98 protein-coding genes, 2 pseudogenes and 1 riboswitch are annotated in these 115,343 nt (G+C 71.7%); of the genes and pseudogenes, 71 read left to right on the top strand and 29 right to left on the bottom strand.

The features are described from left to right. The first annotated feature begins 94 nt into the window (after nucleotides 1-94). The 17 genes from MTF69_RS24300 to MTF69_RS24220 all read left to right on the top strand — a co-directional run bounded on the left by MTF69_RS24300 (nucleotide 95) and on the right by MTF69_RS24220 (nucleotide 13,125). On the top strand, nucleotides 95-691 hold the full coding sequence (locus MTF69_RS24300) for a hypothetical protein (RefSeq protein WP_243337678.1): 597 nt from the start codon (nucleotides 95-97) through the stop codon (nucleotides 689-691). Between the two features lie 203 nt (nucleotides 692-894). Then, nucleotides 895-1,338, top strand: a complete 444-nt coding sequence (rpsP, locus tag MTF69_RS24295) for a 30S ribosomal protein S16 (RefSeq protein ID WP_243337676.1) — start codon at nucleotides 895-897, stop codon at nucleotides 1,336-1,338. Between the two features lie 2 nt (nucleotides 1,339-1,340). Next, nucleotides 1,341-1,580 carry an RNA-binding protein gene (locus tag MTF69_RS24290; protein WP_030011889.1) on the top strand — a complete coding sequence of 80 codons (240 nt, stop codon included), beginning with the start codon at nucleotides 1,341-1,343 and terminating at the stop codon, nucleotides 1,578-1,580. A 164-nt stretch (nucleotides 1,581-1,744) separates the two neighbouring features. After that, a complete protein-coding gene (gene rimM, locus MTF69_RS24285; protein ID WP_243337675.1) occupies nucleotides 1,745-2,326 on the top strand; it encodes a ribosome maturation factor RimM in 582 nt (193 codons plus the stop codon). Next, entirely contained in the window at nucleotides 2,326-3,147 is an 822-nt protein-coding gene (gene trmD / locus MTF69_RS24280; protein WP_243337673.1) for a tRNA (guanosine(37)-N1)-methyltransferase TrmD, read from the top strand. Before rimM ends, trmD begins: the two co-directional genes overlap by 1 nt. Before the next feature lie 134 nt (nucleotides 3,148-3,281). Then, the gene (gene rplS, locus MTF69_RS24275) at nucleotides 3,282-3,632 is read left to right on the top strand and encodes a 50S ribosomal protein L19 (protein WP_243337670.1); all 351 of its coding nucleotides are present in this window, start codon (nucleotides 3,282-3,284) and stop codon (nucleotides 3,630-3,632) included. A gap of 44 nt (nucleotides 3,633-3,676) precedes the next feature. Further along, entirely contained in the window at nucleotides 3,677-4,453 is a 777-nt protein-coding gene (gene lepB, locus MTF69_RS24270; RefSeq protein WP_243337668.1) for a signal peptidase I, read from the top strand. Next, nucleotides 4,446-5,327: a signal peptidase I gene (gene lepB, locus MTF69_RS24265; RefSeq protein WP_374323676.1), complete on the top strand. Its 882-nt coding sequence runs from the start codon at nucleotides 4,446-4,448 to the stop codon at nucleotides 5,325-5,327. The genes lepB (MTF69_RS24270) and lepB (MTF69_RS24265) overlap by 8 nt, the downstream gene beginning before the upstream one ends. A 113-nt stretch (nucleotides 5,328-5,440) precedes the next feature. Beyond that, nucleotides 5,441-6,358: a signal peptidase I gene (lepB, locus tag MTF69_RS24260; protein WP_374323674.1), complete on the top strand. Its 918-nt coding sequence runs from the start codon at nucleotides 5,441-5,443 to the stop codon at nucleotides 6,356-6,358. Nucleotides 6,359-6,402: 44 nt separating this feature from the next. Next, a complete protein-coding gene (gene lepB, locus MTF69_RS24255; protein WP_243337664.1) occupies nucleotides 6,403-7,179 on the top strand; it encodes a signal peptidase I in 777 nt (258 codons plus the stop codon). Then, nucleotides 7,169-7,723, top strand: a complete 555-nt coding sequence (locus MTF69_RS24250) for an NUDIX hydrolase (RefSeq protein WP_243337662.1) — start codon at nucleotides 7,169-7,171, stop codon at nucleotides 7,721-7,723. Before lepB (MTF69_RS24255) ends, MTF69_RS24250 begins: the two co-directional genes overlap by 11 nt. A 55-nt stretch (nucleotides 7,724-7,778) precedes the next feature. Continuing rightward, nucleotides 7,779-8,087 carry a DUF2469 domain-containing protein gene (locus tag MTF69_RS24245; protein ID WP_005311352.1) on the top strand — a complete coding sequence of 103 codons (309 nt, stop codon included), beginning with the start codon at nucleotides 7,779-7,781 and terminating at the stop codon, nucleotides 8,085-8,087. Between the two features lie 104 nt (nucleotides 8,088-8,191). Further along, nucleotides 8,192-8,563, top strand: coding sequence for a YraN family protein (locus MTF69_RS24240; RefSeq protein WP_243337661.1), 372 nt, complete (start codon nucleotides 8,192-8,194; stop codon nucleotides 8,561-8,563). Further along, nucleotides 8,563-10,185, top strand: coding sequence for a YifB family Mg chelatase-like AAA ATPase (locus MTF69_RS24235; RefSeq protein ID WP_243337659.1), 1,623 nt, complete (start codon nucleotides 8,563-8,565; stop codon nucleotides 10,183-10,185). The genes MTF69_RS24240 and MTF69_RS24235 overlap by 1 nt, the downstream gene beginning before the upstream one ends. Then, complete coding sequence (gene dprA, locus MTF69_RS24230; protein WP_243337657.1) at nucleotides 10,182-11,396, top strand: DNA-processing protein DprA; 1,215 nt, start codon at nucleotides 10,182-10,184, stop codon at nucleotides 11,394-11,396. Before MTF69_RS24235 ends, dprA begins: the two co-directional genes overlap by 4 nt. 239 nt (nucleotides 11,397-11,635) lie before the next feature. Then, nucleotides 11,636-12,469 carry an RNA polymerase sigma factor WhiG gene (gene whiG / locus MTF69_RS24225; protein ID WP_243337655.1) on the top strand — a complete coding sequence of 278 codons (834 nt, stop codon included), beginning with the start codon at nucleotides 11,636-11,638 and terminating at the stop codon, nucleotides 12,467-12,469. Nucleotides 12,470-12,567: 98 nt separating this feature from the next. Then, complete coding sequence (locus tag MTF69_RS24220) at nucleotides 12,568-13,125, top strand: TetR/AcrR family transcriptional regulator (protein ID WP_243337839.1); 558 nt, start codon at nucleotides 12,568-12,570, stop codon at nucleotides 13,123-13,125. 9 nt (nucleotides 13,126-13,134) lie between these two features. Here MTF69_RS24220 and MTF69_RS24215 read toward each other — a convergent pair whose 3' ends face one another. After that, nucleotides 13,135-13,683: a M23 family metallopeptidase gene (locus MTF69_RS24215; protein WP_243337654.1), complete on the bottom strand. Its 549-nt coding sequence runs from the start codon at nucleotides 13,681-13,683 to the stop codon at nucleotides 13,135-13,137. 253 nt (nucleotides 13,684-13,936) lie between these two features. On the opposite strand from MTF69_RS24215, the gene rpsB reads away from it, so the two are divergent. The 9 genes from rpsB to MTF69_RS24170 all read left to right on the top strand — a co-directional run bounded on the left by rpsB (nucleotide 13,937) and on the right by MTF69_RS24170 (nucleotide 23,723). Then, complete coding sequence (gene rpsB, locus MTF69_RS24210) at nucleotides 13,937-14,863, top strand: 30S ribosomal protein S2 (protein ID WP_243337652.1); 927 nt, start codon at nucleotides 13,937-13,939, stop codon at nucleotides 14,861-14,863. A 135-nt stretch (nucleotides 14,864-14,998) separates the two neighbouring features. Next, entirely contained in the window at nucleotides 14,999-15,835 is an 837-nt protein-coding gene (tsf, locus tag MTF69_RS24205) for a translation elongation factor Ts (protein WP_243337651.1), read from the top strand. 162 nt (nucleotides 15,836-15,997) lie between these two features. Further along, nucleotides 15,998-16,777: a UMP kinase gene (pyrH, locus tag MTF69_RS24200; protein ID WP_243337648.1), complete on the top strand. Its 780-nt coding sequence runs from the start codon at nucleotides 15,998-16,000 to the stop codon at nucleotides 16,775-16,777. Between the two features lie 50 nt (nucleotides 16,778-16,827). Next, on the top strand, nucleotides 16,828-17,385 hold the full coding sequence (gene frr, locus MTF69_RS24195; RefSeq protein WP_112453867.1) for a ribosome recycling factor: 558 nt from the start codon (nucleotides 16,828-16,830) through the stop codon (nucleotides 17,383-17,385). Continuing rightward, nucleotides 17,385-18,464 carry a phosphatidate cytidylyltransferase gene (locus tag MTF69_RS24190; protein ID WP_243337646.1) on the top strand — a complete coding sequence of 360 codons (1,080 nt, stop codon included), beginning with the start codon at nucleotides 17,385-17,387 and terminating at the stop codon, nucleotides 18,462-18,464. The genes frr and MTF69_RS24190 overlap by 1 nt, the downstream gene beginning before the upstream one ends. A 93-nt stretch (nucleotides 18,465-18,557) precedes the next feature. After that, nucleotides 18,558-19,670, top strand: coding sequence for a 23S rRNA (adenine(2503)-C(2))-methyltransferase RlmN (gene rlmN / locus MTF69_RS24185; protein ID WP_243337645.1), 1,113 nt, complete (start codon nucleotides 18,558-18,560; stop codon nucleotides 19,668-19,670). 58 nt (nucleotides 19,671-19,728) lie between these two features. Then, nucleotides 19,729-19,837: riboswitch (TPP riboswitch) on the top strand. Between the two features lie 84 nt (nucleotides 19,838-19,921). Then, nucleotides 19,922-21,019 carry a thiamine ABC transporter substrate binding subunit gene (locus tag MTF69_RS24180; protein ID WP_243337644.1) on the top strand — a complete coding sequence of 366 codons (1,098 nt, stop codon included), beginning with the start codon at nucleotides 19,922-19,924 and terminating at the stop codon, nucleotides 21,017-21,019. Between the two features lie 59 nt (nucleotides 21,020-21,078). After that, nucleotides 21,079-22,695 (top strand): iron ABC transporter permease, encoded by a 1,617-nt coding sequence (locus MTF69_RS24175; protein WP_243337838.1) that lies wholly within the window; start codon nucleotides 21,079-21,081, stop codon nucleotides 22,693-22,695. Then, nucleotides 22,695-23,723 carry an ABC transporter ATP-binding protein gene (locus MTF69_RS24170; protein WP_243337642.1) on the top strand — a complete coding sequence of 343 codons (1,029 nt, stop codon included), beginning with the start codon at nucleotides 22,695-22,697 and terminating at the stop codon, nucleotides 23,721-23,723. The genes MTF69_RS24175 and MTF69_RS24170 overlap by 1 nt, the downstream gene beginning before the upstream one ends. Before the next feature lie 230 nt (nucleotides 23,724-23,953). On the opposite strand, the gene MTF69_RS24165 is transcribed toward MTF69_RS24170, so the two are convergent. The 6 genes from MTF69_RS24165 to MTF69_RS24140 form a co-directional block, all read right to left on the bottom strand. Beyond that, nucleotides 23,954-24,859 carry a hypothetical protein gene (locus MTF69_RS24165; protein ID WP_243337641.1) on the bottom strand — a complete coding sequence of 302 codons (906 nt, stop codon included), beginning with the start codon at nucleotides 24,857-24,859 and terminating at the stop codon, nucleotides 23,954-23,956. 101 nt (nucleotides 24,860-24,960) lie between these two features. After that, complete coding sequence (locus tag MTF69_RS24160; RefSeq protein ID WP_243337639.1) at nucleotides 24,961-26,070, bottom strand: LOG family protein; 1,110 nt, start codon at nucleotides 26,068-26,070, stop codon at nucleotides 24,961-24,963. A 26-nt stretch (nucleotides 26,071-26,096) separates the two neighbouring features. After that, nucleotides 26,097-27,170, bottom strand: a complete 1,074-nt coding sequence (locus MTF69_RS24155; protein ID WP_243337637.1) for a hypothetical protein — start codon at nucleotides 27,168-27,170, stop codon at nucleotides 26,097-26,099. Further along, nucleotides 27,152-27,970, bottom strand: coding sequence for an ABC transporter ATP-binding protein (locus MTF69_RS24150; protein WP_243337635.1), 819 nt, complete (start codon nucleotides 27,968-27,970; stop codon nucleotides 27,152-27,154). The genes MTF69_RS24155 and MTF69_RS24150 overlap by 19 nt, the downstream gene beginning before the upstream one ends. A 192-nt stretch (nucleotides 27,971-28,162) precedes the next feature. Continuing rightward, a complete protein-coding gene (locus tag MTF69_RS24145) occupies nucleotides 28,163-29,524 on the bottom strand; it encodes an aspartate aminotransferase family protein (protein WP_308401445.1) in 1,362 nt (453 codons plus the stop codon). A 3-nt stretch (nucleotides 29,525-29,527) separates the two neighbouring features. After that, nucleotides 29,528-30,031: an Lrp/AsnC family transcriptional regulator gene (locus tag MTF69_RS24140; RefSeq protein ID WP_073910973.1), complete on the bottom strand. Its 504-nt coding sequence runs from the start codon at nucleotides 30,029-30,031 to the stop codon at nucleotides 29,528-29,530. A 172-nt stretch (nucleotides 30,032-30,203) separates the two neighbouring features. Between MTF69_RS24140 and MTF69_RS24135 the strand changes: the two genes are divergently transcribed. From MTF69_RS24135 to MTF69_RS24125, 3 genes are all read left to right on the top strand, one after another. After that, a complete protein-coding gene (locus tag MTF69_RS24135) occupies nucleotides 30,204-31,643 on the top strand; it encodes a gamma-aminobutyraldehyde dehydrogenase (RefSeq protein WP_243337633.1) in 1,440 nt (479 codons plus the stop codon). Nucleotides 31,644-31,761: 118 nt separating this feature from the next. Further along, complete coding sequence (locus tag MTF69_RS24130; protein WP_243337631.1) at nucleotides 31,762-32,940, top strand: PotD/PotF family extracellular solute-binding protein; 1,179 nt, start codon at nucleotides 31,762-31,764, stop codon at nucleotides 32,938-32,940. Between the two features lie 77 nt (nucleotides 32,941-33,017). Then, complete coding sequence (locus MTF69_RS24125; protein ID WP_243337617.1) at nucleotides 33,018-33,563, top strand: hypothetical protein; 546 nt, start codon at nucleotides 33,018-33,020, stop codon at nucleotides 33,561-33,563. A 123-nt stretch (nucleotides 33,564-33,686) separates the two neighbouring features. On the opposite strand, the gene MTF69_RS24120 is transcribed toward MTF69_RS24125, so the two are convergent. Continuing rightward, entirely contained in the window at nucleotides 33,687-34,133 is a 447-nt protein-coding gene (locus MTF69_RS24120; protein ID WP_374323665.1) for a serine hydrolase, read from the bottom strand. Nucleotides 34,134-34,284: 151 nt separating this feature from the next. On the opposite strand from MTF69_RS24120, the pseudogene MTF69_RS24115 reads away from it, so the two are divergent. Next, nucleotides 34,285-35,445, top strand: a pseudogene (locus MTF69_RS24115) (RNA-guided endonuclease InsQ/TnpB family protein). Between the two features lie 61 nt (nucleotides 35,446-35,506). On the opposite strand, the gene MTF69_RS24110 reads toward MTF69_RS24115, so the two are convergent. From MTF69_RS24110 to MTF69_RS24095, 4 genes are read right to left on the bottom strand one after another with little or no spacing between them, the layout of a single operon-like run. Beyond that, the gene (locus MTF69_RS24110) at nucleotides 35,507-35,728 is read right to left on the bottom strand and encodes a hypothetical protein (RefSeq protein WP_243337616.1); all 222 of its coding nucleotides are present in this window, start codon (nucleotides 35,726-35,728) and stop codon (nucleotides 35,507-35,509) included. Beyond that, a complete protein-coding gene (locus MTF69_RS24105) occupies nucleotides 35,725-36,774 on the bottom strand; it encodes a sensor histidine kinase (protein WP_374323709.1) in 1,050 nt (349 codons plus the stop codon). The genes MTF69_RS24110 and MTF69_RS24105 overlap by 4 nt, the downstream gene beginning before the upstream one ends. After that, nucleotides 36,774-37,463 carry a glycerophosphodiester phosphodiesterase gene (locus MTF69_RS24100; RefSeq protein WP_243337614.1) on the bottom strand — a complete coding sequence of 230 codons (690 nt, stop codon included), beginning with the start codon at nucleotides 37,461-37,463 and terminating at the stop codon, nucleotides 36,774-36,776. The genes MTF69_RS24105 and MTF69_RS24100 overlap by 1 nt, the downstream gene beginning before the upstream one ends. A gap of 20 nt (nucleotides 37,464-37,483) precedes the next feature. Then, nucleotides 37,484-38,509, bottom strand: coding sequence for an adenosine deaminase (locus MTF69_RS24095; RefSeq protein WP_243337613.1), 1,026 nt, complete (start codon nucleotides 38,507-38,509; stop codon nucleotides 37,484-37,486). A gap of 122 nt (nucleotides 38,510-38,631) precedes the next feature. Between MTF69_RS24095 and MTF69_RS24090 the strand changes: the two genes are divergently transcribed. After that, complete coding sequence (locus MTF69_RS24090; protein ID WP_243337611.1) at nucleotides 38,632-39,345, top strand: DUF4190 domain-containing protein; 714 nt, start codon at nucleotides 38,632-38,634, stop codon at nucleotides 39,343-39,345. Between the two features lie 109 nt (nucleotides 39,346-39,454). Here the strand turns inward: MTF69_RS24090 and MTF69_RS24085 are convergent, their stop codons facing one another. Both MTF69_RS24085 and MTF69_RS24080 read right to left on the bottom strand, forming a co-directional pair. After that, nucleotides 39,455-41,074: a TROVE domain-containing protein gene (locus tag MTF69_RS24085; RefSeq protein WP_243337609.1), complete on the bottom strand. Its 1,620-nt coding sequence runs from the start codon at nucleotides 41,072-41,074 to the stop codon at nucleotides 39,455-39,457. 457 nt (nucleotides 41,075-41,531) lie between these two features. After that, nucleotides 41,532-42,092, bottom strand: a complete 561-nt coding sequence (locus MTF69_RS24080) for an NADAR family protein (RefSeq protein ID WP_243337606.1) — start codon at nucleotides 42,090-42,092, stop codon at nucleotides 41,532-41,534. Nucleotides 42,093-42,286: 194 nt separating this feature from the next. Here MTF69_RS24080 and MTF69_RS24075 point away from each other — a divergent pair, with 194 nt between their 5' ends. The 7 genes from MTF69_RS24075 (at nucleotide 42,287) to MTF69_RS24045 (ending at nucleotide 50,160) form a co-directional block, all read left to right on the top strand. Beyond that, complete coding sequence (locus MTF69_RS24075) at nucleotides 42,287-43,813, top strand: gamma-aminobutyraldehyde dehydrogenase (protein ID WP_243337832.1); 1,527 nt, start codon at nucleotides 42,287-42,289, stop codon at nucleotides 43,811-43,813. 51 nt (nucleotides 43,814-43,864) lie between these two features. After that, the gene (locus MTF69_RS24070) at nucleotides 43,865-45,115 is read left to right on the top strand and encodes a spermidine/putrescine ABC transporter substrate-binding protein (RefSeq protein ID WP_243337605.1); all 1,251 of its coding nucleotides are present in this window, start codon (nucleotides 43,865-43,867) and stop codon (nucleotides 45,113-45,115) included. Nucleotides 45,116-45,198: 83 nt separating this feature from the next. Then, on the top strand, nucleotides 45,199-46,350 hold the full coding sequence (locus tag MTF69_RS24065; RefSeq protein WP_243337603.1) for an ABC transporter ATP-binding protein: 1,152 nt from the start codon (nucleotides 45,199-45,201) through the stop codon (nucleotides 46,348-46,350). Continuing rightward, nucleotides 46,347-47,276, top strand: a complete 930-nt coding sequence (locus tag MTF69_RS24060) for an ABC transporter permease (protein WP_243337601.1) — start codon at nucleotides 46,347-46,349, stop codon at nucleotides 47,274-47,276. Before MTF69_RS24065 ends, MTF69_RS24060 begins: the two co-directional genes overlap by 4 nt. After that, the gene (locus MTF69_RS24055; protein WP_243337599.1) at nucleotides 47,276-48,082 is read left to right on the top strand and encodes an ABC transporter permease; all 807 of its coding nucleotides are present in this window, start codon (nucleotides 47,276-47,278) and stop codon (nucleotides 48,080-48,082) included. The genes MTF69_RS24060 and MTF69_RS24055 overlap by 1 nt, the downstream gene beginning before the upstream one ends. A 22-nt stretch (nucleotides 48,083-48,104) precedes the next feature. Beyond that, the gene (locus MTF69_RS24050; protein WP_243337597.1) at nucleotides 48,105-49,523 is read left to right on the top strand and encodes an FAD-binding oxidoreductase; all 1,419 of its coding nucleotides are present in this window, start codon (nucleotides 48,105-48,107) and stop codon (nucleotides 49,521-49,523) included. Between the two features lie 172 nt (nucleotides 49,524-49,695). Continuing rightward, nucleotides 49,696-50,160 (top strand): hypothetical protein, encoded by a 465-nt coding sequence (locus MTF69_RS24045; protein ID WP_243337596.1) that lies wholly within the window; start codon nucleotides 49,696-49,698, stop codon nucleotides 50,158-50,160. A gap of 105 nt (nucleotides 50,161-50,265) precedes the next feature. On the opposite strand, the gene MTF69_RS24040 is transcribed toward MTF69_RS24045, so the two are convergent. Then, a complete protein-coding gene (locus tag MTF69_RS24040) occupies nucleotides 50,266-51,774 on the bottom strand; it encodes a recombinase family protein (RefSeq protein ID WP_243337595.1) in 1,509 nt (502 codons plus the stop codon). A 110-nt stretch (nucleotides 51,775-51,884) separates the two neighbouring features. On the opposite strand from MTF69_RS24040, the pseudogene MTF69_RS24035 reads away from it, so the two are divergent. Further along, nucleotides 51,885-52,187, top strand: a pseudogene (locus MTF69_RS24035) (chitinase); the annotation flags it as partial. Here MTF69_RS24035 and MTF69_RS24030 read toward each other — a convergent pair. Together MTF69_RS24030 and gabT are read right to left on the bottom strand one after the other, a co-directional pair. Beyond that, nucleotides 52,172-52,741, bottom strand: coding sequence for a phosphatase PAP2 family protein (locus MTF69_RS24030; protein ID WP_243337593.1), 570 nt, complete (start codon nucleotides 52,739-52,741; stop codon nucleotides 52,172-52,174). The pseudogene MTF69_RS24035 and the gene MTF69_RS24030 overlap by 16 nt on opposite strands. A gap of 444 nt (nucleotides 52,742-53,185) precedes the next feature. Continuing rightward, complete coding sequence (gene gabT, locus MTF69_RS24025; RefSeq protein ID WP_243337592.1) at nucleotides 53,186-54,535, bottom strand: 4-aminobutyrate--2-oxoglutarate transaminase; 1,350 nt, start codon at nucleotides 54,533-54,535, stop codon at nucleotides 53,186-53,188. Nucleotides 54,536-54,820: 285 nt separating this feature from the next. On the opposite strand from gabT, the gene MTF69_RS24020 reads away from it, so the two are divergent. The 11 genes from MTF69_RS24020 to MTF69_RS23970 all read left to right on the top strand — a co-directional run bounded on the left by MTF69_RS24020 (nucleotide 54,821) and on the right by MTF69_RS23970 (nucleotide 72,213). Beyond that, a complete protein-coding gene (locus MTF69_RS24020; protein WP_243337590.1) occupies nucleotides 54,821-57,079 on the top strand; it encodes an ATP-binding protein in 2,259 nt (752 codons plus the stop codon). 255 nt (nucleotides 57,080-57,334) lie between these two features. Continuing rightward, nucleotides 57,335-58,915, top strand: a complete 1,581-nt coding sequence (locus MTF69_RS24015; RefSeq protein WP_243337588.1) for a PucR family transcriptional regulator — start codon at nucleotides 57,335-57,337, stop codon at nucleotides 58,913-58,915. Nucleotides 58,916-59,622: 707 nt separating this feature from the next. Then, the gene (locus MTF69_RS24010) at nucleotides 59,623-61,068 is read left to right on the top strand and encodes an aldehyde dehydrogenase family protein (protein ID WP_243337586.1); all 1,446 of its coding nucleotides are present in this window, start codon (nucleotides 59,623-59,625) and stop codon (nucleotides 61,066-61,068) included. 162 nt (nucleotides 61,069-61,230) lie between these two features. Then, nucleotides 61,231-63,222, top strand: a complete 1,992-nt coding sequence (locus MTF69_RS24005) for an acyl-CoA dehydrogenase family protein (RefSeq protein ID WP_243337584.1) — start codon at nucleotides 61,231-61,233, stop codon at nucleotides 63,220-63,222. A gap of 103 nt (nucleotides 63,223-63,325) precedes the next feature. Further along, nucleotides 63,326-64,645, top strand: a complete 1,320-nt coding sequence (locus MTF69_RS24000; protein ID WP_243337582.1) for a hypothetical protein — start codon at nucleotides 63,326-63,328, stop codon at nucleotides 64,643-64,645. Nucleotides 64,646-64,664: 19 nt separating this feature from the next. Further along, entirely contained in the window at nucleotides 64,665-65,918 is a 1,254-nt protein-coding gene (gene dxr / locus MTF69_RS23995) for a 1-deoxy-D-xylulose-5-phosphate reductoisomerase (protein ID WP_243337580.1), read from the top strand. Continuing rightward, a complete protein-coding gene (locus MTF69_RS23990; protein WP_243337577.1) occupies nucleotides 65,915-67,216 on the top strand; it encodes an RIP metalloprotease in 1,302 nt (433 codons plus the stop codon). The genes dxr and MTF69_RS23990 overlap by 4 nt, the downstream gene beginning before the upstream one ends. Before the next feature lie 197 nt (nucleotides 67,217-67,413). Further along, nucleotides 67,414-68,571 (top strand): flavodoxin-dependent (E)-4-hydroxy-3-methylbut-2-enyl-diphosphate synthase, encoded by a 1,158-nt coding sequence (ispG, locus tag MTF69_RS23985; RefSeq protein WP_243337575.1) that lies wholly within the window; start codon nucleotides 67,414-67,416, stop codon nucleotides 68,569-68,571. A 332-nt stretch (nucleotides 68,572-68,903) separates the two neighbouring features. After that, nucleotides 68,904-69,749 (top strand): GNAT family N-acetyltransferase, encoded by an 846-nt coding sequence (locus tag MTF69_RS23980; RefSeq protein WP_243337573.1) that lies wholly within the window; start codon nucleotides 68,904-68,906, stop codon nucleotides 69,747-69,749. A gap of 89 nt (nucleotides 69,750-69,838) precedes the next feature. Further along, the gene (locus MTF69_RS23975; RefSeq protein WP_243337830.1) at nucleotides 69,839-70,408 is read left to right on the top strand and encodes a GNAT family N-acetyltransferase; all 570 of its coding nucleotides are present in this window, start codon (nucleotides 69,839-69,841) and stop codon (nucleotides 70,406-70,408) included. Between the two features lie 101 nt (nucleotides 70,409-70,509). Continuing rightward, nucleotides 70,510-72,213, top strand: a complete 1,704-nt coding sequence (locus MTF69_RS23970; RefSeq protein WP_243337570.1) for a proline--tRNA ligase — start codon at nucleotides 70,510-70,512, stop codon at nucleotides 72,211-72,213. 182 nt (nucleotides 72,214-72,395) lie between these two features. On the opposite strand, the gene MTF69_RS23965 is transcribed toward MTF69_RS23970, so the two are convergent. Genes MTF69_RS23965 through MTF69_RS23950 form a run of 4 tightly spaced genes read right to left on the bottom strand, consistent with a single transcriptional unit; the run spans nucleotide 72,396 to nucleotide 75,358 of the window. Beyond that, the gene (locus MTF69_RS23965) at nucleotides 72,396-73,310 is read right to left on the bottom strand and encodes a slipin family protein (RefSeq protein WP_243337568.1); all 915 of its coding nucleotides are present in this window, start codon (nucleotides 73,308-73,310) and stop codon (nucleotides 72,396-72,398) included. 44 nt (nucleotides 73,311-73,354) lie between these two features. Further along, complete coding sequence (locus MTF69_RS23960) at nucleotides 73,355-74,257, bottom strand: aminoglycoside phosphotransferase family protein (protein ID WP_243337567.1); 903 nt, start codon at nucleotides 74,255-74,257, stop codon at nucleotides 73,355-73,357. 52 nt (nucleotides 74,258-74,309) lie between these two features. Beyond that, nucleotides 74,310-74,765 (bottom strand): ferritin-like domain-containing protein, encoded by a 456-nt coding sequence (locus MTF69_RS23955; protein WP_243337565.1) that lies wholly within the window; start codon nucleotides 74,763-74,765, stop codon nucleotides 74,310-74,312. Beyond that, nucleotides 74,762-75,358, bottom strand: coding sequence for a hypothetical protein (locus tag MTF69_RS23950; RefSeq protein ID WP_243337563.1), 597 nt, complete (start codon nucleotides 75,356-75,358; stop codon nucleotides 74,762-74,764). Before MTF69_RS23950 ends, MTF69_RS23955 begins: the two co-directional genes overlap by 4 nt. 166 nt (nucleotides 75,359-75,524) lie before the next feature. On the opposite strand from MTF69_RS23950, the gene rimP reads away from it, so the two are divergent. The 9 genes from rimP to MTF69_RS23905 all read left to right on the top strand — a co-directional run bounded on the left by rimP (nucleotide 75,525) and on the right by MTF69_RS23905 (nucleotide 88,214). Beyond that, nucleotides 75,525-76,022 (top strand): ribosome maturation factor RimP, encoded by a 498-nt coding sequence (gene rimP / locus MTF69_RS23945; protein ID WP_243337559.1) that lies wholly within the window; start codon nucleotides 75,525-75,527, stop codon nucleotides 76,020-76,022. Nucleotides 76,023-76,024: 2 nt separating this feature from the next. Continuing rightward, complete coding sequence (gene nusA, locus MTF69_RS23940) at nucleotides 76,025-77,116, top strand: transcription termination factor NusA (protein ID WP_243337553.1); 1,092 nt, start codon at nucleotides 76,025-76,027, stop codon at nucleotides 77,114-77,116. A 188-nt stretch (nucleotides 77,117-77,304) separates the two neighbouring features. After that, on the top strand, nucleotides 77,305-77,592 hold the full coding sequence (locus MTF69_RS23935) for a YlxR family protein (RefSeq protein ID WP_243337551.1): 288 nt from the start codon (nucleotides 77,305-77,307) through the stop codon (nucleotides 77,590-77,592). A 151-nt stretch (nucleotides 77,593-77,743) separates the two neighbouring features. After that, entirely contained in the window at nucleotides 77,744-80,923 is a 3,180-nt protein-coding gene (gene infB, locus MTF69_RS23930; RefSeq protein WP_243337549.1) for a translation initiation factor IF-2, read from the top strand. 165 nt (nucleotides 80,924-81,088) lie between these two features. Next, nucleotides 81,089-81,382 carry a DUF503 domain-containing protein gene (locus MTF69_RS23925; RefSeq protein WP_030161467.1) on the top strand — a complete coding sequence of 98 codons (294 nt, stop codon included), beginning with the start codon at nucleotides 81,089-81,091 and terminating at the stop codon, nucleotides 81,380-81,382. Between the two features lie 28 nt (nucleotides 81,383-81,410). Next, nucleotides 81,411-81,875: a 30S ribosome-binding factor RbfA gene (gene rbfA, locus MTF69_RS23920; protein WP_243337548.1), complete on the top strand. Its 465-nt coding sequence runs from the start codon at nucleotides 81,411-81,413 to the stop codon at nucleotides 81,873-81,875. Beyond that, nucleotides 81,875-82,783 carry a tRNA pseudouridine(55) synthase TruB gene (gene truB, locus MTF69_RS23915; RefSeq protein WP_243337546.1) on the top strand — a complete coding sequence of 303 codons (909 nt, stop codon included), beginning with the start codon at nucleotides 81,875-81,877 and terminating at the stop codon, nucleotides 82,781-82,783. The genes rbfA and truB overlap by 1 nt, the downstream gene beginning before the upstream one ends. 320 nt (nucleotides 82,784-83,103) lie before the next feature. Continuing rightward, a complete protein-coding gene (locus MTF69_RS23910; RefSeq protein WP_243337537.1) occupies nucleotides 83,104-87,201 on the top strand; it encodes a serine protease in 4,098 nt (1,365 codons plus the stop codon). 56 nt (nucleotides 87,202-87,257) lie between these two features. Next, complete coding sequence (locus MTF69_RS23905; protein ID WP_243337535.1) at nucleotides 87,258-88,214, top strand: bifunctional riboflavin kinase/FAD synthetase; 957 nt, start codon at nucleotides 87,258-87,260, stop codon at nucleotides 88,212-88,214. A gap of 123 nt (nucleotides 88,215-88,337) precedes the next feature. Here MTF69_RS23905 and MTF69_RS23900 read toward each other — a convergent pair whose 3' ends face one another. The 3 genes from MTF69_RS23900 to eccE all read right to left on the bottom strand — a co-directional run bounded on the left by MTF69_RS23900 (nucleotide 88,338) and on the right by eccE (nucleotide 94,991). After that, nucleotides 88,338-91,229 carry an SCO5717 family growth-regulating ATPase gene (locus MTF69_RS23900; RefSeq protein WP_243337533.1) on the bottom strand — a complete coding sequence of 964 codons (2,892 nt, stop codon included), beginning with the start codon at nucleotides 91,227-91,229 and terminating at the stop codon, nucleotides 88,338-88,340. A gap of 1,741 nt (nucleotides 91,230-92,970) precedes the next feature. Continuing rightward, nucleotides 92,971-93,711, bottom strand: coding sequence for a hypothetical protein (locus MTF69_RS23895; RefSeq protein WP_243337531.1), 741 nt, complete (start codon nucleotides 93,709-93,711; stop codon nucleotides 92,971-92,973). Further along, the gene (gene eccE, locus MTF69_RS23890; RefSeq protein WP_243337529.1) at nucleotides 93,708-94,991 is read right to left on the bottom strand and encodes a type VII secretion protein EccE; all 1,284 of its coding nucleotides are present in this window, start codon (nucleotides 94,989-94,991) and stop codon (nucleotides 93,708-93,710) included. The genes MTF69_RS23895 and eccE overlap by 4 nt, the downstream gene beginning before the upstream one ends. A gap of 260 nt (nucleotides 94,992-95,251) precedes the next feature. On the opposite strand from eccE, the gene eccB reads away from it, so the two are divergent. From eccB to MTF69_RS23870, 4 genes are all read left to right on the top strand, one after another. After that, nucleotides 95,252-96,838, top strand: a complete 1,587-nt coding sequence (gene eccB / locus MTF69_RS23885; protein ID WP_243337528.1) for a type VII secretion protein EccB — start codon at nucleotides 95,252-95,254, stop codon at nucleotides 96,836-96,838. After that, nucleotides 96,838-98,091, top strand: coding sequence for a type VII secretion-associated serine protease mycosin (mycP, locus tag MTF69_RS23880; protein ID WP_243337525.1), 1,254 nt, complete (start codon nucleotides 96,838-96,840; stop codon nucleotides 98,089-98,091). The genes eccB and mycP overlap by 1 nt, the downstream gene beginning before the upstream one ends. Before the next feature lie 215 nt (nucleotides 98,092-98,306). Continuing rightward, nucleotides 98,307-98,648 (top strand): hypothetical protein, encoded by a 342-nt coding sequence (locus MTF69_RS23875; protein WP_243337518.1) that lies wholly within the window; start codon nucleotides 98,307-98,309, stop codon nucleotides 98,646-98,648. A gap of 46 nt (nucleotides 98,649-98,694) precedes the next feature. Then, complete coding sequence (locus tag MTF69_RS23870) at nucleotides 98,695-99,003, top strand: WXG100 family type VII secretion target (RefSeq protein WP_243337517.1); 309 nt, start codon at nucleotides 98,695-98,697, stop codon at nucleotides 99,001-99,003. A gap of 160 nt (nucleotides 99,004-99,163) precedes the next feature. Here MTF69_RS23870 and MTF69_RS23865 read toward each other — a convergent pair whose 3' ends face one another. After that, nucleotides 99,164-99,409, bottom strand: coding sequence for a DUF397 domain-containing protein (locus MTF69_RS23865; protein ID WP_243337515.1), 246 nt, complete (start codon nucleotides 99,407-99,409; stop codon nucleotides 99,164-99,166). Nucleotides 99,410-99,511: 102 nt separating this feature from the next. Continuing rightward, the gene (eccCa, locus tag MTF69_RS23860; protein WP_243337513.1) at nucleotides 99,512-103,495 is read right to left on the bottom strand and encodes a type VII secretion protein EccCa; all 3,984 of its coding nucleotides are present in this window, start codon (nucleotides 103,493-103,495) and stop codon (nucleotides 99,512-99,514) included. A gap of 236 nt (nucleotides 103,496-103,731) precedes the next feature. Here eccCa and eccD point away from each other — a divergent pair, with 236 nt between their 5' ends. From eccD to MTF69_RS23830, 6 genes are all read left to right on the top strand, one after another. Continuing rightward, nucleotides 103,732-105,237, top strand: a complete 1,506-nt coding sequence (eccD, locus tag MTF69_RS23855; protein WP_243337511.1) for a type VII secretion integral membrane protein EccD — start codon at nucleotides 103,732-103,734, stop codon at nucleotides 105,235-105,237. 172 nt (nucleotides 105,238-105,409) lie between these two features. Continuing rightward, nucleotides 105,410-105,697 (top strand): 30S ribosomal protein S15, encoded by a 288-nt coding sequence (gene rpsO, locus MTF69_RS23850; protein ID WP_243337509.1) that lies wholly within the window; start codon nucleotides 105,410-105,412, stop codon nucleotides 105,695-105,697. A 297-nt stretch (nucleotides 105,698-105,994) separates the two neighbouring features. Continuing rightward, entirely contained in the window at nucleotides 105,995-108,217 is a 2,223-nt protein-coding gene (locus tag MTF69_RS23845; RefSeq protein ID WP_243337828.1) for a polyribonucleotide nucleotidyltransferase, read from the top strand. Next, nucleotides 108,214-109,593 (top strand): pitrilysin family protein, encoded by a 1,380-nt coding sequence (locus MTF69_RS23840; RefSeq protein WP_243337506.1) that lies wholly within the window; start codon nucleotides 108,214-108,216, stop codon nucleotides 109,591-109,593. Before MTF69_RS23845 ends, MTF69_RS23840 begins: the two co-directional genes overlap by 4 nt. A gap of 74 nt (nucleotides 109,594-109,667) precedes the next feature. Then, nucleotides 109,668-110,420, top strand: a complete 753-nt coding sequence (gene dapB, locus MTF69_RS23835; RefSeq protein ID WP_243337505.1) for a 4-hydroxy-tetrahydrodipicolinate reductase — start codon at nucleotides 109,668-109,670, stop codon at nucleotides 110,418-110,420. A gap of 19 nt (nucleotides 110,421-110,439) precedes the next feature. Continuing rightward, nucleotides 110,440-110,892 carry a hypothetical protein gene (locus tag MTF69_RS23830; protein WP_243337495.1) on the top strand — a complete coding sequence of 151 codons (453 nt, stop codon included), beginning with the start codon at nucleotides 110,440-110,442 and terminating at the stop codon, nucleotides 110,890-110,892. A gap of 58 nt (nucleotides 110,893-110,950) precedes the next feature. Here the strand turns inward: MTF69_RS23830 and MTF69_RS23825 are convergent, their stop codons facing one another. Next, nucleotides 110,951-111,508, bottom strand: coding sequence for a PH domain-containing protein (locus MTF69_RS23825; protein WP_243337486.1), 558 nt, complete (start codon nucleotides 111,506-111,508; stop codon nucleotides 110,951-110,953). Between the two features lie 48 nt (nucleotides 111,509-111,556). Next, nucleotides 111,557-111,796 carry a hypothetical protein gene (locus MTF69_RS23820; protein ID WP_243337485.1) on the bottom strand — a complete coding sequence of 80 codons (240 nt, stop codon included), beginning with the start codon at nucleotides 111,794-111,796 and terminating at the stop codon, nucleotides 111,557-111,559. 369 nt (nucleotides 111,797-112,165) lie between these two features. Between MTF69_RS23820 and dapA the strand changes: the two genes are divergently transcribed. Together dapA and MTF69_RS23810 are read left to right on the top strand one after the other, a co-directional pair. Then, nucleotides 112,166-113,065: a 4-hydroxy-tetrahydrodipicolinate synthase gene (gene dapA / locus MTF69_RS23815; RefSeq protein WP_243337484.1), complete on the top strand. Its 900-nt coding sequence runs from the start codon at nucleotides 112,166-112,168 to the stop codon at nucleotides 113,063-113,065. A gap of 116 nt (nucleotides 113,066-113,181) precedes the next feature. Continuing rightward, nucleotides 113,182-114,867 (top strand): ribonuclease J, encoded by a 1,686-nt coding sequence (locus MTF69_RS23810; RefSeq protein ID WP_243337480.1) that lies wholly within the window; start codon nucleotides 113,182-113,184, stop codon nucleotides 114,865-114,867. Between the two features lie 210 nt (nucleotides 114,868-115,077). On the opposite strand, the gene MTF69_RS23805 is transcribed toward MTF69_RS23810, so the two are convergent. Further along, nucleotides 115,078-115,343: hypothetical protein (locus MTF69_RS23805; RefSeq protein ID WP_243337479.1), on the bottom strand; the 266-nt coding region annotated here is incomplete at its 5' end.

The following is a 115,343-nucleotide window of genomic DNA, read 5'->3' as shown; positions in this document are numbered from 1 at the left end:
TCGGGACGCATGAGACTGAACTGACTGGTACGTGCAAAAAATTTGGAATGGCCCGGAATCGGAACACCGGGGCACCCCGGCTCGTTGTCACGACGTGAGCACGACACCACCTGTTCTCGCCGCAGAGCTGGCGCAGGCGTGGGCCGATATTCAGCGGTACCACCCCGAGCTGCCTGACCTTGCCGCGCCCGAGTCCCTGATCGGAGAGTCCTCGTCCGCCTGCGGCGCCGAACTCTCCTTCGAGCGACTGCTGCACGAGGCAGTCCACGGCATCGCCGCAGCCCGCGGAGTGCGTGACACTTCGCGCGCCGGCCGCTACCACAACCGCAGGTTCCTCGCGATCGCCGAGGAGATGGGGCTGGACCACACCGACGAGCCGCACGCGAGCAGCGGCTTCTCCCTGGTCTCGCTCAATCCCGAGGCGAAGAAGCGCTACCGCCCCACCATGGAGCGCCTCCAGCGCGCACTGAAGGCCCACACGGTCGCCACGGCCGCCGACACCAAGCGCAGCTTCCGCGGTCCGGCCGCCCGGCACGGGTCCTCCGGCGGCGGCGTACGCGTCAAGGCGGTCTGCGACTGCGGGCGCAACGTGCGCGTGGTCCCGTCCGTGCTGGCCCAGGCCCCGATCGTGTGCGGAGGCTGCATGAAGCCCTTCCGCATCCCGGAAGTGGCCATCGCGGTGGCCTCCTGACCCGGCGGGTGGCCACGGCCCATGCGGGCGCGACCTCCCGGCCGAGCGCGCCGCGGGCGTGTGGCACAATGGACAGCTGTACTCGACAGTCGCATAGGACCCCTCTCTCCTCCGGCTGACGCGTCCATCGGGCACCCGAGTACCGCAACCCCACGTGGCATCTCATGTGCCCAACCACGTCAAGTTCAGGAGACACCACTCCAGTGGCAGTCAAGATCAAGCTCAAGCGCCTCGGCAAGATTCGCCAGCCGCACTACCGCATCGTCGTCGCCGACGCCCGTACCCGTCGGGACGGTCGCGCGATCGAAGAGATCGGTATCTACCACCCGACGTACAACCCGTCGCGCATCGAGGTCAACGCCGAGCGTGCGCAGTACTGGCTGTCGGTCGGCGCCCAGCCCACCGAGGCTGTGCTCGCCATCCTGAAGCTCACCGGTGACTGGCAGGCGCACAAGGGCCTCCCGGCCCCCGCGCCGCTGCTGCAGCCGGCGACGAAGGAGAACAAGCGTCGCTCCTTCGACGAGTTCGCCAAGGCCCTCGAGGGCATCGGCGAGGGCAAGGGCGAAGCCATTACCCAGAAGGCGAAGAAGGCCGACAAGAAGGCGGACGAGGCTGAGGCCGAGACCGCCGAGTCGACCGAGGCCTGAGCATGCTCGAGGAGGCTCTTGAGCACCTCGTGAAGGGCATCGTGGACAACCCCGACGAAGTGCAGGTCGCCTCGCGCAACCTGCGCCGCGGGCAGGTGCTGGAGGTTCGGGTCCACCCCGACGACCTCGGCAAGGTGATCGGTCGCAACGGCCGCACCGCACGTGCTCTGCGTACCGTCGTGGGCGCCATCGGCGGCCGGGGGATCCGCGTCGACCTCGTCGACGTGGACCAGGTCCGCTGAGAAGTTGAATTGCCGGCTCGGGCCGGGGAGGGCGTTGGTTGCCCCCCCGGCCCGAGTCGTTTTTACCCACGGGTGAGAGCAACCATTAATTGAGCAACCACGACGGAGAGGTACCACCTCCGCGAGAGCGGCGGCGGTTTAGCCGCAAAAAGGGGAGAAAAGCAGTGGAGCTGGTAGTCGCGCGGATCGGCCGCGCCCACGGGATCAAGGGTGAGGTCACCGTCGAGGTGCGGACCGACGAGCCCGAGCTGCGGCTCGGGCCCGGCGCCGTGCTCCGGACCGACCCGGCGTCGGCGGGACCCCTGACGGTCGAGACGGGCCGGGTGCACAGCGGCAGGCTGATGCTGCGCTTCGCCGGGGTCAAGGACCGCACCGGCGCCGAGGCGCTGCGCAACATCCTGCTCATCGCCGACGTGGACCCGGCGGAGCTGCCGGCCGAGGACGACGAGTACTACGACCACCAGCTGATGGACCTCGACGTGGTCCTCGAGGACGGCACCGCGATCGGCCGGATCACCGAGATCTCCCACCTGCCCTCGCAGGACCTGTTCATCGTCGAGCGGCCGGACGGCACCGAGGTGATGATCCCCTTCGTCGAGGAGATCGTCGCCGAGATCGACCTCGAAGAGCAGCGCTGCGTCATCACCCCGCCGCCCGGTCTCATCGACGAGCGCGAGGCGATCGTCGTCTCCACCCGGGACGAGGAGTCGGACGCGGACGGGGACGCGGACGGGGAAGACGCCTGATGCGTCTCGACGTCGTCACGATCTTCCCCGAGTACCTGGAACCGCTCAACGTCTCCCTGGTCGGGAAGGCGCGGGCGCGCGGCCAGCTCGACGTACACGTCCACGACCTGCGGGACTGGACGTACGACCGGCACAACACGGTGGACGACACCCCGTACGGCGGCGGTCCCGGCATGGTCATGAAGACCGAGCCCTGGGGCGAGGCCCTGGACGCGGCGCTGGCCGACGGCTACGAGGCGGGCGCGCACGGACCCGTCATCGTCGTCCCCACCCCCAGCGGCCGGCCCTTCACCCAGGAACTGGCCGTCGAGCTCTCCGAACGCCCCTGGCTGATCTTCACGCCGGCCCGGTACGAGGGCATCGACCGCCGGGTCATGGACGAGTACGCCACGCGCCTCCCGGTCTACGAGGTGTCCATCGGCGACTACGTCCTGGCCGGCGGCGAGGCGGCCGTCCTGGTCGTCACCGAGGCCGTGGCCCGGCTGCTGCCCGGGGTGCTCGGCAACGCCGAATCGCACCGCGACGACTCCTTCGCCCCCGGGGACATGGCCAACCTGCTGGAGGGGCCCGTCTACACCAAGCCTCCCCAGTGGCGCGGCCACGGGATCCCGGACGTGCTGGTCAGCGGCCACCACGGCAAGATCGCCCGGTGGCGCCGCGACGAGGCCTTCCGCCGCACGGCGGCCAACCGCCCGGACCTGATCGAGCGCTGCGAGGCCTCCGCCTTCGACAAGAAGGACCGCGAGCTGCTGAGCATCCTCGGCTGGAAGCCGTCTCCCGACGGCCGATTTTGGCGCAGGCCCCCGACCGTGGAAGAATAGGCGGCTGCTGTGTGCTCGCGTACGCCCCTGCCACAGGGGGACCGTCGTCCGCCGAGTCCCGCAGCTCCCGAATTCTCTCCGGAAACCCCGCATCGGCGACCTGTGGCGTCATGCGAAGAAAGCAGACGAATCACATGTCTCACCTGCTCGATGGCGTCAACGCCGCCACCCTGCGCTCGGACCTCCCGGCCTTCCGCCCGGGTGACACCGTCAACGTGCACGTCCGCGTGATCGAGGGCAACCGCTCCCGTATCCAGCAGTTCAAGGGTGTCGTCATCCGCCGCCAGGGCTCGGGCGTCTCCGAGACCTTCACGGTCCGCAAGGTCTCCTTCAGCGTCGGCGTGGAGCGTACCTTCCCGGTCCACTCCCCGATCTTCGAGAAGATCGAGCTCGTCACCCGCGGTGACGTGCGTCGCGCCAAGCTGTACTTCCTCCGTGAGCTCCGCGGCAAGGCCGCGAAGATCAAGGAGAAGCGCGACCGCTGATCTGCTCCCGGAGTTCAGGGGAAGGCCGGATAGGCTCGCCCCCGATGGACACCGAAGCACCTCACACGCAGCGCGGCCACTCTTCCCCCGACGAGGGGGAGGAGAGGTCGCGTTTCGTGTTTTCCGGAGCGGAGGCCGCGCCGGGCCCCGGTTCCGGTCCCGGTTCCGGCCCCGCGACGGCCGGCTGGCTGACCTGGCGGCGCGCCGGGCTGCTCGGCGTGGCCTGCACCGTCTTCCTGCTGCTGTTCAGCAATTTCGTGGTCCAGCCCTTCCTGATCCCGAGCCGCTCGATGGAGCCCACGCTCGCCGTCGGGGACCGGGTGCTGGTCAACAAGCTGGCGTACCGTTTCGGCGGCCGGCCGGAGCGCGGGGACGTCGTGGTCTTCGACGGCACGGGCTCCTTCGTACGGGAGGACGCGGACGGCAATCCGATCGGCGACGCCCTGCACGGGGCGGCCTCGGCGCTGGGGCTGGCCGATCCCGCGGACTCCGATTTCGTGAAGCGGGTCGTGGGCGTCGGCGGCGACGACGTGGTGTGCGACGAGAACGGCCGGATCAAGGTCAACGGGGTGCTGCTGGACGAGCCGTACCTCTTCCCCGGCGACTCGGGGTCAAGAGTGCCGTTCCGCGTCGTCGTGCCCCTCGGGACCTTGTGGGTCATGGGTGATCATCGTTCCCAGTCCCGGGACTCCCGGGACCACCTCGGAGAGCCGGGCGGGGGGATGGTGCCGGTGGAGAAGGTGATCGGGCGGGCCGACTGGATCGGCTGGCCGGTGTCGCGCTGGGGTGACGCGGGCTCCGTGGGCGGTGGCCGTGGGTAGCCGCGGGCGACCGCGGGGCGACCGGCACGGATACGAAGACGGTGGCGCCGACCCGGAGCCCGAGCCGGAGCCGGACGGGGCGGCCGAGCCCCCGGAGCCGGGCGGCCGGGCCGAACGGCGTCGCCTCGCCCGCCGGGTCCGGCGCAGACGGCGGACCCGCCGGGTGGGGGAGCTGCCCCTGCTCGTGGTGGTCGCGCTGTGCATCGCCCTGATCCTCAAGACCTTCCTCGTCCAGGCCTTCTTCATCCCGTCTGGCTCCATGGAGCAGACGATCCGGATCGGCGACCGGGTCCTGGTGGACAAGCTGACCCCGTGGTTCGGCTCCGAGGTCGAGCGCGGGGACGTGGTCGTGTTCAAGGACCCGGGAGGCTGGCTGAGCGCGGACAACGTCCAGACCACCGAGGACCCGGTGGGGATCAAGCAGATCAAGCAGACCCTCACCTTCATCGGCCTGCTGCCCTCGGCGAACGAACAGGACCTGATCAAGCGGGTCATCGGCGTCGGCGGGGACAGCGTGAAGTGCTGCGACGCCCGGGGCCGGGTCAGCGTCAACGGGTCGCCGCTCGACGAGCCGTACGTGAACCCGGGCAACGTGCCCTCGGAGATCCGCTTCGAGGTGCAGGTGCCCGCCGGACGGATCTTCGTCATGGGCGACCACCGGGCGAACTCCGCCGACTCCCGCTACCACCTCGACGAGGCGTTCCACGGCACGATCGACGAGAAGGACGTGGTCGGCGAGGCCGTGGTGATCGCCTGGCCCTTCGGGCACTGGCACCGGCTGGAACAGCCCGCCACCTTCCGCATGGTTCCCGACCGGGCGCGCGGCGGTCGCCGCGCGCCCCGTGGGCGCCGGGGCGGCTCCTCGTTCGCATAGTGTGTCCTTGGTCTCCCGCGCCTTCGGGAACTCCCGCTCGTTAGGGGAGGGGAGGGCCCGTGCCTCACCAGGTCCGGGCGTAGATATCCGAACGAGGAGTGGATGTGGGGGACGTGGCGGTTGGTGCACGGTCCGGACGCGACGAGGGCGGCGAGGAGCCGAGTGACTCCTCCAGGCCCGATGCCGTCGAGAACGACGGCGACGACGCGCAGGACGGCGCCGCGGCACGCCCGCACCGTTCGTTCTGGAAGGAGCTGCCGCTCCTGGTCGGCATCGCCCTGCTGCTCGCTCTGCTGATCAAGACCTTCCTGGTGCAGGCCTTCTCGATCCCCTCCGACTCGATGCAGAACACCCTGCAGCGCGGCGACCGGGTGCTCGTGGACAAGCTGACGCCGTGGTTCGGATCGGAGCCCGAGCGCGGTGAGGTCGTGGTCTTCCACGACCCGTCGAACTGGCTGAGCAACGAGGTCACTCCGGAACCCAACATCGCGCAGAAGGCCCTCAGCTGGATCGGCCTCATGCCGTCCGCCGAGGAGAAGGACCTGATCAAGCGGACGATCGCCATCGGCGGTGACACGGTCGAGTGCAAGAAGGGCGGACCGGTCATCGTCAACGGCAAGGAGCTCGACGAGCCGTACATCTTCCCGGGCAACACCCCGTGCGACGACTTCCCCTTCGGTCCGCTCACCGTGCCCAAGGGCAAGATCTGGGTGATGGGCGACCACCGGCAGAACTCGCAGGACTCCCGCTACCACCAGCAGGACCCCACCCAGGGCTTCGTGCCCGTCAGCGATGTCGTCGGACGCGCCGTGGTGGTGGCCTGGCCGGTCACCCGCTGGTCCACCCTGCCGGTTCCGGACACCTACGACCAGCCGGGCATCGGCACGCAGACCAAGGCCACCGCGCTCGGCCTGGACGCCGCCGGGCTGGCGCCGGTCGGGCTCGGCCCGGCCGCCCTCGGGTTCGCCGGTGCGGTGCCGGTCGTGCTGTGGCGCAGGCGGAGGCTGACCGCGGGGCGTACCGACAGGTAGGGTGCCGCCCAGGTCGACGATCTCCGAGTGTGGGGGCGCTTGCAATGGGCGGAACACAAGCAATACGAGCAGGTGACGGCGATGGCCGCGGTGCTCTCGGCAGCATGTTGTCGGGAGTCGCCGTGGCCATCGGCTTTGTGCTCTTCCTGGGCGGGTTCGTGTGGGGAGCCGTCGTGTACCAGCCGTACACGGTGCCGACCGACTCGATGGTGCCCACCGTGAAGCCCGGAGACCGGGTGCTGGCGCAGCGCATCGCCGGGGAGGACGTGCGCCGCGGGGACGTGGTGATCTTCAAGGACGGGCAGTGGAGCGATTCGCCGATGGTCAAGCGGGTCGTCGGCGTCGGCGGGGACACGGTCAAGTGCTGCGGTGACGGCGGCCGGCTCACCGTCAACGGCAAGGCGCTGGACGAGCCGTACATCGAAGAGGAGAAGCTCGACGTGGCGGGCGCCCCGGGCGGGTCCGCCTCCCGGACGCCGTTCGAGGTGACGGTGCCGGAGGGCAACCTTTTCCTGCTCGGCGACCGGCGCGGAGCCTCGCTGGACTCCCGGGCACACCTGGCGGAGGCCGGGCAGGGGACGGTGGCCCGCTCGGCGGTGACCGGCCGCGTCGACGCCCTCGCGTGGCCCGACATGTCGATGCTGGAGCGGCCCCGGGCCTACGCCGCCCTGCCGGGCGGGGCCTCGACGCCCGGGCCGCTGCTGCTCCAGGTGACCGCGGTGGTGGCCGGAGCCGCCCTGGTGGTGCTCGGAGCGGCGTACGGGCCGGTCGTACGGGTTCTCGGGCGCGGGCGGAGGCAGGAGCGGGCCGATGTCCGCTGACGCGACGGCGGGGCCGGGGGCCGGTTCCGGGCCGGGCGGGCCGGGAGGGCCGTGCGGATTGGGAGGGCCGCGCAAGGTGGCGCGGGTGATCCTGCTGGACCCCGAGGACAGGGTCCTGCTGCTGCACGGCTTCGAGCCGGGAGACCCGGCGGACGACTGGTGGTTCACCCCGGGCGGCGGCCTGGAAGGGACCGAGACCCGGGAACAGGCCGCGCTCCGCGAGCTCGCGGAGGAGACCGGGATCACCGACGTGGAACTGGGGCCGGTGCTGTGGCACCGCTACTGCTCGTTCCCCTTCGACGGGCGCCGCTGGGAGCAGGACGAGTGGTACTTCCTGGCCCGCACGACCCAGACGGCGACCGTGCTGGGAGGCCTCACCGAGCTGGAGCGCCGCAGCGTCTCGGGCACCAGGTGGTGGACCTCCGAGGAACTGCTTGCGGCCCATGAGACGGTGTACCCGACCAGACTCGCAGAGCTGCTCCGCACGCTGCTCGACGACGGTCCCCCGGGTGCGCCCGTGAACCTGGCCCCGGAAATCGTTTAGGGGCGCACGGGCCTGGCGCACAATAGGGGGACGCACGGCTGAAGGGGAACATGCCATGAGTGCCGAGGACCTCGAGAAGTACGAGACCGAGATGGAGCTGAAGCTCTATCGCGAGTACCGCGACGTCGTCGGGCTGTTCAAGTATGTGATCGAGACCGAACGCCGTTTCTACCTCACCAACGACTACGAGATGCAGGTGCACTCGGTACAGGGGGAGGTCTTTTTCGAGGTCTCGATGGCCGACGCGTGGGTCTGGGACATGTACAGACCGGCTCGGTTCGTCAAGCAGGTGCGGGTGCTGACCTTCAAGGATGTGAACATCGAGGAGCTCAACAAGAGCGATCTCGAACTTCCGGGCAGCTGATTCCCTCGCCGGGGTGACGCGGTTGTCCACATCACCCCGGTTGTCCACCAAGATCCACTAGGTGGGCGGGGACGCGGGATCGTCGGTGCCGGAGGTGGTGCCGGATGAACGCGAAGGGCGTGGCACAGCAGGCATTGGGGCGGTACGGCGAGGACCTCGCGACGCGGCGGCTCACCGAGGCCGGGATGACCGTGATCGCGCGGAACTGGCGGTGCCGCGGCGGGGAGATCGACATCGTCGCCCGGGACGGGGACGCCCTCGTCGTGTGCGAGGTCAAGACCCGGCGGGCGGGGGAGTTCGAACATCCCATGGCCGCGCTGCGGCCCGCCAAGGCCGAGCGCTTGCGCAGGCTCGCCGGGCGTTGGCTGGCCGACCACGGGGGACCACCCCCGGGCGGGGTGCGCATCGATCTCGTCGGGGTCCTCCTGCCGCGGCGCGGCGGGCCCGTGGTGGAGCACGTCAGGGGGGCGGCCTGATGGGGTTCGCGCGGGCCTGCTCGGTCGCCCTCGTGGGTGTCGACGGCGTGGTGGTGGAGGTCCAGGCCGACCTGGAGCCCGGGGTCGCCACCTTCTCCCTGGTGGGGCTGCCCGACAAGACCCTGGTCGAGAGCCGGGACCGGGTCAGGGCGGCCGTGGTGAACTCGGGCGCCGCCTGGCCGCAGAAGAAGCTCACCGTCGGCCTCAGCCCGGCGTCGGTCCCGAAGAGCGGTGCCGGCTTCGATTTGGCCGTTGCGGCCGCCGTGCTGGGCGCCGCCGAAGTGGTCGACCCGAAGGCGATCGCCGATCTCGTCCTCATCGGGGAGCTGGGGCTGGACGGCCGGGTGCGTCCCGTCCGCGGGATCCTGCCGGCGGTGCTCGCCGCCGCCGAGGCCGGATACCGGCAGGTCGTGGTCCCGCAGCAGTGCGCGGCCGAGGCCATGCTCGTCCCGGACGTCTCGGTGCTCGGCGTACGCAGCCTGCGGCAACTGATCGCGGTGCTCACCGAGGGGGAGGTCCCCGAGGAGGATCCACCGGATCCGTCCGGGCGCCCGGACCCGATGCTCGCCGGGCTGGTCGTCCCCGGCGCCGGACTCGGCACGGGGGTGGCCCGCGACGGCGACGGGAGGGACTTCCCCGAGCTCGCCGACGTCGCCGGACAGTACGCGGCACGCCGGGCCCTGGAGGTGGCGGCCGCCGGGGGCCACCACCTCTTCCTGAGCGGACCGCCGGGCGCGGGCAAGACGATGATGGCCGAGCGGATCCCCTGGATCATGCCCCCGCTCACCCGACAGGACTCCCTGGAGGTCACGGCCGTCCACTCGGTCGCGGGAATCCTGCCCCCGGGCGAACCGCTCGTCGCCCGGCCCCCGTACTGCGCCCCGCACCACTCGGCGACCATGCAGTCCCTCGTCGGGGGCGGAGCCGGTGTGGCCAGGCCCGGAGCGGTGTCCCTGGCCCACAGGGGGGTGCTGTTCCTCGACGAAGCCGCGGAGTTCAGCACCAAGGCCCTGGACGCCCTGAGGCAGCCCCTCGAAGCGGGACACGTGGTCATCGCCCGCGCCGCCGGAGTGGTACGCCTGCCGGCCCGGTTCCTGATGGTGCTGGCCGCCAACCCCTGTCCCTGCGGGCGGCACACCCTGCACGGGACCGGCTGCGACTGCCCGGCCTCGGTGATCCGCCGCTACCAGGCCCGGCTCTCGGGCCCGCTGCTGGACCGGGTGGACCTGCGCGTGGAGGTCGAGCCGGTCACCCGCTCCGATCTGCTGGGACGCGGGGGCCGCGGCGAAGCCACGGCGGTGGTGGCCGCGCGGGTCCGGGAGGCCCGCGACCGGGCGGCGGCCCGGCTCGACGGCACGCCCTGGCGGCTCAACGCGGAGGTCCCGGGCCACGAGCTGCGGACCCGCTGGCCGGCCGCCCCGGGAGCGCTGGCCCAGGCCGAGCGGGACCTGGAGCGCGGCCTGCTGACCGCGCGGGGGCTCGACCGGGTGCTCCGGGTCGCCTGGACGGTGGCCGACCTGCGGAGCCGGGACCGCCCGGACGCCCTGGACGTGGCGGTCGCCCTCGAGCTGCGCACCGGAATCGCCCGCGGAGCCACGGCGCACCTGGACGCCGCCTCATGACCGCCGCGGCGCCGGCCCCGGGACCCGGCCCGGGACGCAGCCCGGCATCCGGCCCGGAGACGGAGGCGGAGGCGGAGCCCGCGGGTGAGGTGCTCGCGCGGGCCGCGCTCACCCGGGTCCTGGAGCCCGGGGAGGAGCACGGCGGGCGCTGGTTGCGGGCGTACGGGGCGGTCGGGCTGATACGGCTGCTGACCGGGCCCGCGCCGGAGCCCGGGGCGCTGACCGGGGTCGGCGGCGAGCGGCTCGCCGGATACCGCAGCCGGGCCGTGTCGGCCGACCCCCGGCGGGACCTGGCGGTCGCCGCCGAGACCGGGGGCCGGTTCGTCTGCCCCGGGTCGGCGGAGTGGCCGAGTCAGCTGGACGACCTCGGTGACGCCCGGCCCGTCGGGCTGTGGGTGCGGGGCAGGCCGAGCCTGCGGGCCTGGGCCCTGCGCTCCGTGGCGGTTGTCGGAGCCCGCGCGTGCACCCCGTACGGGGCACACATGGCCCAGAGCCTGGCCGGTGAACTCGCCGAGCGCGGTTGGGTGGTGGTCTCGGGCGCCGCCTACGGGATCGACGGCGCCGCCCACCGCGGGGCCCTCGCCGCCGGCGGAGCGACGGCCGCCGTGCTGGCCTGCGGGGTGGACGTGCCCTACCCGCGCGGCCACGCCGGACTGCTCGGCCGGATCTCCGCTCAGGGGCTGCTCCTCGGAGAGCTGCCGCCCGGCAGCCACCCCACGCCGAGCCGTTTCGTCCTGCGCAACCGCGTCATCGCCGCCCTGACCCGGGGCACGGTCGTCGTGGAGGCGGCCCACCGCAGCGGGTCCCTGGTCACCGCCCGGCGGGCCCAGGCGCTGGGGAGGATCACCATGGGCATCCCGGGCCCGGCCACCAGCGGGCTCTCGGCCGGCGTGCACGAACTGCTGCGCGGTGAGGCCTCGCTGGTCACGGATGCGGCGGAGGTCATCGAGCTGGTCGGAGGGATGGGAGAACTGGCCCCCGAGCGGCGGGGCCCCGTGATCGCCCGGGACCTGCTGGGTCCCGAAGCGGTCCGGGTACTCGACGCCCTCCCGGCGGGGCGCCTCGCGGACCTGGAGGAACTGGCCCTCGCGGCGGGCACCGGAACCGATGAAGTCATCGGCAGACTGTACGAACTTCACTCTCTGGGGTTCGTCGAACGGCAGGGCGACGGCTGGCAGTTGACCCCGAAGCGGCCGAGAGGAGGCGCATAAAGCACAGTCGCCCGGCGAGGCGGTCGTTGACCTGGGGCGTTCCGGTGAAAGAGTGAAGGCGATGAGAGACGCGGTCTTCCCGGTGGCACCCGCCGGGACCGTGCGCCAGGCGCCGGTCCCGGGTCGCCCGCGCGAGTCGGGGCGCCCTTCCGGGCCCGCGCGATCCCGTACTCTTCGCGCACCGCGACACTTCCGTCACGCTACGCTCCCAAGGAATCCGGCTCCGGCAAAGGCGAAGCATGCCCCAGCACACCTCAGGGTCCGACCGCGCTGCGGTGCCCCCCGCTGCGCGCAGCAGCGAGCGGTCCACCGCGCCCTCGTCCCTGGAGGTGCTGTGGCGCTCGTACAAGGACTCGGGTGACGAGCGGCTGCGGGAGCAGCTGATCCTGCACTACTCGCCCCTCGTGAAGTACGTGGCGGGCCGGGTCAGCGTCGGTCTGCCGCCCAATGTGGAACAGGCCGATTTCGTCTCCTCCGGAGTCTTCGGACTGATCGATGCCATCGAGAAGTTCGACATCGAACGGTCCATCAAGTTCGAGACGTACGCGATCACCCGCATCCGCGGCGCGATGATCGACGAGTTGCGGGCGCTGGACTGGATCCCCCGCTCGGTGCGGCAGAAGGCGCGCGCCGTGGAACGGGCCTACGCCACGCTGGAGGCTCAGCTGCGGCGCACCCCGACCGAGCACGAGGTCGCCGGCGAAATGGGCATCGGCGTGGAGGATCTGCACGCCGTTTTCAGCCAGTTGTCGCTGGCCAACGTGGTCGCCCTGGAAGAGCTGCTGCACGTGGGCGGGGAGGGGGACCGCCTCTCGCTGATGGACACCCTGGAGGACACCGCCGCGGACAACCCGGTGGAGGTCGCGGAGGACCGGGAGTTGCGGCGGCTGCTGGCGCGGGCCATCAACACGCTGCCCGAGCGGGAGAAGACGGTGGTGACCCTCTACTACTACGAGGGCCTCACGCTCGCCGAGATCGGCAATGTCCTCGGGGTCACCGAGAGCCGCGTCAGCCAGATCCACACCAAGTCGGTCCTGCAGCTGCGCGCGAAGCTGGCGGACGTCGGGCGCTGAACCGGGGCCCCGGGGCACCAGGGCGGCGGCCGAGAGCGTGCGACGGCCTTGCGGTACATCCGTAGAGTGGACGCGTGCCCAGGATTCGAGCGGCCTCCGTGGCCGAGCACCGGTCGATGCAGCGCGGCGCCCTGTTGGACGCCGCGCGTTCCCTGCTGTCCGAAGGGGGGACGGAAGCGCTGACCTTCCCCGCCCTCGCCGAGAGGACCGGCCTCGCCCGGTCCTCCGTATACGAGTACTTCCGGTCCCGCGCGGCCGTCGTCGAAGAGCTGTGCGCGGTGGACTTCCCCGTGTGGGCGGCCGAGATCGAGGCGGCGATGTCCGAGGCGCAAGCGCCGGAGGCGAAGATCGAGGCGTACGTGCGCTGCCAGCTGGGGCTGGTGGGGGACAAGCGGCACCGGGCGGTGGTGGCGATCTCGGCGAGCGAGCTGGACGCCGGGGCGCGCGAGAAGATCCGCGCGGCGCACGGGAGCCTGATCGCGATGATCGTGGAGGCGCTGGCCGCGCTGGGGCAGGCGGAGCCGAGGCTGGCCGCGATGCTGCTCCAGGGTGTGGTGGACGCCGCAGTCCGGCGGATCGAGGCCGGCGCCGGGGAAGACCCCGTCGTGGTCACGGACGCGGCGGTCGCCATGGCCCTGCGGGGCGTCGGGGGCTGAGCTGCGTCCTCACGCGCCGGACGGCTGAAGAGCGGTCAGGGGGAGCAGGCGGGGCGTCGGGCGCGGGAGGAGCGCCAGGGGGTTGAGGTAGGTCTCCGCGTGCAGGAGGCCCCAGTGGAGGCAGGAGCGGGGGCAGTGGGGGCCGTCCGTGAGGAGGGCCACCACCTGGCCCGTCGTGACCTCGGCGCCCTGCACCACCAGGGGGCGGACCGGTTCGTACGTCGTGCGCAGGCCGTTCGGGAGGGTCAGCGAGAGGACCCCGCGGCCCGCGACCGGTCCGGCGTAGTGGACCCGGCCCGGACCGACCGCGCGGAGCTCCGCGCCCACCGGGGCCGCCAGGTCCACCCCGCGGTGGCCCGCCGCGTACGGGGTCGGGGGCGGGTCCCACCAGCGGACCACGGTCAGGGGGGACGGGAGCGGGCGTCCGCCCGGGGCCCCCGCGGCGCCCGGAGCACGCGATGGCGCAGACCCTGGCGGCCCCGCCGGTCCCGGTGTCGGTGGAGCGGGGCTCAGGGCGAGGCCCAGGGCCATGAGCACGGTGAGCAGCAGCTTCGTCATGAGGTGAAGGGTCCCAATCCGGGTGCCGGCTCCGCCCGGCCCTGTGGACGGCCGGGGCGCTGTGGACAACCGCGTCATCCGGCATACCACCGGGTCCCGTACACTTCTTGTGGCGATCCGGGTCACCGGGTCGACTTCGCACGCCCCAGCACCGGCCCCTCAGGGCCAGGTGACAGCGTCTCTCGGTCCCCTCTGCGGGGGCAGGGCGCGACAGGGGCGTCAGGAACCAAACCGAGAAAACAAGGAGATGGCCATGGCCGTCGTAACGATGCGGGAGCTGCTGGAAAGCGGCGTCCACTTCGGTCACCAGACCCGCCGCTGGAACCCGAAGATGAAGCGCTTCATCTTCACGGAGCGCAACGGCATCTACATCATCGACCTGCTGCAGTCGCTGTCGTACATCGACCGCGCCTACGAGTTCGTGAAGGAGACCGTCGCCCACGGCGGTTCCATCATGTTCGTCGGTACCAAGAAGCAGGCCCAGGAGGCCATCGCCGAGCAGGCGACGCGCGTTGGTATGCCCTACGTCAACCAGCGGTGGCTGGGTGGCATGCTCACCAACTTCTCCACCGTCTACAAGCGCCTTCAGCGTCTGAAGGAGCTTGAGGCGATCGACTTCGAGGACGTCGCCGCCTCGGGTCTCACCAAGAAGGAGCTCCTGGTCCTCTCTCGCGAGAAGATCAAGCTGGAGAAGACCCTCGGTGGTATCCGCGAGATGTCGAAGGTCCCCAGCGCCGTCTGGATCGTCGACACCAAGAAGGAGCACATCGCCGTCGGTGAGGCGCGCAAGCTCCACATCCCGGTCGTCGCGATCCTCGACACCAACTGCGACCCCGACGAGGTCGACTACAAGATCCCGGGCAACGACGACGCGATCCGCTCCGTCACCCTGCTCACCCGCGTGATCGCCGACGCCGTCGCCGAGGGCCTCATCGCCCGTTCCGGTGCCGCCACTGGCGACTCGAAGCCGGGCGAGAAGGCCGCTGCCGAGCCGCTCGCCGAGTGGGAGCGCGACCTGCTCGAGGGTGAGAAGAAGGCCGACGACGCTGAGGCTCCGGCCGAGGCCGCTGTCGAGACCCCCGCCGTCGAGGCCGAGGCTGAGGCTGCTCCGGCCGCCGAGGCCGAGGTTGTCGCCGAGGCCGTCGTCGAGGCTCCGGCCGCCGACGCCGAGCAGGCCTGACCCACTGAGAGCGCCCGGCGTTCATGCGCCGGGCACTCACAGCACGGACGATGACGGCGGGGGAGCCGCGCCACGAGCGCGACTCCTCCGCCGTTCACCCGTAGATCTACGACTTCGAGAGAGAATCACAGACTCATGGCGAACTACACCGCCGCTGACGTCAAGAAGCTCCGCGAGCTCACCGGCGTCGGCATGCTGGACTGCAAGAACGCGCTGGTCGAGGCCGACGGTGACGTCGACAAGGCCGTCGAGGCACTCCGTATCAAGGGTCAGAAGGGCGTCGCCAAGCGCGAAGGCCGTTCTGCCGAGAACGGCGCCGTCGTCTCCGTCATCTCCGACGACAACACCTCCGGTGTCCTCGTCGAGCTGAAGTGCGAGACGGACTTCGTCGCCAAGGGCGACAAGTTCCAGGCCGTCACCGAGCAGCTGGCCAAGCACATCGCCGCCACGTCCCCGGCCGACACCGCGGCGCTCCTGGCGTCCGAGATCGAGCCCGGCAAGACCGTGCAGGCGTTCGTCGACGAGGCCAACGCCAACCTCGGCGAGAAGATCGTCCTGGACCGCTTCGCGCAGTTCACCGGCGGCTACGTCTCGGCGTACATGCACCGCACGATGCCCGACCTGCCGTTCCAGATCGGTGTCCTTGTCGAGCTCGACAAGGAGAACGCCGAGGTCGCCCGCGGCGTCGCGCAGCACATCGCCGCGTTCGCGCCGAAGTGGCTCTCCGCTGAGGACGTGCCGGCCGAGATCGTCGAGTCCGAGCGTCGTGTGGCCGAAGAGGTCACCCGCGCCGAGGGCAAGCCGGAGGCCGCGCTGCCGAAGATCGTCGAGGGTCGTGTCAACGGCTTCTTCCGCGACAACACCCTGCTTGGCCAGGCGTACGCCCTGGACGCCAAGAAGTCCGTCCAGAAGGTTCTGGACGAGGCCGGTGTCACCCTGGTGCGCTTCTCGCGCATCAAGGTCGGCATCTGAGTCCGTCCGTACGCGACGGACACCGGACCCCGGTAGGGTCTGAAGCAGTCGCCCGCGTTCGCGCAGGGCGACCGCAGATCTGACGAGGAGGCCATTGCCGTAGAGGGAACCGCGAGGACCCACCGGCAATGGCCTTCTTCGTATGTGCACGAGGAGATCTCCATGAATCAGGGCGTGGACACCCACACCGCTTCCGACGACAAGAGCGACCAGGACAAGAAGGGCCGCCGCTTCATGCTGAAGCTGTCGGGCGAGGCCTTCTCCGGTGGCGGAGGACTCGGCGTCGACCCCGACGTGGTCCACGCCATCGCCCGCGAGATCGCCGCGGTGGTCCGCGACGGCGCGGAGATCGCGATCGTGATCGGCGGTGGCAACTTCTTCCGCGGCGCCGAACTCCAGCAGCGCGGCATGGACCGGGCCCGGTCCGACTACATGGGCATGCTCGGCACGGTCATGAACTGCCTCGCCCTCCAGGACTTCCTGGAGAAGGAAGGCATCGACTCCCGCGTCCAGACGGCCATCACCATGGGCCAGGTCGCCGAGCCGTACATCCCGCTGCGCGCCGTGCGCCACCTGGAGAAGGGCCGCGTGGTCATCTTCGGCGCAGGCATGGGCATGCCCTACTTCTCCACCGACACCACGGCCGCCCAGCGCGCCCTGGAGATCGACGCGGAAGCCCTGCTCATGGGCAAGAACGGCGTCGACGGGGTCTACGACTCCGACCCGAAGAAGAACCCGGACGCGGTGAAGTTCGACGCGCTGGAGTACAGCGAGGTGCTGTCGCGCGACCTCAAGGTCGCCGATGCCACCGCCATCACGCTGTGCCGCGACAACAAGCTGCCGATCCTCGTCTTCGAGCTGCTCGCCGAGGGCAATATCGCGCGAGCCGTCAAGGGTGAGAAGATCGGCACGCTCGTGAGCGACCAGGGCACCCGGGCCTGAGCAGGCCCCGTCCGCCTGAACCATCCATTTCTGACATGCAGGAGCACGTGGTGACCGAAGAGATCCTCCTCGAGGCCGAGGAGAAGATGGAAAAGGCCGTCGTCGTCGCCAAGGAAGACTTCGCCGCGATTCGCACCGGTCGTGCGCACCCGGCGATGTTCAACAAGATCGTGGCGGAGTACTACGGCGCCATCACGCCCATCAACCAGCTCGCCTCCTTCTCGGTTCCCGAGCCGCGCATGGCGATCGTGACCCCGTTCGACAAGAGCGCCCTGCGCAACATCGAGACGGCCATCCGCGACTCCGACCTGGGCGTCAACCCCAGCAACGACGGCAGCATCATCCGGGTGACCTTCCCCGAGCTGACGCAGGACCGCCGCAAGGAGTACATCAAGGTCGCGCGCACCAAGGCCGAGGACTCCAAGGTCTCGATCCGCGCCATCCGCCGCAAGGCGAAGGACGCCCTCGACAAGCTCGTCAAGGACAAGGAAGCCGGCGAGGACGAGGTGCGCCGCGCCGAGAAGGAGCTCGACGACACCACCGCGAAGTACGTCGCGCAGGTGGACGAGCTGCTCAAGCACAAGGAAGCCGAGCTCCTCGAAGTCTGATGAACGACACTTCCTGGCAGCCGGAGCCGGTTCCGGCGGGTCCCGCCTACGATGCGCTGGTGGGCCCGCACACTCGGCCCATGCCCATCGTGCCCGATGCCGCCGGCCGTGACTTCGACGACCGGGAAGCACGCGATCGGGGGGCCGCCGCTGACGGCGGCCCCCTCTTCCGCGCCGATACGCCGCCGCAGGAGCCCATGCCCAGCCCCCCGCCGACCCCGCCTTCGCCGGCACCGCAGGACGCCTCGCCCCCGCCTCAGAAGAAGCGGGCCGGGCGGGACCTGCGTGCCGCCATAGGGGTCGGAGTGGGCCTCGGCGCGGTGATCTTCGCCTCGCTGTTCATCGTCAAGGCGGTCTTCGTCGGCGTCGTCGTCGTGGCGGTCGTCGTCGGTCTGTGGGAGCTCACCTCCCGGCTCCAGGAGAAGAAGGGCATCAAGGCCCCGCTGGTCCCGCTCGCGATCGGCGGTGCGGCGATGGTCATCGCCGGATACGTCCGCGGGGCCGAGGGCGCCTGGGTGGCGATGGCGCTGACCGCCCTCGCGGTCCTGGTGTGGCGGATGACCGAGCCGCCCGAGGACTACCTCAAGGACGTCACCGCCGGAGTCTTCGCGGCGTTCTACGTACCCTTCCTGGCCACGTTCGTCGCGATGCTGCTCACCGCCGACGACGGGCCGCAGCGGGTCGTCACCTTCCTGGTCCTGACCGTGGTCAGCGACACCGGGGCCTACGCGGTCGGCTGGCGGTTCGGCAAGACCAGGCTCGCCCCGCGCATCAGCCCCGGAAAGACCCGCGAGGGGCTCTTCGGAGCGGTGGCCTTCGCGATGGGGGCCGGCGCGCTGTGCATGGAGTTCCTGATCGACGGGGGCGTCTGGTGGCAGGGCCTGGTGCTCGGCCTCGCCGTCGCGGTCAGCGCCACGCTCGGTGACCTCGGCGAATCCATGATCAAGCGGGATCTCGGGATCAAGGACATGGGCACGCTGCTGCCGGGTCACGGCGGCATCATGGACCGGCTGGACTCCCTGCTTCCGACCGCCCCGGTGGTCTGGCTGCTGCTCGCCCTGTTCGTCGGTACCGGCTGACCTGCGAAAAGGCGCCCGTACAGGCGGGGCGGTTACTCTTGGAAGGCGCGCTGCTTCTGCGGCGCGCCTTTCGTCTTACAAGGAGTACCTGCCATGGCCCGCCCAGTCCCGGGAGAGCTCACTTTCGTCGCCCCTCGTGGAGCGAAGAAGCCGCCCCGGCACCTCGCCGACCTCACCCCCGAGGAGCGCCGGGAGGCGGTCGCCGCGATCGGTGAGAAGCCCTTCCGGGCCAAGCAGCTCTCGCAGCACTACTTCGCCCGGTACGCGCACGACCCTGCCGAGTGGACCGACATCCCCGCCGGGTCCCGCGAGAAGCTCCAGCAGGAGCTGCTGCCGGACCTGATGAACGTCATCCGCCACATCTCCTGCGATGACGACACCACCCGCAAGACCCTGTGGAAGCTGCACGACGGCACGCTCGTCGAGTCCGTGCTCATGCGCTACCCGGACCGGGTCACCATGTGCATCTCCTCGCAGGCCGGCTGCGGCATGAACTGCCCGTTCTGCGCCACCGGCCAGGCCGGTCTCGACCGCAACCTGTCGACGGCCGAGATCGTGCACCAGATCGTCGACGGCATGCGCGCCCTGCGCGACGGCGAAGTCCCGGGCGGGCCCGCCCGGCTGTCGAACATCGTCTTCATGGGCATGGGCGAGCCGCTCGCCAACTACAACCGCGTCGTCGGCGCCATCCGCCGCCTCACCGACCCGGAGCCCGACGGCCTGGGCCTGTCCCAGCGCGGTATCACCGTCTCCACCGTGGGCCTGGTCCCGGCGATGCTGCGCTTCTCCGACGAGGGCTTCAAGTGCCGCCTCGCCGTCTCCCTGCACGCCCCGGACGACGAGCTGCGCGACACCCTGGTCCCCGTGAACACCCGCTGGAACGTCCGCGAGGTGCTCGGCGCGGCCTGGGAGTACGCGGAGAAGTCCGGCCGCCGCATCTCCATCGAGTACGCCCTGATCCGCGACATCAACGACCAGGCCTGGCGTGGCGACCTGCTCGGCAAGCTGCTCAAGGGCAAGCGCGTGCACGTCAACCTGATCCCGCTGAACCCGACGCCGGGCTCGAAGTGGACCGCCTCGCGGCCCGAGGACGAGAAGGCCTTCGTGGACGCCATCGCCCGCCACGGCGTGCCCGTGACCGTACGCGACACCCGTGGTCAGGAGATCGACGGCGCGTGCGGCCAGCTCGCCGCCTCGGAGCGCTGATTTCCGCCAGGCAACGTTTGCTTTCGGCCACGGGGTACCCTGTGGCCGAACCAATTTCATATTCCGACAGGGGAGCGCCACAGCGCTGAGAGTGCGGTAACCGTCACCGCAGACCCTCTGAACCTCGCCCCGGTCATTCGGGGTAGGAAGTTCGGTCATCACTCAAGCTGTTGCGCCCTGCCCGGCGTCCGCTCCACAGAGCGCCGGGCAGGGCCGCGTCTTCTCCTGGACATCCCAGGAGGAATGCACCAATGAGCACCACCAAGAAGATGGCGGGCGTGGCGCTCGCGGCCGCGCTCGGCGTCACCACGCTCAGCGCCTGCGGCGGCGACGCCAAGGACAAGTCCGCCGGGGCGAGCGACGCCCCGAAGTCCAAGACGATCACCCTCGTCTCGCACGACTCCTTCAACGTGACCGACACGGTCCTGGGGGAGTTCGAGCAGCAGAGCGGCTACACCGTCAAGGTCCTGAAGTCGGGCGATGCGGGCGCGGCCCTGAACCAGGAGATCCTGACCAAGGGTTCCCCGCGCGGCGACGTCTTCTTCGGCGTGGACAACACGCTCGTCTCCCGGGCCCTCGAGAACGGCATCTTCACGCCGTACGAGGCCAAGGGCCTGGCCGGCGTGAAGCCCGAGTTCGTGCTCGACAAGGAGCACCGGGTCACCCCCGTCGACTCCGGCGACATCTGCGTGAACTACGACAAGGCCTACTTCGCCGACAAGAAGCTCGCCCCGCCGCAGACGCTGGACGACCTGATCAAGCCGGAGTACAAGAACCTGCTGGTCACCGAGAACGCCGCGACCTCCTCGCCCGGCCTCGGCTTCCTCCTCGCCTCCGTCGGCAAGTACGGCGACGAGGGCTGGAAGGACTACTGGAGCAAGCTCAAGGCCAACGGCGTCGAGGTCGTCGACGGCTGGGAGCAGGCCTACAACGAGCGCTTCTCCGGCTCGGCCGGCGGCAAGAAGGCCAAGGGCGACCGGCCGCTGGTCGTCTCATACGCCTCCAGCCCGCCGGTCGAGGTCCTCTACGGCGAGCCGCAGCCGGCCGAGGCCCCGACGGGCGTCTCGACGGGCACCTGCTTCCGCCAGACCGAGTTCGCGGGTCTCCTCAAGGGCGCGAAGAACGAGGAGGGCGGCAAGGCGCTCCTGGACTTCCTGATCTCCAAGAAGTTCCAGGAGGACATGCCGCTCCAGATGTTCGTGAACCCGGTGACCAAGGACGCGGCGCTGCCGGAGCTGTTCACCAAGCACGGCGTGGTCATCGAGAAGCCCGAGACGGTCGCCCCGGAGGCCATCGCCAAGAACCGCGACCAGTGGGTCAAGACGTGGACCACCCTCGTCGTGAAGTAGGACGAGTGAGCAAGGCTGCGAAGGAGAGCGGGCGGGCCACGGCCGTCAGGCTCGGTCTGATGGCCGTGCCGCTCGTCTTCTTCGGGCTGTTCTTCGCGTACCCCGTCGCCGCGATCGTCGGGCGCGGGCTCAAGACCGACGCCGGCTGGCAGTTCGGCCGGATCGGCGAGGTGCTGGCCCGGCCCGACATCGGCGACGTGCTCTGGTTCACCACCTGGCAGGCGCTCGCGTCCACGGGGCTCACGCTCCTGATCGCGCTTCCCGGCGCGTACGTCTTCGCGCGCTTCGAGTTCCCCGGCAAACAGCTGCTGCGGGCGCTCGTGACGGTGCCGTTCGTCCTGCCGACCGTCGTGGTCGGCACCGCCTTCCTCGCGCTGGTGGGGCGGAACGGTCTGCTGGACGAGGTGTGGGGGATCCGCCTCGACACGACCGTCTGGGCGATCCTCCTCGCGCACGTCTTCTTCAACTACGCCGTGGTCATCCGTACGGTCGGCGGGCTGTGGGCGCAGCTGGATCCGCGTCAGGAGGAGGCCGCCCGGGTGCTCGGCGCCGGGCGGTTCGCCGCCTGGCGGCGCGTGACGCTGCCCGCGCTGGGCCCGGCGGTGGCCGCCGCCTCGCTGATGGTGTTCCTGTTCACCTTCTCCTCCTTCGGCGTCGTGCAGATCCTGGGCGGGCCCGCGTACTCCACCCTGGAGGTGGAGGTCTACCGGCAGACCGCGCAGCTCCTGGACCTGCCGACGGCCGCCGTGCTGACGATGGTGCAGTTCGCTGCCATCGGCGCGATCCTCGGCGTGCACGCCTGGACCGTGCGCAAGCGGGAGACCGCGCTGCGGCTCGTCGACCCGGGCCGGACCACGCACCGGCCGCGCGGCTGGGCCCAGCGCACCCTGCTCGGCGGGGTGCTGCTGACGGTGGCGCTGCTGATCGTGGCGCCGCTCGCGGTGCTGGTCGAGCGGTCGCTCGACGCCCCCGGTGGGTACGGGTTCGGCTTCTACCGGGCGCTCCAGGAGGTGGGGGCCGGCGGCGGAACGTTCCTGGTGCCGCCGCTGGAGGCGATCTGGAACTCCCTGCAGTACGCGCTCGCCGCCACCGCCATCGCGCTGGTCGTCGGCGGGCTCGCGGCCGCGGCGCTGACCCGGCGCGCGGGCCGTTTCGTACGGGGCTTCGATGCGCTGCTGATGCTTCCGCTGGGGGTGTCGGCCGTGACCGTCGGCTTCGGCTTCCTCATCACCCTCGACGAGCCGCCGCTTGACCTGCGCACCTCGTGGATCCTGGTGCCGCTGGCGCAGGCGCTGGTGGGCGTTCCCTTCGTCGTACGGACCATGCTGCCGGTGCTCCGCGCGGTGGACGGGCGGCTGCGGGAGGCCGCCGCCGTGCTCGGCGCCTCACCGCTGCGGGCCTGGCGGGAGGTGGACCTGCCGATGGTGCGGCGGGCCCTGCTCATCGCGGCGGGCTTCGCCTTCGCCGTGTCCCTCGGGGAGTTCGGGGCGACCGTCTTCATCGCGCGGCCCGACCATCCGACGCTGCCGGTCGCGGTGGCGCGGCTGCTGGGGCGGGCCGGGGAGATGAACTACGGGCAGGCGATGGCCCTGAGCACGATCCTGATGCTGGTGTGCGCGGTGTCCCTGCTGGCGCTGGAGCGACTGCGACCCGACAAGACCTCCGGAGAATTCTGATGACCCTGCTCGAGCTGGAAGGGGTGTCGGTCCGCTTCGGTGAGCGCGCCGTCGTGGACGCCGTGGACCTGGCGGTCGCCGAGCACGAGATCGTGTGCGTGCTGGGGCCGAGCGGGAGCGGGAAGTCCACCCTGCTCCGGGTGGTGGCCGGGCTGCAGCCCGTCGCCGACGGGAGGGTGCTCCTGGGCGGCGCCGACCAGGCCGCAGTGCTTGTACACCGGCGGGGGGTGGGCCTGATGTTCCAGGACCACCAGCTGTTCCCGCACCGGGACGTGGGCGGGAACGTGGCCTTCGGGCTGCGGATGCGGGGTGCTTCGAAGCAGTCCTCCGAGGCCCGGGTCACCGAGCTCCTGGAACTGGTCGGGCTCCCCGGGGCGCAGGGCCGGGCGGTGGCCTCGCTGTCCGGAGGCGAGCAGCAGCGGGTCGCGCTGGCGCGGGCGCTGGCGCCTTCGCCGAGGCTGCTGATGCTGGACGAGCCGCTCGGGCAGCTGGACCGCGGGCTGCGGGAGCGGCTCGTGGTGGAGCTGCGGGGGCTGTTCTCGCGGCTGGGCACGACCGTGCTGGCCGTCACGCACGACCAGGGCGAGGCGTTCGCGCTGGCCGACCGGGTGGTCGTCATGCGGGACGGGCGGATCGCGCAGGCGGGGACCCCGCTGGAGGTGTGGCAGCGGCCGGCGTCGGAGTTCGTGGCGCGGTTCCTGGGCTTCGAGAACGTCGTCCCGGCGGTGGTGTCGGGTGGGGTCGCCGCCACTCCGTGGGGGAAGGTGGCCGTTCCGGCGGGGACGGTGGAAGGGGACTGCCGGGTGCTGATCCGGCCGGCGGGGGTTGTGGTGGTGCCCGAGGGGGGCGGGCTGGGGTGCGAGGTGGTGTCGCGGACCTTCCGGGGGACGCATGTCGCGCTGTTGCTGCGGCCCGAGGTGGGGCCGGGGCTTGAGGCGGAGTGTGGGCTGGAGGGGGCGCCGGCGGTCGGGGACCGGGTCGCGGTGGGCTTCGCCCCGGCCGAGGTGGTCGTGCTGCCGGGGGAGTAGGGCCGCTGCGCGGGGTGGAATTCCCCGCTGCGGCCCTTGCCGCTGCGCGGGGCGAAGGTCCCCTACCCGCCCTTCCACCGTTCCCCGGGCGCTGCCCGGACCCCGGTCCTCAAGCGCCGGACGGGCTGGAGGGGGTGCCGGGCTGCGCCCGGACCCCCTGGGGCTCCGCCCCAGACCCCGGTCCTCAAACGCCGGACGGCTGGGAAGACCAACCGCCGGCGATGCTGGCTTCAGCCGACCGGGGCTGGTTCCGGGGCGGGGACGTCGCCGTCCGCGCCCTCGTGGTTGCCGTACCAGGCGACTGCCACCGCGCCGGTGACCGCCAGGACGAAGCCGGTGACCGCCAGCCAGGCCATGCCGGGGCGGGACGAGTCGCCGAGCCAGAGGACGCCGATCGCGCCGGGGAGCACGGTTTCACCGACCACCAGGGCGGCGGTGGCGCCGTTCACCGAGCCGATCTGGAGCGCCACGGTGTGCAGGTACATGCCGCCGACGCCCGCCAGGACGATGGCGTACAGGGCCGGGTCGGAGAGGAGGGAGGGGAACGAGAACGGCTCCACGCCGTTCAGGATGCGGACCCCGACGCCCAGCGCGCCGAACGCCAGACCCGACAGCAGGCCCGCCAGGATCGCGGCGCGGGCGCCGAGGAAACGTACCGCCACCGTGCCGCCCACGATGATCAGCACGGTCACGGCCAGCAGCCACCAGTGCGTTGCGGGCGGCGCGTAGTGGCCGCCCTCGTGGCCCGCCGCCGTCGCCAGCAGGACCAGCGCCGCGCAGACGACCCCGATGGAGGTCCATTCCTTCCGGGTCAGCCGGATGCCGAGCATCTTCACGCTCAGCACGGCCGTGATCACCAGGTTGGCGCTGATGACGGTCTGGGAGAGGAAGAGCGGCAGGAGGCGGGCGGCCAGGGCGCCCAGGCCGAAGCCCACGAAGTCCAGGATCGTGCCGACGATGAACTCCCAGGTCATCGCGGCCTTCGCCGTGGAGGTGAGGTTCGGGCCGCCGTGCTGGGTGACCCCGGCGGCGGCGGGCGACATCCGGGCCGCCCGCCGTGAGCCCACGGCTTGCAGGACGGATCCCGTGCCGTAGCAGATGGACGCCGCGATGGCGGTGAGCAGGCCTATGAGCACCCGAGGGCTCCGTTCACGTCTGGCAGGTTTTACGTAGTGCGTACCTCTTCCAGACGTGGAAAAGGGGAGAGAAGTTGCCTGACCGGGTCAGGTTGTCGAGGTCAGCTCATTGCGGCGAGTGCCGCCGGGACCTCGGTCACCGAGTCGACCAGGGCGATCCGGGACTCCATCGCCCGGCCGCGGGCCAGCGCCTGGAGCAGCGGCCAGGTGGGCAGCCGTTCGGTCCAGTGGGCGCGGTTGACGAGGATCATGGGGCTCGGCTCGCCGCGGGACTCGTAGTAGTTGGGCGTCGCGCTGTCGAATATCTCCTGGACCGTGCCCGCCGCGCCCGGCAGGAACACCACGCCCGCGTTGGAGCGGGCCAGCAGCCCGTCCTCGCGGGTGGCGTTCGCGAAGTACTTCGCGATGTGCCCGGCGAAGGGGTTCGGCGGCTCGTGTCCGTAGAACCAGGTCGGGATGCCCACCGAGTCGCCGCCCGTGACCGCCGGCCAGCGTTCCCGTACGGCGAAGGCCGCGCGGGCCCAGTCGGAGACGGACGGGGCGAAGGAGGGAGCCTTGGCCAGCATCCGCAGGGCTTCGGGCAGGGCCTCGTCGGGGGCCGGGGCGAGGTACGCGCCGAGGTTGGCCGCCTCCATCGCGCCCGGACCGCCTCCGGTGGCCACGGTCAGCCCGGAGCGGGTCAGCGTCCGGCCGAGCTCGGCCGCGCCCCGGTACGCCGCGCCGCCGCGGGCCATGGCGTGGCCGCCCATCACGCCGACCACGCGGGCGCCGACGAGGTGTTCGTCGAGGGCGTCGGAGATCGCGTCGTCGTGGATGGAGCGCAGCATCGAGGAGTAGATGTCGCCGTCCGCCTTGGTCTCCTGGAACCAGGCGTACGTCTCGGCGTCCGGGGTGGCCTCGTAGCCCGCGGACAGCCCGGTGAAGAGTTCCTCGGCCGTGTAGAGCAGGCCCCGGTACGGGTTGAAGGGCAGGTCGGGGACGGGCGGGAAGACCAGGGCGCCGTCCGCGCGCACCTTGACCGAGGCGTCCGGTTCCATCGCGCAGCCCAGGAACACGGCTGCCGAGGTGTCGGCGGACAGCAGGGCGAAGGTCCGCTCCAACAGGTTGACCGACTGGATCCGGTACCCGCTGAGCGAGCCGCGGGCCACGACCCGGTCGAATTCGGCGAGCGTCTCGATCTCGGTATCGGTCTCGATGTGTGGGTTGACCATTCGGCCCACCCTAAGGGCTGCCCGCCTCAGCGGGTCAATGCCAGCGACGTCAGCTGTGCCACACCCCAGCTGAGCGGCAGGCACACGGCCACCAGCGCGGTGGCCCGTACGGTCGCGGCCGTACGGAGGATCTTGCCCGGGGCGCCGAGCCCGGTCAGGGTCTCGCGGGTGGCGGCCCGGGCCTGGCGGACCTCGACCGCGGAGGTGAGCAGGGTGGCGGCCGCGCACAGCGCCACCAGGGCGGCGGCGGGCGCGGTCAGCGGGCCGAGCGGGACCTGGAGCCCGCCGTGATCGCGCAGGGCCACGGCGCTGAGGGCGCCCGCCCCGACGGCGCACAGGACACCGAGGGGTGCACCCAGACGGGGGGCCTCCTCCTGGAGGGTCCGTCCCGCCAGCAGCCGGAGCGCGCCCGGGCGGACGGCCTGGACGAGCGCCCCGCAGGCGTAGGCCAGGCCGGGACCGGCGAGGGCGAGCCCGAGGGCGGTCAGCGCCCAGCCCGTAGGCATGCCGGCTCCGCCGGGGCGGGAGTAGGCCAGCGCGGCGAGTCCGCAGGCGGTCAGCGCGATGCCCCAGGGCAGTGCGGTCTGCGGCGCGGGCCGGGGGTGCGGGCGCAGGGCGAGGGCGGTGGCGATCGAGGCGGCCAGCGGGAGCAGGGCCAACAGGGTGAGGGCGGCCGCCACCGGCAGGGGCTGGTCGCCGTGCAGCAGCCGCGCCCCGGCGCCGTCGAAGGGCAGCCCGGTCACGTCCCCGCGCAGATGGAGGAAGACGGCCAGGGCCACGGCGCTGCCGAGGGCGCAGGCCACGGCGGTGGAGATCGTCGCGACCAGGGTGAGCCGTACGGGTCCCAGCCCGGCGGCGTCCAGCCCTTCCAGGGGCCGGGCCGCGGGGTCGGTACGGGCCACGGCGACCGCGAACTGGACGGTGACGGCGAGGGGGACCAGCGCCCACAGCAGCTGAGGGAACGATCCGGCGGACCGGGCCGTGGCCTGCGCGAGCACGTACAGCAGCAGGAAGCCACTGCCGGCCGAGGCGGCGGCGACGAGCAGCCGTCGCAACTGGACCAGCGGCCGGGAGCCACGGGCTAGGCGGAGAGCGAGCACGCGGCCTGGTCCTCCGGGGGCTGGGGGAAGGAGGCCGGGGAGAGCCCGGCCGCGGCGGCCGGGCGGCCGTCGAGCAGGGAGAAGCGCCGGTCGGCGACGGCCGCGGTCTCCTCCTCGTGGGTGGCCAGCAGCACGGTGATGCCGTGGGAACGGGCGGCCGTGGTGAGGGTGCGCAGCAGCAGGGAGCGCTCGGCGCGGTGCAGCGGGGCGGTGGGCTCGTCGGCGAAGATCACGGCGGGCAGGTGCGCGAGGGCGCGGGCGAGGGCGACGCGCTGGGACTCGGCCCGGTTGAGGGAGCCGGGGTGCTTGCGGGCGAAGGCGCCGATGTCGAGGCGGTCCAGCCATTCGCAGGCGGCCCGCTTCGCGGTGCGGTGGGGTGCGCCCGCGATCAGCAGCGGCAGGGCGGCGTTCTCCCAGACCCGGAGCTCGGGCAGCAGTCGCGGCTCGGGGCCGATCCAGCCGAAGCGGTCGCGGCGCAGCCGCTCGCGGGCCAGGGTGCCCATGGTGTGCACGGGGACGCTGTTGAACCAGACCTCGCCCTGCTCGGGCCGCAGCTGTCCGGACAGGCAGCGCAGCAGGGTGGTCTTGCCGCTGCCCCGGGGGCCGGTCACGGCGAGGATCTCTCCCGCACGGACGCCGACCGAGACCCCGATGAGTCCCGGCGAGCCTCCCCCAGACTCCGTCCGGGGGGACCCCCTGTGCGAGTAGTGAAGGGACCGTGCCCAGAGCAGATCGTCCTGGGGCGGGGCACTGTCCGGCCGGGCCTTGTCCAGCGCGGCGTTGTCCCGTGGAGCCACCATGGCGTACACCTCCGTCCGGGGGAACGAAGCGGAGCCCGCTTGGTCACTGGCGCCGCAATGAGATGTAAAGAGATGAACGTCTTGGATGGTGACAGCACACGGCCCGGACCCCCGCGTTCTCACTCGAACGGAGGATCCGGGCCGTGTGGTCCGCAGTTTGCCGCCTGCGGGACGGTGGGTGGACGCGGCTGGTTAGAGCTTGGTCCAGGCCTCGGTGAGCACGCGGCGCAGGATGCCCTCGATCTCGTCGAAGGTGCCCTGGTCGGCGGTCAGCGGCGGGGCCAGCTGGATGACCGGGTCGCCACGGTCGTCGGCGCGGCAGTACAGGCCGTTCTCGAAGAGCGCCTTGGAGAGGAAGCCGTAGAGCACGCGCTCCGTCTCCTCGTCCGTGAAGGACTCCTTGGTGACCTTGTCCTTGACGAGCTCGATGCCGTAGAAGTAGCCGTTGCCGCGGACGTCGCCGACGATCGGCAGGTCGTGCAGCTTCTCCAGCGTCGAGCGGAAGGCGTCCTCGTTGTCCAGCACGTGCTGGTTGAGGCCTTCCTTGTCGAAGATGTCGAGGTTGGCGAGCGCCACCGCGGAGGACACCGGGTGTCCGCCGAAGGTGTAGCCGTGCAGGAAGGTGTTGTCACCCTTGTAGAACGGCTCGGCGAGACGGTCCGAGATGATGCAGGCACCGATCGGGGAGTAGCCCGAGGTCATGCCCTTCGCACAGGTGATCATGTCCGGGATGTAGTCGAACTTGTCACAGGCGAACATCGTGCCGAGGCGGCCGAACGCGCAGATCGTCTCGTCGGAGACGAGCAGGACGTCGTACTCGTCGCAGATCTCGCGGACGCGCTGGAAATAGCCGGGCGGCGGCGGGAAGCAGCCACCGGCGTTCTGCACCGGCTCCAGGAAGACGGCGGCGACGGTGTCGGCGCCCTCGAACAGGATCTCCTGCTCGATCTGGTCGGCGCACCAGCGGCCGTAGGCCTCGGGGTCGTCGCCGTAGATCGGGGCGCGGTAGATGTTGGTGTTGACCACCTTGTGCGCGCCGGGAACCAGCGGCTCGAAGGGGGCCTTCAGGGCCGGCAGGCCGGTGATGGACAGGGCGCCCTGCGGGGTGCCGTGGTAGGCGACCGCACGCGAGATGACCTTGTACTTGGTGTGCTTGCCCTGGAGCTTGAAGTACTGCTTGGCGAGCTTCCAGGCGGTCTCGACGGCCTCGCCGCCACCGGTGGTGAAGAAGACCTTGTTCAGGTCGCCCGGGGCGTAGTGCGCGAGGCGCTCGGCGAGCTCGACGGCCTTGGGGTGCGCGTACGACCAGATGGGGAAGAACGCGAGTTCCTGCGCCTGCTTGTAGGCGACCTCGGCCAGTTCCTTGCGGCCGTGACCGGCGTTGACCACGAACAGTCCGGCGAGACCGTCCAGGTAGCGCTTGCCCTTGTCGTCGAAGATGTAGGTGCCTTCACCCCGCACGATGGTGGGGACGGGCGAGTTCTCGTATGACGACATGCGGGTGAAGTGCATCCACAGGTGGTCGTACGCGGTCTTGGAGAGGTCCTGGCTCACGGGCTATCTCGTTCCCCACATGTAGGTCTGCTTCTTCAGCTTCAGGTAAACGAAGCTTTCGGTTGATCGCACGCCGGGGAGCGCACGGATCTTCTTGTTGATCGTTTCGAGCAGGTGGTCGTCGTCCTCGCAGACGATCTCCACCATCAGGTCGAACGAGCCCGCGGTCATCACCACGTACTCGCACTCGGCCATCGCGGTCAGCGCGTCGGCCACCGGGTCGAGGTCTCCCTCGACGTTGATGCCGACCATCGCCTGGCGCCGGAGCCCCACGGTGAGCGGGTCGGTGACGGCGACGATCTGCATGACGCCCTGGTCGAGCAGCTTCTGTACCCGCTGGCGCACCGCTGCTTCGGAGAGGCCTACGGCCTTGCCGATCGCTGCGTAGGGACGGCGACCGTCCTCTTGCAGTTGCTCGATGATCGCCAGGGACACAGCATCGACCGAAGGGGACGGTTGTCTGTTCCTGGAATCTGCGCTTCGACTGACCACGACCTCACTGTGCACGAGGAGTCGTCTGTTCCGCAAGGCGAGAACGATGTAATTCGTTGTTTGAGGAGTCAGATCTCACTGATTCCGTAGTTCGTGATGTGTGGCCCTGTCGAAAACGGCGTCCGAGGGGCTAGGCTTGGGTGGCTGTCTCAACCATTGGACATGTGATCACAGGAGTGTGGCTGTAGTGACCACCGAACTGCGTCGTCTGCGCAACTACATCGGCGGGGAGTTCAAGGACGCCGCCGACGGGCGGACCACCGAGGTGGTCAACCCCGCCACGGGCGAGGCGTACGCGACCGCCCCCCTCTCCGGCCAGGCGGACGTCGACGCCGCCATGGCCGCTGCCGCCGCCGCCTTCCCGGCGTGGCGCGACTCGACCCCCTCCGAGCGCCAGAAGGCCCTGCTGAAGATCGCGGACGCCTTCGAGGCCCGCGCGGAGGAGCTGGTCGCCACCGAATCGGAGAACACCGGCAAGCCGCTCGGCCTCACGGCCAGCGAGGAGCTGCCGCCGATGGTGGACCAGATCCGCTTCTTCGCGGGCGCCGCGCGTCTGCTGGAGGGCCGTTCGGCCGGCGAGTACATGGAGGGGATGACCTCGATCGTCCGCCGTGAGCCGGTCGGCGTCTGCGCCCAGGTCGCGCCGTGGAACTACCCGATGATGATGGCCGTCTGGAAGTTCGCCCCGGCCCTGGCCGCGGGCAACACCGTGGTCCTCAAGCCCTCGGACACCACCCCGGCCTCCACCATCCTGATGGCCGAGATCATCGGTTCGATCCTGCCCAAGGGCGTCTTCAACGTCGTCTGCGGCGACCGCGACACCGGCCGGGCGATGGTCGAGCACCGCACTCCGGCGATGGCCTCCATCACCGGCTCGGTGCGCGCGGGCATGCAGGTCGCCGAGAGCGCCTCCAAGGACGTCAAGCGCGTCCACCTGGAGCTGGGCGGCAAGGCCCCCGTCGTGGTCTTCGAGGACGCCGACATCGCCAAGGCGGCCGAGGACATCGCGGTCGCGGGCTTCTTCAACGCCGGCCAGGACTGCACCGCGGCCTGCCGCGTACTGGTCCACGAGTCGATCCACGACGAGTTCGTCGCGGCGCTGGCCAAGAACGCGGCCGACACCAAGACCGGCCAGCCGGACGACGAGGACGTGCTCTACGGCCCGCTGAACAACCCGAACCAGCTGAAGCAGGTCGCGGGCTTCATCGAGCGCCTCCCCGCCCACGCCAAGGTCGAGGCGGGTGGCCACCAGGTCGGCGAGAAGGGCTACTTCTACGCCCCGACCGTGGTCTCCGGCCTCAAGCAGGACGACGAGATCATCCAGAGCGAGGTCTTCGGCCCCGTCATCACCGTCCAGTCCTTCACGGACGAGGACCAGGCCCTGGCGTACGCGAACGACGTCGAGTTCGCCCTCGCCTCGTCCGTGTGGACCAAGGACCACGGCCGCGCGATGCGGATGTCCAAGAACCTCGACTTCGGCTGCGTGTGGATCAACACCCACATCCCGCTCGTCGCCGAGATGCCCCACGGCGGATACAAGAAGTCCGGCTACGGCAAGGACCTCTCCGCCTACGGCTTCGAGGACTACACGCGCATCAAGCACGTCATGACCTCGCTCGACGGCTGACCCGAGGCCGGGCGGGCGGCCTGCCGGCCGCCGCATTGATCAGGTCACAGCCTTGAAGGGGCGGGTAGTAGACAACATGTCTATTGCCCGCCCTCAGGCGTTCATCGAGGCTTTGCCCATGCCTGAACTCGCCTTTTCCCGTCGCGCGGCGTTGCGCGGCTTCGGTGCCGCGGGCCTGCTGGCCGGCCTCACCGGCTGTGGTGTCCCGGCCGCGTACGTCCCAGAGAACCGGCGGGAGGGCCAGGACCGCTCCGCCGGCGACCGGAGCGTCTCCTTCTCCAACTGGCCCCTCTACATCGACACCGACGAAGAGGACGAGAGCAGGCGTCCGACGCTGGAGGCCTTCACGGAGAAGACCGGCATCGAGGTCCGGTACACCGAGGAGATCAACGACAACGACGAGTTCTTCGGCAAGATCAGCCCGGCGCTGATGAACCACCAGCAGACCGGCCACGACGTGGTCGTGGTCAGCGACTGGATGGCCGCCCGCTTCGTCCACCTGGGCTGGGCCCAGAAGATGGACCGCTCGGTGCAGGCGAACGTGTCGAAGTACCTGGACCCGCAACTGCGCTCGCCCGCCTTCGACGAGGGCCGCCTGCACACCGTGCCCTGGCAGTCGGGGATCACCGGCATCGCCTACAACCGCAAGGCGCTCGGCCGGGAGATCAAGTCCGTCAAGGACCTGTGGCACCCGGACCTGGCGGGCAAGGTCACCCTCTTCTCAGGTCTCGACGAGTCCTTCTCCCTGCTGATGCAGGGCAACGGGGCCGACGTGACCCGGTGGACCGAAACGGACTTCCACCGGATGTGCGACCAGGTGGAGAGCATGGTGAAGAAGAAGCACATCCGCCGCTTCACCGGCAACGACTACACCTCCGATCTGAGCAAGGGCGACGTGCTGGCCTGCCAGGCCTACTCCGGGGACGCGATCCAGCTCCAGGCCGACAACCCCGACATCGAGTTCGTGGTCCCCGAGGAAGGGGGCGAACTGTGGGCGGAGAGCCTGCTCATCCCCAACCTGGCTCCGCGCAAGGCCAACGCCGAGGCGCTGATCGACTTCTACTACGACCCGGAGATGGCCGCGCTGCTCGCAGCCTCCGTCAACTACGTCTGCCCGGTCCCGGCCGCTCGCGATGTGCTGGCCGCCTCGGACGACCCGGAGACGGCCGAACTGGCCGAGAATCCGCTGATCTTCCCGGATGAGGACATGCGCAAGCGGCTGGTCGTCGCCCGCGACATCTCCTCCGCCGAGCGTTCGTCCTTCGCCAAGCGCTGGAACGGCATCGTAGGGCTCTGATCTCGGTTCGGCGACGGAACTGAACATGTTCAGCGATTCGACTGAACATGTTCAGAAAGCTGCGTAGGCTTTCTTCCATGAGCGAGAGAAGCGCCCTTCTGCGGCGGATCCGTGCCTGGCTTGCCCTGTTCCTCGTCTGCCTGGTGCTGAGCGGACTCACCGCCTTCCCCCTGGTGAGCGAACTCCACTGGGCCAATGCCCTGGTGGACAACGAGTGGCTCCGCCGTGTCGGCGACGGGCTGGACCGGGCGGACTCCGATTACCCCTTCCTCCTCTACGGCACCGACTGGCTCGCCTTCGCCCACCTGGTGATCGCCGTCTTCTTCTACGGGGTCCACCGTGACCCGGTCCGCAACATCTGGATCGTCGAGGCCGGCATGATCGCCTGTGCCGGCATCATTCCGCTGGCCCTGATCTGCGGGCCCATCCGGGGCATCCCGGTCTGGTGGTCGCTGATCGACATGGCGTTCGGCGTCTTCGGGGTGATTCCGCTGCTGATCCTGCGGTGCATGATCAAGCGGCTGGAGGCCCTGCCGGCGGACCCCGGCCCGACTCCGGCCCTGGCCCCGGCTCCGGCCCCTGCCCCGGCCGCGACCCCGGCCGTGGTCGAAGCCCGCAGCTGAGTCCGCGCTACTCGGCGAAGGCGGCCATCACGACGGCGAGGGCGACCCGGTTCGTGTCCTGCCCCTTGGCCTCGGTCGAGTTGACCGAGTACACGAGGGTGCGGGACAGGTCGCGGGTCCCGCCTATCGCCGTGTTGTAGCCGTGCCGGCCACCGTCTTGCCCCAGGCGATCGTGCCGTCGGGCAGCTTGATCCGCGACATCCCGGCCGTCAGCGTCGCGGACTTGCCCGTGACGAAGTCCCTCACCCCGGGGACCGTGAACATCTCTTCCAGCTGCGCCGCCGGTACGAGGCGTCCGCCGAACAGGGCGACGGTGAACCGCTCCAGATCGGCCGTGGTGGAGATGATGTCGCCCGCCGCCCACCGGTCCGAGGAGTTCCACTCCGTCACGTCCCGCAGCTCGGTGGAACCGTCCTTGCGCGCCACCGCCTGGTACCCGCGGTTGTGGCGCCCCGGTATGCGGGTCTGGAAACGGCCCGGGAAGGAGGTGTCCCGCAGCCCCAGCGGCTTCAGGACCCGCGCCGCGACCGCCCTCTCGTACGTCGTGCCCGTCACCTTCTCGATCAGCACGCCCAGCACGGTGTAGTTGATGTTCAGCGGGATCCAGCGAGGAACCTGGGCCTTCAGGCTCGGGAGGAATCGCGCTTCTTCGAGACTGCTCTGACGTGCACGTATTCGGATAACTGGGCCTGTTGTCGGTAGCTGCCGATACGGTGAACGTATGCAGCTCGTTGTTCGGGTGAAGCTGATGCCGGATGCCGCGCAGGCACCGGTGCTGTCAGCGACCCTGCGCATGGTCAACGAGCGGGCCAACTGGGTGTCCGTCGTGGCGTTCGAGCACGGCGTGCCGCGTGAGCACGAGCTGCGCAAGCACACCTATGCCGAGCTGAAAAGCCTCCGGTCTCGGGGCGCAGGCGGCCCAGCATGTGATCAAGAAGACCCGTGACGCCTACACCACGTTGAAGGCGAACATCCGGGCGGGGAACCTTGGCAGGCCCGGATCGAAGCGCAGGGCCAAGGCGGAGTCGAAGCCGATCACGTTCCGGCCGGAGGCCGCGCAGCCGTACGACGATCGGTGTCTCAGTTGGCAGTACGACGCGCGGACCGTCAGTATCTGGACCATCGGCGGGCGGCTCAAGAACGTCCACTTCGCCTGCTCCGCCAACGCGCTCAAGATGCTCCGCGAGTACCGCAAGGGCGAGTCGGACCTGATCGAACGCGACGGCGTGTTCTACCTGATCGCGGTGTGCGAGATCCCCGAGGCCCGGTCAACGAGAACCCGTCCGGGTTTATCGGTGTGGACCTCGGCATCGTCAACATCGCCACCACATCCACCGGGAACCGGGCCGCCGGGCGCGGCTTGAACCGGCACCGCAAGCGGCAGCTCGAACTGCGCTGCAAGTTGCAGGCCAAGGGCACCCAGTCTGCCAAACGGCGGCTCAAGCACCGCGGCCGCAAAGAGTCGCGGCACGCCGCGAACATCAACCACATCATCTCGAAGACGATCGTCACCACCGCTGAACGCACCGGACGCGGTATCGCCCTGGAAGACCTGACGGGCATCCGCGACCGGGTACGGCTCCGCAAGGACCAGCGGACACCACTGCATTCGTGGAGCTTCCACCAGCTCGGCCAGTTCATCGCCTACAAGGCGAAGCGGGCCGGGGTGCCGCTCGTGCACGTCGATCCGGCGTACACCAGCCAGCAATGCTCCGATTGTGGACACATCGACCGGAAGAACCGGGTCGATCAAGCAACGTTCGCGTGCCGCGCCTGCGGCGTCATGATGCACGCGGACGACAACGCGTCCCACAACCTCGACCGCAAGGGCGAAGTTGTGTGGACCGCGGGGCGTGAGTCACGCGTCCCAGCCACCCCATAGGTGGTCTGGACGGAGGAGATAACCTGGCAGCCAGTCGGGCTCTACCTCCAAGCCCGATCCTTCAGGATCGGGTCAAGCTGACGTAGTGCTGGGCCGTGCCCGGAGCGGACTCGGAGCTTCTGGCCACCGCGCCCGCGATCTGGTCGTGCGGATCGGTCACATCGAAGTGGTGCTCCCACTGGCCGCGAAGGAGTAGCCCGGACCGTCGGCCGCCGATATCGGTGGCCTCGCGCCTGCTGCGGAAGTCCGCGACGGCGGAACTGCTCTGCCAGCCGCCGCTCATGCCGCCCCCGCACCAGCGCGGCCGCCGCGTCCTTGTGGAGCGTACCCAGCCCTGCGATCGCCGGGCCCGGCGTGCTTGACCACATTGGTCAGGGCCTCCTGCACCACCCGGTGCACCGTCGCCTCCAGCGCCGCCGGCAGGGCGCGCACCGAGCCCGTGCGCTCGTAGGTCACCTCCGGCCCGCTGCCCCGGACCCGCTCCAGCAGCCCCGTCAGCTGCCCGATGCCGGGCTGCGGCGAGCGCGGCGCGGCCTCGTCGGTGCGCAGCACCCCCAGCATCGTGCGCAGTTGGGCCATCGCGTCGCGGCCCGTCTCCGCGATGGCCTCGAACGCGGCCTCGGCCCGCTCGGGGGCCCTGCGCACGGCCACCGGACCGGCCTCCGCCTGCACGATCATGATGCTGACCGCGTGCGAGAGGATGTCGTGCATCTCCCGTGCGATCCGGGCCCGTTCGCGAGCGGCCGCCTGCTCCGCCTCGATCCGGTTGGCCCGTTCCAGCTGCGCGGCCCGGTCCAGGAGGGCCGCCGTGTAGGCCTGCCGGGTGTGCTGGAGCCGCCCCAGCGCGTACGCGGCGGCGGAGACGAAGAGGGTGAAGAACAGTTCGCGCGCGGTCCCGGTGTTCCAGCCCACCGAGAAGGCGACCGTGAGGACCGTGAGCCCGCCCACCCCGAGCCGGACCCGGGCCGTGCCCTGCAGGGCGACGGTGTAGAGGGCGAGCAGTCCCGCGTACGGGAGCGGCTGCCCCGGGCCGTCGACCGCCAGCTTGTAGGCGCCGCCGGCCACCAGGATCGCGATCAGCACCGTCACCGGAGCCCGCCGCCGCCAGACCAGCGGAAGCACGCCGAGCGTGGTCATCGCGTACGAGGTCCAGTCCGCGGGCGGTGCGTCGGCCGGCCGGGGCACCACAAAGGGCATCGTGACGGCCAGTTGCACCAGCAGCGTCAGCCCCAGGTCCTGCCGGCGCGGGCCGGCCCGCCGGATCCGCGCTCCGAGCTCCCGCCAGGCCCGCAGGACCCCGCGAGCCGGCAGCTCCCCCCAGGCCCGCATCACCGGCCGAGCTCGGCCCGCACGGCTTCCAGCGCGTCCACCCGGTTCGTCGTGATCGAGTCCACCCCGGCCCCGACCAGCGCACGCATCGAGCGCTTGGTGTCCGGCGTCCAGGCCGACACCAGCAGGCCGTCCCGGTGCAGGGCGTCCACCAGCTCCGGGCCGACCAGCCCGAAGCGGTAGTTGAGCCAGGTCGGCGCCACCGCGTCGATCAGCACCCGGCGCGGGGGAGCCAGGGTGGTCCACGTCAGCGCGATCTCGGCGCCCGGATCGGCGGCGCGCACCGCCAGCATCGTGGCCGGACCCGCGCAGTAGTACGTACGGTCGCGGGCCCCGCACTCGCGGACCTGGCCGACGACGGTCCGTACGGTATCGGTCGTCGCACCCGGCAGATCGACCATGACCCGGCCCGCACCGGCGGCCATCAGGGCCTCGCGCAGGGTCGGGATCCCGCCGTCCGTCAGCTCCTTCAGCTGCGGGGCCGTGACCTCTTCGAGCCGTACGTCATGGCCCCACAGTCGCTGGAGGTCCTCGTCGTGGAGCAGTACGGGGACCCCGTCGCGGGTCATCCGCACGTCGATCTCCACCGCGTCCGCGCCCCGGTCGAAGGCGGAGCGGATCGAGGGCAGGGTGTTCTCGCGGACGCGGTAGGGATCCCCGCGGTGGCCGACGGCAGTCAGGGTGCGCATGCACCCATTCTGCTGGGGCGTCAGGAAGCCAGCCAGGCGGAGGTGTACGTGTCGATCTCGGCGGTGAGCTTCGCCTTGCCGGCCGGGTCGAGGAAGGAGGCCTCGACGGCGTTCTTCGCGAGCTGGGCGAGACCGCGCTCGTCGAGGTCGAGCAGGCGCGCGGCCACCGCGTACTCGTTGTTGAGGTCGGAGCCGAACATCGGCGGGTCGTCGCTGTTGATGGTGACGAGCACGCCGGCCGCCACCATCTCCTTGAGGGGGTGCTCGTCGAGGGTGGCGACGGCGCGGGTGGCGATGTTGGAGGTGGGGCAGACCTCCAGCGCGATGCGGTGCTCGGCGAGGTGGGCGAGCAGCTCCGGGTCCTGGGTGGCGCTGGTGCCGTGGCCGATGCGCTCGGCGCCCAGCTCGCGGATCGCGTCCCAGATGGTCTCCGGGCCGGTCGTCTCGCCGGCGTGCGGCACGCTGTGCAGTCCGGCGGCGCGGGCGGCGTCGAAGTACGGCTTGAACTGCGGGCGCGGGACCCCGACCTCCGGGCCGCCCAGGCCGAAGGAGACCAGGCCCTCGGGGCGCAGGTCCAGGGCGAGGCGGGCGGTCTCCGCGGCGGCTTCCAGGCCGGCTTCGCCGGGGATGTCGAAGCACCAGCGCAGGATCACGCCGAGCTCGGTCTCGGCGGCCTTGCGGGCGTCCTCGATGGCCTCCATGAAGGCCTTCTCGTCGATCCCGCGGCGGGTGGAGGAGTACGGGGTGATCGTGAGCTCGGCGTACCGGATGTTCTGCCGGGCCATGTCGCGGGCGATCTCGAAGGTGAGGTGGCGCACGTCGTCGGGGGTGCGGACCAGGTCGACGACGGAGAGGTAGACCTCGATGAAGTGGGCGAAGTCGGTGAAGGTGAAGTAGTCGGCGATGGCCTCGGGGTCCGTGGGGACCGTGGAGTCGGGGTGCCGGGAGGCGAGTTCGGCCACGATGCGCGGGGAGGCCGAGCCGACGTGGTGGACGTGCAGTTCGGCCTTGGGCAGCCCCGCGATGAAGGGGTGCAGGTCGGACATGAGGATGCCTCCGAAGGACGCGGGTGCGGATGGAACGGGCTTCATCGTAGGCAGGACCCGCACCGTGGAAGGGGCTTGTCGGAGGGAGCGCTTAGCATGGCCGTACGAGAGGGGGGCGCCGTATGACCGATCAGAGCCCCGAGTCGCGAGACCCCTGGGCGCCGCCGGAGCAGCCCGCGGTCGATCTGGGCAAACAGCAGGGCGGGCCGGGGGCGTCGGCGGGGCCCGTGGCCCCGGGTGTGCACGACCAGCAGACCGTCACGGGGATGCCCGGCGCCGGGGGCGTCCCGCAGGCCACGCCCGCGCCCCAGCCCGGGCAGGCACCCGGGGGGACGCCCGCCTACGGCTACCCGGCGCAGCCGGATCCGGCCGGGTACGGCTACCCGGCGCAGCCGGGCGTGCCGCAGGCCCCGTACGGCGGCTACCCCGCCCACCAGGGCGCCCCGCAGCCGTCGTACGGCGGCCAGCCCGCCTATCCGGGGTATCCGGGATACCCCGGATACCCGGGGCACCAGCCCATGAGCAACGGCTTCGGCATCACTGCGCTCGTCCTCGGGATCATCGCCGTGGTCAGCTGCTACCTGGGCCTGCTGTTCGGCGTCCCGGCCGTCATCTTCGGCGTACTGGCCCGAGGCAAGGCCAAGCGCGGCGAGGCCGACAACGGGGGCATGGCGCTGGCCGGCATCATCACCGGCGCGGTCGGCATCGTGATCAGCTGCCTGTTCATCGCGATAGCCGTCGTCGGCCTGCTGCTCAACGACGGGAACTCCGACTCCGACTACGACTCGGATTTCTCGTCCCCGTACGAGAACACGCAGGTCCTCCACCGGGGTTGATCGGCGCCCGGCAGGCACGGCGCGAGGGCCGGGCGGGGACGCGTACCGTCCCCGCCCGGCCCTCCGCCGTGCCCGTCAGGCAGCCGTCCCCTTCAGGCAGCCGTGCCTGTCAGGCAGCCGTGCCCGCCTGCCCCGCCTCCCAAGGCCACCTGGCGTCCCGGCCGTCCTCGATCAGGGACACCATGCGGAAGGCCGCGTCGGTGAGCCCGCCGAAGGTGTGCCGGTGCGCGGACCCGGAGGGCGCGTGGCCCACCCGGTATCCGGCGAGGTTCCAGGTGTAGACCGGGACCGTGTCCGGCACCAGGGCCGTCGGGTCGCCGCCGTAGGCGTACGTGGCCTGCTCGTCGGTGACGATCAGGACCCGGTCGTGCCCCGCGTAGTGCGTGCGCACCGCCTCCGCCGTGAACGTGCCGCCGAGGTCCTCGAACCGCTCCAGCACCTTCAGCACCGACTCGCCCCGCCGGTAGCCGACCGCCTTGCTGGTGGAGCCGAACTGCACCAGGTCAGCGTCCTCGGCGCGCAGTGCCAGCGCCGTCCCGAAGACGGCCGCCGCGTCGGCCCTGTTGAGCTGCGAGCGGTCCGACAGCGGCGACCACATCGACCCGGACCGGTCCACCAGGACCAGCGTCCGCCCGGGCAGCGCCGGTACGTGGGCCAGGGAGTGGCCCAGCGCCCGCTCCAGCGGGTATGCCCACCGCAGCGAGGGCGCGTGCTGGTAGGCGGCGAGGTAGCGGAAGGGAAACTGCCGGGCGCGGGCGACGGTCTCCGGGTCGGAGATCTTCGCCGCGACCCGCGCGGCGACCTCGTCCGAGACTCCGGCCTGGTCGAAGTTGCGCAGGTTGCGCAGCAGCGCCATCGCACCCATGGACGGGATGACCGCCTCCCAGGCGGCCGCGTCCATCGGCCCCTGGAGCCAGCCGGCCAGCGCCTCCCAGGTCATGCCCGCCGCGGCGAGCCGCTCGGCGCCGTCGGCCGCGGTGACCACGGCCCGGCGCTCCGCCACGGGCAGCTCCATCAGGGCCCGGTGCGCGAGCAGGGTGCGGTTGCCCGGCGGGACCTCGGCGGTCTCCGGGCTGTGCCGGCGGTCGAGGGCGTACCGGAACAGCTCGCCCTGCCAGGGCTTGTCCGGGTCGGGGGAGGCGTGCACGAGGTTGAGGACGTCGCCGAAGCGGTATCCCCGGGAGGCGGTGTCGTACTTCAGCAGCGAGGTGCCCGAGTAGAGGCGGCGCACCGCGTCGGCGATCCCGCGCTTGACGGGCTTGGGCACGCCCCGTCCGTACGTGGCCGTCCAGTAGGCGAGCAGCTCGCCCGGCTCGTCCGCGCGCAGCAGTACGGAGTCCACGACCTGCCGGTTCGAGGGCCACCCGGTCGCTCCGGCGTCGAGCCGCGCCTTGACGTACTCGGCGGCTCCGACGAGCGAAGCCGTCCGCATGTTGCCGCCCCGGCGCAGCCAGCCGAGCAGGCCGGCGGTCCACTCGGGGTCCTCGACGGCGAGGCCGCGCACGAGCGCGGCGAAGCGGTCGTCGCGGGCCGGGCCGCCCTCGTAAGCGGTCTGCTGCGTCACGAAGTTGGCGACGGCGAGCAGGAACAGCTCGGAGCGCGGATCGCGGACGAAGCCGGTGCTGCCGTGCGCGTTGGCGGCGCGGCGGCCGGTCGAGCGGACCGGGGACGTGGGTGCGGTGGGCGCCGTGGGCGCCGCCTTGGAGCGGAGCAGATTGAAGCGAGCCATGAGAATCCCCCCGAATTCAAAGGAAGCAGGGGGAGGCGGGACGTACGGGATGCCCGAGATCGGAAGTCGACGACGGACTTGTGTCAGCCGCTCCATCCATCTGAGCTACCGGCCGGAGCCGGGCGGGACTCGAACCCGCGACCTGCTGATCCGGAGAAGTAACCGTTGCCTGCGCACCGGGCTTCCCGTACGTGTGCCTCCCGAGATCAAGGTGGCGGCGGCCTGGGTTTCTTTGCAAAAGAAGGAGCCGCTGCCCGCGCACCGGGAGGTGCGTGAAGAGGTGTCCAGAGATCGAGGTCGGCGAAACCACAAGGTGCTCTACCAACTGAGCTACACCGGCCCGAAGCCGATGACGGGACTCGAACCCGCGGCCGCCCCATTAACAGTGGAAGTAAGTCTCACCTGCGCACCTGGACAAGGATCACGCTAGACGCACACCCTCACCGGCTGCGAACGATTAAATCCCCTGAATCCCCGCCCGCAGCCGCTCGCGCGCCTCCATGAGCGCGAAGCCCAGCAGGTTCAGGCCGCGCCAGCGCGCCGGGTCCAGGGCCCGCTCGTCGTCGGCGGCCAGCCCGATGCCCCAGATCCGGTCCATCGGGCTGGCCTCCACCAGGACCCGCTTCCCGGTCGAGAGCAGGTACGAGGCCAGCGCCGGATCGGAGCCGAACTTGTGCACGCTGCCCTCCACCACCAGCGCGAACCGCTCCCGCTCCCACACCACGTCATCGAAGCCGCGCACCAGCCGCCCGGCCTTCTTCGCCTCCGCCGGGCCCTTCGCCTCCAGGGCCGCGCGCTCCGCCTCGGCGTCCTCGAACAGGCGCGCCTTTCCGGCCATCATCCAGTGCTCGGCGGTGGCGTACCGCACGTCACCCACGGTGAACGCGGACGGCCACCACTGACTGAGGCAGCTCGGTCCGAGCGTTCCGTCGGGCCGCGGACGGTGTCCCCAGAACGGCAGGAACTTCAGGTGCTCACCCCGGCTGACCTGCCCGATCAGTGCCTCGATCTTCTCCATGCATGCGAGTCTCGCAGGAGCACCGGACACTTCGTACGGGATTTCGGGCGCGCCTCGACACATGGTCGACCGATTCCGTCGCGTAATCAAAAGGCAACAACGGAATCACTTGGCCGAGGGGTGTACCTCTGCCAGGATCGGCACTCAATTCGAGCTGTAGCTCGAACTGTAGCTACGGAGAGCGTGAGAGCGTGATGGGCAACCGCTTCCAGGTCAAGGTCCAGGTCAAGGACCGATTCGCCGAAGGCGCGCAGTACATCGACGGGCAGCTGCGGCCCGGCACCTCGGGTCGGTCACACACCGTGGTCGACCCTGCCACGGGCGAGGAGGTGCTCACCTACGAGCTGGCCTCCACCGCCGACGTGGACGCCGCCGTCGCCGCCGCCAAGCGGGCCTTCCCCGGCTGGTCCGGGGCCACGCCCGGGGAGCGCTCCGACGCGCTGCACCGGCTGGCCGCCGTGCTGGCCGAGCGGGCCGAGGAGTTCGCATACGCGGAGTCGCTGCAGTGCGGCAAGCCGGTCAAGCTGTCGACGGAGTTCGACGTGCCGGGGACCATCGACAACACCGCCTTCTTCGCGGGCGCCGCGCGCCACCTCCAGGGGCAGGCCGCCGGCGAGTACTCCGGGGACCACACCTCGTACGTGCGCCGCGAGGCGATCGGGGTCGTGGGCTCCATCGCGCCGTGGAACTATCCGCTGCAGATGGCCGCCTGGAAGATCCTCCCGGCGATCGCCGCGGGCAACACCATCGTCCTCAAGCCCGCCGAGCTCACCCCGCTGACCTCCCTGATGTTCGCCCAGGCGGCCAAGGAGGCGGGCCTGCCCGACGGCGTGGTCAACATCGTCACCGGCGCCGGCCGGGACGCGGGGGAGCACCTGGTCGGCCACCCGGACGTGGTCATGACGTCCTTCACCGGGTCCACCGCCATCGGCAAGCGGGTCGCCGAGATCGCCACCGCCACCGTCAAGCGGCTCCACCTGGAGCTCGGCGGCAAGGCCCCCTTCCTCGTCTTCGACGACGCCGATCTGGAGGCCGCCGCCAACGGCGCCGTCGCCGCCTCCCTGATCAACACCGGCCAGGACTGCACGGCCGCCACCCGTGCCTACGTCCAGCGCCCCCTCCACGACGCCTTCGTCGCCCGGGTCGCCGAGCTGATGGAGACCGTCCGGGTCGGCGACCCCTTCGATCCGTCGACCGACCTCGGCCCGCTGGTCTCGCACGTGCACCGCGACCGGGTCGCCGGTTTCGTCGAGCGCGCACGCGCGTACGCCACCGTCGTCACCGGCGGTGAGATCCCCGGCGGAGAGCTCGCGGACGGCGCGTACTACCGGCCCACGCTGATCTCCGGCGCCGCCCAGGACAGCGAGGTGGTCCAGTCCGAGATCTTCGGGCCGGTCCTGGTGGTCCTGCCCTTCGACACCGACGACGAGGGCATCGCGCTGGCCAACGACACCCCGTACGGGCTCGCCGCCTCCGCCTGGAGCCGCGACGTGTACCGGGCGAACCGCGCCACCCGCGAGATCCAGGCGGGCTGCGTCTGGGTCAACGACCACATCCCGATCATCAGCGAGATGCCGCACGGGGGCTACAAGGCCAGTGGCTTCGGAAAGGACATGAGCACGTACTCCTTCGAGGAGTACACGCAGGTCAAGCACGTGATGTACGACAACACCGCGGTGGCCGCGAAGGACTGGCACCGCACGATCTTCGGGGACCGATAGCCAGCTGCCGCCCGACCAGCGGCCCGCACCCATCCCGAAAGGGCACCTCCCATGGAGCAGTTCGAGCCCGACCGCCTCTCGGCGGCGCAACTCGCCGCGATGCGGCGCAGCCTCACCACCGGGCGCGGCGCCCTCACCCGCCGCTCCGTGCTGCGCGCCTCCGGAGTCGGAGCGCTCACCCTCGGCGGCCTGTCCGCGCTCGCCGGCTGCGGCATCCCGCCGGCCAAGCGCGCGGAGGGCAACGCCGCGGCCTCCGACGACCACTCGGAGAAGGAGAAGGAGATCAACTTCTCCAACTGGACCGAGTACATGGACACCAGCGAGGACGAGAAGTCCCGTCCCACGCTGGAGGAGTTCACCAAGCGGACCGGTATCAAGGTCAAGTACACCGAGGACATCAACGACAACGTCGAGTTCTTCGGCAAGATCAAGCCCCAGCTCGCGGCGGGCCAGGACACCGGCCGCGACCTGATCGTCGTCACCGACTGGCTCGCCGCACGCATCATCCGCCTCGGCTGGGCCCAGAAGCTGGACCCCTCCCAGCTCCCGCACGCCTACGCCAACCTGAGCCCGCAGTTCCGCAGCCCCGACTGGGACCCGGGCCGCGCGTACAGCTACCCGTGGACCGGCATCAACACCGTCATCGCCTACAACACCAAGGCGACCGGCGGGAAGAAGGTCGACTCCGTCACGCAGATGCTGGACGACCCCTCCCTCAAGGGCCGCGTCGGCTTCCTCACCGAGATGCGCGACAGCGTCGGCATGACCCTGCTCGACCAGGGCAAGGACCCGGCGAACTTCACCGACGCCGACTACGACGAGGCGATCGGCCGGCTCCAGAAGGGCGTGGACAAGAAGCAGATCCGCCGCTTCACCGGCAACGACTACACCGCGGACCTCGACAAGGGCGACCTCGCAGCCTGCCTGGCCTGGGCCGGCGACGTCATCCAGCTCCAGGCCGGCAACCCGGACATCCAGTACGCGATCCCGGCGCCCGGCTACATCACCTCCAGCGACAACCTGCTGGTTCCCGTGAAGGCCCGGCACAAGGCGAACGCCGAGCGGCTCATCGACTACTACTACGAGCTCCCGGTCGCCGCCCAGCTGGCCGCGTACATCAGCTACGTCTGCCCCGTCGAGGGCGTCAAGGACGAGCTGGCCAAGATCGACCCGGAGCTCGCGGACAACGTCCTGATCGTCCCCGACAAGGCGATGGCCGCCAAGTCGCGCGCCTTCCGCTCCCTCACCAGTGAGGAAGAGACGGCGTACGAGGAGAAGTTCGCCAAGCTCATCGGAGCCTGACGGGTCCCGCCGCGTCCCCACCGGCGACGACACCCGTACCGGCACCTGCCCCTTCCACGACACACCACCGAAGGCCCAGGCCCATGACTGACAAGACCGAAGGCGGCGACGTCCGCCTCGCCGGGATCAGCAAGCACTACGGATCCTTCACCGCCGTGCACCCGCTGGATCTCACCATCCCCCAGGGATCCTTCTTCGCCCTGCTCGGTGCCTCGGGCTGCGGGAAGACCACCACCCTGCGCATGATCGCCGGCCTGGAGGAGCCCTCCACCGGCACCGTCAGCCTCGGCGACCGCGAGGTCACGCACCTGCCGCCGTACAAGCGCCCGGTCAACACGGTCTTCCAGAGCTACGCCCTCTTCCCGCACCTCGACGTCTCGGAGAACATCGCCTTCGGGCTGCGCCGCCGCGGCATCAAGTCGGTCAAGAAGCAGGTCGACGACATGCTGGAGCTGGTCCAGCTCGGCCAGTTCGCCCGGCGCAAGCCGCACCAGCTCTCCGGCGGCCAGCAGCAGCGCGTCGCCGTCGCCCGCGCGCTCATCAACCACCCGCAGGTGCTGCTCCTCGACGAGCCGCTCGGCGCCCTCGACCTCAAGCTGCGCCGCCAGATGCAGCTGGAACTCAAGCGGATCCAGACCGAGGTCGGCATCACCTTCGTGCACGTCACGCACGACCAGGAGGAGGCCATGACCATGGCCGACACGGTCGCCGTGATGAACGGCGGCCGCGTCGAGCAGCTCGGCGCCCCCGCCGACCTCTACGAGAACCCGAAGACGACCTTCGTGGCGAACTTCCTCGGCACCTCCAACCTCATCGAGACCGAGGTCCTGGAAGCCGGCGCGTCCGACGTCGTCGTCTCCTCGGCCGGTACGAAGCTGCGCGTCCCGGCGGCGCGATGTTCGACCACACCCCGCGCCGGCGGCAAGCTGCTGGTCGGGGTGCGCCCGGAGAAGATCTCCCTGGTCCACGCGGACGCCGAGGACACCGTCGAGGCCGGCCGCAACAAGGTCGCCGGCAAGATCGCGGCCTCCTCCTTCATCGGCGTCTCCACCCAGTTCGTCATCGACAGCCCGGTCTGCCCGGAGCTGGAGGTGTACGTGCAGAACATCGAGCGCGACGCCCGCCTCGTCCCCGGCGCCGACGTGATACTCCACTGGAACCCGGACCACACCTTCGGGCTGGACGCGGCACAGGACATCGACGCCGGCATCGAGACGGTCGAGGAGAGCGCGTGACCGCCCCCGCGACCCTGCCCGAGGTCGCCGTCTCCGCCGAGCCTCCGGTGCACAAGCCGTCCCTGAAGAAGCGGCTGGTCCCGTACTGGCTGCTGCTCCCGGGCATCCTGTGGCTGCTCGTCTTCTTCGTGCTGCCGATGATCTACCAGGCCTCGACCTCGGTGCAGACCGGCTCCCTCGAAGAGGGCTTCAAGGTCACCTGGCACTTCCAGACGTACTGGGACGCCTTCACCGAGTACTACCCGCAGTTCCTGCGCTCCCTGCTCTACGCAGGCACCGCGACCGCGCTGTGCCTGCTGCTGGGCTATCCGCTGGCCTACCTGATCGCCTTCAAGGCGGGCCGCTGGCGCAACCTGCTCCTGGTACTGGTCATCGCCCCGTTCTTCACCAGCTTCCTGATCCGCACCCTCGCCTGGAAGACGATCCTGGCCGACGGCGGCCCGGTGGTCGACGTCCTCAACACGGTCGGCTTCCTGGACGTCACCAGCTGGCTCGGCATGACCGAGGGTGACCGCGTCCTCGCCACGCCGCTCGCGGTCGTCTGCGGTCTGACGTACAACTTCCTCCCCTTCATGATCCTTCCGCTCTACACCTCGCTGGAGCGCATCGACACCCGCCTCCACGAGGCGGCCGGGGACCTGTACGCCCGGCCCGCCACGGTCTTCCGCAAGGTGACCTTCCCGCTGTCCATGCCGGGCGTGGTCTCCGGGACCCTGCTCACCTTCATCCCGGCGAGCGGCGACTACGTCAACGCCGAACTGCTCGGCTCCACGGACACCCGCATGATCGGAAACGTCATCCAGTCGCAGTACCTGCGCATCCTCGACTATCCGACGGCGGCCGCGCTGTCCTTCATCCTCATGGCCATCGTGCTCGTCATGGTCACCATCTACATCCGCCGAGCGGGGACGGAGGACCTGGTCTGATGAAGAGCGCCACCACCTGGCTGCGCCGCAATCTCGTCGTGATCGCGGGGCTCGGCACGCTCGCCTACCTGATCCTGCCGAACGTCGTCGTCACCGTCTTCTCCTTCAACAACCCCACCGGACGGTTCAACTACGCCTGGCAGGAGTTCTCCCTCGACGCGTGGAAGGACCCCTGCGGGGTCGCCGACATGTGCGGGTCCCTGTCCCTCTCGCTCCAGATCGCCCTGTGGGCGACCATCGGCGCGACGGTGCTGGGCACCGCCATCGCCTTCGCGATGGTCCGCTACCGCTTCCGCGGGCGCGGCGCGGTCAACTCGCTGATCTTCCTGCCGATGGCCATGCCCGAGATCGTGATGGCCGCGTCCCTGCTGGCCCTCTTCCTCAACATGGGCATCCAGCTCGGCTTCTGGACGATCCTGATCGCCCACGTCATGTTCTGCCTCAGCTTCGTCGTCGCCGCCGTCAAGGCGCGGGTGCTCTCCATGGACCCGCGCCTGGAGGAAGCGGCCCGCGATCTCTACGCCGGACCCGTGCAGACCTTCCTGCGCGTCACCCTGCCGATCGCGGCCCCCGGCATCGCGGCGGGCGCGCTGCTCTCCTTCGCGCTCTCCTTCGACGACTTCATCATCACCAACTTCAACTCGGGCAACACCGTCACCTTCCCCATGTTCGTGTGGGGATCGGCCCAGCGCGGTACGCCTGTACAGATCAACGTCATCGGCACCGCGATGTTCGTCATCGCGGTCCTGGTGGTGCTGGCCGGCCAGATGGTCGCCAACCGCCGCAAGAAAGCACAGCCCAAGTAACACCTGTAGGGAGTTGGAAGACATGGCCCCAGACGCCATGCGCACCGCTGCACGATCTCTTTCCGAAGCGAAGCCGGTCTCGTACTGGCTGGACGACCCCGGCAAGCCCGCCGCCGAGCCCGCCCTCACCGGGGACGAGCACTGCGACCTGCTCGTCATCGGCGGCGGCTACAGCGGCCTGTGGACCGCGCTGCTCGCCAAGGAGCGCGACCCCGCCCGGGACGTCGTACTGATCGAGGGTCACGAGGCGGGCTGGGCCGCCTCGGGCCGCAACGGCGGCTTCTGCGCCGCCTCCCTGACCCACGGCCTCGCCAACGGGATGGCCCGCTGGCCGGACGAGCTCGCCACGCTGGAAGACCTCGGCGCCCGCAACCTCGACGCCATCGAGGAGGCGGTCGCCCGCTACGGCATCGACTGCGACTTCGAGCGCAGCGGCGAGATCGACGTGGCCACCGAGCCGCACCAGGTCGCGGAGCTCCGCGAGTTCCACGCCGAGGCCGAGCGGCTCGGCCTCGCCGGCCGCTCCGAATGGCTGGATGCGGACGCCGTACGGGCCGAGGTCGACTCCCCGACCTTCCTCGGCGGGATCTGGGACCGCGACGGCGTCGCCATGCTCAACCCGGCGAAGCTCGCCTGGGGCCTGAAGCGGGCCTGCCTCGAGCTGGGCGTGCGGATCTACGAGAACACGCGCGGGCTGGACCTGGCCGGCTCGGGAGCCGGGATGGCCGTGCGGACCCCGTACGGGCGGGTCTTCGCCCGCCGGGTGGCGCTGGGCACCAACATCTTCCCGTCGCTGGTCAAGCGGGTGCGCCCGCTGACCGTCCCGGTCTACGACTACGCACTGATGACCGAGCAGCTGACCGAGGAGCAGCTCGCCTCGATCGGCTGGAAGAACCGGCAGGGACTCGGCGACAGCGCCAACCAGTTCCACTACTTCCGGATCACCCCCGACCGGCGGATCCTGTGGGGCGGCTACGACGCGATCTACCCGTACGGCGGCAAGCTCGACGCCGAGCACGACCACCGGCCCGAGACGTACCTCAAACTCGCCGAGCACTTCTTCACCTGCTTCCCGCAGCTGGAGGGGCTGAAATTCAGCCATGCCTGGGGCGGGGCGATCGACACCTGCTCGCGCTTCTCGGCCTTCTTCGGCACCGCGCACGCGGGCAAGGTGGCCTACGCGGCCGGCTACACCGGGCTGGGGGTCGGGGCCACCCGCTTCGGCGCCGACGTGATGCTCGACCTGCTCGCCGGGGAGAAGACCGAGCGCACCGAGCTGGAGATGGTCCGCTCCAAGCCGATGCCCTTCCCGCCGGAGCCCTTCGCCTGGACCGGCATCACGATGACGAAGTGGTCGCTGGCCCGGGCCGACCGGATGGGCGGGCACCGCAACCTGTGGCTGAAGACGCTGGACCGCTTCGGTCTCGGCTTCGACAGCTGAATGGTGTGGTGATCGGGTAAGAGATGCCCGCACGCCCCTGGCGCACACCGGCCCCGGCCGTGTGACCCGGTTCACCACCACGGAGTAAGGAAACCCGCGTCATACCCGCGCCCGGCCCCGCTCTCTCCTGTGAGAACGCTTCACCTCACCCACAGAGAGCGGAGGCCGGGCGATGACGATCCCGGGGGACAAAACGGCAGTGGAATGGCTGGTCTCGGTGGCGCCCGATCCGGACGCCTGCCGGTCGGAGTGGGAGCGCAACCCCCTCGGGGTCGCCCTGCTGCCCGCCGGCCGCCGGTGGGACGTGCTGATCCTGCCGGGGGAGCTGGGACACGCCACCCTCGAAGTGCTGGACGCGCTGCTGGAGCGGCCCGGCCCGGTGCTCGCCGATTTCGGCGACTCCAGGCTGGGCTTTTTCGTGCCCCCGGGCACGGCGTCGCGCTGGGTCGGGACGGGCGTACGGGGAGCCGGTCACGGGACCTGGATCGTGGTGCCGTACCCCGGCCGGGCCACGGGCGGGGTCCGCTGGCTCGTGGTCCCGGACGGGCAGGGCACGCTCACCGATCCGGCGGTACTGGAGCTCGCGATGCACGAGGCGGCGGCGCGCACCGCGGGGCGGGGCGGCGGGAAGCCTTGACAAGAACATTGGTCTGGACCATCTTGGGCGCCGCTGCGCCTTGCCCCACGGCTTCCCCGCGCGCGGCCCGGCTCCATCCCCCACGGGGCTCACCTGCTGCGATAGCTACTCGTCGTCACCGCTTGCCCATACGATCCGAACTCGGTCGTCAGTGAGTCGCACGCCCCGGCCGGGTGCCTTGCTCACGTGGATCCGGTCGATCGCCGTAGCAATGAGTTCTCGCCTCAGTGCTGGACCCGCCGTTTGCCAGTAATGGTCCAAGTAGCCGTCCAGTAGGAACGTGATATCGACTCGCTCGGTATCCAGCGCGGCAAGACGTTCCTCCGCTTCGGTAAGCCGGTTCTCGGCGTCGGTTTTTGCGGGCATGCGATACCGCGCGGAGCGTCCCGCGTAGAAGCCTGTCCGGTCGTCGGCGTGAAATCGGCCTAGCGTTGCTTCGGCCTCGCTTACGGCCGCGCGCGCCTCCCGTAGGGCCTGGGTTTCCGTAGGCCGATGCAAAGCCGTCCAGCGCCCCGCAACTGTGGACATGAGTGGGCCTTCCGGGTCGGATGCAGACATGCGAGCTAGCCACCGGGCGGTTACATATTTTTCGAGCGTTACCCGTGATACGGAAGCGCGGGCCGCGCACTCAGCCCCCGAATGGTTGGCCTGGCATACGTATGAATTCCCGCTTGCCAGCATTGATCGGCCGCACCCTTCGCAGGTAAGCCGTCCTGCTAGCAATGCGCTGGCGCGTCCGGGAACCGGTGTCCCGTCCATCAGCAGGTGCCCGGAGAGTACTTGCCGTGCGCGTGCTGCCAACTCTGTGCTGACCATGTGGGGGACTACGTCGTCGGGGACGCAGCGGACCCGGTCGCCCGACTCGTTCAGATAAGCCACGGGGTCGGTCTTCTTGGGGTTGATAGCAAGCCAGCCCTCGTAAACCGGGTGAATGACGATCTTCCGAACGGCTCCGGCGTGCCATGTGCGACCCGTGATATCCGCGACTCCTTCAGCGTTGAAGGTACGTGCAAGGGCGCGGCAGGAAACGCCGTCCGCGATGTCCGTGAAGATTCGCATGACCAGTTCCCACGGCGAGTAGTCTGCTCCGGCAAATCCCTCGGTGTCCGGTCTCAGCTTGCGGGCCTCATCGACCTTGAGGCCGAACGGTGCCTTCGATAGCCAGCGGCCCTCGCTGCGCTGCCGTGCTTTTGTGGCCCGGACGTTATGGGAGAGGCGTTGCGAATATGCGCGTGCATCCTCGGAACGCTGGAGAATCCATTGCCGGTCCCGCTCGTTCGACGAGTCCAGCTGTTCGTAGTCGAAGATCACGCGGGCTTTACCCAGTAGCGGGATGACGGACTCGGCACCCTTGCGACTGAATCGGTCGAGAGCGAAGCACCACAGCGCCGAGACTTCCCCTGCAATAACAGCAGACATGGCCGCATCCTGCTTGGGTCGCTCGATGTCAGACCAAGCGCTCAGGTTCTCTTTCCAGACTTCCCGAACTTCATAGCCGTGTTCTTGGGCCCAGCGTCGGCCACGGTCTTCTTGGGCCCTCAGCGTCAGGGCTAGCTCGCCCTCGCGAACGACCTGGGACTTGCGGACGAGTAGGTCTACCAGCGGTTTCGCCATGCGTGTGCCCCTCCCCTTGAACTACCAACGTGTACACACCACCTGGTGATCGTCAACCTGATCTCGGCCCCGAAGTCCCTGAAGGCCAAGTGCGGCCCGGACTTCATCCCATGACGGACATGCTGCTCACCGGCTTCCCGGTGGCCGGCAACACCGCCCGCGTCTTCCCGCCGCTGCGCGCGGACCAGGTCGCCATCGGCCTGCCGGCCACGACCAACGCGGGCAACGGCCACACCTCCCCGGCGGAGGTCACCAAGGCGCTGGACTGCCTGACGAAGAAGACGAACTGTGGGCCGTACCAGACGCACGGCACCTGGCCCGCCCTGCGCGGCCTGATGACCTGGTCGATCAACTGGGACCGCTTCGGCAGCTGGGAGTTCTCGAAGAACTTCGACGCCTACTTCGGCGCCTGACCGGCGCCGTCGCAATCGGACACGGCGGGGCCGGGGCGCACGCGCCCCGGCCCCGCCGCCGTACGGGCGGCGCGCACCCCGAGCAGCAGCGGCGTGCACATCAGGAGGCTGGCCAGGACGTCCAGGGGCCAGTGGTAGCCGCGCAGGATCAGCCCCGCCGCCGTCAGGGCGGTGAGGGCGGCCGCGAGGAACAGGGGCCAGCGGCCCCGGGTGTACGGGCGCACGAGCAGGGCGGCGCCCACGTACGCCACGTACGCGGTGGCCGTGTGGCCCGAGGGGTAGTAGCCGGAGGCCCAGGGCTCCAGCGGGCCCGGCCGGCCGGTCCACTCCTTCAGCGGGACGACCAGGGCCGGTACCAGGGCCATGGCCAGCGCCGCGGCGGCCGCGCCCCGGCGATCGCCGCGCCGGGCGGCGTAGAGCACCGCGAGGAGCAGGACGGGGACCGCGACCGGGACGTTGCCGAAGTCGGAGAGGCGCTGGGTGACCGCGTCGGGGACGGTGCGCACGAGCGCCCGGCTGAGGCCGGCGTCCGGGACCAGCAGGGGCCCGGACACGAGGACCTGCCAGGTGGTCAGGGCGAAGAGCGCGACGCAGAGTACGCAGACCGCGTAGGCCGCCGGGATCGCGGAGAGGAGAGTGGCCGGCCGCCCCGGAACAGGGGGGGTGGTTCCGGGGCGGCCGCCCGGACCGGGTTGCCGGGCGCCCCGGGGGGTTTGGGGCGTACGGCTGTCCGATCGGTGAGGAGTGTGCGCGAACGCATGCCCAGTGCGGCGCTGGGGAAGCCCGGTACTGGTGTCGCTTCCGGATTCCCGGGAGCGGGGTGTCTCACTCATCTGCAGAAACCGTACGGCAGCGGAAGGGGGACCGACAGCGGGAAAACGCTCCCGCCATCGGCCCCCCACACCTTCTTCACAGTGCCCGACCGTTACCCGCGGTAGTGATCGCGTGGTGATCGAAGATCACGGCCCCGCGTTCTACCGCCTGTGTCAGACGTTCGATCAGAGGGCCGCGAACGCGGCCTCGATGACGTCCAGGCCCTCGTTCAGCAGGTCCTCGCCGATGACGAGCGGCGGCAGGAAGCGGAGCACGTTGCCGTAGGTGCCGCAGGTGAGGACGAGCACGCCCTCGGCGTGGCAGGCCTTGGCGAGCGCGCCGGCCGCCTCCGGGTTCGGGGTCTTGGACGCGACGTTCTCAGGAGTGTCGGTCTTGACGAGCTCGATCGCGATCATGGCGCCGCGGCCGCGGATGTCGCCGACGATGTCGTACTTCTCCTGGATCGCCGTCAGGCGGGCCTTCATGATCGACTCGATCTTCTTCGCCGCGGCGTTGAGGTCGAGCTCCTTCATGGTCTCGATGGAGCCGAGCGCACCGGCGCAGGCCACCGGGTTGCCGCCGTAGGTGCCGCCCAGGCCGCCGCCGTGCACGGAGTCCATCATCTCGGCGCGGCCGGTCACGGCGGCGAGGGGCAGGCCGCCCGCGATGCCCTTGGCGGTCGTGATGAGGTCGGGGACGATGCCCTCGTCCTCGCACGCGAACCACTGGCCGGTGCGGCAGAAGCCGGACTGGATCTCGTCGGCGACGAAGACGATGCCGTTGTCGTTGGCGAACTTCACGATCGCCGGGAGGAAGCCCTTGGCCGGCTCGATGAAGCCGCCCTCGCCGAGGACCGGCTCGATGATGATCGCGGCGACGTTCTCGGCGCCGATCTGCTTGACGATGTTGTCGATCGCCTGGGCGGCGGCCTCGGGGCCGCAGTTCTCGGCGCCGGTCGGCCAGCGGTAGCCGTAGGCGACCGGGACGCGGTAGACCTCGGGGGCGAACGGGCCGAAGCCCTGCTTGTACGGCATGTTCTTCGAGGTCAGCGCCATCGTGAGGTTCGTACGGCCGTGGTAGCCGTGGTCGAAGACGACGACGGCCTGGCGCTTGGTGTACGAACGGGCGATCTTGACGGCGTTCTCGACGGCCTCGGCGCCGGAGTTGAACAGCGCCGACTTCTTGGCGTGGTCACCCGGGGTGAGCTCGGCGAGGGCCTCGCAGACCTCCACGTAGCCCTCGTAGGGGGTCACCATGAAACAGGTGTGGGTGAAGTCGGCGAGCTGCGCGGCGGCGCGGCGCACGACGGCCTCGGCGGAGGCGCCGACCGAGGTCACGGCGATGCCGGAACCGAAGTCGATCATGCGGTTGCCGTCGACGTCCTCGATGATGCCGCCGCCCGCGCGGGCCGTGAAGACGGGGAGCACGGAGCCCACGCCGCCGGCCACCGTCGACAGACGGCGGGCCTGCAGCTCCTGCGACTTGGGGCCGGGGATCGCGGTGACGATGCGGCGCTCCTGCGGGACAGCGGTCATAGGGGGGCTCCTGGGGGGTGTTTTCGGACGCACTTGTGTCTTTGTCCGCAGGCTAGGCCCGGGAGGCGTGGTCCTGCATGCTCCGTTCGGGAGTGGTGCCCGCGTGTCCTTGTCCGTGACGGCCATAGGAAGGAATCCGCGCATGTCTTGTGGATCATGACCGGGTACGGGCCGCGGGGCGGCGACGGCCACTAGATTGAGCGCGCAGGGCCAGTGCAGGGCCAGTGCAGGGCAGTGGCAGCGGAGTTGCAGCGCAGCGCGGTAACGGGCAGGGGGCAGGGGTTCATGGACACCGACGGCACGCACGGCGGGGAGCGGCGGACACCGTTCGGCACCGGGCACGTCCCGCGCCCGGCCGGGCCCCCCGGGCTCCCGGGGATCCAGGGCCTCCCGCCGAAGCCCGCCCACGCCCCGGCGCCGGTAACGGCCGTCGGGGCGGTGCCGGGCCCGGCCGGAGGTACGGCGGGAGGCCAGGCCGGAGGCGCGGAGGGAGGCGCGGCGGGAGGCCGGGCGGGAGGTCCGTCGGCGGGCCCCGCGGTGGGCCCCACCCTCGCCGACTGGCTGCGCGTCCCTCGCCCGGCCGCCGGCCCCGGCGTCTGGTCGTACGGGCACGTCCCCCGTGCCGCGCAGGAGCCCGAGGTCACCCCGACCCGCCAGCTGGTCAGCGGGGCGCTCATCTCCCTGCTGGCCGGGCTGCTGCTGTGGTCCCTCCTCTGGAACGGCTACCTCGGCGGCTTCTGGCTCTGGCCGCTCTACATGTTCACCCCCGACTCCTGGGCCGGGACGCTCCCCTCCGTCGTCGCCTCCTACATCTGGTACGCCATCGTCGCGGCGACCCTCGCCATCGGCTTCGGCCGCCTCGGCCGCTGGCCCGAGCTGGCCCGCCGGATCCTGCCCGGCGGCCGCGCGGCGCGGGCCGAGGTCCCGGCGCCGCGGCCGGTGGAGCCCGGCGGCCCCGACGATCCCGCGGCCTGGGCCGACGTGCGGGCCGCCGGGCTGGTGGAGGTGGCCGACCGGCTGGGGGCGGAGGCGCGGGCCGGGCGGATGAACGACGTGGATCACGTGCGGATCGGCCGCGCCTGGGAGACCGTACGGGCCGACCCCTCGCGGGCGCGGGCCTTCGCCGACGCCGTGCGGGACAAGGGGGCCGGGGCCTGCGTCCACCCGTCGGGGGCGCGCGATCTGCCCGTCCGCGCCGCCCGGCACGACCTGCTCGCCCGGCAGGTGCTGCTCGGCACCGTCCAGGACGGCGAGCGCAACCCGTACGCCCGCCGCGGCAGCGGCCTCGCCCTCGACCCGGCGGTCCTCGGCACCTCGCTGCTCGCCATCGGCCCCTCCGGCGCGGGCAAGACCTCCCGCCTGGTCCGCCCCGTCGTGGAGTCGCTGGCCCTGCAGGCGCTGGCCGGCCAGGCCGCCGTCGTCGTGGTCGCCTCCGCCGGCACCGCCCTCGGACCCGATACGGGCTACGACGTCGTCGTCCGCGTCGGCGATCCCGACTCCGTCTACGACCTCGACCTCTACGGCGGCGCCACCGACCCCGACGAGGCCGCCATGCTCCTCGCGGAGGGGTTCGTGGGCGACCTGCCGGGGATCGACGTACGCCGCGCCGCCACCGCCCTCGCCCAGCTCCTCGGGCCGTTCCGGGCCGCGTACGGCCGCTTCCCCGCCGTGCCCGAGCTGCGGGAACTGCTCGACCGCGTGCCCGTGGCCCTCGCCGCCCTGCGAGAGGCCCTGGAGGCCGCCGGGCAGCAGCGGATGCTCCGCGAGCTCGACGCGCGCGAACGCCAGCACGGCGCCCCCGCCGACCCGGGACCGGCCCTCGCCGACCGGGTCGCGCTGCTGGACCGGCCCGCCTTCGCCGGGTTCTTCAACGTGGCGGCCATCGACACCGACGGCCCCGGGCGGCCGTTCTCCCTGCGGGCCCTGGAGCATCCGCTGCGGGTCCGCGTGGACCTTCCCGAGCGCGGGCACGCCGACGCCTCCCGGATGCTGGCCCGGCTGCTGCTCGCCCAGTTCAACGCCGCTGCCGCCGCCCGCACCGACCGCTCGCTCTTCGCGCTCCTCGCCTTCGACGACGCCTCCCACACCCTCACCGCGGAAGCGGTGCGCGGCATCCAGCGGCTCCGCTCGGCCAACGCGGGCGTCCTGCTCACGCTGCGCACCCTGGACGACGTACCGGAAGCCCTGCGCACCCCGCTGCTCGGGGCCGTGGGCTGCCGGATGGCCTTCTCCGGGGTGACCACCTGGGACGGCAAGCGGTTCGCGGAGACCTGGGGCACCGAATGGGTGGAGACCCGCGACGTCACCCACCGGACGGTCTTCGCCGACCAGCCCCTCACCCGGGCCATCCACGCCTTCCGGAAGCTGGTCTCCGGCAAGGCGGTCACCACGGACGCCGTGACCGTGCGCCAGGTGGAGCGGGAGCGCTGGTCGGCCTCCGACCTGGCGCACGTGGTGCCGCCCGGCCACGCCGTGCTCTCCCTCACCTCCGTCCGCGGCGAGCGGGCCGCCCCGCTGCTGGTGCGGCTCGGGGGCCGGGACTGAGCCGGGACGGTCGAAGCGGCGGCCGGGCGGCGGCCGGACGGCGACCGGACGGCGAGGGAGGGCGAGGGACGGCGACCGGATGGCGACCGGATGGCGAGGGACGGCGGCCGGACGGAGCGAACCCGTACGGGGTGGCAGAATCAAGGGGAGCCGTTCATACGACACGGCGAAAACCGCGGTGGTGGTCCACGGCGAGAATCCTCCGTCGGCACATCGCCGCCGAACCCCTCCTCTCCCTAAGGCGCCCCGGTACCCATGCCGCTCACCCTCGCCTCGCTCGTCCAGCACTCGGCGCTCAAACTCAGCGTCCGGGCCGGGGAGGGCCGCCTCGACACCCCCGTGCGCTGGGCCCACGTCAGTGAGCTCGCCGACCCCGTGCCGTACATGGAGGGCGGGGAGCTCCTCCTCATCACCGCGATGAAGCTGGACGCGGAGGACCCCGAGGAGATGCGGCGCTACGTCCGCAGGCTCGCGGCGGCCGGAGTCGTCGGCATCGGCTTCGCCATCGGCGTCAACTACGACGCCGTGCCCGAGGCCCTGGTCGAAGCCGCCCGCGCCGAGGACCTGCCGCTGCTGGAGGTGCCCCGGCGCACCCCGTTCCTCGCCATCAGCAAGGCCGTCTCCGCCGCCCTCGCCGCCGACCAGTACCGGGCCGTGACCGCCGGCTTCGAGGCGCAGCGCGAGCTGACCCGGGCCGCGCTGTCCGCCGACGGGCCCGCCGAACTGCTGACGAAGCTGGCGGCGCACGTGCACGGCTGGGCCGCCCTGTACGACACCTCGGGCGCCGTCGTCGCGGCCGCGCCCGACTGGGCCGCGCGCCGGGCCGCCCGGCTCACCCCCGACGTGGAACGGCTGCGGGAGCGGCCCGCCCCGGCCAGCGCCGTGGTCGGCGGCTCCGAGGACCGCGTCGAACTCCAGTCGCTGGGCACCGGGCGGCGGGCCCGCGGAGCCCTCGCGGTCGGCACCGGGGCCCCGCTCGGCACGGCGGAGCGGTACGCCGTCCACTCCGCGGTGGCCCTGCTGACCCTCACCACCGAGCGCTCCCGCTCCCTGCACGACGCGGAGTCCCGGCTCGGCGCCGCCGTGCTGCGCATGCTGCTCGCCGGCCAGGCGGAGCACGCCCAGGCCGTGGCCGGGGACCTGTACGGAGCCCTGCTCGACGCCCCCTTCCGGATCCTCGTGGCGGAACCGGCCCTGGCGGGCACGGCCCAGCCGGAGGGCCTGGCGCTGCTGGCCGACGCCGTGGAATCGGCGGCGGCGCGCACGGGGGAGACCCTGCTGGTGGTGCCGGAGCCCGGCCGGCTCGTGGTCCTGGCGGCCGACGGGGGCTCGGCGGTCCAGGCGTGCGCGGAACACGCGGAGGCCCTGGAATCGCGGCGCGGCCGGGAGGCGGGCGAACCGGAGCCGGACGAGCTGGTCCTCGGCCTGTCGGCGCCCGCGGTGGCCTCCGGCGTGGCGGCGGCCTTCAAACAGGCCGACCAGGCCCTGGCCGTGGCCCGGCGGCGCGGCCGCCCCATGGTCGAACACGAGGACCTGGCGGCGGGCTCGGTCCTCCCCCTGCTCGCCGACGACGCGGTACGCGCCTTCGCGGACGGCACGCTGCGGGCGCTGCGCGAGCACGACGAGAAGGGCCGGGGCGACCTGGTGGCCTCCCTCCAGGCCTGGCTCTCCCGCCACGGCCAGTGGGACGCGGCGGCGGCCGACCTCGGAGTCCACCGGCACACGCTGCGCTACCGGATGCGGCGGGTGGAGGAGATCCTCGGCCGCTCCCTGGACGACCCGGACGTCCGCATGGAGCTCTGGCTCGCCCTGAAGGCCACATCCGCCCCGGCGTAACCCCCGGCCGCCCGTCCGCTTGCGCGGGGCCCCGTCCCCCACCCGCCCTCCGCCCGGACCCCTTGCCGCGTGCGGCACCGTTCCCGGGGACCAGCCCCCGGACCCCCGCTCCTCAAACGCCGGAGGGGCTGATTCCGCCCGGAGCGGCCGCCACGTACAGGCTGACGCCGGCCAAATCAGCCCCTCCGGCGTTTGAGGAGCGGGGTCTGGGGCGGAGCCCCAGGGGTCCGGGCGGAGCCCGGGGAACGGTCGAAGGGCGGGTAGGGGACTTGCCCCGCGCAGCGGCAAGGGCCGCAGATGGGACTCCGTCCCGGGCAGCGGCAGGGGTTGCTGTGGGGCTCCGCTCTGGGCGGCGGCAGGGGTGGTTGTGGGGCTCCGCCCCGGGCGGCGGCAGGGGTTGCTGTGGGACTCCGTCCCGCGCAGCGGCAAGGGCCGCAGCGGGGACCTCGCCCCGCGGCAGCGGCCGCTCGCGCGCGGCGCAGCCAGGCCTGCACGGACCCCCGTACAAGCTCCGGCGGGGCCCGCACGGACCCCCCGCACAAGCCCCCGGCAGGGCCCCGCACGGGCCGGGCCACCCCCGACACTGACAAAGCGGCGCGCCGCGCCACGCACGTACTCCACCCCGGACAAACGCCGAAACCCCGGCGGAGTCCTACGGTGGAGGGGACAAGGACCCACCGCACACACTCCGAAGGGCCGGGATCAGCATGACTTCCACCCACGCCTTCTGGCTCGCCGGCCGCCAGGCCACGGGCGACGACAGCTTCGACGTCCACTCCCCGTGGGACGGCCGCCTCGTCGGTACCGTGAGCGTCCCGACCGACGCCCAGGTCGAGGAGGCCGTCGCCGCCGCCTACGCCGTGACGGCGGAGTTCTCCGCGACCCCGGCCCACGTACGCGCCGAGGCCCTGGCCCACGTCGCCCGCCGGCTCGCCGAGCGCACCGAGGAGATCGCGCTGCTGATCTCCGCCGAGAACGGCAAGCCCATCAAGTGGGCCCGCGGTGAGGTCGGCCGTGCGGTGTCCGTGTTCCGCTTCGCCTCCGAAGAGGCCCGCCGCTTCAACGGCGGAGAGGCCCAGCGCCTGGACACCGACGCCGGCGGCGTCGGCCGTCTGGCCCTGACCCGCCGCTTCGTCAAGGGTCCGGTCCTGGGCATCGCGCCCTTCAACTTCCCGCTGAACCTGTGCGCCCACAAGGTGGCCCCCGCCATCGCCGTCGGCGCGCCGATCATCCTGAAGCCGGCCCCGGCCACCCCGCTCTCCGGTCTGATCCTCGGCGAGCTGCTCGCCGAGACCGACCTGCCGGCCGGTTCCTGGTCCGTGCTCCCCGTCGCCAACGACAAGATGCCGGAGCTGGTCAAGGACGAGCGCCTGCCCGTCATCTCCTTCACCGGTTCCGACAAGGTCGGCTACGCCATCCAGCAGGCCGTGCCCCACAAGCACTGCACCCTGGAGCTCGGCGGCAACGCCGCGGCCGTGGTCCTGGAGGACTGGTCCTCCGAGGCCGACCTCGACTGGGCCGCGACCCGCATCGCGACCTTCTCGAACTACCAGGCCGGCCAGTCCTGCATCGGCGTGCAGCGCGTGATCGCCGACGCGACGGTCTACGACCGCCTCGTCGAGAAGGTCGTCGCCAAGGTCCGCGAGCAGGTCACCGGCGACCCGAACGACTCCGCCACCGACGTCGGCCCCCTCGTCTCCGAGGACGCCGCCAGGCGCGTCGAGTCCTGGGTCGACGAGGCCGTGGCCGCCGGAGCCAAGCTGCTCACGGGCGGCAAGCGCGAGGGTGCCTCGTACGAGCCCACCGTCGTCTCCGAGGTGCCCGCGGGCGTCACCCTGGCCACCGAGGAGGTCTTCGGACCGGTCCTCACCCTGCGCCGGGTCGAGAACACCGACGAGGCCTTCGCCGCCGTCAACGACTCGAAGTTCGGTCTGCAGGCCGGCGTCTTCACGCGGAACATCCAGACCGCGTTCCGCGCCCACCGCGAGCTGGAGGTCGGCGGCGTGATCGTCGGCGACGTCCCGTCCTACCGCGCCGACCAGATGCCCTACGGCGGCGTCAAGCAGTCCGGTGTGGGCCGCGAGGGCGTGCGCTACGCGATGGACGACTACACCTACGAGCGGGTCCTGGTCCTCAGCGGCCTCGACATCTGACCGAACTCGTACGGCCACCAAGCCGACGGCCGGAGCCTACTGTGCGGGGGCTCCGGCCGTCCCCCTTTTACCGCCGCTTCCCCGCCGCCCGAAACGGGTACGACTCACTGGTAGCACCCACCGGTAAGCACCCCCTCTCTCGGCGGCGAGGTGAGCCCCCTCATGTCCGCAACACAGCCCGGCGACAGTGACACCCAGCCCGCACAGCCCGTACAGCCCGAACGGCCCGCACAGCCCAAAGTGACCGAGCGCGAGGCACGGCAGGTCGCGGAAGCGGCCCGGGAACAGAACTGGCAGCGGCCGAGCTTCGCCAAGGAGCTGTTCCTCGGACGGTTCCGGCTCGACCTGATCCACCCCCACCCGCTCCCCGCCGAGGAGGACGTCCGGCGCGGGGAAGCCTTCCTGGCCCGGCTGCGGGAGTTCTGCGAGGCCTCCGTCGACGGGGCGCGCATCGAGCGCGAGGCGAAGATCCCCGACGAGACCGTGCGCGGGCTCAAGGAGCTCGGCGCGCTCGGCATGAAGATCGACCCGAAGTACGGCGGCCTCGGCCTCACCCAGGTGTACTACAACAAGGCGCTCGCCCTCGTCGGCTCCGTCAGCCCGGCCATCGGCGCCCTGCTCTCCGCCCACCAGTCGATCGGCGTACCCCAGCCGCTGAAGATGTTCGGCACGCAGGAGCAGAAGGACGCCTACCTGCCGCGCTGCGCGACCACCGCCATCAGCGCCTTCCTCCTCACCGAGCCGGACGTCGGCTCCGACCCGGCGCGCCTGGCCACCACGGCGGTCCCGGACGGGGAGGACGCGTACGTCCTGGACGGCGTGAAGCTCTGGACCACCAACGGGGTCGTCGCGGACCTGCTCGTCGTCATGGCCCGGGTCCCCAGGAGCGAGAACCACCGCGGCGGGATCACCGCCTTCGTCGTCGAGGCCGACTCGCCGGGCATCACCGTCGAGCACCGCAACGCCTTCATGGGCCTGCGCGGCCTGGAGAACGGCGTCACCCGCTTCCACCGCGTCAGGGTCCCCGCGGCCCAGCGCATCGGCGCCGAGGGCGCCGGCCTGAAGATCGCGCTGACCACCCTGAACACCGGCCGGCTGTCGCTGCCCGCCCTGTGCGTGGGCGCGGGGAAGTGGTGCCTGAAGATCGCCCGTGAATGGTCCGGCGTACGCGAGCAGTGGGGCCGGCCGGTCGGCCTGCACGAGGCCGTCGGCGCCAAGATCTCCTTCATCGCGGCCACCACCTTCGCCCTGGAGGCCGTGGTCGACCTGGCCTCCCAGATGGCCGACGAGGACCGCAACGACATCCGCATCGAGGCCGCCCTCGCCAAGCTCTACGGCTCCGAGATGGCCTGCCTGATGGCCGACGAGCTGGTCCAGATCCGCGGCGGGCGCGGCTTCGAGACCGCCGAGTCCCTCGCCGCCCGCGGCGAGCGGGCCGTGCCGGCCGAGCAGATGCTCCGCGACCTGCGCATCAACCGGATCTTCGAGGGCTCCACCGAGATCATGCACCTGCTGATCGCCCGCGAGGCCGTGGACGCCCACCTGTCGGTGGCCGGCGACCTCATCGACCCGGAGAAGGCACTCGGCGACAAGGCGAAGGCGGGCGCCCGCGCCGCCGGATTCTACGCCCGCTGGCTGCCCCAGCTCGCCACCGGCGCCGGCCAGGTCCCCGGCACCTACCGGGCCTTCCACCCGAGCGGCCACCCCGACCTGGCCACGCACCTGCGCTACGTCGAACGCGGGTCGCGCAAACTCGCCCGGTCGACCTTCTACGCCATGTCCCGCTGGCAGGGCCGGATGGAGACCAAGCAGGGGTTCCTCGGCCGGATCGTCGACATCGGCGCCGAGCTCTTCGCGATGAGCGCGGCCTGCGTGCGCGCCGAGCACCTGCGGGCCTCCGGCGAGCACGGCCGCGAGGCCTACCAGCTGGCCGACGCCTTCTGCCGGCAGTCCCGGCTCCGCGTGGAGGAGCTCTTCGGGCGGCTCTGGGACAACACCGACGACCTGGACCGCAAGGTCGTTGCCGGCGTCCTGAACGGCGCCTACACCTGGCTGGAGGAGGGCATCCTCGACCCCTCCGGCGACGGCCCGTGGATCGCCGACGCCACCCCCGGCCCCTCCACCCGCGAAAATGTCCACCGGCCGCTGCGCTGACCTGAAATCATCGCCGGACATCGGACAGATGTACGAGGATGAGTAGGGGTACCGGTACGGGTACTGGTACGCGTACGAGCACAGCGCGAGGCGGACGAGAACGATGCCGACGGCCGAGGAAGACCGCACCAGCCGACGGCTGGCCTGGTGCGTGGCGCACGTGCTGCGCCACGCACCGGACCACGTCGTCACCGACATGATCGGCCGGCTCGACGAGCCCACCTTCAAGTACCTGTGCCGGGATGAATGGCTGGCGGCCTCGACCGTCACCCTGCTGCTCCGCCACGGAGGCGCGGCCGACCGGACCTACGTCGCCCGCAACCCCCGCGTCGTGGGCCGGCCGCTGCCCGGCCTGCCCGGGCCCGCCCGGTACGCCCGCCGCCGGACGCCGCCGGAACTTCTGCCGGTGCTCCGCGCCGAGCTCGGCCGGGACCCCGCCGAGGGGCCGCTCACCGCGGCCGAGCTCATCGGCCTGCTCCGCCGGCACGGCCGGCGCGGGCCGCGGGTCCCGCTGGACATCCTGGCGCTCCGTCACCACCCGGACCCGGAGCTGCTGCTCGCCGAACACCTCCGCCGGCCGCTGCCGGCCGGCTCCGTCGAAGCCCTGCTGCTCGTCGAGGACCTGCCCCGGGAGACCCTCCACGGGCTGCTCGCCACCGCGGCGCCGGAGATGCGCTCCTGGCACCGGCCCGCCGTCCGCGCCGTCCGGATGGGCCGGGTCACGCACGAGGAGCTCGTCGCCCACGTGGCCCCCGCACACCGCGCCCTGCTGCTCACCGACCTGACCGGGGCCCGCGGCCTGCGCTGGAGCCTGCCCGAACGGACGGGGATGCGCACGGCCGTCGCCCGGGCGCTGCGCCCCCTGCGCGACGACCCCCGGCTCTGGGCGGAGCTGCTGCGCCACGCCCCCGCCTTCCCCGGGACCCTGCCGGCCCTGGTGGCCCGGATCGTGCGCGGCACCCTGCCGGAGCCCGCCGGAGGACCACCGGTCCCCGGGCTCGCCGAAGCGGTGCGCTCCGTGGCGCCCGGGGGCTCCGAGCCCGTCGCGGGGGTGGACCGCGAACTGGCCCTGGCCAGCCTCGCGGTGCCCATGGAGTCCGTCCAGGAGGACATCCGGTGGGTGCGCGACTGCCTCGCCCGCGGGCTGCTCACCGGCCAGGACGTGATCCGGCACAAGGCGCCCGCCTGCTGGGCCCTGGACGAGGACCACTGGCTGGGTGACGTGGACCACCCCGACCGCCACGAGCCGTCCGCCCCGGTGCTCGCCGCTCGGGCCGAGGCCGACCGGCTGTTCGCGCTGGCCCTCGGCTCCGATCCGGACGCCTGGTGGCGGGTGGCCAGTACCCTCCCGGACTTCGCCGGGACGCTCCCGCACCTTCTCCTTCGGGTCACGGAGGGGGGCTCCGTGTCCGGGCGCCCCTGAGTTGCGGCAACATGGGTCCATGAGCGACCGCCCATTCCCCCTTGCCGATCCGCACCTCCTCTTCGACCCCGCGGCCGGCCGTCGGGACATCGTCATCCTCGGCTCCACGGGGTCCATCGGGACCCAGGCCATCGACCTCGCCCTGCGCAACCCGGACCGGTTCCGGGTCACCGCCCTGTCCGCCGCCGGCGGCCGGGTCGCGCTGCTGGCCGAGCAGGCCCGGCTGCTGCGCGTGAAGACCGTGGCCGTCGCGCGCGAAGACGTCGTACCGGCCCTCAAGGAGGCGCTGGACGCCGAGTACGGCGCCGGTGAGCCGCTGCCCGAGATCCTCGCCGGACCGGACGCGGCGACCGAGCTCGCCGCCTCCGAGTGCCACACGGTCCTCAACGGCATCACCGGTTCCATCGGCCTCGCGCCCACCCTCGCCGCGCTGCGGGCCGGGCGGACGCTGGCCCTCGCCAACAAGGAATCGCTGATCGTCGGCGGCCCGCTGGTGAAGGCCCTGGCGAAGCCGGGCCAGATCATCCCGGTCGACTCCGAACACGCGGCGCTCTTCCAGGCCCTCGCCGCGGGCACCCGCGCCGAGGTGCGCAGGCTCGTGGTCACCGCCTCCGGCGGGCCCTTCCGCGGCCGCACCCGCGCCGAGCTGGCCTCGGTCACGGTGCAGGACGCCCTGGCCCACCCGACCTGGGCGATGGGCCCGGTGATCACCGTCAACTCGGCGACCCTGGTCAACAAGGGGCTGGAGGTCATCGAGGCGCACCTGCTCTACGACATCCCCTTCGAGCGGATCGAGGTCGTGGTCCACCCGCAGTCGTACGTGCACTCCATGGTGGAGTTCACGGACGGCTCCACGCTGGCCCAGGCCACCCCGCCGGACATGCGCGGCCCGATCGCGATCGGCCTAGGCTGGCCCCAGCGGGTCCCGGACGCGTCCACCGCCTTCGACTGGACCAAGGCGTCCACCTGGGAGTTCTTCCCGCTGGACACGGAGGCCTTCCCGGCGGTGGGCCTGGCCCGGCACGTCGGCGCGCTGGGCGGGACCGCGCCCGCCGTGTTCAATGCGGCGAACGAGGAGTGCGTAGAGGCCTTCCTGGCCGGTCGGCTCCCGTTCACAGCAATCATGGATACGGTCTCTGCCGTGGTCGATGAGCACGGAACGCCCGCCCGGGGAACTTCCCTCACCGTCGCGGACGTCCTTGAAGCGGAGACCTGGGCCAGGGCCCGGGCACAGGAGATGGCGGCGCGGGCCGCCGTGGAGGCGCGCGCATGACCGTACTGCTCACCTTGATCGGCGTGCTCGTCTTCGCGGTCGGGCTGCTCTTCTCGATCGCCTGGCACGAGCTCGGCCACCTCTCCACGGCCAAGCTCTTCGGCATCCGCGTGCCCCAGTACATGGTCGGCTTCGGCCGGACCATCTGGTCGCGCAAGAAGGGCGACACCGAGTACGGGCTCAAGGCCATCCCGATGGGCGGGTACATCCGCATGATCGGGATGTTCCCGCCGGGCGAGGACGGCAAGGTCACCGCGCGCTTCACGTCGCCGTTCCGCTCGATGATCGAGGACGCGCGCTCGGCGGCGTACGAGGAACTGCAGCCGGGCGACGAATCGCGGCTCTTCTACACGCGCAAGCCGTGGAAGCGCGTGATCGTGATGTTCGCGGGACCGTTCATGAACCTGGTCCTGGCGATGGCGATCTTCTTCGGCGTGTGGATGACCTTCGGGGTGCAGCAGACGACCACCCAGGTCCAGACCGTCACCGACTGCGTCATCAAGCAGAGCGAGAACCGCGACGAATGCCGGGCCGGCGACCCGGCGGCCCCGGGCAAGGCCGCCGGCCTGCTGGTCGGCGACAAGATCGTGGGCTTCCAGGGCAAGCCGGTCGAGGACTGGGCCACCCTGCAGAAGAACATCCGCGACACCATCGGACCCGCCACCCTCACCGTCCTGCGCGACGGGCAGAGGGTGACCCTCCACGCGAGCCTCGTGGAGAACCGCGTGGGCAAGACCGACGGCCACGGCGGCTACGTCAAGGGCGAGTACGTCTCGGCCGGCTACCTCGGCGTCGGCCCGAAGTCCGTGATCGCCCCGCTCACCTTCACCCAGTCCGCGGACCGGGTCGGCGAAGTCGTCCAGAGCAGCCTGCAGGGCCTGGCCCAGCTCCCGGGCAAGATCCCGGCCCTGTGGAACTCGGTCTTCAACGGCGCCGAGCGGGAGCCCGACTCCCCGATGGGCATCGTCGGCGCGGCCCGGATCAACGGGGAGATCGCGAACCTGGACATTCCCAGCGAGCAGCGGATGTCGATCATGCTGAACGTCCTGGGCATGTTCAACCTCTCCCTCTTCCTGTTCAACATGCTGCCCCTGCTGCCCCTGGACGGCGGGCACATCGCGGGCGCCCTGTGGGAGTCGGTGCGGCGGGCCTTCGCCCGGGTCTTCCGGCGCGCCGACCCGGGCCCGTTCGACGTGGCGAGGCTGATGCCCGCGGCGTACGTGGTGGCCGGGGTCTTCCTCTGCTTCACGTTGCTGGTGCTGGCCGCGGACGTGGTCAACCCCATCAAAATCACCTGATCGAAAGATCGGCGGATCGTCGTACGGGACACCCGTACAGCATCCGGACCGGAGCCGGGCACGCATCGTGCCCGGCTCCCTACGTTCGGGTGGCACACCCCCTGCGATGCGCGGGAGACGTGCTGGTTGGCGTAATCTCGGACGCTGGGGCCCGCCGATCCCGGCACCTATATCCACACCTTGGGGTTGCACAGCAGATGACTGCCATCTCTCTCGGAATGCCGGCCGTGCCGACGAAGCTCGCCGACCGCAGGGTCAGCCGCAAGATCCAGGTCGGCTCGGTGGCCGTCGGCGGCGACGCGCAGATCTCCGTGCAGTCGATGACCACCACCAGGACCTCCGACATCGGGGCCACGCTCCAGCAGATCGCCGAGCTGACCGCTTCCGGCTGTGACATCGTCCGCGTGGCCTGCCCGACGCAGGACGACGCCGACGCGCTCGCCGTGATCGCGAAGAAGTCGAACATCCCGGTCATCGCGGACATCCACTTCCAGCCGAAGTACGTGTTCGCCGCGATCGACGCCGGCTGCGCCGCCGTCCGCGTGAACCCCGGCAACATCAAGCAGTTCGACGACAAGGTCAAGGAGATCGCGCGCGCCGCCAAGGACGCCGGTACCCCGATCCGGATCGGCGTCAACGCCGGCTCGCTCGACGCGCGACTGCTGAAGAAGTACGGCAAGGCCACGCCCGAGGCGCTGGTCGAGTCCGCGCTGTGGGAGGCCTCCCTCTTCGAGGAGCACGGCTTCAGCGACATCAAGATCTCGGTCAAGCACAACGACCCGGTGGTCATGGTCAACGCCTACCGCCAGCTGGCCGCCCAGTGCACCTACCCGCTGCACCTCGGCGTCACCGAGGCCGGCCCGGCGTTCCAGGGCACGATCAAGTCCGCCGTCGCCTTCGGCGCCCTGCTCTCCGAGGGCATCGGCGACACGATCCGCGTCTCGCTGTCGGCCCCGCCGGTGGAGGAGATCAAGGTCGGCATCCAGATCCTGGAGTCGCTGAACCTCAAGCCGCGCCGCCTGGAGATCGTCTCCTGCCCGTCCTGCGGGCGTGCGCAGGTGGACGTCTACAAGCTGGCCGAGGAGGTCACGGCGGGCCTGGAGGGCATGGAGGTCCCGCTGCGCGTCGCGGTCATGGGCTGCGTCGTCAACGGCCCCGGCGAGGCCCGTGAGGCCGACCTGGGCGTCGCCTCCGGCAACGGCAAGGGTCAGATCTTCGTCAAGGGCGAGGTCATCAAGACCGTGCCCGAGTCGAAGATCGTCGAGACCCTCATCGAAGAGGCGATGAAGATCGCCGAGCAGATGGAGAAGGACGGCGTGATGTCGGGCGAGCCGACGGTCGCCATCGGCGTTTAGCTCCGCGGGTTGAACGGTGACGGGCCCGGGGCCGCGAAGGCCGCCCCGGGCCCGTCGCTTTGCGCGGGGCGGGTCCGCAGGGCCAGGGGTCTGGGGTGGAGCCCCAGGGAACGGGGAAGGGCGGGGAGGGGACAGCCCCGCAGGGTCCGCCGCCGGCCCGCACGGGCTCCGCGCAGCCGCCCGCTTCGGTGACCGTACGGCACCCCGACCCTGGCGGCCGGTGGGGGCCACCGGATGTGCCGGCCGCCGAGGCCCCCGAAGGGGCCGAGCGGCATCCGGAACCCGGTCCGGGTACAGTGCGGAGATCAGCAGACTTGCATGGTGAGGCCCCAGTGTTGACGCAGACCACCACCCGGGTCCTTGAGCCCAGTGATCTTGACGCCGCGCTCGACATCCTCGGCCGCGAGCCGGTCGAGAACGCCTTCGTCACCTCCCGGGTCCAGATCGCCGGGCTCGACCCGTGGCGCCTGGGCGGCGAGATGTGGGGCTGGTACGCCGACGGAGAGCTCCGCTCGCTCTGCTACGCCGGCGCCAACCTGGTGCCCGTCTGCGCCGGACCCGACGCGGTACGGGCCTTCGCCGACCGTGCCCGGCGCACCGGCCGCCGCTGCTCCTCCATCGTCGGCCCCGCCGAGGCCACGGGGCTGCTCTGGCAGCTCCTGGAGCCGAGCTGGGGCCCGGCCCGCGACGTCCGCTCCCGCCAGCCGCTCATGGTCATGGAGCAGCCGTCCGCCACGGTGACCGCCGACCCCCGGGTCCGCCGGATCCGCAAGGACGAGATGGACCTGATCATGCCCGCCTGCGTGGCCATGTTCACCGAGGAGGTCGGCATCTCCCCGATGACCGGCGACGGCGGCCTGCTCTACCAGGCCCGGGTCGCCGAGCTGGTCGCCGGCGGCCGTTCCTTCGCCCGCGTCCAGGACGGCAAGGTCCTCTTCAAGGCCGAGATCGGCGCAGCGACCTCCCGCGCCTGCCAGATCCAGGGCGTCTGGGTGGCCCCCGAGTTCCGTGGCCGCGGGTACTCCGAGACCGGGATGGCCGCCGTCGTCGCCTACGCGCTCCGGGACGTGGCCCCCGTGGTCAGCCTGTACGTCAACGACTTCAACACCGCCGCGCGCGCCTCCTACCGCCGGGTCGGCTTCCGCGAGGTCGGCGCGTTCATGAGCGTGCTGTTCTGAGCGCAGCGCCGCTCCGGGCGCGGCGATGTGAGCGTCCTGCTCCGATCTTCCTGTTCGACCCCACGGTCGGCCAGTAAGGTCGCCGCATGATGCCAACCCCCGCGGGAGACGACCCCGGCCGGCCCGCCGGACTGCGCATCGGGCCCCTCGACCTCGCCGCCAGGGTCGACGAGGCCCTGCGCGTACAGGCCTTGGCCTTCGGGCTCAGCGAGGAGGAGGTCGGCATCCGGCGCTACATCGTCCAGCGCCACATGACCTGCCGCGGCGCCCGCGCGCTCGGCGCGTTCACCGAGGACGGGGTGCTCGCCGGGTTCGTCTACGGCATGCCCAACGACCGCACGCACTGGTGGTCCGGAGTCGTGGAGCCCTACCTGCGGACCGGCGGCCACGAGGGCTGGCTCGACGGCTCCTTCGTGATCACCGAGCTGCACGTGCACCCCGGGTTCCAGGGCAAGGGCGTCGGCCGCGCCCTCATCACCCTGATCACCGACACCGCCGCCGAGGACCGCTCGATCCTCTCCGCGATCGACACCGAGAGCCCCGCCCGCGGCCTCTACCGCTCCCTCGGCTACACGGACCTCGCCCGCCAGGTGCTCTTCCCGAGCGCGAGCCTCCCGTACGCCGTCATGGGCGCCCCGCTGCCGCTGCGCAGGCCCTGACCCCGTACGCCCTGACCCCGCAAGCCCTCACCCCGCAGACCCTGCCCCCGTGGGCCGCAAACGGTTTCCGCTGCCCCCGGAGCCCCCGGTAGCCTCCCGTCATGTCAACGCAACACGTGCAGCGCATGTCCCGCCTCATGGCCAAGACCCTCCGCGAGGACCCCGCCGACGCGGAAACCCTCAGCCACCGCCTGCTCGTCCGGGCCGGTTACGTCCGGCGCAGCTCCGCCGGAGTGTGGAGCTGGCTGCCGCTCGGCAAGCGGGTCCTGGACAACGTCTCGCGCATCGTCCGCGAGGAGATGGACGGGATCGGGGCGCAGGAAGTGCTGCTCCCGGCGTTGCTGCCGAAGGAGCCGTACGAGGTCAGCGGGCGCTGGTCGGAGTACGGGGACCTGCTCTTCCGGCTCAAGGACCGCAAGGGCGCGGACTACCTGCTCGGACCCACCCACGAGGAGATCTTCACCCTGGTGGTCAAGGACCAGTGCACGTCCTACAAGGACCTGCCGGTCATGCTGTACCAGATCCAGACCAAGTACCGGGACGAAGCGCGGCCCCGCTCGGGCGTCCTGCGCGGCCGCGAGTTCCAGATGAAGGACTCGTACTCCTTCGACGTGTCCGACGAGGGCCTGGCGGAGTCCTACCGGCTCCACCGCGAGGCCTACGTACGCATCTTCGAGCGGCTCGGCCTCGACCACCGGGTGGTGTCGGCCGTGTCGGGCGCGATGGGCGGATCGGCGTCGGAGGAGTTCCTCGCGCCGGCCCCGGCCGGCGAGGACACCTTCGCGGACTGCCCCTCGTGCGGCTACGCGGCCAACACGGAGGCGGTGACCTTCGCCCTGACCCCGGCCGCGGGGGAACACGGCCCGCTGGAGGAGATCCCGACCCCCGACACCCCCACCATCGAGACCCTGGCGGCGCACCTGGGCGTCCCCGCCTCCGCGACGCTGAAGAACCTCCTCTTGAAGGTGGACGGCGAGATCACCGCCGTCGGCGTCCCGGGTGACCGGGAGGTCGACCTCGGCAAGCTCGGGGAGCACCTGGCCCCGGCGGTCGTGGAGCTGGTGACGGCGGAGGACTTCGCCGGCCGGCCCGACCTCGTACGGGGCTACGTGGGCCCGCAGGGCCTGGAGAAGGTCCGCTACCTCGCCGACCCCCGCGTCGCGCCGGGCACCTCCTGGGTCACGGGGGCCAACAAGCCGGACACGCACGCCCGGAACGTGGTCTGCGGGCGCGACTTCGAGGTGGACCGGTACCTGGACGTGGTCGTCGTCGAGGAGGGCGACCCCTGCCCGTCCTGCGGCGCCGGGCTGCGGCTCGACCGGGCCATCGAGATCGGGCACATCTTCCAGCTCGGCCGGAAGTACGCGGACGCCTTCGGGCTCGACGTCCTCGGCAAGGAGGGCAAGCCGGTCCGGGTCACGATGGGCTCGTACGGGATCGGCGTCTCCCGCGCGGTGGCCGCGCTGGCCGAGCAGACGGCGGACGAGCGGGGCCTGTGCTGGCCCGCCGCGGTCGCCCCGGCCGACGTCCACGTCGTGGCGGCGGGCAAGGCGGTGCCGCTCGCGCTGGCGGAGTCGGCGGCGGAGTCCCTGTCCGGGGCCGGTCTCCGCGTCCTCCTGGACGACCGGCCCGGCCTGTCACCCGGGGTGAAGCTGACGGACGCGGAGCTCATCGGGGTCCCCTGGATCCTGGTCGCGGGCCGCCGCTCGGCGGAGTCGGTGGTCGAACTCCAGGACCGCCGCTCCGGCACCCGCGAGGAACTCCCCCTGACGGAGGCCCTGTCCCGCCTGACCACGGGCGCGTAACCCTGCGGGGCGAAGTCCCCCCGTTCCCCGGGGCTCCGCCCCGGACCCCGCGCCTCAAATGTCGGCGAGGCTGAATTTTGCCGCGCAGCGGCAATTCCAGCCCGTCCGGCGTTTGAGGACCGGGTCCGGGCGGAGCCCGGGGAACGGGGGAAGGGCGGGTAGGGGACGGCTCCGCGCAGCGTCTAGCCGCGCACGTCCGGCTCCGCCGACGGCGGCGGCGGGGACCCGTCCAGGCAGGGCTCGGACGCCGCCCCGGGGCCGAGCCCCGCAGCGGTGTCCGGAGGCGTCACCGCGGGAGCGGGGGCTGAAGCGCCCGGCGCCGGAGGGGCCGCGGGCGGAGGGGCCGCGCGCTCCAGGAAGCGCAGGAGCTCCACCGGGAACGGGAGGACGAGCGTGGAGTTCTTCTCCGCGGCGACGGCCACGACCGTCTGGAGCAGGCGCAGCTGAAGCGCGGCCGGCTGGTCGGACATGACCGCCGCCGCCTCGGCCAGCTTGTGCGAGGCCTGGAGCTCCGCGTCCGCGTTGATGACCCGGGCCCGGCGCTCACGGTCGGCCTCCGCCTGCCGGGCCATCGACCGCTTCATCGTCTCCGGCAAGGACACGTCCTTGATCTCGACCCGGTCGACCCCGACGCCCCAGCCCACTGCCGGGCTGTCGATCATCAGCTCCAGGCCCTGGTTGAGCATCTCCCGGTTGGACAGCAGGTCGTCCAGGTCGGACTTTCCGATGATCGACCTGAGCGAGGTCTGCGCCATCTGTGAGACGGCGAAGCGGTAGTCCTCGACCGCGATGATCGCGCTGGCGGGGTCGACGACCTTGAAATACACGACCGCGTCCACCCGCACCGTGACGTTGTCCCGCGTGATGCCCTCCTGCGCGGGTACCGGCATCGTCACGATCTGCATGTTCACCTTCCGCAGCCGGTCGATCCCGGGGACGATCACCGTGAAGCCGGGCGGCCGGATCTCCTCGCGCAGCCTGCCCAAGCGGAAGACCAGGCCCCGCTCGTACTGCTTCACCACCCGTGCCGCGGCGCCCACGTAGACCACGACGCCCACGCCGGCGGCGATTGCCGCTGTCAGCAGTTCTTCGACCATGACGGCCCCCTGCCGGACATACCTATATGTACCAACGGTATGCCCTACAACCAGCCGGCGAACTCCAGCAGCAGCTCCGCGTCCCGCCGCCGTCCGGCGGCCAGCGCCCGGTTGCCCGACTCGACGGCCCGGAACAGGGTCCAGCCCCGCAGCCGGTCCCGGTCCACCTCCAGGGCGTCGGCCAGCTTGTTCACCCGTCGCCGGGCGCCCGAGGCCCCCGCCGAGGAGGCCATCTGGTCCTCCAGCCGGTCCCGTACCAGCCGCGCCAGGTCGTAGGCCCGCTCGCCGACCATCGGGTCCGGGCCCACCGCCAGCCACGGAGCGCGCTCGCCGGCGAGGACCTTGCCCTGCCGGAAGTTCCCGTGCAGCAGCAGTTCCTCGGCCGGCGCCGCCGTCAGCTCCTCGCGGGCCGCGAGCGCCGCGGAAGCCAGCTCCGCCGCCTCAGGGGGAGCCTTGCGGAGCACCTCGGCCTGCTCGGCGGTCCGCTCGGCGACCGTCTCCCAGCCGTGCCCCGGCGCCGGGGCCACCCACAGCCGGCGCAGTGTGCCGCAGGCCTCCAGCAGCGCCTTCGCCTCCGGCAGCGAGCGCAGCGAGACCTCGGGGTGCAGCCGCTCCAGCAGCAGCGCCCCGTCCTCCTCGTGATGGCGCGTGTCGAGGACCCGTACGGCCCCGAAGCCGCCCCAGTGCGCCAGCGCGGCCAGCTCACGGTCGGGCCGGAGCGCCGGCGGCGCCAGCTTCAGCGCGGCCGGGGTCCCGTCGGCGTACCGGACGAGGACGACCAGGCTGCTGCGGCCGCCGGGGGCCTGTACCCGCTGGGCGTGTACCCCGCGCCGGGCCAGCGCGCCCTCCGCCAGCCGGGGCAGCTGCCCCAGCCAGTCCGAGACGTGCGCCGATTCCGGCAGCTCGCCGAGCGCCCGTACGAGCCGCTGCGGCGGTTCGAAAGCCATGCGTGCGTGGTCCCTTTCAGCTGTGCCCGGGCTCGTCGCGCATGCTTGCGCGCTAGGTCCGCGGTGTGTCCGCGCGTTCCGTGAGCCCAGGGAAGGCTACGCCGACACCGCGCCAGCGTGCCGCGCGCACGGCCGCGGCGGTGAGCGCGTCAGCCGCCTCGCGGCGCAACCGGCCCTCGGCGGCGCGCACCAGATCGGAGTACGCGCCCGCCACCCGGTCCTCGATCCCGGCGGCCAGCCGCTCCGCGTCGGCAGGCGTGCGCACGGTGAACGGCAGCGTGTACGCCGCCTCCGAGGGGCGCGGGGAACCACCCAGCTCACGCACGGTGCGGGCGAGCGCGTCGCGGCGCGCGAGGTGGCCGCCGTACGCCTCACGGGCCTCGGCGGAGCGGCCGGCCGCGGCCCGGGCCCCGATCACGCCGTAGCCGTACGCGGCCGCGTGCTCGGCGGCCAGCGCGGCCTGCGCGGCCTCCAGGACCTGGGCGGCGGGGGAGGGTACGGGGGTCACGAGGAGGCTCCCGGGTTCGAGTTCGAGGTCAGCAGGTACGCGTGCACGTGGCCGCACGCCGCCACCGAGGCGAGCATCCGGGCCAGCTCCCCGGGGGCGCCGGCCAGGGAGATCGTCCGGGCCTCGGCCAGGCTCCGCTCGGCGTCCGCGAGGGCGGTCAGCGCGTCGGCGGGCGCGGCGGGCACCGGCGCGGCCCCGGCAGCGGGCGGAGCGGCGGCCGCGGCGCCGGACGGGGCGGCGGAGGAGGACGGGGCGGGGGAGGACGACCGGGCGGGAGCGGAGGCGGAACGGGAGGGCGCGGACGAGGCCGCCGGGGGCCCCTCGTCGGCGAGGGCCGCCGTGTGCGCCGCGACCGAGGCGCGCAGCGGTGCGAGGCGCTGCGCGAGGGCCGGATGGGCGGCGGTCGTGGCGTCGTAACGTTCCAGCAGTCGCTCACTTTCACGAACGGCCGTCTCGCGCATCCGCCGTTCGAGTGGAACCTCGGGGTCCGCGGCGGGCGGGCTCCCCTCGGTGCAACCGCTGAGCAGCGCGGTACCGGCGATGCCCGCGGCACCCGCGAGCAGGGCTCTTCGCGACGGCAGGGTCGAGGGCACGGGGACGTCCTTCGGGTGGTGGCCGGGCTGATGGCCGGCAGGGTGTGATCACGGTACCCGGGGCCCCGTCCACAGGGCGGACGGCAACACCCCCCGCGACCGGATACCCTTTGACCTGACGCACGACGGAAATCACAACAGCACACGCGGCCGAGGAGTCACCCGGATGAGCACCACCCAGAGCGACAGGCTGCGCGCATTGCTGGAGCCGCTCGTCGCCGCCAAGGGCCTGGACCTCGAGGAGATCGAGACGTCCAAGGCGGGCAAGCGCCGGATGCTGCGCATCATCGTGGACTCCGACGACGGCGTGGAGCTGGACGCGTGCGCCGAGCTGAGCCGCGAGGTCTCCGACCTGCTGGACGAGACCGACGCGATGGGTGAGGACGAGTACGTCCTCGAAGTGAGCTCGCCGGGCGCGGACCGCCCGCTGACCGAGCACCGTCACTACATCCGGGCGATCGGCCGGCTCGTGAAGTTCCAGACGTCGGACGGCGGGGAAGTGATCGCCCGCATCCTCGACGTCGACGACGAGGGCATGGACCTCGAAGTCCCGGGCGTGAAGGGCCGCAAGGCGACCGCCCGCCGCATCGTTTTCACCGACATCGCCAAGGCGCGTGTCGAGATCGAGTTCAACCGCAAGGACAAGAAGGAAGAGGAGGCGTAGTCGTGGACATCGACATGAGTGCCCTGCGGGGTCTGGTCCGGGAGAAGGAGATTTCCTTCGACCTGCTCGTCGAAGCGATCGAGTCGGCCCTCCTCATCGCGTACCACCGCACCGAGGGAAGCTTCCGGCGCGCACGCGTCGTGCTCGACCGCACCAACGGTCACGTGATCGTGTGGGCGACCGAGGACCCGAGGGACCTGGAAGAGGGCCAGGAGGCCAAGGAGTTCGACGACACCCCGTCGGACTTCGGCCGCATCGCCGCGACGACCGCCAAGCAGGTGATCCTCCAGCGTCTGCGCGACGCCGAGGACGACCTGACCTTCGGCGAGTTCCTGGGCCGCGAGGGTGATGTCATCACCGGCGTGGTGCAGCAGGGCAAGGACCCGAAGAACGTCCTCGTCGACATCGGCAAGATGGAGGCCATGCTGCCCGTGCAGGAGCAGGTCCCCGGCGAGGACTACACGCACGGACTGCGCCTGAAGTCGTACGTCGTGCGGGTGGCGAAGGGTGTCCGCGGTCCGTCCGTGACCCTGTCGCGCACCCACCCGAACCTGGTGAAGAAGCTGTTCGCGCTGGAGGTCCCGGAGATCGCCGACGGCAGCGTCGAGATCTGCGCGATCGCCCGTGAGGCCGGTCACCGCACCAAGATCGCCGTACGGGCCAACCGCTCCGGCCTCAACCCGAAGGGCGCCTGCATCGGCCCGATGGGCAGCCGCGTGCGCAACGTGATGGCCGAGCTGCACGGCGAGAAGATCGACATCGTCGACTGGTCGGACGACCCGGCGGAGATGGTCGCCAACGCGCTGTCACCCGCCCGGGTGAGCAAGGTCGAGGTCGTGGACTGGGACACCCGGTCCGCGCGGGTGACCGTGCCCGACTACCAGCTGTCGCTGGCCATCGGCAAGGAGGGCCAGAACGCCCGCCTCGCCGCCCGTCTGACCGGCTGGCGCATCGACATCCGTCCCGACACCGAGCAGCCCTCGGACGGGGACGACCGCGACCGCGGCGAGCGCCGCGACGACCGGGGCGACCGAGGTGACGACCGCCGGGACGAGCGCCGGGACGACCGTCGCGACGACCGCCGCGGGGAATAAAACCGGTACCGTCCGGAGCTGTCCGGGCGGTACACAGGGACGGCAGGGACGAAAAGAGCCCTGCCCGACGTGCACGGCTGTCCGCCGCCCAGGTTTCAGCGGCCGGACCCGGCACTAGTGATCACGACAACATCCGTTCGATTTTTCGCCCGAAGGGGTGAGGTCGGTGCGGGGAGGTAGACTTAAGCGTGTCTGGCCGGACGCAAGCCCGAACATGCCCCGAACGCACCTGTGTGGGGTGTAGGGAGCGAGCGGCCAAGAGCGATCTGCTGCGCATCGTGGCGGTCGGTGACAAATGTGTCTCCGATCCTCGCGGTACGCTGCCCGGCCGGGGTGCCTACGTGCACCCCGCCGTGGTCTGCCTCGACCAGGCTGTCCGCCGTAGGGCGTTCTCCCGGGCCTTCAAGTCCGCAGGACCGTTCGACACGGCGGAACTGCACAACGCCGTGGCCGATGAGGCCGAGGCGAGACCGTAAGCACGTAGTACGGCACGGATCACCGTGCGGTCAGGTACCTCGCGAGTTGGAAGTAGGTCGAGATTGCGATGAGCACCCCTCGATGAGTACGCGATGAGTACGAGCATGAAGTAGAGACGGTCCGGCGTAACCCGGACCTAAAAGGAGCGAAGTGGCTAAGGTCCGGGTATACGAACTCGCCAAGGAGTTCGGAGTTGAGAGCAAGGTCGTCATGGCCAAGCTCCAGGAACTCGGTGAGTTCGTCCGTTCGGCGTCCTCGACGATCGAGGCGCCGGTCGTACGCAAGTTGACCGATGCTTTGCAGGGCCCCGGCGGCAACGCCGGCAAGTCCGCTGCGAAGCCGGGTGAGCCCCGCAAGGCCGCCCCCGCCAAGCCCGGGGTTCCCACCCCGGGTGCCGTTGCACGTCCCGCTGCCCCGAAGCCCGGCGCCCCGGCCCCCAAGCCGGTCGTTGCCGAGGCCCCGGCCGTCAGCGCCCCCGCCCCGGTGACCCCGACCGCCGCCCCCGGTGGTCCGCGTCCCGGTCCCAAGGCTCCGGCCGCCCCGAAGCCCGCTCCGGCGGCTCCCGTGGCGACCGAGTTCTCCGCGCCTCCGGCGGCTCCGGCCGCCGCGGCTCCGGCGCGCACCGAGCGTCCCGCCGGTCCCGGCGCGACCCCCGGCCCGCGTCCGGCGCAGCAGCGCCCGGAGCGTCCGGCCCAGGGCGGCCAGTCCGGCGCCCGTCCCGGCGCCCCGCGTCCGGCCGGTGCCGCTCCGGCGCGTGCCGAGCGTCCCGCCGGCGGTTCCGCCGGTGGTGCGCAGGCACCGCGTCCGCAGGGCGCCCGTCCGGCCGGTCCCCGTCCGGGCAACAACCCGTTCACCTCTGGTGGCTCCACCGGCATGGCGCGCCCGCAGGCGCCCCGTCCGGCCGGCGCTCCCCGTCCCGGTGCCCCCGGCGCCGGTGGCGGCCAGGGTGCTCCCCGCCCGCAGGGCGGCCCCGGTGGCGCTCCGCGTCCCCAGGGTGCCGGTGCAGGCCGTCCGACCCCGGGCGGCATGCCGCGTCCGCAGGGCGGCGCACGCCCCGGTGCCGGTGGCCCTGGTGGTGCTCCCGGTGGTAACCGTCCGAACCCGGGCATGATGCCGCAGCGTCCCGCTGCCGGTGGTCCCGGTCCCCGTCCCGGTGGCGGCCCCGGTGGCCGTGGTCCCGGTGCCGGTGGTCCCCGTCCCGGCGGTGCCGGTGGCGCGGGTCGTCCCGCGGGCGGCGGCTTCGCCGGTCGTCCGGCCGGTCCGGGCTCGCGTCCCGGCGGCGGTGGCGGCTTCGGCGGTCCCCGTCCCGGTGGCGGCGGCTTCGGCGGCGGTCCGGCTGGTGCCGGTGGCGGCGGTCGTCCCGGCTTCGGCGGGCGTCCCGGTGGTCCCGGTGCCCGTGGTGGCACGCAGGGTGCCTTCGGCCGTCCCGGTGGTCCGGCGCGTCGTGGTCGCAAGTCCAAGCGCCAGCGTCGCCAGGAATACGAGGCCATGCAGGCCCCGTCGGTCGGCGGCGTCATGCTGCCGCGTGGTCACGGCGAGACCGTTCGCCTGTCGCGCGGTGCGTCCCTCACCGACTTCGCGGAGAAGATCAACGCCAACCCGGCGTCGCTCGTCGCCGTGATGATGAACCTCGGCGAGATGGTCACTGCCACGCAGTCCGTCTCCGACGAGACCCTCGAAATGCTGGCCGGCGAGATGAACTACGTCGTTCAGATCGTCAGCCCGGAGGAAGAGGACCGCGAGCTCCTCGAGGGCTTCGACATCGAGTTCGGCGAGGACGAGGGCGGCGAGGAATACCTCATGCCGCGTCCGCCGGTCGTGACCGTCATGGGTCACGTCGACCACGGTAAGACCCGACTGCTCGACGCCATCCGCAAGACAAACGTCGTTGCGGGCGAGGCCGGCGGCATCACGCAGCACATTGGTGCGTACCAGGTCGGTGCCCAGGTCAACGGTGAAGACCGCAAGATCACCTTCATCGACACCCCGGGTCACGAGGCGTTCACCGCCATGCGTGCCCGTGGTGCCAAGTCGACCGACATCGCGATCCTCGTGGTCGCGGCCAACGACGGTGTCATGCCGCAGACGATCGAGGCGCTCAACCACGCCAAGGCCGCCGGCGTTCCGATCGTCGTCGCGGTCAACAAGATCGACGTCGAGGGTGCCGACCCGGTCAAGGTGCGCGGTCAGCTCACCGAGTTCGGTCTGGTCGCCGAGGAGTACGGCGGCGACACGATGTTCGTCGACATCTCCGCCAAGCAGGGTCTGCACATCGACTCCCTGCTCGAGGCCGTCGTCCTCACCGCCGACGCCTCGCTCGACCTGCGCGCCAACCCGGAGCAGGACGCTCAGGGTATTGCGATCGAGTCCCACCTCGACCGCGGCCGCGGTGCCGTTGCCACCGTCCTCGTCCAGCGCGGTACCCTCCGCGTCGGCGACACGATGGTCGTGGGCGACGCCTACGGCCGCGTGCGCGCCATGCTCGACGACAAGGGCAACAACGTCGAGGAAGCGGGTCCGTCGACCCCCGTCCTGGTCCTGGGTCTCACCAACGTCCCCGGCGCCGGCGACAACTTCCTCGTCGTCGACGAGGACCGCACCGCCCGTCAGATCGCCGAGAAGCGTGCTGCGCGTGAGCGCAACGCCAACTTCGCCAAGCGCGTCCGCCGGGTGTCCCTGGAAGACCTCGACTCGGTCCTCAAGGCCGGTCTGGTCCAGGAACTCAACCTCATCATCAAGGGCGACGCGTCCGGTGCGGTCGAGGCTCTCGAGTCCTCGCTGCTCCAGCTCGACGTCGGTGAAGAGGTCGACATCCGTGTCCTGCACCGCGGTGTGGGTGCGGTCACCGAGTCCGACATCTCGCTGGCGATGGGCTCCGACGCCATCGTCATCGGTTACAACGTCCGTGCGGCCGGCCGTGCCGCGCAGATGGCGGACCGCGAGGGTGTCGACGTCCGCTACTACTCGGTGATCTACCAGGCCATCGAGGAGATCGAGGCGGCCCTGAAGGGTCTGCTCAAGCCGGAGTACGAAGAGGTCGAGCTCGGTACGGCGGAGGTCCGCGAGATCTTCCGCTCGTCCAAGCTGGGCAACATCGCGGGTGTTCTCATCCGCTCCGGCGAGGTCAAGCGCAACACCAAGGCGCGGCTCCTGCGCGATGGCAAGGTCATCGCCGAGAGCCTCACCATCTCCGGTCTGCGCCGCTTCAAGGACGACGTCACCGAGATCCGCGAGGGCTTCGAGGGCGGTATCAACCTCGGTTCCTTCAACGACATCAAGATCGACGACGTCATCGCGACGTACGAGATGCGCGAGAAGCCCCGCGCGTAAGCGCGAGGCGGTTCGCACCGTGTCGTAGGTGCTGTTGTAACACCGGGGCCGGTCGGCGGAATATCCGTCGATCGGCCCCGGCCGTTGCGTGTACGGTTCTGATGACCCTGCCGCGCGACGGCCGGCAGGCCACCGAACCCGCACCGGCGGGATATCCGGAACTGCATGTACGTGGGGACCCTGTCCTTCGATCTGCTCCTCGGCGATGTTCACTCGCTGAAGGAGAAACGCTCCGTCGTCCGGCCCATCGTGGCCGAGCTCCAGCGCAAGTTCTCTGTGAGCGCGGCTGAAGTGGGCGACCAGGACCTGCACCGCAGGGCCCGTATAGGGGTCGCTCTGGTGAGTGGGGACACGGGGTTCCTCTCGGATGTACTGGACCGCTGCGAGCGGCTGGTCGCGGCACGTCCGGAAGTGGAACTGCTGTCGGTACGACGGCGGCTCCACGGTGATGAAGACTGACCGCAAGACTTGAGAAGGAGACGGACCAGTGGCCGACAATGCGCGGGCGAAGAAGCTGGCGGACCTCATCCGGGAGGTGGTGGCCGAGAAGCTGCAGCGCGGCGTCAAGGACCCCCGCCTCGGTACGCACGTGACCATCACGGACACCAGGGTCACCGGCGACCTGCGGGAGGCCACGGTCTTCTACACGGTGTACGGAGACGACGAGGCGCGGGTCAGTGCGGCAGCGGGCCTGGAGAGCGCCAAGGGCGTACTGCGCTCCGCGGTCGGCCGGGCGGCGCAGACCAAGTTCACGCCGACGCTGACGTTCGTGGCGGACGCCCTCCCGGAGACCGCCAAGAGCATCGAGGACCTCCTCGAGAAGGCGCGGACCTCCGACGCCCAGGTGCGGGAGGTGTCCTCCGGCGCCAAGTACGCCGGCGACGCCGACCCGTACAAGAAGCCGGATGAGGACGACGCCGACGCCGACGAAGACGGGGACGCATCCGCGTAATGAGCACCAACGCAGGGAAGACTCCGGACGGCCTGGTCATCGTCGACAAGCCGTCCGGTTTCACTTCGCACGACGTGGTCGCCAAGATGCGCGGGATCGCCAAGACCCGCCGCGTCGGCCACGCCGGCACGCTCGACCCGATGGCGACGGGCGTGCTGGTCCTGGGCGTCGAGAAGGCCACCAAGCTCCTCGGCCACCTCGCGCTCACGGAGAAGGAGTACCTCGGCACCATCCGGCTGGGCCAGAACACCCTGACGGACGACGCCGAGGGCGAGATCACTTCGTCCACGGACGCCACCGGGGTCACCCGGGAGGGCGTGGACGCGGGCATCGCCAAGCTGTCCGGCGCGATCATGCAGGTCCCGTCCAAGGTCAGCGCCATCAAGATCAAGGGCGTGCGCTCCTACAAGCGCGCACGCGACGGCGAGGACTTCGAGATCCCGGCCCGCCCGGTGACCGTCTCCTCGTTCCAGGTGTACGACATGCGGGAGGCGGAGGCCGAGGACGGCACCAAGGTCGTCGACCTCGTCGTCTCCGTGGTCTGCTCCAGCGGTACGTACATCCGCGCGCTCGCGCGGGACCTCGGCGCCGACCTCGGCGTCGGCGGGCACCTCACGGCGCTGCGGCGCACGCGGGTGGGCCCGTACAAGATCGACCGGGCGCGCACGCTCGACCAGCTCCAGGAGGAGCTGACCGTCATGCCGATCGGCGACGCGGCGGCCGCCGCGTTCCCGCGCTGGCAGCTGGACGCCCGGCGGGCGTCACTGCTGGCGAACGGCGTGCGGATCGACATGCCGGACGAGTACGAACCGGGCAAGGCGGTCGCGGTCTACGGGCCGGACGGGCAGTTGCTCGGGCTGGTGGAGAGCAAGGGCGGCAAGGCCAAGTCGCTCGCCGTCTTCGTCTGACCCGTCTGATCTGTCTGACCCGGCTGGTCCGGCTGGTCCGGCTGTCTGGCTGGCCGGCTGAGACGAACGTCCTGCCGGGACGAGCGTCCGGTCTCCGATTGACGTGGAGCGGTGAGCGCACAGGAACTGCTGCTCACCGCTCCACGACCCCCCTCGGGTAGGTCTCTATCCACCCGGACCCCCTTATTCACCCGTCCGAGCAGGCGCTCGGAGTGAATGGAGGGAGCGTAAGGGGGCGCTTTCGCCACGCGTGCTGTTCCCGCTGATCTTCCTCTGCCTACGGTCGTGCCTACGGGGCACGCGCGGCGGGGAGTGGTGCGGTGACGGCGGAACTGATCAGGATCTGCGATCTCGCCGGGCGGCCGCGGGGGAGCGGGTTCGTCGCGGACGACCGCGGGACGGTGCTCACCAGCCACGAGGCCGTGGACGGACTGGCCCGGGTGGTCCTGCACGGGCCGGCGCCGGGGGAGCGGACCTGGACGGCGGGGGCCTCGGACGTGACCGCCCTGCCGGAGCTGGGGCTCGCGCTCGTACGGAGCGACGGGCTCGGGGTACGGCCGCTGCCGGTCGCGCCGCGGGGGGTGGTGGCTCCCGGGACGTACGTACGGCTGCCCGCGCGGGGCTGGCGCCAGGCGCGGGTGCTCGGCGCGGCCGAAGCCACCTACAGGGCCGCCCATACGGCGACGGACCGCTTCCACCTGCTCCCGGCCGCGCTGGAACTGGCCATCGGGACCGACGGGCGCGACGCGCTGCGGCTCGGCGGAGAGGCCTGCGGGGGCCCGGTGCTGGACGCCGGAACCGGAGCGGTGCTCGCGGTCCTGTGCACCGCTCTGCAGGCGGAGCACCGCTCCGGGGGGTTCGCCGTGCCCCTCGCGGCCGCGGCCGCCGCCGATCCGGGCGGGCCCCTCGCCGCGCTGCTCGAGCGCAACGCCGCCACCGTGCCGGGCTACGGCGCCGACCTGAACCTCGCCGGAGCCCTGCGGCTCACCGGGACCACACTGGGCGCGGCCCTCCCGGCCGGTGGACCGGAGCCGGTGGACCGCCCGGCGATCGCCGCCGAACTCGATGCCTTCACCGCCGGGGACCGCCCGGTCCTCGCTCTGGTCGGCCGCCCCGGCACCGGCCGCACCACCGCCCTCGCCGCCCTGGCGGTCCGCCGCGCCCGCGGCCCGCGGCCGGCCCCGACCCTCTGGCTGCGCGGCGCCGACCTGCGGCCCGACGACACCTCGCTGGCCGACGCGGTGGCGCGGGCACTCACGGAGGCGGGCCGGACCCTGGAGGTGCCGGCCGCCGCCCCGGGGCCGGACCCGGCGTCGGCGCTGGCCGCGCTGGTGGCTTCGGCCGGGCGGGCCCTGCTCGTCGTCCTGGACGGGCCCGAGGAAATGCCGCCGCGGCTCGCGGGGCGGGCCGGGCCGTGGACCGGGGCCACCGCCGCCTGGCTCGTCGCGAGCGGTGCCCGGCTGGTCGTGGCCTCCCGCCCCGAGCACTGGGAGTCGGCCGGGCGGCTCTACCCGCCGCGGATGCTCCGCACCCCGGCCCGGCCGGCCCGGCGGCTGCCGCCGGCGGTCCCGATCGGCGATCTCACCCCCGAGGAAGCGGCGCAGGTCCGGGCCCGGCTGGGGATCCCGGCCGACGCCGTCGCCGCAGCCGACGCCCGGCACCCGCTCACGCTGCGGCTGCTCGCGGAGCTCCGCGCGGCCGGGGTCACCGCGGGCCGTCCGTCGCGCGACGAGGTGTTCGCCGCGCACCTGGACCTGCTGTGCCTGCGCGTGGCCGTCCGGGTGTCGGCCGCACTGCCGCAGCCCCGCAGACCCGGCGGAGCCGCGGACCCGGCCGGCACGGGCGGGCCGGGTGGGCCGGGCATGGGCGGGCCGGGTGGGCCGGGCATGGGCGGGCCGGGTGGGCCGGGCATGGGCGGGCCGGGCATGGCTGGGCCGGACATGGGCGGGCCGGGAGGGCCGGAAACGGGCGGGCCGGACATGGCTGGGCCGGGCACGGGTGGGCCGGGCGGGTCGGGCATGGCTGGGCCGGGCATGGCTGGGTCGGGCGGGTCGGGCATGGCTGGGCCGGGCATGGCTGGGTCGGGCGGGTCGGGCATGGCTGGGTCGGGCATGGCTGGGTCGGGCACGGGTGGGTCGGGCATGGCTGGGTCGGGCATGGCTGGGCCGGACATGGGCGGGCCGGGCGGGCCGGAAGCGGGCAGGCCGTACACGGCCGAGCCGGACACGGCCGGGGTGTACGGGCCGGGTGCGGGCCGGCTGGCCGTGCGCGTGGCCGGGCGGGTGCACGAAGCCGCGCGGCGCTGTCTGGGGCCGGGCCAGGGGCAGTTGGACCGGGCCTCCTTCGAGGAACTGTTTCCGTGGCGGTCGGGGTGGGCCTCCGCGGTGCTCGCCGAGGGGCTGCTGGTGCCCGCCGGCGAGGGCTACCGCTTCGCCCACGAGGAGTTCGCCGACTGGGTGCAGGCCGCCCACCTGGACCTCCCAGCCGCCCTGGACACCCTGGGCCGCGACGTGCCCCGGCACCGCATCGGGCCCGTGCTGGAGGCCGTGGGCCTGCTTCCGCCCGGGGAGCGGACGGCGGCGCTGCAACGGCTCGTTGCCCTGCTCGGCGAGGACACCGGCCCCGAACCCCGCTGGTGGGCCGCCCGCCTCGTCGGCGAAACCCTCCTGCGCGCCCCCGACGCCACACCCTGCCTCGAGGTCCTGCACGCCCTGGCCGAGCACCTGGCCCGGCCCGCCCCGGCGGGAGGCACCCCTCCCGGGGCGGACCCGCCGCGCCCGGCACCGGCCGCCGCGACGGCCCCGACGCCGGCCGGTGCCGCGGCGTACGCGGGAGCCCTGGGGGGCCCGGGCCCGGCGGCTATCACCGCGTGGGCGGGACCCGGTACCGCCGGGCACCCGGGGGTCCCCACCCGGGGCGGAACCCCGCGGGCCGGCGGGCCCGGTGCGCAGGCCGGGCACCTCCGCCCCGAGGCGGCTGCCGCTGCCGCTGCCGCTGCCTCCGCCCGCGCCGGAAGCAGGGGGAGCGGCGGGACCACCGAATCCGGCGGCCCGCCCGATCCCGGTCAGGGCCGGGAGGACGAGGGGGAGTTCGGGGCGTGGTTCTGGACCCGGGTGCGAGTCGCCGAGGAGGACCGGTTCGAGCTGCTACGACGGCTGGTGCCCCATGACCACCGCCTGCTCGACGCCGCCGCCCGGCGGCTGGCCCGGGCGCCGCGGCTCGTGCAGCCCCTGCTCTGCGGCTGGTTCCGCGACGAGCGGCGGCTCCTCGGCCGGCCCGGGGCCACCGTCGCCACCGCCGCGCAGGCGCTGCTGCACACTCACCGCAGCCTCGCCGTCGACGACCTCACCGAGGCACTCGTCACCGCCGCGCACCCCCGCGCCGACGAGCTGCTCGCCGTACTCGCCGAGGACGAGCCTTCCGCCCTCAGCCGGGCCGTGGACCGCTGGGCCCACGACGAGCGGCCCGGCCGCCGGGTCGCGGCCGCCGCGTACGGGCCGCTCACCGCCCCGCACGTGCGGACCCCCGCCGACCGCGAGCTGCTGCGTTACGCCGCACAAGCCCTCCTCGCCCGCCCCGCGGACGCCTCCCTGCACGGCAGCGCCCTCGGGATCCTGCTCCGCGACCCCCAGGTACGGGCCCGCTACCTCCCCGACGCCCTCGCCTGCTTCCGCGACCCCGGGCGCCGTACGCCGCTGCCCGCTTCCGCGTTGGTCGCCGCGCTCCCCATGCTGCCCGACCCGGACGCGGTGTTCGCCGCGCTGCGGGAGCGGGCCGACGGGGAGGTGGTGCGCGCCCTGGCCGCGCTGACCACGCCGGGCCTCGCGCGACGCGCGGCCGACCTCGTACGGGACCACCTGGCGCGGCACCCGCAGGACGCCGCGCACGCCGCCGAGTTCGTGGACCGGCGGCTCGAACAGGGACTGGCCGCCGCCCCTGTGCTCCGCCCGCTCGTACGGGACCTCCTGGGCTCCGGTCCGCCCCCGGTGCGGGCCGCGCTGGCCGGCGTACTGGCCGCCCCGGGCACGGAGTCCTCGTACACGCTCCGCGGCGAGCTGGCCGAGGAGCTGCTCCGCGAGGAGCTCGACGCGTCGGTGCTCGACACCTTCCTCGGCGCGCTGGCGGCGGGGGCGGCCACCGGCGCACCGGACCGTACCCGGGACCTGCTGCGGCGCACCGGCCGGCAACTGCTGCGGGCCCCGGGCGGACCGGCCGTCTTCGAGCGGCGCACGGTCGAGCTGGCGCGGGCCGAACCGGCCTTCGGCGCACTCGTGGCCTCCTGGCTGGAGCGGGCTCCGCAGGAGGCTGCGGCGCTGCTGGGGCCGAGCGCGCGCCGGACGGTCGAGACCCTCGCGAACAGCGCCTCCCCGCCGGACGACGCCGATGATGGGCAGCGGCCACCGGCATGGCAGTCTTAGACCTGCAATCGGCAACCAGGACAGGGCCTACAGGGTTCGGGCGAGGAGCGGTCACAGTGCAGCGCTGGCGTGGCTTGGAGGACATCCCCCAGGACTGGGGACGCGGCGTCGTCACCATCGGCTCCTACGACGGCGTCCACCGGGGTCATCAGCTGATCATCGGACGCGCCGTGGCCAAGGCGCGCGAGCTCGGCGTCCCCTCCGTCGTCGTCACCTTCAGCCCGCACCCGAGCGAGGTCGTCCGCCCCGGCAGCCACCCGCCGATCCTGGCCCCGTACGACCGGCGCGCGGAGCTGATGGCCGGGCTGGGCGTGGACGCGCTGCTGATCCTGCCCTTCACGGCGGAGTTCTCGCAGCTGTCCCCGGCCGACTTCATCGTGAAGGTGCTCGTCGACAAGCTGCACGCGCTGGCGGTCATCGAGGGCCCGAACTTCCGCTTCGGCCACAAGGCCGCCGGCAACGTCGAGTTCCTGCGGCAGCTCGGTGCCACCTACGACTACGAGGTCGAGGTCGTGGACCTGGTGGAGCGCGGCGAGGCGGGCGGCGGCGTGCCGTTCTCCTCCACGCTCGCGCGCAAGCTGGTGGCGCAGGGCGACATGGACGGCGCGGCCGAGATCCTCGGGCGCCCGCACCGGGTCGAGGGCATCGTGGTGCGCGGTGCGCAGCGCGGACGCGAGCTCGGCTACCCGACGGCGAACGTGGAGACGCAGCCGCACACGGCGATCCCGGCCGACGGGGTGTACGCGGGCTGGCTGACGGCGGACGGCGAGCGGATGCCGGCGGCGATCTCGGTCGGCACGAACGTGCAGTTCGACGCGACCGAGCGGACCGTGGAGGCGTACGCGATCGACCGGGTCGGCCTGGACCTGTACGGCATGCACGTGGCCGTCGACTTCCTCGCCTACGTGCGCGGGATGGCGAAGTTCGAGTCGCTGGACGGGCTGCTGGAGGCCATCGCGGACGACGTGAAGCGCGCGCGGGTGCTGACGGACTCGTACGACGCGGAGCACTGACGGCCGTACGGCCTGTCGGCCGTACGGCCTGACGGGCTGACGAGCGGTTGGACGACGGGCGAGGGCCCGTACCGTCCCGGGGATTCCGGGGCGGTACGGGCCCTCGTGCGCGTGCCGGCTCCGTCAGCCCAGGCGCGGGTCGCGCGGGGGCCCGCCGGGCTGCGGCGGAGCGGGCTGCTGGGGCCAGGGCTGGCCGGGGGTGGGGTAGGGCTGCTGCCCGTAAGGGGGCTGCGGCTGCTGGGGCTGCTGGGGCTGCTGGTGCGGCTGAGGCTGCGGGTAGGGCTGCTGGGGCGGCTGCGGCTGGCCCCAGTGGTTCTGGGGCGCTTGCTGCTGGGCGCGGATGAAGTCCTCGGCGACCAGGGCGGAGAGGTTGAAGTAGGCCTCGCGCGTCTTGGGCCGGAGCATGTCGAGGTCGACCTCGGCGCCGGCCGCGAGGTGGTCGTCGAACGGGACCACGACGACACCGCGGCAGCGGGTCTCGAAGTGCCGCACGATGTCCTCGACCTTGATCATCTTGGCGGTCTCGCGGACCCCGGAGATCACGGTGAGGGAGCGCGAGACGAGGTCGGCGTACCCGTGCGCGGAGAGCCAGTCGAGGGTGGTGCTGGCGCTGCTCGCGCCGTCCACCGACGGGGTCGAGATGATGATCAGCTGGTCGGCCAGGTCCAGGACCCCGCGCATGGCGGAGTAGAGGAGGCCGGTGCCCGAGTCGGTGAGGATGATCGGGTACTGGCGGCCGAGCGTCTCGATGACGCGGCGGTAGTCCTCGTCGTTGAAGGCCGTCGAGACGGCCGGGTCCACGTCGTTGGCGATGATCTCCAGGCCGGAGGGCGCCTGGGAGGTGAACCGGCGGATGTCCATGTACGAGTTCAGGTACGGGATCGCCTGGACCAGGTCCCGGATCGTGGCCCCGGTCTCGCGGCGCACGCGGCGGCCGAGGGTGCCGGCGTCCGGGTTCGCGTCGATGGCCAGGATCTTGTCCTGGCGCTCGGTGGCGAGGGTGGCGCCGAGGGCGGTGGTGGTCGTGGTCTTGCCGACGCCGCCCTTGAGGCTGATCACGGCGATCCGGTAGCAGGACATGACCGGGGTGCGGATCAGCTCCAGCTTGCGGCGCCGTTCGGCCTCGGCCGCCTTGCCGCCGAAGCGGAACAGGCCGCCGCCTCCGGAGGCGTTGTTGCCGCTCTTCGCCTTCTGCTTGCCGCGGAGCAGGCGGTCGGAGGACAGCTCGACGGCGGCGGTGTAGCCGAGGGGGGCTCCGCCGGAGGGCTGGGGGGCGCCGTAGCGGGGGTCGTGCCCGTGGGGGCCCTGCGGGCCCTGGGGGCCTTGCTGCCACTGGCCGCCGCGGGGATCGGCGTACTGCGGCTGCGGTTGCGGTTGCTGCTGTGCGGGCGGGGGGAACCCGGGGCCCGGCTGCGGGGTCTGCTGCGCGGGCGGGAATCCGTACCCGGCGTCCGGCGTCTGGGGCTGGGGCTGCGGCCGGGGCTGCGCGGGCGGCAGGATGTCGTACCCGGCCTGGGGATCCGCGGATGCGGACAACTCGGAGGACCACTGCGGGAGTTCGGTGCCGGACACCGAGCCGGATCCGGTGGATCCCTCGAAGGTGTTCGCTGCGCGCGGCGCCGGAATGACCGTCCCCGCGGGGGGAGTGGGCGTACGCACGACAGCGGGCGGCGTGCCGTGCTCCGGCGCGGCCTGCGCGGACGCGTACGGGTCGCTCAAGGGGCCCCGATCGGCCGGGGACTCGGCGGGCAGGGCGCCGCTCGGGTACGCCGCCGGTGCGGCACCCTCCGTGCCTTCCGCGCCGGTGGGCGCCGGCGCGTACGCCTCACCCGGGGAGCCCTGTGCGGCCTGCGCGTCCGCGGCGGCACCCTCGGCACCCGAACCGCTCGGGCTCTGCGGGCCCGACGCGTACGCCGGGTGGGCGGGCGCGGCGTCCTGCGGCGCGGCGCCGTCGGCGCGGCCCGGCACGACGCCGGCCGAGGCCGCCGGGTACGGCGGCAGTCCGGCGCCCGGGCCGGGCGTGTGGGGCGGGACGGCGCTGTCCGAGGCGGACGGGTACGACGGCTGCGCGGCGTCCGGTGCCGGGGTGTGGGCTGGGGCGGCGGCGTTGTCCGAGGTCGACGGGTAGGACGGCTGCGCGGCGTCCGGGGCCGGGCTGTAGGCCGGTGCTGGAGTCTCTGAGGGCGATGGGTACGACGGCAGGGCCGAGTCCGGTGCCGGGGTGTGGGCTGGGGCGGCGGCGTTGTCCGAGGTCGACGGGTAGGACGGCTGCGCGGCGTCCGGGGCCGGGCTGTAGGCCGGTGCTGGAGTCTCTGAGGGCGATGGGTACGACGGCAGGGCCGAGTCCGGGGCCGAGGTGTGGGCCCGGGCGGCGGCGTTGTCCGAGGCGGCCGACGGGTACGACGGCAGGGCGGTGTCCGGGGTCGGGTGGTAGGCCGGGGCGGCGCCGTCCGGAGCCGGCAGGTGCGACGGCGGGACGGCGTCCGGGGCCGGCGTGCGGAGCGGGGCGTCGCTGCCCGGCGTCGACGGGTACGACGGCAGGGCGCTGCCCGCCGATGGGTAGGGCGGCAGGGCGCTGCCCGCCGATGGGTAGGGCGGGAGGGCAGTGTCATGGGGCGACGGGTACGGCGGGGCGGAGGTGTCTGCCGCCGGAACGTACGGTGCGGCCGGGGAGTCCGCGGTCAGCGCCGTGGGCGCATCGGGGGTGCCTGCGTACGGCATGGCCGGTGCCGGTGCCGGTGCCGGTGCGGTCGACGCCGTGCGCGGAGCCGGCGGGGCGATGCGCATCGTCGGAGGGGTCTCCAGGTCCGACGGCGGCGGCCGGTGGGGCTCGAAGCCACTGCCTTCGGGCAGGCCCGGGATCGCGGCGGCCGCCGGGGCCGCGCCCTGCGTGTACCAGGCCGGCGGGGTGTAGTCGATGGTGAACTCGCCCGTCAGCTCGGGCTCCGCGTCGGACTGATCGTCCGTCGGGACGTCCCACGTCCCGCCGCGCCTCTCGTTCCGATCGCCGCTCACTGGTCCTCCTGATCTGTCGAACACTGGTCCGGCGTCCCACCGCGCCACGCCGGCGCCCAGCCTAATCGTGTCCCGCAGCCGGTATCCGCCCCTGTCGGCCCGTACGCGAGGTCGACCACGGGCCGGAGGCCGCCTCCATCCTGCCCATACGGCCGGGCCCCCGGCCAATCCCGCCCCCTCCGGCCTGCCACACCGCCACGGCCGCCGTGGTCCCGGTCTGCCCGCCGCGCACCGCGCTTTCTGGGCCGCCAGGGCGTGAGCGCCGGTCCCTACTCACCCGTTCCCGCCCTGCGGGTCCCCAATCGCCCCTACTTTGCCGGCGCGACCTTGTAGGCAATGCTGCAACCCGCCCCCCCCGTGCTGCCTGTTCCGCCTACGGGTTCGGGGCTTGCCCGCGCTTGACCCGTAGGGCCCGGGCTTGCTCGGCTTGGCTCGGCCCGCCGGTGTCCGGTGCGCTGCTCGCGTGGGCGGGCGGTGGAGACCCTGCGGGCGAAGTCCCCTACGCGCCCTTCCACCATCCCCCAGACTCCGTCCGGGGGGAACCCAGCCAGGCTTCGCCCGGACCCGGTCCTCAAGCGCCGGACGGGCTGGAGGCACCCCTGCCGGTTCCTGGTCCGCCCCTCCCGGCATTGTCTGTTCCGGTCCTGCCGGATCGGGGCTGCCCGCTCTTGCCCCGGCTCGATCGGATCGGCCCTGCCACTTCCTGGCCCGCCCACCGGGCTTGCCGGGTTAGGGGCCTGTCGGTCACGGCCACACCCGTACCTGCTCCACTGGTTCCCGGCCCACCCCGTCCGGTCCACCGACCACCGGTTTGCCCGTGCCGGTCCGCTGGTTCCCGGCCGACTCGGTTCCGTTCGCCGACGCCGGCCCGCGCGTCCGGGTCTGCTGGTACGCGGCTACCCCGTAAGGAGTTTCCCGGTCCGGGCTGCCGTTTCCCGGCCTGCCCGTTCCGAGCCGGCCGGTTGGCGGCACGTCTGAGCAGGCCCTGCCGGTTCCCCGCTCACCGCCCCCGTCGGACGGTTCCCGCGTGGCCGCCCCGGGCTTGCCCGCTCCCGATCTCCCGGTTCCCAGCTCACTCGTTCTGGCCTGCTGGTTCACCAAACCGCCGGTTCCTTGCCTGCTGGTTCACCGAACCGCCGGTCCCCGTCTGTCGGTTCAGGAGCTGCCGCTTCTCGGGCTGCCATGCACTGAGCGGCCGGTTCCCTGCCTGCCATGCACTGAACGGCTGGTTCCCTGCCTGCCATGCACCGAACGGCCGGTTCCCTGCCTGCCGTTCAGCGAACTGGCGGCTCTCGCCTGCTGGGCAGTGACCGGCTCGTTCCCGGCCCGTCGGCAGGTCGGCTCCACGGTCGTGCATGCTCTGCCCGTTTCCGGTCCGCTCGTCACGGCCACCGGTGCCCGGACCTCCTGCTCCGGCCCGCCGGCCCGTGGACGGCCGGTGGAAGTCCCGAGTGCCCCGCACGCGCAGATCCGCCCAACCGGCATCCCCGAGCCACGATCCCTCGAACCGGTACCTCCCGAGTGTCCACCCCACGACCCAGGGTCCCCCGTGAGGCTGAACATCACGGCCCCCGGGCTCCTGTGGCCGACACCCCGACACCCCAGGCTCCGTGGCAGGCACTCCACCACCCCTTGCTCCGCCGGCGGGCACTCCACCACCCCGGGCTCCGCCGGCCGGCGCCTGGCACCCCGGGCTCCGCACCCGGGATCCGCCCCGGTCAGGGGCCCGCCCGTCCCCGGCTCAGTCGATGCGCCGCGCCGGACCCAGCAGGCCCGTCTCGCCGTCCGTCGGCTGCGTCATCACGAACTGCCGGTCCCGCTCGGTGCACCACAGCGTGACCCCGTCGCCCAGCGTCGGCAGCGGCTCCACCGCCGCCGCGGGCAGCCGCATCAGGCGGCCGAGTTGCTCCGCCTCGTCCGGGGAGACCCGCTGGATGCCGACGAGGGAGGCGTTGTTCACCAGTCGGGGGGCCGCCGGGCTCAGGTACGGGAGCAGGGTCAGGACCGACTGCCAGGGTCCCGCCGCCACCCGGCCCCGCGGCGGTCGCATGCCGCAGTCGCGGATCACCAGGACCGGACTGCCCGCCGACGCGCCCTGCGGCGGCACCCGGCCCACGTCGTGCAGGGTCACGCACTGCTGGCCGCCGCCCGCGGCCTGTGCCAGGCCGGACCACACCTGGCCGCGCCCGGTCTCCACCGTCACCCGCGCGCCCGTGGCGGCCGCCCGCAGGGCCAGGACCTGCGCCGTCCACAGGCCGCCGATCAGCGTGACCTCGTACGGTGTCGGCCGGTTGACGCCGAGGACCGCCGGGCGGCCCGCGGAGTCCACGCCGATGACGACCCCGTCGTCCCCGACCGGCAGGGCGAGCGCGTCCAGCTCCGCCGCCTGCACCACGTGCCGCTCCCGGCGCGGGCCGACCAGCCCGAAGCCGCCCCGCACCGAGCCCGTTCCCGACCTCGTTCCCGATCGAGAGCCCCTCATCGCGCTCCTCCCAGCGGCAGCGACGCCAGCAGTCCCGGCACCTGCTCCCGGTCCAGCCGCACCAGCCCGGCCTTGACTCCCCGGGCCGTCTGTTCCAGTCCGCGCCGTGCGGTGACCAGTTCCTCGTCACTGCGCCCGGTGACCCGTACGTGTCCGGTCAGCGCGACCTCGTGCCGCGCGGCCGGGGTCATCGTCAGGCTGAAGTTCGTCGCCAGCGCCGGCAGCGAGGTCAACAGCGCGACGAACTGCGGCAGTCCGGCCCCGCTCCCGCCCAACTGGGGCCAGCGGCTGATCCAGTACGTGGTGTGCCGCCGGTCGTCGCACCGCCAGGTCCGCGAGGTCTCCTCGGTACGCCGTCCCGTGGCCGCCGACCGCCCCGCCTGGGTGATCGCCATCGGGTTCGCGCACGAGGAGGTGGCCAGCGCGCCCGTCAGCTCCTGCTCCGTGAGCACCGTCGCGCGGAACCCGGCCCCCGCGAGCCTGCTCGCCAACTGGTCCGCGACCCGCACCAGACACCGCTGCGCCCCCGGCAGCCCGCCCCCGCGCGCGGTGACCGCGTCGGGGCACAGCTCGGGATCCAGCTTCAGCGCGATCCACGTGAGGCGCACCGCAGGGCTCCCGGTCAGGGCCTGGAGCGGGGCGTAGTTGCGCGTGGCCATCGACTGGGCGGGCAGGTGCGGCGCGGGCGCCGGCTGGGTGTGCTGCACGAGCTGCGCCGACTCCAGCCGGATGCCGTCCACTTCGAGGACGTCCCGTACGAGGGCCAGCGGCAGCGGCCGCGCCGCCCGGTCGGGCCGCAGCGCGGTGGCGTCCATGTCGACCTGGACCACCGCGGTCAGGAAGGTGCCGTCGCCGACCATCCCGACGGGCCGCCGGTCACGGTCCCGCTCCCGCTCGCTGAACGTGAGCGTTCGCAACGCCGGATCGGCCTCGACGAGCGGGGCCAGCCCCGGCTCCGTGCCGGCCGGCACGGCCGTGGCGGCGGCCCGGCGGCGGCGTGCGCGCAGCGCCAGCGCGCCGCCGATCCACTCGGGCAGCGAGCGCCGGTGCCTGCGTACGACCGCGAGCAGGACGAGGACCAGGGCGAGCACACCGGCCGGCGCCAGCAGCAGCGGCTCCACCACCCAGGCCGCCAACAGTGCGGCCGCGGCGACCTGGAGGAGTACGAGTTGTTGCAATCGGAACGGCCCGAAACGGCCCGGACCGGACTTCGGATGCGGCGTCACTCCGGCGCGCTCGGGTGCGGGCGCCCCGGTCCGCGGCCTCACGGCAGTGGCCATCACTCGCGCACCTCACCTTTCCGGGGTTCGTACCCCTGAGCCCCGGCAGCACGCGCGACAGCCGGCCGCTCGCCCCCGGAATCTCCCCAATCCGCTCCAACACCCCTGTTTCCCCCGGCCCGGAAGGCGTGGAGCGGCTGCCTCACCCTACCCGGCCCCCACCCACCCTCCGTCAAGAGGCATAGTAGGTGGCCGGTCGGACAACAGAGGCCCGGCGACCGTACCCACCGACCGGGCCGTGCGGGGAGAATCAGGCGGCCATGGCCTCACGACGTGACGAGCTCAACGCGTACACCTTTGCGAAGCGACGCACGGTGGCCGCGTTCCTTCAGCCTTCCGCGAGCGGGTCCGAGGAGGGCGCACCGCGACCGCTGCGCGCCGTCCTGCCCGGTGTGATCACCGCGGCGCTCGTCCTCGCGGCCTTCGGAGCCTGGGGGATGTTCAAGCCGACGGCCCCCAAGGGGTGGGACAAACCCGGTGACCACGTCATCGTCGGCAAGCAGTCGACGACCCGTTACGTCGTCCTGACCACCAAGGTCGACGGCAAGGACCAGACGCGGCTGCACCCGGTGCTCAACCTCGCCTCCGCACGGCTGTTGCTCGACCCGAACAAGGCCAAGGTCGTCCAGGTCGCGGACAAGGTGCTGGACGCGGGCAAGCTGCCGCGCGGTCCCATCATCGGCATCCCGTACGCCCCCGACCGGCTGCCCGCCCCGGCGGACGCGGGGAAGGCCAAGCGCTGGGCGGTCTGCCAGCAGCCCGGCGGCAACGGCAAGGGCGTGCAGACGGCCGCCTTCGTCCTGGCCGACCGCGAGGCGAAGCTGATGGACGACCGGCGCCGGCTCTCCGACTCCCAGGCTCTGTACGTCCAGAGCACTGGCCAGGGCAGGGCCCGCTACCTCGTCGACGCGGCGGGCGTGAAGTACAAGTTCCCCGAGGGCACCGCGGACGCGCGCACGATGACCAACGCCCTCGTCGGCGGCAGCGCCGTCCCACAGCCGGTCACCGAGGAGTGGCTGGCCACCCTCGGCTCCGGCGACGACCTGGCCTTCCCCGAACTGCCGGGCAAGGCCGGGACGGCCGCCGGGGTCAAGGGGCTGTCCAGCAAGGACGACAAGGTCGGCATGGTCCTGAAGGCCGTGACCGGTTCCGGCGCGCAGCACTACCTGGTGCTGCCCGGCAAGGTCGTGCCCGTCTCCGACTTCACGGCCTGGCTGATGATCTCCTCGCCCGCGACCGACCGGCTCGACATGCACGGCAAGCCCCACGAGGTGGACCTCCAGTCCATCAACCCGGACCGCACCCCCTTCAAGGGCAACGCGAAATGGCCGCAGAAGAAGACCGACCGGATCAACGAGGTCCGCGCCGGAGCCTCCTCCGCCGGTACGGACGGCCGCCGCGACACCGTCTGCAGCGTGCTGCGCTCGGTCGACGCCCAGGGCGGCCAGACGCTGAGCACCTGGGCCGGCACCGGATTCCCCGTCGACATCACCGCCAGCGGCACGAGCGCCTACGTCACCCCCGGCACCGGCCTGCTCTACACCCAGGCGCAGGGCCGCCAGACCACCGCGGGCGGCGCGCTCTTCCTGGTCACCGACACCGGCCTGCGGTACGCCGTCCAGGCCAACGGCGACAGCGACGCGGCCCAGCCCTCTCCCGGACCGGGCGCGAGCCCCGGCCAGAGCGGGCCGGCCACCTCCGACGGCCGCCCCGCGCCGAGCCAGGCCCAGGCCCGGCTCGGATACGCGGACGTGGTCCCGGTGACGGTGCCCATCGCGTGGTCGGAGTTCCTCTCCAAGGGACCCCGCCTCGACAGCAACTCCGCCCGCCAGCCCCAGGGTTCGTAATGCAGAGCGCAACGGGGAAGCCCACCCTCGCCGCCCTGCTGGCCGCCGCCGCCCTCACCCTGGGCGCGGCGCCGCAGCCCTCGTACGAGAGCCCGCGCGAGCCCTCGTACCCGCTGCGCCTCGCGGGCGCCGGCGAGTGCACCTTCCCGATGAAGAAGCAGATAGAGGACCGCCCCTGGGCGCTCCAGCGGCTGCTGCTGGACGAGCTCTGGGCACAGACCAAGGGCCGCTCCAAGGACGGCAAGAGCGTCCGCGTGGCCGTCATCGACACCGGCGTCGACCGGGTCAACCCGCAGCTCAGCGACGCCCTCGACATCGGGGCCGGCCGCGACTTCCTCGACGCCAAGGGCGACGGCACCGCGGACACCGTCGGACACGGCACCAAGGTCGCCGGGCTGATCGCGGCCCGCCCCCAGCCCGGTACCGGCTTCGTCGGGCTCGCCCCCGAGGCCACGATCATCCCCATCCGGCAGAACGACGGGCAGGGCAACGGCAACGCCCTGACCCTGAGCGAGGCCATCACGCACGCCGTGGCCAAGGGTGCCCAGGTCATCAACATCTCGCAGGACACCGAGATCCCGATGACCCAGGACTCCAAGCTCGGCCAGGCCGTCAAGAAGGCCGTGGAGGCCAACGTGGTCGTCGTCGCCTCGGCGGGCAACGACGGTCTGACCGGCAAGAAGCGCCGCACCTACCCGGCGTCCTTCCCCGGTGTCCTGGCCGTGGGCTCCTCGGACCGCAACAACGAGCGCGCCGCCTTCTCCCAGCCCGGCTCCTTCGTCGGGATCGCGGCGCCCGGCGTCGACATGGTCTCCACCGTCCCCGGCTTCGGCCAGTGCGTGGACAACGGCACCAGCTTCTCCGCCCCCTACGTCGCCGGGGTCGCCGCCCTGCTGCGCGCCAAGCATCCGCAGTGGACCGCGCAGGAGGTGATCTGGCAGCTCCAGAACACCGCCGAGCGCTCCGTCAACGGCCACGACGACTACGTGGGCTGGGGCGTGGTCGACCCGGTCCGCGCGCTCACCCAGTCCGCCTTGGGGGCCGAGCCCCCCAAGGCCCCCGTACCGGACCCCGGACCGCCCCGCGCGGCGGCCCCGGAGCCGGCCGTGATGCACACGAGCGAGACGGCGCGCGAACGTGACGAGCGGCTCGGCACGTACGCGCTGGGGATCGGCGGCGTGCTCATCGCCGTGATCGCCGGGACCGCGACGGTGGTCCGGGATGCCCGGAACCGCAGGCGCCGTTTGCAGTGAACGGTCACGGTTCATCAACAGATCCCAAAGGGCTGTGTTGGGTCGTGCCGATCAACTGACTACAGTGTTCGGAGGCTTCACGACTGTGATCGGGGATTGTGCGTGAAGCGGAGGGGGATCCGGGGGCGCGTGGCTGAAAACCGCCCTCTCGTAGTACCGCTCCGCCGCGCGATCCGCCGGTTCTGTCTGGCGAATTGAGAGATGAGGAGCTTCGGATGACCAACAATTTCGGACTCGCTGATGACCCGGTAAAGCAGGCACTGAACAAGATTTCGGAGACCGCCGACAGCGTCACCCGGCAGTCCCGGGAGCTGGCGGACATCCTCGCCACCGTCAGCGCGGGCTGGACCGGTGTGGGTGCGTCGGGGTTCACCTCCGCGCAGACGGTCGTCAACGAGGACCACGACGCGATCCGCCGGCTGCTCGGCGTCCTGCACAACGCGGTCGGGCAGACCAAGAACCTGAGCAACGCGCAGGACGATGACGTGGTCTCGGCGTTCCAGACGGTCAAGGCCTCCAGCGGCGGTGGCAACACCTCCGCCCTGAACGGCATCTGACCCGCTTCCCCACCCACCTGCCCAGCCCCGTGCGAAGGAGAAGAGCATGACCGCGAACGACGGGCACACCAAGGTCCAGTACGAGAGCCTCCAGGGGATGGCGGACCGCATCCGCATCGTCTCGGACAACATCAAGAAGGACCTCGACGAGATGGGTGCGGCCCTGACGGTCGTCACCGACACCTGGGACGGCGAGGCGCACGCCCAGTACGTCGAGCTGCAGCGCAAGTACAACGGCAAGGCCGACCACATGCGCGCCCAGCTGCGCCTCGTCGCGGACCTCATCGAGCGCGGCAAGAACGACTACCGCGCCACCGACGTGAAGGCCTCGCGCCTGTTCACCGAGGCCTACTAGGCCCGCGGCAGCGCGAAGCACCGCCGAAGACGGCGAAGCACCGCCGAACACGGCGACACGGAGGAAGGGGCGCGCCCGCACCGGGCGCGCCCCTTCCTCCGTCCGCGGGGGCGGGGGCCGTACGGGCCCCAGCGCGGCCCGGCCCTAGCGCGGCCCGGCCCTAGCGCGGACCCCGGTCGAGATCGAACTCCCCGTCCCTGGCCCCGAGTACGAACGCCTCCCACTCGGCCGCGGTGTAGCGCAGCACCGTGTCCCGGTCCAGCGAGGACCGCATCGCCACCGCCCCCTCGGGCAGCCTGGCGATCTCGACCCGCTCCTCGTCGGGAGAGGTGCCGGGCGGGCCCTCCCACTCGACGCCGCTGATGTCGAGCCCGTACAGCTCGTCCTTCTCCTGCTGAGTGCCCATGCGCGGCCTCTCCTTCGGTGGTGCGATCCCTGCCGATTATCGAGGGTGACCGGCCCCGCGCGGGAGGCTTTCCGGAACCCTCCGGTACCGCGGCCCCGGCACCTACAGCCCCGGCATCCGCCCGATCTGGATCAGCGAGGTCCCGCGCTTGCGCGAGACGAAGGAGGCCCGGCCCGGAGGCATGGGGCGCGGCCGCACATTGCCGACCAGATCGCCCTCGGACGGATCACCGGACAGCACCACGCCCTGCGCGCCCAGCTCCTTGATCCGCTGCATGAACGGCTCGTACAGCGCGCGCGAGGCACCCGCCGAGCTGCGCGCGATCACGAAGCGCACGCCCGTGTCCCGGGCGAACGGCAGGAACTCCACCAGCTGCGTCAGCGGATTGCCCTGACTCGTGGCCACCAGGTCGAAGTCGTCGATGATGATGAACACGTCCGGGCCCGTCCACCAGCTGCGGTCGCGCAACTGCTGCGGAGTGACGTCCTGCGGGGGCTGCCGGCGGGCGAACACCCCGGCCAGCGCCTCCATGTGCATCTGCAGGGAGCTCGCCATCGGCGCGTACTCCAGCAGGTGCTCCTCCGGCAGCGCGCCGAGCAGGCTGCGCCGGTAGTCGCCGACCACCAGCCGGGCCCGGTCCGGGCCGTAGCGCTCCGCGATCCGCTGCGCGATCAGCCGCAGCAGGTTGGTCTTGCCCGACTCGCTCTCGCCGAACACGAGGAGGAAGGGGTCGGTCTCGAAGTCGACGAACACCGGCTCCAGCTCGGTCTCGTCGATGCCGATCGCGATCCCGCGCTCCGGGTACTCCGCGCCCTTGGGAAGCTGGTCGGCGTGGAGCAGCCGAGGCAGCAGCCGCACGCCGGGGGCCGCCTGGCCCGTCCAGTTCTGCTTCACGGCGTCCACGAAGGCGGCCGTGGCCTCCGACAGGTCCTCCGCCGCGTGCGAGCCGTCGACCCGCGGCAGCGCGCCCAGGAAGTGCAGCTTCTCCGCGACCTGGCCGCGGCCCGGCATCCCCGTCGGCACGTTCGCCGCCACCTTGCGGTCGAACTCGGAGTCCATGACATCGCCGAGGCGCAGCTCCAGCCGACTGAGGATCTGGTCCTTCAGCGCGGCCCGGACCTCCATGTACCGGGCGACCGTGACCACCACGTGGATGCCGTATCCCAGCCCGCGGGACGCGATGTCCGTGACGACCTGCTCCAGGGCCTCGTACTCGCCCCGGAAGCCGCCCCAGCCGTCGACGACCAGGAACACGTCGCCCCAGGCCTCCCCGGGCAGCTCGCCCGCGGCCCGCCGGCGCCGGTAGGTGCCGATCGAGTCGATGCCGTTCGCGCGGAAGAACTCCTCGCGCCGGCGCAGCACCCCGGCCACCTCCGCGACCGTGCGCCGCACCCGCTCCGGGTCCAGCCGGGACGCGATCCCGCCCACGTGCGGCAGTTCGGCCAGCGAGGACAGACCGCCGCCGCCGAAGTCCAGCCCGTAGAACTGCACCTCGCGCGGGGTGTGCGTCAGCGCGAACGAGGAGATCAGCGTCCGCATCAGCGTGGACTTGCCCGACTGCGGACCGCCGACCACCATCATGTGGCCCGCCGCACCCGAGAAGTCCCGGTACAGCACCTCGCGCCGCTGCTCGAACGGCTTGTCGATGAGCCCGAGCGGCACGACCAGCCCGCCCGGCCGCGTGTACCCCTCCGCGTGCAGCCCCCGCTCCGCGCTCGGCGCCAGCGCCGGCAGCAGCTGGTCCAGCGGCGGAGCCTGGTCCAGCGGCGGCAGCCACACCTGGTGCGCCGGCACCCCCTGCCCCTCCAGCCGTCCCACGATCACGTCCAGCACCGTGTCCGCCAGCGCGTCGTCGCCCTGCGCGGCACGCTCGGCCTCCGCCGCCCGCGCCGACAGGTACGCCGGGTCCGGAGCCGCGTACACCACCGGCACCGGCGCCGCCGTGAACAGCACCGGCCGCCGCTCCACCGGGAACAGCCCGACCGACAGGTCCGGCCCGCCCGAGCGGTAGGTGCCCGAGACGTACGCCGCCTTGAAGCGCGTCATCTCGTCCGTACCGAACTTCAGGTAGCCCGAACCGGGCACCGACGGCAGGTGGTAGGCGTCCGGCACGCCGATCGCGGTCCGCGACTCCGCCGCCGAGAAGGTCCGCAGACCGATCCGGTACGACAGGTACGTGTCCAGCCCGCGCAGCTTGCCCTCCTCCAGCCGCTGCGAGGCCAGCAGCAGGTGCACGCCCAGCGACCGGCCGATGCGGCCGATCTGGATGAACATGTCGATGAAGTCCGGCTTCGCGGTCAGCAGTTCGGAGAACTCGTCGATGACCAGCACCAGCGAGGCCAGCGGCTCCAGCGGAGCACCCGCCGCGCGGGCCTTCTCGTAGTCGTGGATGTTCGCGTAGTTGCCCGCCGAACGCAGCAGCTCCTGCCGGCGCTGCAGCTCGCCGCGGATCGAGTCGCCCATGCGGTCCACGAGCGTCAGGTCGTCCGCCAGGTTGGTGATGACCGCCGCGACGTGCGGCATCTGCCCCATCCCGGTGAAGGTCGCACCGCCCTTGAAGTCGGCGAGTACGAAGTTCAGCGTCTCCGAGGTGTGCGTGACGGCCAGCCCCAGCACCAGCGTGCGCAGCAGCTCCGACTTGCCCGAACCGGTCGCGCCCACGCACAGCCCGTGCGGGCCCATGCCCTCCTGCGCGGCCTCCTTCAGGTCCAGCATCACCGGGGAGCCGTCCTCGCCGACCCCGATCGGCACGCGCAGCCGCTCGCCGGCGGAGCGCGGCCGCCAGGTCCGGGCCACGTCCACGGCGGCCGCGTCGCCCAGGTTCAGCAGGTCGGTGAAGTCCAGATTGGCGAGCAGCGGCTCGTCCTCGTCCCCGCCGCCCGTCCGCAGCGGCGCCAGCTGCCGCGCCAGCGCCTCGGCCGCCGGCAGCGACAGGGTGTCCGGCAGACCCTCGTAGGCGAAGCCCGCACCCGACTCCAGCCGCAGCCGGCCCGGCCGCACCACGACCGACAGCCCGCCGCGCGCCTCGTCCAGCTCGCCCGCCACCACCTCGACGACGGTGACCCCCTGCAGACCCTCGGCCGCCGCGAACACCGAGTCCGGCGGCACCAGACCCCCGCGGGAACCCGAGTCCAGTACGAGGACCACGTGCGGCTGGTCCAGCACCGGGGAGCCCTCCCGGCTGAACCGGGGCCGCCCCTCCAGCCGGGAACCGAGCAGCCCCTCCAGCTCACCGATGTCGTCGCCGAACAGCCGCTTCGTGCCGGCCCCGTCGATCTGACCCGGAACCTGGGTGTGCGGCAGCCACTTCACCCAGTCCCACTCCGCGACCGCGCCCGGCGCCGCCACCACGGCCACCATCAGGTCCTCGGGGGAGTGCAGCGTCGCCAGTTGCGCCACCAGCGCCCGCGCGGTGCCCCGCGCCGACTCGGGCTCCCCGGAGACCGTCACGTGGTAGAACGCCCGCAACGACACCGCCATCGGCAGCCCGTCCAGCGAGGAGTGCACCCGCAGGAACCGCTGCATGGCGCCCGCCGCCAGCGGCTCCAGCTCGTCCACCGGCGCCGTGTCCGGAGCCACCAGCGGGGTCGCCAGGCGCTGCGCGCCCAGCCCCAGCCGGGCCTGCCCGAAGTCCGCGTCGCCGACCCGGCGCTCCCACAGCCGCGAACCCTCGGCGACCACCGACCACAACTGCTCCGGAGCCGGGTGCAGGTACAGCTGCGCGTCACGCTGGGCCCGCGCGGTCCTGCGTACCTGACGGCGGGTCTGAGCCAGGTACTTGAGGTAGTCCCGCCGGATGTCGGCCATCTGCCCCTGCGTACCGCGCCGGTGCCGCACCAACTGGGCCACGAGCATGCCCACCGTCGACACCATCATCAGCACGCCCATGATGCGCATGAACGGCGCGGCACCCGGCATGAAGAAGAAGACGGCGGACGAGCCCATCCCGAGCATCGGGAGGAGCTGCATCAGCACGCCCTCCTGCTGCCCCCGCGGGAGTTCCGGCGGTGCCTCGAGCCTCAGTTCGTCCGAAGGGACTTCGGGCGGCAGCGACCGGGGCGGACGTTTGACGACGATCTGGCTCACCGGAGCATCAATCCCTCGAAAACAGACGGGACGTCGCAACCGGCGCCCTCAAGTCCCGGGCGCGAAGGGGATCTCCTTCGCAGAGGGGTGATCCTACTTGCCGACAGTCATCAGCACTCCCGGTAGGGTGGCGCGCGCGGCATGCGCATCCGCGAACCGGCTGCGCACCGGCGGGCGGACCACCGCCGCCGGCGCACCCACGCACACCAACGCACACACCCACCGGGGGGCATCAGGTGAACACCGCCGAGGCGACCGGCTTCCGCAGGGTCACCGTCGTGGCTCCCGACAGCCGCATAGACGTCGCCCTCCCCGAGGACATCGCCGTCGCCGACATCTACCCCGAGCTGCTGCGCCTCACCGGCCAGACGCAGCCCGTCGGCGCACCCACCGGCTTCCACCTGGTCCTGCGCTCCGGCACCGTCCTCGACGGCGCCCGCACCCTCGCGGCCCAGCAGGTCCTGGACGGCGAAGTGCTGAGCCTGCGCCCCTTCGCCGAATCCCTGCCGCCCGCCGTCTTCGACGACGTCTCCGACGCCGTCGCCGCCGCCGTGGTGCGCGACCGCCAGCGATGGAGCGACGACATGCTGCGCGGCGCGGGCCTGACCGGCGCCGCCGTCCTCTTCGTCCTGCTCGGCTTCGTCCTCTGGTACGCCGACCCCGTCCTGCACGACATGCACGGACTGCCCGGCATCATCGCCGGCTCCGTCGGCCTGCTCCTCACCGCCGCCGCGGGGGTCCGCGCCCGGGTCTACCGCGACCGCGGCTCCGCCGTCGCCCTCGGCCTCGCCGCCGTACCGCACCTGCTGCTCGCCGGCTCCGGCATCATCGCCCCCGCCGCGGGCCAGGGCCCCGGCCGTCTCCAGTTCCTCCTCGGCTGCGTCTGCGTGCTCGTCGCCTCCGTCGCCCTCGTCGCCCTCACCCCCGACGGCGACGCACCCTTCGTCGCGACCACCTTCCTCGCCGCCACCGGGACCCTGGCCACGTTCGCCGCCATCACCGCCGACGCGGGCGCGACCTCCGCCGCGGCCGTCTGCGCCCCCGCCGCCATCGGCCTCGTCGCCTTCCTCCCCGGCTTCTCCGCCCGCTTCGCCCGGCTCCCCATCGGCTACGCCGCCCCGCAGAGCGCCACCGCCGAGTACGAGACCCCGGACCGCTACGACACCGAGCCGTACGGTGAGCGCTCCGCCACCGACGGGCACGACGCCGGAGCCCCGCTCGACGCCGAGGCCATCGCCGCCCAGGCCCGCCGCGGCCACGAGATGCTCCTCGGCCTCGTCGGCGGCTGCGCGGCCGTCGCCGTCGGCTCCGCGGCCGTCCTCGGCTTCTCGGACAACACCTGGGCCCGGCTCCTGGCCCTGGCCACCGGGCTCGCCATGCTGCTGCGCGCCCGGCTCTTCCGCTATACCTCCCAGGTCGCCTGCACCCTGGTGGCGGGCTTCGCCGCCCTCGGCCTGCTCGTCCTGGGCCTCGCCATCCACCCGCCGGCCGCCCTGCTCAAGGAGCTCGCCCTCTACGGAGACCACAGCGGCCTGGAGATCCGTACGCTCTGGCTCTCCGCCGCCGTAGCCGCCGGCGCGGCCCTCCTCGTCGGAATTGCGCTGGTCATTCCCCGCAAGGGTCTGTCACCCTTCTGGGGGCGGCTGCTCGACCTCACCGAGGCGGCGGTCCTGCTCAGCCTTGTCCCGCTGACCCTTGCGGTGCTCGACGTCTACGCCCGGGCCCGCGCTCTCACCAACTGAGACAGGGGCCTGCGGCAGCCTGGTACGCTGTGTGACGGCCGTTTGTGTACGCGCCCCCGGAAGATTCCGGAGGCTGCGCTCAACGGACCCCGCCTCCCGAGTTACGGAAGATCCCCAGAGAATTCGACCTGGGGCACTCGGCGGCTATGAAGACCTATTACAAGGAGTACGCGTGCCGCTCGACGCCGCAGTCAAGAAGCAGCTCATCGCAGAGTTTGGTGCCAAGGAGGGCGACACCGGCTCCCCCGAGGTCCAGGTCGCGATGCTGTCCCGCCGCATCTCGGACCTGACCGAGCACCTGAAGTCCCACAAGCACGACCACCACTCCCGTCGTGGTCTGCTGATCCTGGTCGGCCAGCGTCGCCGCCTGCTGCAGTACCTGGCCAAGAAGGACATCCAGCGCTTCCGTACGCTGGTCGAGCGCCTCGGCATCCGCCGCGGTGCGGCCGGCGCCAAGTAAAGACGCTGTGAAGGGAGCGGTTCCCACATTGAGGGGGCCGCTCCCTTTGCTGTACGTGCGCGACGTACCGGACGCTTTGTAGTCTGGAAGCGTCCACGTCGAAAGACGTGCACAACTGAAGAGGAGGAGCGCCCTCCCTACGCCGCCGGTCCTCGGTAGTGGCATCCGGAAAGCCCGCACGTGGCTTCGCCCGGCTGCTTCGATCGAAGACCGGCCCGCACGCAAGGAGCGCTTCTCCGCAACCGTCCACCACCACACGGGTGGCGGACGGAGACGACGAAAATGGAGAAAACGCTAGTGGAGAACGAGACCCACTACGCCGAGGCCGTCATTGACAACGGTTCCTTCGGCACCCGCACCATCCGCTTCGAGACGGGCCGTCTGGCCCGCCAGGCCGCCGGCTCCGCCGTTGCCTACCTGGACGACGACACGATGGTGCTTTCCGCCACCACCGCGTCGAAGAAGCCCAAGGACCAGCTCGACTTCTTCCCCCTGACGGTGGACGTCGAGGAGCGGCAGTACGCGGCCGGCAAGATCCCCGGCTCGTTCTTCCGCCGCGAGGGCCGCCCCTCCGAGGACGCGATCCTCACCTGCCGCCTGATCGACCGCCCGCTGCGCCCGTCCTTCAAGAAGGGCCTGCGCAACGAGATCCAGGTCGTCGCGACGATCATGGCGCTCAACCCCGACCACCTGTACGACGTCGTGGCGATCAACGCCGCCTCCGCGTCCACCCAGCTGGCCGGCCTGCCCTTCTCCGGCCCGATCGGCGGCGTCCGCGTCGCGCTGATCCGCGGCCAGTGGGTCGCCTTCCCGACGCACACCGAGCTCGAGGACGCCGTCTTCGACATGGTCGTCGCGGGCCGCGTGCTCGAGGACGGCGACGTCGCGATCATGATGGTCGAGGCCGAGGCCACCGAGAAGACCATCGCCCTGGTCAAGGGCGGCGCCGAGGCGCCGACCGAGGAGGTCGTGGCCGCCGGCCTCGACGCCTCGAAGCCCTTCATCAAGGTCCTCTGCAAGGCCCAGGCAGACCTGGCCGCCAAGGCCGCCAAGCCCGAGGGCGAGTTCCCGGTCTTCCTGGACTACCAGGACGACGTCTACGAGGCCCTCTCGGCCGCGGTCAAGGGCGAGCTCTCCCAGGCGCTGACCATCGCGGCCAAGCAGGACCGCGAGGCCGAGCTGGACCGCGTCAAGGAGATCGCCGCCGAGAAGCTCCTCCCGGCCTTCGAAGGCCGCGAGAAGGAGATCTCCGCCGCGTACCGCAGCCTGACCAAGGCCCTGGTCCGCGAGCGCGTCATCAAGGACAAGGTCCGCATCGACGGCCGCGGGATCACGGACATCCGTACCCTCGCCGCCGAGGTCGAGGCCATCCCGCGCGTGCATGGCTCGGCGCTGTTCGAGCGTGGCGAGACCCAGATCCTGGGCGTCACCACCCTCAACATGCTCCGTATGGAGCAGCAGCTGGACACCCTTTCCCCGGTGACCCGCAAGCGCTACATGCACAACTACAACTTCCCGCCGTATTCGGTCGGCGAGACCGGCCGCGTCGGTTCGCCGAAGCGCCGCGAGATCGGCCACGGCGCGCTCGCCGAGCGCGCGATCGTGCCCGTCCTCCCGACGCGCGAGGAGTTCCCCTACGCGATCCGCCAGGTGTCCGAGGCTCTCGGCTCCAACGGCTCGACGTCCATGGGCTCGGTCTGCGCCTCCACCATGTCGCTGCTGAACGCCGGTGTGCCCCTCAAGGCCCCCGTCGCCGGTATCGCCATGGGCCTGATCTCGCAGGAGATCGACGGCAAGACCCACTACGTCGCCCTCACCGACATCCTCGGTGCGGAGGACGCCTTCGGCGACATGGACTTCAAGGTCGCCGGCACCAAGGAGTTCGTCACCGCGCTCCAGCTGGACACCAAGCTCGACGGCATCCCGGCCTCGGTTCTGGCCGCCGCCCTCAAGCAGGCCCGCGACGCCCGCCTCCACATCCTCGACGTGATGATGGAAGCGATCGACACGCCGGACGCCATGTCCCCGTTCGCCCCCCGGATCATCACCGTCAAGATCCCGGTGGACAAGATCGGTGAGGTCATCGGGCCCAAGGGCAAGATGATCAACCAGATCCAGGAGGACACCGGCGCCGAGATCACGATCGAGGACGACGGCACCATCTACATCGGTGCCGCCGACGGTCCGGCCGCCGAGGCCGCCCGCGCCACGATCAACCAGATCGCCAACCCGACCATGCCGGAGGTCGGCGAGCGGTACCTGGGTACGGTCGTCAAGACCACCACCTTCGGTGCCTTCGTCTCCCTCATGCCCGGCAAGGACGGCCTGCTGCACATCTCGCAGATCCGCAAGCTCGCCGGTGGCAAGCGCGTGGAGAACGTCGAGGACGTGCTCGCGGTCGGCACCAAGGTCCAGGTCGAGATCGCCGAGATCGACTCCCGCGGCAAGCTCTCCCTGGTCCCCGTGATCGACGGCGAGGCCGCCGGCGACGACGCTGACAAGGACGACTCCGACAAGTGACGTCGCGTAGTTCCCGTGTGACGGCCCGCCCCTCTTCGGAGGGGCGGGCCGTCGCCCGTACCCAAACACTGCTCAAGGGCGCAGGCGGCATCGGCACCGTCCGCCGCACGGTCCTCCCCGGCGGACTGCGCGTCGTCACCGAGACCCTGCCGTCCGTCCGCTCCGCCACCTTCGGGATCTGGGCGCACGTCGGCTCCCGGGACGAGACGCCTTCTCTGAACGGCGCCACGCACTACCTGGAGCACCTCCTCTTCAAGGGCACAGAGAAGCGCAGTGCCCTCGACATCTCCTCCGCGATCGACGCGGTCGGCGGCGAGATGAACGCCTTCACGGCGAAGGAGTACACCTGCTATTACGCGCGGGTGCTCGACACCGACCTGCCGCTGGCCATCGACGTCGTGTGCGACATGCTCACCGGCTCGCTGATCCTCGAATCCGATGTCGACGCCGAGCGCGGAGTCATCCTCGAAGAGATCGCGATGACCGAGGACGACCCGGGCGACATGGTCCACGACCTGTTCGCCCAGACCATGTACGGGGACACCCCGCTCGGGCGCCCCGTCCTCGGCACCGTCGACACGATCAACGCGCTCACCGCCGACCGGATCCGCCGCTTCTACAAGAAGCACTACGACCCCACCCACCTGGTCGTGGCGGCCGCGGGCAACGTCGACCACAACAAGGTCGTACGCCAGGTCCGCGCGGCCTTCGAGAAGGCCGGCGCCCTGACCCGTACGGACGCCGAGCCGGTCGGTCCGCGCTCCGGCACCAAGCGGATCCGCGCCTCCGGCCGCGTCGAGCTGGTCAACCGCAAGACCGAGCAGGCCCACGTGGTCCTCGGCATGCCGGCGCTGGCCCGCACCGACGAGCGCCGCTGGGCGCTCGGCGTATTGAACACCGCGCTCGGCGGCGGCATGTCCTCCCGCCTCTTCCAGGAGGTCCGCGAGAAGCGCGGCCTGGCCTACAGCGTGTACTCGTACACCTCGGGCTTCGCCGACACCGGCCTCTTCGGCGTCTACGCGGGCTGCCGCCCCAGCCAGGTCCACGACGTACTGCGGATCTGCCGGGACGAGCTCGACAAGGTCGCCTCCGACGGGCTCACCGACGAGGAGATCCGGCGGGCCGTCGGCCAGCTGTCCGGCTCCACCGTCCTCGGCCTGGAGGACACCGGCGCGATCATGAACCGCATCGGCAAGAGCGAGCTGTGCTGGGGCGACCAGATGTCGGTCGACGACCTGCTGGCCCGGATCGCGGCCGTCACTCCGGACGAAGTGCGCTCGGTCGCGCAGGACGTCCTGGCGCAGCGGCCCTCGCTCGCGGTGATCGGCCCGCTGAAGGAGAAGCAGGCGGCCCGTCTCGACGAGGCCGTCGCCTAGCCAGGCCACTCTCAGGAGCACGTCGCCCGGGCCCCGGGACAGGGCCCGGGCCCGTACGCACTTTAAGGAATGACATGAGCAAGCTGCGCGTGGCAGTTCTCGGCGCCCAGGGCCGCATCGGCTCCGAGGCGGTCAAGGCCGTCGAGGCCGCCGAGGACATGGAACTGGTGGCCGCCCTCGGCCGCGGAGACAAGCTGGAGACGCTGGCCGAGGCCGGCGCCCAGGTCGCGGTCGAGCTGACCACCCCCGCCTCGGTGATGGAGAACCTGGAGTTCCTCGTCCGCCACGGCATCCACGGAGTGGTCGGCACCACCGGCTGGACCGAGGACCGCCTCGGCCGGCTGAACACCTGGCTCGCCGCTTCCCCGGCGACCGGCGTGCTCATCGCCCCGAACTTCTCCATCGGCGCGGTCCTCACGATGAAGTTCGCCGCGCAGGCCGCCCGGTACTTCGAGTCCGTCGAGGTCGTCGAACTGCACCACCCGAACAAGGTCGACGCCCCCTCCGGCACGGCGACCCGTACGGCGCAGCTCATCGCGGCCGCCCGCGCCGAGGCCGGCCTCGGCGCGCAGCCCGACGCCACCGCCACCGGGCTCGACGGCGCGCGCGGCGCGGACGTCGACGGCGTCCCGGTGCACGCGATCCGCCTCCGCGGCCTGCTGGCCCACCAGGAGGTGCTCCTCGGCGGCGAGGGCGAGACCCTGACCATCCGTCACGACTCCCTGCACCACAGCAGCTTCATGCCGGGCATCCTGCTCGGCGCGCGCCGCGTGACGCAGACCCCGGGCCTCACCTTCGGCCTGGAAAACTTCCTCGAACTCGGCTGACGAGCAGGCGGCGGCACCCATGCGCGCGAAGATCCTCTACTTCATCACGGCCGCGGTCCTGGTCGTGTACTTCGTCCTGGTCGGCAGCAGGGGCCTGATGCTGATCCGGCACGGGACCTGGCTCACCGTCACCTTCGGGGTGGCCGTGCTGATCCTGCCGGTCATCGGCGTCTGGTTCCTCTGGAAGAACACCCAGTTCGTCACCAGGGCCAACCAGCTCGGAGCCGAGCTGGAGGCCGAGGGCGGGCTGCCCGTCGACGAGCTGGAGCGGGACAAGTACGGCCGGATCCTGCGGGACTCGGCCGACGAGGTCTTCGCGCGCCGCAGGGCGGAGACGCAGGACGCGCCGGGGGACTGGCGCAGCTGGTTCCGCCTCGCCATCGCCTACCACGACGCCCGCGACACCCCGCGGGCCCGCAAGGCCATGCAGCGGGCCATCTCCCTGCATGACGGAAAGCCCGTACAAGCCTGAGCCTGTACGGGCTTCCGGTGCGCGTGACGCCCGCTCAGGGGCGCCCGGGCGGGCGTCCTCAGGCCGGCACGGCCCGGTACTCGTCGGCCCAGGCCTCGACCGCGCCGGCGGCCCGGTCGAAGGCCTCGGTCCGCGACAGGAAATCGGCGCTGTGGTCGGTCAGCAGTACCGGCAGTTCGACGCCACCGCGCGCGGCCACCGTCAGGGCCTGGCCCTGCACGGTCCTCGGCAGCCCGAGCCAGCGCACGGGCTGCTGCACCGTGCGGACCTCGCCGACCTGGTTCCAGGGGATCGAGCGGGTGGTGAAGAACCCCGCCACACGCAGCCCCTTGGGGCTCACCCAGACGCCCGTGCGCAGCAGCCGCAGGGCGGAGCCGACCACGGCCAGCGAGGCGAGCAGACCGCCCAGGGCGCCGGCCCAGGTGCCGGCGGCCACGATGATCACCGTGGCGAACAGCATGAACGAGCCGAGCAGCAGCAGCACCGCGGCGATGGCAACCCGCCAGGGCCCCGGACGGTAGGGGCGACGCCAGCGGTCGGGGTCTTCGTAGGGGAGCGTTTCCCCGGTGTCGTGCGCGTCGAATGCGCCGTCGGCCGTCAAAAAGGGCAGGGGCACGGCAGGACCTCACTCACATGCACGTTCGGTTGGGCTGTGCCCGTGAGGCTACCGCCCCTCGGATGCCTCCGACTGCTGCGACTTCGCCGGTGCGTGGCTCGGCTGCAGTGCCGGGATGCCGAAGAGCAGCGATCCGACGAGCCCCGCCACGACGGTCAGTCCGACCAGACTACGGGCGGCGATCTGGGTCTTGCTCAGACTCTCGCGCGGCGGTGGAGTGACGTTGCTGCGGAATCGGTCGGCCTCGGCGACGAAGGCGAACGGGACGGGTTCGCGCCGGCGGAACATGGGGAACGACTCTCCTCACGGTCAGGGCCCTGGGGCGGTGGGGGCAGGATGGGCGGGCGTTCTACCCGGTAGGACGTGCGAAAGGCCCGATCGGTGCCGGTTTTCGGGACATTAACCAAATTTTATGGCGCTGCGTCAGCCTTCCCGCGGTCGGCCGCGGTGCCCCGTACGGGCGGAGCGGCCGGTTCCGTACGGATGTACGAGACAAGTCCGAAGTGTCCGTATTGCCACGTTTCGTAAAGTTCATCTAGGCTGATCAAACGGACCCGGCACTGCTTGAACCCCCGAGCAGGCAGTGCCGGGCTCCAACACCCTCATCACGTCCCCCGAGGGGACACCGCGAGCATGGCAGCGAGTAGCGTGTTACCCATGGCTCCGATCTCGACTCCGCAGACCCCCTTCGGGCGGGTCCTCACCGCCATGATCACGCCGTTTACGGCGGATGGCGCACTTGACCTCGATGGCGCGCAGCAGCTCGCCGTCCACTTGGTGGACGCAGGCAACGACGGCCTGATCATCAACGGCACCACCGGTGAGTCGCCGACCACCACTGACGCGGAGAAAAACGACCTCGTACGAGCCGTACTCGAAGCGGTCGGAGACCGGGCCCACGTGGTCGCCGGCATCGGCACCAATGACACCCGTCACACCCTCGAGCTGGCCCGTCAGGCCGAGCGCACCGGCGCCCACGGCCTGCTCGCGGTCACCCCGTACTACAGCAAGCCGCCGCAGGAGGGCCTTTTCCGGCACTTCACGGCGATCGCCGACGCCACCGAGCTCCCGGTGATGCTCTACGACATCCCCGGCCGCAGTGGTGTCCCGATCAATACGGAAACACTCGTCCGGCTGGCCGAGCACCCCCGTATCGTTGCCAACAAGGACGCCAAGGGCGACCTCGGACGCGCCAGCTGGGCCATCGCGCAGAGCGGCCTGGCCTGGTACTCCGGTGACGACATGCTGAACCTGCCGCTCCTGGCGGTCGGCGCGGTCGGCTTCGTCTCCGTGGTCGGTCACGTGGTTTCCCCCGAGCTCCGCGAGATGCTCGAGGCCCACCTGGGCGGCGACGTCCAGAAGGCCACCGAGATCCACCAGAAGCTGCTCCCCGTCTTCACCGGCATGTTCCGCACCCAGGGTGTGATCACCACCAAGGGCGCGCTGAACCTGCAGGGCCTGCCCGCGGGCCCGCTGCGGCTCCCGCTGGTCGAGCTGACCGCCGAAGAGACGGCGCAGCTCAAGATCGATCTTGCCGCCGGCGGGGTACAGCTCTGACATCAGACTTCACAACTGAATAAGCAGAACCACACAAGACGACAGCAAGTGCACGAATGACATGCGCGCCACGTGCCTCGACGGGTACGTGGCCGCGCGTGGTGAAGGAGAACCTTTTGAGCCATCCGCATCCTGAACTCGGTCCGCCGCCGAAGCTCCCCAAGGGCGGCCTTCGGGTCACCCCCCTGGGCGGGCTCGGTGAGATCGGCCGCAACATGACCGTCTTCGAGTTCGACGGCCGCCTGCTCATCGTCGACTGCGGCGTCCTGTTCCCCGAAGAGGAGCAGCCGGGCATCGACCTGATCCTGCCGGACTTCTCGTCCATCAGGGACCGGCTCGACGACATCGAGGGCATCGTCCTCACGCACGGCCACGAAGACCACATCGGCGCCGTCCCCTACCTCCTCCGGGAGAAGCCGGACATCCCGCTGATCGGCTCCAAGCTGACGCTGGCGCTCATCGAGGCCAAGCTCCAGGAGCACCGCATCCGCCCCTACACCCTCGAGGTGAAGGAAGGCGAGCGCGAGAACCTCGGCCCCTTCGACTGCGAGTTCATCGCGGTCAACCACTCCATCCCGGACGCCCTGGCCGTGGCCATCCGCACCGGCGCCGGCATGGTCGTGTGCACCGGTGACTTCAAGATGGACCAGCTCCCGCTGGACAACCGCCTCACCGACCTGCACGCCTTCGCGCGCCTGAGCGAAGAAGGCATCGACCTTCTCCTCTCGGACTCGACGAACGCCGAGGTCCCGGGCTTCGTCCCGCCCGAGCGCGAGATCTCGGGCGTCCTGCGCACGGTGTTCGCCAACGCCAACAACCGGATCATCGTGGCGAGCTTCGCGAGCCACGTGCACCGCATCCAGCAGATCCTCGACGCCGCACACGAGTACGGCCGCAGGGTCGCCTTCGTCGGCCGTTCGATGGTCCGCAACATGGGCATCGCCCGTGACCTGGGCTACCTGAAGGTCCCGGCCGGCCTGGTCGTGGACGTCAAGACCCTCGACGACCTGCCGGCCCACGAGGTCGTCCTGGTCTGCACGGGTTCGCAGGGCGAGCCGATGGCGGCCCTGTCCCGCATGGCGAACCGCGACCACCAGATCCGGATCGTCCCGGGCGACACGGTCATCCTGGCCTCGTCGCTCATCCCGGGCAACGAGAACGCGGTCTACCGCGTGATCAACGGCCTGACCCGGTGGGGCGCCAACGTCGTGCACAAGGGCAACGCCAAGGTGCACGTCTCCGGCCACGCCTCCGCCGGCGAGCTGCTGTACTTCTACAACATCTGCAAGCCGCGGAACCTGATGCCGGTCCACGGCGAATGGCGCCACCTGCGCGCGAACGCCGAGCTCGGCGCCCTGACGGGCGTACCGAAGGACCGGATCGTCATCGCCGAGGACGGCGTCGTCGTCGACCTCATCGACGGCAAGGCCCGCATCTCCGGCAAGGTCCAGGCCGGCTACGTCTACGTGGACGGCCTCTCGGTCGGCGACGTCACCGAAGCCCACCTCAAGGACCGCAAGATCCTCGGTGACGAGGGCATCATCTCGGTCTACGTCGTGGTGGACAGCACCACGGGCAAGATCGTCAGCGGCCCGAACATCCAGGCCCGCGGCTCCGGCATCGAGGACTCGGCGTTCAGCTCGGTCCTGCCGAAGATCGAGGAAGCCATCGCCCGAGCCGCCGCGGACGGTGTGGCCGAGCCGCACCAGATCCAGCAGCTCATCCGCCGCACGATGGGCAAGTGGGTCTCGGACGGCTACCGCCGCCGCCCCATGATCCTCCCGGTCGTCGTCGAGGTCTGATCCTCGCCCTAGCGACCACACCGGAGCGGGGCAACCGGATTTGCATCCGGGGGCCCCGCTCCAGTACGTTTACGTCTCCACCTCGCACGGCACCCCGGCACACACGTGTGCCCGGCCATGTTGATGCGGGCGGGTGGGAATACCAGAGCAGGGAAACCTGATAAAGTCTGGCTCGCCCGAAAGGGAATGGCTCTCCAATGGCCGTCCAATTCAAATCCAAGTCGGAAACGACATGGGAATGATCTGGTAGAGTTGGAATCGCAGGAAAGGGAAACGCGAAAGCGAAGAACTGGAAAGCGAAACCCGCTTCGACCGGGAATCGGACACGAGAGAGTCTGATAGAGTCGGAAACGCAAGAACAGAACGAAAGCCCGGAGGAAAGCCCCAGTAATTGTTACTGAGGGTGAGTACAAAGGAAGCGTCCGTTCCTTGAGAACTCAACAGCGTGCCAAAAATCAACGCCAAAAGTTGATACC

The organism is Streptomyces sp. AP-93, from assembly GCF_022808175.1.
GTDB lineage: Bacteria > Actinomycetota > Actinomycetes > Streptomycetales > Streptomycetaceae > Streptomyces.
Note: the sequence above shows the minus strand (reverse complement) of the source record. Positions and strands in the feature narration are given on the sequence as shown.

Coding starts and splice junctions, on each gene's coding strand:
- MTF69_RS24290 (WP_030011889.1), top strand. CDS start 1,341: ATGCTCGAGGAGGCTCTTGAGCACCTCGTGAAGGGCATCGTGGACAAC.
- trmD (WP_243337673.1), top strand. CDS start 2,326: ATGCGTCTCGACGTCGTCACGATCTTCCCCGAGTACCTGGAACCGCTC.
- rplS (WP_243337670.1), top strand. CDS start 3,282: ATGTCTCACCTGCTCGATGGCGTCAACGCCGCCACCCTGCGCTCGGAC.
- lepB (WP_243337668.1), top strand. CDS start 3,677: ATGGACACCGAAGCACCTCACACGCAGCGCGGCCACTCTTCCCCCGAC.
- lepB (WP_243337664.1), top strand. CDS start 6,403: ATGGGCGGAACACAAGCAATACGAGCAGGTGACGGCGATGGCCGCGGT.
- MTF69_RS24250 (WP_243337662.1), top strand. CDS start 7,169: ATGTCCGCTGACGCGACGGCGGGGCCGGGGGCCGGTTCCGGGCCGGGC.
- MTF69_RS24245 (WP_005311352.1), top strand. CDS start 7,779: ATGAGTGCCGAGGACCTCGAGAAGTACGAGACCGAGATGGAGCTGAAG.
- MTF69_RS24240 (WP_243337661.1), top strand. CDS start 8,192: ATGAACGCGAAGGGCGTGGCACAGCAGGCATTGGGGCGGTACGGCGAG.
- MTF69_RS24235 (WP_243337659.1), top strand. CDS start 8,563: ATGGGGTTCGCGCGGGCCTGCTCGGTCGCCCTCGTGGGTGTCGACGGC.
- dprA (WP_243337657.1), top strand. CDS start 10,182: ATGACCGCCGCGGCGCCGGCCCCGGGACCCGGCCCGGGACGCAGCCCG.
- whiG (WP_243337655.1), top strand. CDS start 11,636: ATGCCCCAGCACACCTCAGGGTCCGACCGCGCTGCGGTGCCCCCCGCT.
- MTF69_RS24215 (WP_243337654.1), bottom strand. CDS start 13,683: ATGACGAAGCTGCTGCTCACCGTGCTCATGGCCCTGGGCCTCGCCCTG.
- rpsB (WP_243337652.1), top strand. CDS start 13,937: ATGGCCGTCGTAACGATGCGGGAGCTGCTGGAAAGCGGCGTCCACTTC.
- tsf (WP_243337651.1), top strand. CDS start 14,999: ATGGCGAACTACACCGCCGCTGACGTCAAGAAGCTCCGCGAGCTCACC.
- pyrH (WP_243337648.1), top strand. CDS start 15,998: ATGAATCAGGGCGTGGACACCCACACCGCTTCCGACGACAAGAGCGAC.
- MTF69_RS24190 (WP_243337646.1), top strand. CDS start 17,385: ATGAACGACACTTCCTGGCAGCCGGAGCCGGTTCCGGCGGGTCCCGCC.
- rlmN (WP_243337645.1), top strand. CDS start 18,558: ATGGCCCGCCCAGTCCCGGGAGAGCTCACTTTCGTCGCCCCTCGTGGA.
- MTF69_RS24180 (WP_243337644.1), top strand. CDS start 19,922: ATGAGCACCACCAAGAAGATGGCGGGCGTGGCGCTCGCGGCCGCGCTC.
- MTF69_RS24175 (WP_243337838.1), top strand. CDS start 21,079: ATGGCCGTGCCGCTCGTCTTCTTCGGGCTGTTCTTCGCGTACCCCGTC.
- MTF69_RS24170 (WP_243337642.1), top strand. CDS start 22,695: ATGACCCTGCTCGAGCTGGAAGGGGTGTCGGTCCGCTTCGGTGAGCGC.
- MTF69_RS24160 (WP_243337639.1), bottom strand. CDS start 26,070: ATGGTCAACCCACACATCGAGACCGATACCGAGATCGAGACGCTCGCC.
- MTF69_RS24150 (WP_243337635.1), bottom strand. CDS start 27,970: ATGGTGGCTCCACGGGACAACGCCGCGCTGGACAAGGCCCGGCCGGAC.
- MTF69_RS24130 (WP_243337631.1), top strand. CDS start 31,762: ATGCCTGAACTCGCCTTTTCCCGTCGCGCGGCGTTGCGCGGCTTCGGT.
- MTF69_RS24125 (WP_243337617.1), top strand. CDS start 33,018: ATGAGCGAGAGAAGCGCCCTTCTGCGGCGGATCCGTGCCTGGCTTGCC.
- MTF69_RS24110 (WP_243337616.1), bottom strand. CDS start 35,728: ATGAGCGGCGGCTGGCAGAGCAGTTCCGCCGTCGCGGACTTCCGCAGC.
- MTF69_RS24105 (WP_374323709.1), bottom strand. CDS start 36,774: ATGCGGGCCTGGGGGGAGCTGCCGGCTCGCGGGGTCCTGCGGGCCTGG.
- MTF69_RS24100 (WP_243337614.1), bottom strand. CDS start 37,463: ATGCGCACCCTGACTGCCGTCGGCCACCGCGGGGATCCCTACCGCGTC.
- MTF69_RS24095 (WP_243337613.1), bottom strand. CDS start 38,509: ATGTCCGACCTGCACCCCTTCATCGCGGGGCTGCCCAAGGCCGAACTG.
- MTF69_RS24090 (WP_243337611.1), top strand. CDS start 38,632: ATGACCGATCAGAGCCCCGAGTCGCGAGACCCCTGGGCGCCGCCGGAG.
- MTF69_RS24085 (WP_243337609.1), bottom strand. CDS start 41,074: ATGGCTCGCTTCAATCTGCTCCGCTCCAAGGCGGCGCCCACGGCGCCC.
- MTF69_RS24080 (WP_243337606.1), bottom strand. CDS start 42,092: ATGGAGAAGATCGAGGCACTGATCGGGCAGGTCAGCCGGGGTGAGCAC.
- MTF69_RS24075 (WP_243337832.1), top strand. CDS start 42,287: ATGGGCAACCGCTTCCAGGTCAAGGTCCAGGTCAAGGACCGATTCGCC.
- MTF69_RS24070 (WP_243337605.1), top strand. CDS start 43,865: ATGGAGCAGTTCGAGCCCGACCGCCTCTCGGCGGCGCAACTCGCCGCG.
- MTF69_RS24065 (WP_243337603.1), top strand. CDS start 45,199: ATGACTGACAAGACCGAAGGCGGCGACGTCCGCCTCGCCGGGATCAGC.
- MTF69_RS24055 (WP_243337599.1), top strand. CDS start 47,276: ATGAAGAGCGCCACCACCTGGCTGCGCCGCAATCTCGTCGTGATCGCG.
- MTF69_RS24050 (WP_243337597.1), top strand. CDS start 48,105: ATGGCCCCAGACGCCATGCGCACCGCTGCACGATCTCTTTCCGAAGCG.
- MTF69_RS24045 (WP_243337596.1), top strand. CDS start 49,696: ATGACGATCCCGGGGGACAAAACGGCAGTGGAATGGCTGGTCTCGGTG.
- MTF69_RS24040 (WP_243337595.1), bottom strand. CDS start 51,774: ATGGCGAAACCGCTGGTAGACCTACTCGTCCGCAAGTCCCAGGTCGTT.
- gabT (WP_243337592.1), bottom strand. CDS start 54,535: ATGACCGCTGTCCCGCAGGAGCGCCGCATCGTCACCGCGATCCCCGGC.
- MTF69_RS24020 (WP_243337590.1), top strand. CDS start 54,821: ATGGACACCGACGGCACGCACGGCGGGGAGCGGCGGACACCGTTCGGC.
- MTF69_RS24015 (WP_243337588.1), top strand. CDS start 57,335: ATGCCGCTCACCCTCGCCTCGCTCGTCCAGCACTCGGCGCTCAAACTC.
- MTF69_RS24010 (WP_243337586.1), top strand. CDS start 59,623: ATGACTTCCACCCACGCCTTCTGGCTCGCCGGCCGCCAGGCCACGGGC.
- MTF69_RS24005 (WP_243337584.1), top strand. CDS start 61,231: ATGTCCGCAACACAGCCCGGCGACAGTGACACCCAGCCCGCACAGCCC.
- MTF69_RS24000 (WP_243337582.1), top strand. CDS start 63,326: ATGCCGACGGCCGAGGAAGACCGCACCAGCCGACGGCTGGCCTGGTGC.
- dxr (WP_243337580.1), top strand. CDS start 64,665: ATGAGCGACCGCCCATTCCCCCTTGCCGATCCGCACCTCCTCTTCGAC.
- MTF69_RS23990 (WP_243337577.1), top strand. CDS start 65,915: ATGACCGTACTGCTCACCTTGATCGGCGTGCTCGTCTTCGCGGTCGGG.
- ispG (WP_243337575.1), top strand. CDS start 67,414: ATGACTGCCATCTCTCTCGGAATGCCGGCCGTGCCGACGAAGCTCGCC.
- MTF69_RS23975 (WP_243337830.1), top strand. CDS start 69,839: ATGCCAACCCCCGCGGGAGACGACCCCGGCCGGCCCGCCGGACTGCGC.
- MTF69_RS23970 (WP_243337570.1), top strand. CDS start 70,510: ATGTCAACGCAACACGTGCAGCGCATGTCCCGCCTCATGGCCAAGACC.
- MTF69_RS23965 (WP_243337568.1), bottom strand. CDS start 73,310: ATGGTCGAAGAACTGCTGACAGCGGCAATCGCCGCCGGCGTGGGCGTC.
- MTF69_RS23960 (WP_243337567.1), bottom strand. CDS start 74,257: ATGGCTTTCGAACCGCCGCAGCGGCTCGTACGGGCGCTCGGCGAGCTG.
- rimP (WP_243337559.1), top strand. CDS start 75,525: ATGAGCACCACCCAGAGCGACAGGCTGCGCGCATTGCTGGAGCCGCTC.
- MTF69_RS23925 (WP_030161467.1), top strand. CDS start 81,089: ATGTACGTGGGGACCCTGTCCTTCGATCTGCTCCTCGGCGATGTTCAC.
- truB (WP_243337546.1), top strand. CDS start 81,875: ATGAGCACCAACGCAGGGAAGACTCCGGACGGCCTGGTCATCGTCGAC.
- MTF69_RS23895 (WP_243337531.1), bottom strand. CDS start 93,711: ATGAGGGGCTCTCGATCGGGAACGAGGTCGGGAACGGGCTCGGTGCGG.
- eccE (WP_243337529.1), bottom strand. CDS start 94,991: ATGGCCACTGCCGTGAGGCCGCGGACCGGGGCGCCCGCACCCGAGCGC.
- eccB (WP_243337528.1), top strand. CDS start 95,252: ATGGCCTCACGACGTGACGAGCTCAACGCGTACACCTTTGCGAAGCGA.
- mycP (WP_243337525.1), top strand. CDS start 96,838: ATGCAGAGCGCAACGGGGAAGCCCACCCTCGCCGCCCTGCTGGCCGCC.
- MTF69_RS23875 (WP_243337518.1), top strand. CDS start 98,307: ATGACCAACAATTTCGGACTCGCTGATGACCCGGTAAAGCAGGCACTG.
- MTF69_RS23870 (WP_243337517.1), top strand. CDS start 98,695: ATGACCGCGAACGACGGGCACACCAAGGTCCAGTACGAGAGCCTCCAG.
- MTF69_RS23865 (WP_243337515.1), bottom strand. CDS start 99,409: ATGGGCACTCAGCAGGAGAAGGACGAGCTGTACGGGCTCGACATCAGC.
- dapB (WP_243337505.1), top strand. CDS start 109,668: ATGAGCAAGCTGCGCGTGGCAGTTCTCGGCGCCCAGGGCCGCATCGGC.
- MTF69_RS23830 (WP_243337495.1), top strand. CDS start 110,440: ATGCGCGCGAAGATCCTCTACTTCATCACGGCCGCGGTCCTGGTCGTG.
- MTF69_RS23820 (WP_243337485.1), bottom strand. CDS start 111,796: ATGTTCCGCCGGCGCGAACCCGTCCCGTTCGCCTTCGTCGCCGAGGCC.
- dapA (WP_243337484.1), top strand. CDS start 112,166: ATGGCTCCGATCTCGACTCCGCAGACCCCCTTCGGGCGGGTCCTCACC.